Source organism: Rhizobiaceae bacterium (assembly GCA_023953845.1).
Classification (GTDB): domain Bacteria; phylum Pseudomonadota; class Alphaproteobacteria; order Rhizobiales; family Rhizobiaceae; genus Arvimicrobium.
Genome location: JAMLJC010000002.1, coordinates 114,744 through 230,086 on the forward strand (window position 1 = coordinate 114,744; position 115,343 = coordinate 230,086).

The window sequence follows — 115,343 nt, forward strand, 5'->3', positions numbered from 1 at the left end:
TGCAGGTCGGCGATGTGGGCTCCAGTCCTTTCGCGGCCGCCGTAAGCCGGGGGATCGACGTCAAAGGCTTCTTCATTTCCTTCGTTTCCGGTGACGGCGAGGCACTCGTGGTGCGTCCGGGCATCGAGACGCCGGCCGATCTCAAGGGCAAGAAGCTCGCTGCCGCGCCTGTTTCGACCGACCACTATCAGTTGCTCGCGGTGCTCAAGCAGGAAGGAATTTCCGAGCAGGAAGCGCAGGTCATAGCCATCCCACAGCCGGAAATCGTCGCGGCGTGGAAGCGCGGCGACATTGACGGCGCCTTTGTCTGGGACCCGGCGCTCACGGAACTCAAGAAGGACGGCAAGGTCCTGCTGACGTCAGGGCAGGTTGCCAAGCGTGGGGCGCCGACCTTCAGCGCGATCGTCGCAACCGGTCCGTTCCTCAAGGAGCATCCTGATTTCATCACGCAATACACGCATCTGGTGGAGGGTTATTTCCGCTCGTATGCAAGCGATGCGGCCGCTTGGGGCGTCGATTCCGAGAACGTCAAGCTGATCTCGGACCTCCAGGGCGGAACGCCGGCAAACGTCGTCGAACAGTTGAAGGCGACGATCGGAGTGCCCCCACTGGAGGAGCAGACTTCCGACAAGTGGCTCGGCGGCGGTGAAAACAGCGGTGTCGCGAAGATACTGAAAGACACGGCGTACTTCCTCAAGGACCAGAAGAAGATCACGGCCGTCAAGGACAGCTACGCCGAGTTCGCCAATCCGCAATACGCCGAGGCGGCCAAGACCCTGTCGAACTGATCTGCCTCCCAAGGCGTCAATGGGGGCGCGGCCCGACCAGCGGTTGGCCGCGCCCTCCGATGCGGAGAAAACAAATGCTTGAGGTTCGCGAAGCCAGTGTCGTCTTCCTGGCGTCCGACGGCAGCAGTGTGCAGGCGCTGGACCGCGTGTCGCTGGACCTGCCTCCGGATTCCATCGTTGTGGCCGTGGGCGCATCGGGTTGCGGAAAATCCACCCTGCTCAATACGATTGCCGGTTTCCTGCCGCTGACGGAGGGCTCGATCAGGCTGGACGGGGAGCCCATCGAGGGACCGGGCGGGGATCGCGGGGTCGTTTTCCAGAAGGACACGCTTCTGCCCTGGGGGTCTGTCCTCGACAACGTCGCCCTCGGGCTCAGATACAAAGGCGTCCCGAAGCGGGAGCGCCACGAGCGGGCTCGCGAACTGCTGGGTCTCGTCGGGCTGGCGGACTTCGGGAACAGGCCACCCTACGAGCTTTCGGGCGGCATGCGTCAGCGCGTCGGCATCGCGCGGGCGCTCGCCACCGAACCGAAGATCCTGCTCATGGACGAGCCGTTCGGAGCCCTGGACAGCCTGACGCGCGAGACGATGCAGCAGTTGCTTGCCCGCATCTGGGCGCAGACCGGCAAGCAGGTTCTCTTCATCACGCATTCGATCGAGGAGGCGCTGCTTCTCGGCACGACGATCGTGGTCATGTCGCCAAGGCCCGGCCGCATCGTGGCGCGCTTCGACGCCGACTTCGTGCGCGACTTTGCGAGATCCGGCGAGATCGGACCGATCGTCTCGCGGCCGCGTTTCGTGGAACTGCGCGAGGAGATCCGGGCGCTCATCCACAATCCTCCCGTTTCCGGACATGGAGCGCTGCAATGACGATAACGGCAGACCTTCCGCTCGATCTCGCGCCCGCGATCCGCAAGCTTCCGGGTCTTCGACCGGCGAAGCCTTCCCGCGAGAAAGGCACGATCCTGATCGGTCTCGCCACCTTCGCGGCGCTGGTCGGCTTCTGGTTCGCGGCCAGTCACTTTGGATGGGCCTCACCGCTTTTCCTGCCGTCGCCTGCCGAGGTCGCCGCCCAGTTCCGGGTCGTCGCGCAGGACGGCTACGCCGAAGGCACGCTTGCCACGCATCTCGGCTCAAGCCTCTGGCGCATCGGTATGGCTCTGGCCCTGGCGATCTTTGTCGGCGTGCCGCTTGGCCTGACCATGGGCATGAACCGATGGGTGCGCGGCGTCTTCAGCGTTCCGATCGATCTCTATTGGGGCTTGCCGCCGCTGGCCTACCTGCCGCTGCTGATCATCTGGCTCGGGATCGACGAGACGTCGAAGGTCTTGTTGCTCACGCTCGCCACTTTTGCGCCGGTATGCTTTTCGGCCCAGGCCGGCGTGCGCTCCGTACCCGTCGAGCGCATCAACGCGGCTCGCTCTCTTGGCGCCAACCGCCTGCAGATATTCGGCACTATCATCCTGCCGTCGGCTCTGCCGGAAATATTGACCGGCCTCCGGATCGCCATCGGCGCTGGCCTGTCGACGCTGGTGGCGGCCGAGCTGATCGCGGCAAGATCGGGCGTCGGCTACATGATCATGTCAGCCGCGAACTTTCTCGCCACCGACATCGTCTTCGTCGGGCTGATCGTCATCGCCGCCCTCGCTTTCAGCCTGTCCGCCGGCATGCGCTGGCTGGAGCGACGGCTCGTGCCCTGGAAGGGCAAGCTCTGATTTCCCGAATTCCACGTCAAAAAGGAATATCTTATGTCGAAAGCACCGGATCTCTACTGGTACCTCCCGACGCATGGCGACGGCCCCTATCTCGGCACGGACGAGCGCCATCGCCCGGCAACGCTGGGTTATCTCGGCGAAATAGCCAGGGCCGCCGACCGTCTCGGCTTCAAGGGCGTATTGCTGCCGACGGGAACGCGCTGCGAGGATGCGTGGATAGTCGCAGCCGCTCTGATCCCGCAGACCGAAAGGCTGCGGTTCCTCGTGGCGCTCAGGCCGGGCAGCGGAACGCCCGGGCTGTTTGCCCGCCATGCAGCGACCCTGGATCGCATTTCCGGCGGCCGCGTTCTCGTCAATGTGGTCACAGGCGCCGACCCTGCGGATCTCGCGGGCGACGGCAACAAGCTGTCGCATGCCGAGCGCTATGCGCAGACGGACGAGTTCCTCACCATATGGCGACGCATCCTGTCGGGCGAGCCGGCGGATTTCGAAGGCAAGTATCTTTCCGCCCACGGCACGGACATTTCCTTCCCGCCGGTTCAGCAGCCATACCCGCCGCTATGGTTCGGGGGGTCGTCGGATGCGGGCATCGAGGTCGCGGCCAAGCACATCGACGTCTATCTCAGTTGGGGCGAGCCGGTTGAGCAGCTCAGGGAAAAGTTCGATCGCGTACGGGGGCGCGCCGCCGCCCTTGGGCGCAGCGTTCGCTTCGGCCTGCGCATCAACCTGATCGTCCGGGAGACCGAGGAAGAGGCATGGGCCGCTGCCGACCGTCTCATCAGCCGCGTGACGGACGACCTCATCGCCGAGGCACAGCACCAATTCACCAGTGTTTCCGAATCCGTCGGCCAGAAGAGGATCTCGGCGCTTCATCAAGGCCGACGCGACAAGCTGGTGGTGGCGCCAAACCTCTGGGCCGGCCTCGGCCTGGTGCGCGGCGGAGCGGGCACGGCGCTCGTCGGCAGCGCCGAGAACGTCGCGGCCCGCATCCGGGAATATCAGGACATCGGTGTCGAGACGTTCATCACGTCGGCCTATCCGCATCTGGAGGAAATCTTCAACGTTTCCGAACTGCTGTTCCCGGCGCTTGGGCTCGATGGAGAGGCAGCGCCTCCGGAACGGGGATGGGATCTGGAGTTCGGGCGAGGGGGCGCCCCCGGCGTTGTCGCGGCGACAAGACGACAGGCCGCCGGGTGAAGGAGACAGCGATGTCGCATGCGACGGTAGTGGGGTTCTCGGGAAATATCACGCGCCCCTCCAGAACATTCGCCTTCGTCGATCACGTCGTGCGGGACATCGCCAGAGCGACGGGTCTGGCGGGACGGACCTACGATATCGAGGATCTCGGTCCGTCGCTTCTGCAGGCCCGGAGTGCGAGCGACCTCGACGCGCAGGCAAAAGACATAGTCGAGCGGATCATAGGGTCGGATGTTCTCGTCGTCGGGTCGCCGACCTACAAGGGCAGCTACACCGGACTGTTCAAGCACGTCTTCGACCTGATCGAGCCGGCTGCCTTACGGGGCAAGCCTGTCGTGCTGACGGCCACGGGTGGCGGCGACCGGCACGCGCTGATAGCCGAACATTCGCTCCGGCCCCTGTTCGGCTTCTTCGAGGCGCTTGCCCTGCCTACGGCGATATACGCATCAGACCGGGATTTCGTGGACGGCAAAGTCGTTTCCGACGCCACCCTGCACAGAGTTTCACAGGCGGTCGGTCAGGCTGAAACGGCTTTGAGGTCCATCAAGGATTTCGCACTTGCTGCGGAATGACCGGCGTCGAACTCCGAACCTGCTGCTGAACGCCTGGCCCGGCTTATCCAGACTCGGGCGTCTCGTGAGCGCGCTCAATCCGGCGCGAAGACCGATTTCACAGCGGCTGCCGTCTGTCCGGCGATTATGTCGGCTTCCTCCCGGGACAGGCAGAGCGGCGGCGCGAAGCCCAGAATGTCGCCCTGCGGCATGGCCCGGCCGATGACGCCGCGCTCCAGAAGCGCCGCGGCCACCTGCGCGCCGATTTTCCTTGCCGGGTCGAAGAAGGTGCGATCGTCGCGGCCCTCGACGAACTCCACAGCCGCCATCAGGCCGTCCCCGCGCACCTCGCCGACATTCGCATGGCCGCCGACGGCGTCCGCAAGCGCCTTGCGGAAATAGGCCCCGACCTCGCCCGCGTTTTTCACCAGTTCGAGCGAGTCGATCAGCTCCAGATTGGCGATGCCGGCCGCCGCGCAGATCGGGTGCGCCGAATAGGTCCAGCCGTGGCCGATCGGCCCCAATCGATCGGACCCCTGCACCAGCACGTTCCAGACCTTGTCCGACACGATCACGCCCGACAGAGGCGCATAGGCCGAAGTCAGACCCTTGGCGATGGTGATGAGGTCGGGCCTGATGCCGTAGTGGTCCGAACCGAACATCGTGCCCAGACGTCCGAAGCCGGTGACCACCTCATCGGCGACGAGCAGGACGTCGTATTTCATCAGCACGGCCTGTATCTTCGCCCAGTAGCCGGCCGGGGGCGGAACGATGCCGCCCGTCCCGAGAATCGGCTCCCCGATGAAGGCGGCGACGGTGTCCGGCCCCTCGGCGAGGATCAACTCTTCCAGCCTGTCGGCGCAGAATTGCGAGAACTGCTCCTCGCTCATCGAGCGGTCTTCCCGGCGGAAATAACAGGGTGCCTCCGTGTGCAGGATCGGCGCGCGCGGCAGGTCGAAGGCGTTGTGGAAGAGATGCAGGCCGGTCAGCGATCCGGTCATGACGCCGGAGCCGTGATAGCTGCGCCAGCGCGAGATGATCTTTTTCTTCTCGGGCCGGCCGAGCACGTTGTTGTAATACCAGATCAGCTTGATGTTGGTTTCGTTGGCATCCGATCCCGACAGGCCGAAATAGACACGGCTCATTCTCGCCGGCGCGCGGTCAATGATCATCTTGGCCAAGGTGATCGACGCTTCGGTGCCGTGGCCCGCATAGGCGTGATAATAGGCGAGCTCCTTCGCCTGCGCGGCGATGGCCTCGGCGATCTCGGTGCGTCCGTAGCCGACATTGACGCAGTAGAGCCCGGCGAAGGCGTCGAGGCTTGTCTTTCCGTTGGTGTCGGTGACGTAGACGCCTTCGCCGCCGGTGATCACGCGGCTGGCGGATTCGCCTCGGGCATGGGTGCCCATATGGGTCGAGGGATGGAAGAAGTGATCCCGGTCCCAGGCGTTGAGTTCGTTCGATCTGTCAAGCATGGGGCAATTCCTCGTGTTCAGGCCACGTCGATGCAGAGGTATTTGAGGTCGGTGAAGGCTTCCAGGCCGTGGCGAGAGCCTTCGCGGCCAAGGCCTGATTGCTTGACGCCGCCGAACGGCACGGGCGCGCCGGTGATCTTGACGCGGTTGATCGCAACCATGCCATAGTCGAGAGCCCGGCCCATGCGAAGCTGCCGCGCGCCGTTCTCGGTGACGACATAGGCGACGAGACCGTATTCGGTGTCGTTCGCGCGGGCCAAAACCTCGTCTTCCGTATCGAAGGAGGTCACGGCGGCGACCGGTCCGAATGTCTCTTCGCGCATGATGAGTGCGTCGTCCGGCACGTCCGCAAGCAGCGTCGGCCGATAGAAGAGCGGACCCGCCGGATGGCGTTTCCCGCCCGCCAGCAGCCGTGCGCCTTTCGCAAGCGCATCGGCCACGTGTTCCTCCACCTTGGCCATCGCGCGGGCATGCATGAGCGGCCCGACCTCGACGCCGGCTTCGAGGCCTGAGCCGACCTTCAGGGTCTCGATACGGGCGGCGAAGGCTTCGCAGAAGCGCGCATAGAGCGGACGCCGGATATAGATGCGGTTGGCGGCGAGGCAGTCCTGCCCGGACGTGGCGAACTTGGCGTCGAGGGCGATCTTTACCGCCCTGTCGAGATCGGCGTCGTCGAAGACGATCAGCGGGGCATGGCCGCCCAGTTCCATGATGAGGCGCTTCATCGTGGGCGCGCATTTTGTGGTGATCAACCTTCCGATCTCCGTCGAGCCCGTAAAGCTCATGGCGCGGACGCGGGCATCGGCGCACAGGCGTCCGACGATGGTCGCGGCGTCGCCCGTCACCACGTTGAACACGCCGGCCGGCAAGCCGGCCCGTTCCCCGAGTTCTGCCAGGGCAAGGGCGGAAAGGGGCGTCTCGGAGGACGGATGTGCGACGACGGTGCAGCCAGCGGCGAGCGCGGCGGCGGCCTTGCGGGTCAGCATGGCGGAGGGGAAGTTCCACGGGGTTACGATCCCGGCGACGCCGACCGGCTCGCGCCGCACAATCATCTCCGCATCGGGCAGATGGCTGGTGACGCTCTCGGCGTTCATCCGTTTCGCCTCCTCCGCATACCACTCGACAAAGGAGGCGGCGTAGTCGATCTCGCCTCGCGATTCGGCTATCGGCTTGCCCTGCTCGACAGTCATCAGCAGCGCCAGGTCCTCTCTGGCTTCGAGCATCAGCCCGTGCCAGTTCCGCAGGATCGCGGCCCGCTGCTGCGGCAGCAGCGCGCGCCATTCCGGGAAAGCGCGTTGCGCGGCGTCGACGGCCGCATCCGTGTCGGCCGCATCGAGGGCGGCCACCCAGGCAATGGTGGCGCCTGTGGCCGGATCGGTGACCTCGAAACTGCGCGCGCCGCTTCCGGCGGTCCAGCGCCCCTCGACATAACCGAGCTCGCGCAGCAGGCGACGGTCGGTCAGGGCGTCAAGGCCTTCGCCGCGGATCGCGGGTGCAAACATCGCCGGCATGAAAACCTCCCTACTTTCCAGGAGAGTCTAGGCAATCAGCCGTAGAGAATGCGCCCAAATGCGAAGGCGCGGGCGGCAATGCGGACCAAAACGGCCGCCCGAACCAGAGAGATCGTCTATTCCTCCGCGTCCGTCGCTAGCCAGCCAACCGGCATGGCGTCTTCCTTGACGGTGCGCGTAACGATGTAGGTGAAATAGCGGTCGATGCCGATCTCGCGCTCCAGCAGTCCGTCGACCAGCCGCTGGTAGGTATCGATGTCGCGGGTCACGACCTTCAGGATATAGTCCACGCCGCCGCCGACCGCCCAGCAGGCGACGACTTGCGGCAGATCGCGGATCGCGCGCTCGAAGCGGTCGAAATCGGCCTGGCGGTGGCTTCCGAGCGTCACTTCCATCAGCACGCTCGCGATCACACCGATGGCGCGCAACTCGATCCTGGCGTGATAGCCCCTGATGATCCCGGCCTTCTCGAGCTTGCGCAGCCTGAGCCAGCAGGGCGTAGGCGAGAGGCCTACCTTCTCCGCGAGCGCCAGCTTGGTTATGCGGCCGTCCCGCTGGACCGCGTCGAGGATCTTCAGATCGATCGCGTCGAGCCGCGGGCTGGTCATGTCAGCAGCCTGCCGGATGCCGCGCAGAGACTTCGGACACGCGCATCACCCGACCTCCACCGCGACTACGCTTGCGCAATCGCCCGCCTTGACGAGGCCGGGGAAGTGTCGGGCAGTCAGGATGCCCGTCATTTTCGCCCTGATCTCCTGCGGGGCGAGACCCGTGCGCGATACCTGATGGATGCGCGCGACGACCTGACCTTCCGTCACCGTCTCGCCGAGATCGGCCGTGGTCTCGATCAGCCCGTCTTCCTCGGCGAAGCAGAAGCAGTCCCCCGATGGCATGTCGAGCCAGCGGGTCGGCTGCCGGTCGACCTGGCCGGAGAGGATGCCGGCATGCTTCAACACATTGGCGACGCCGCGGCGCGCGATGCGAACAGTGGCCGCAGTCGAGGTGCCGCCGCCGCCGAGCTCTGTCGTGACGAAAACCTTGCCCATCTCTTCGGCGGCTGTGTCGTACATGCCGACGGCGTCGATTTCGAGCATCTTGACGGAGTAGGGCGCGGAGAAGGCCTCCACGGCCGCGAACGCCCGCTTCGACAACGCCTCGTCGGGCAGGATATGCGCCGCGCAGAACGGGATGAAGTCGAGTGTCTTGCCGCCCGAGTGGAAATCGATCACCAGATCGGCGCGCGGCAGGAGTTCGCGCTGGAAATAGTCGGCGATTTTTTCCGTTACAGTGCCGTCCGGCCGGCCGGGGAAGGAACGGTTCATATTGCCCTTGTCAATGGGCGAGGTGCGGGTTGCAGCCCGGAACGCCGGATAATTCATCGCCGGGACAATGATCACAGCGCCACGGATGTCCTCCATCCTCAGGGTCCGCGCCAGTTCGAACAGCGCGAGCGGTCCCTCATATTCGTCGCCGTGGTTGCCGCCGGTCAGCAGCGCGGTCGGCCCCTCGCCGTTGCGCACGACCGCGATCGGGATCATCACCGACCCCCATGCCGAGTCGTCGCGGCTGTGAGGAAGGCGCAGATGGCCGTGCCGGACGCCATCGCCGTCCGGATCGATGGTCGGGGAGATCGGTGACGGACGCCTGGCCTTCTGTGTCATGCTCAGTCTTTCACCACCAGCTTGCGGGGGACGTTTGCCAGGCATTCGACGCCAGTCTCGGTAATCAGGATCGATTCCGTGATCTCGAGCCCCATGTCCTCAAGCCACAGTCCGGTCATGAAATGGAAGGTCATACCGGGCGTGAGTTCGGTGCGGTCGCCGGGGCGCAGGCTCATGGTGCGCTCGCCCCAGTCCGGCGGGTAGCTGAGTCCGATCGAGTAGCCGGTGCGGCTGTCCTTGACGATGCCGTACTTCTTCAGCACCGCGAAGAAGGCGTTGGCGATGTCCTCGCACGCATTGCCGGGCTTCGCGGCCGCAAGGCCCGCCTCCATCCCCTCCAGCGTCGCCTTCTCGGCATCGAGGAAGGCCTGCGTCGGCTTGCCGAGGAACACGGTGCGTGACAGCGGGCAGTGGTAGCGGTTGTAGCAACCCGCGATCTCGAAGAACGTGCCCTCGTTCGCCCTCATGGGCTTGTCGTCCCAGGTGAGATGCGGGGCGGAGGCGTCCTCGCCCGACGGCAGCAGCGGCACAAGCGCCGGATAGTCGCCCCCGATCCTTCCTTCGGCGCTCTCCACGCCGCGGATGCCGGCGTCGTAGATCTCGGCGACGAGGTCGTTCTTGCGCATACCGACCTCGACCTTGTCGACGATACGCTGGTGCATGGCCTCCACGATGCGCGCGGCCCTGCGCATATAGTCGATCTCGGTCGGGCTCTTGATGGCGCGCTGCCAGTTCACCAGTGCGGTCGCATCGAGGATGCGCGCATTCGGCAGATGCTTCTGAAGGGACAGGAAGGCGGCGGCCGAGAACCAGTAATTGTCGAGCTCGACGCCGATCGTCAGCCCGTCCCAGCGCCGCTCGGCGAGTACCTGCGCGAGGTAGTCCATCGGATGCCGCTCGGTCGACTGCACATAATGGTCGGCGTAGGGCACGATGTTTTCCTCGCTCAGCCAGGCCGTGCGGCGCGCGCCGTTGGCATCCTGACCGCGGCCATACCAGACGGGCTCGCCGTCCGGCGGAACGATGACGGCCTGGTGCACGTAGAACGACCAGCCGTCATAGCCCGTCAGCCAATGCATGTTGGAGGGATCGCTGACGATCAGCAGGTCGATGCCTTTCGCCTCCATGGCGCGGCGCGTCTTCGCCAGCCGATCCGCATATTCCTGCAAGCTGAAGCGGAGGTTTGGTTTCATTCTCTGGAGCATTCTGCACCTGCCTTGGCCTGCTCAACTTTCGAAAACGGTGCCGGCATCGGCCGCCCGGGCGCGGTCTCGCGCCAGCGTGGCGATGGCCGTGTCCTGTACGCCCGTCCCGGTCAGGTCGCAGACCGTGATGTCCGAGGCCGAGTGGCGACCCGGCGCGAGGCCGGCGACGATCTGCCCGAGTTCCGGGAAGTTCGTCGCCGCGCCGATCAGTCCGGCCGTGATCGCGTGGTGCAGTTCGCCAAGCCGTCGGGTCTGCTTCAGGCTGTCGGCGACGTAGAGGTCCGCGCGTGCGAGCGCGGCCGGCTCGATCTCGTTCTTGTGCTCGGCGTCCGAGCCCATCGCCGTGACATGCTGACCTGGCGACAGCCAGTCCGCCTTCAGGATCGGCTTTTCGGCCGGCGTGGTGGTGACGACGATGTCCGCGCCGGAAACGGCCTGCTTCGGGTCCGTCCCGGCGCGTACGAGGATGCCCAGTTCCTCGCACAGCCTTGCGGCCAGCGTCTCTGCCTTTGCCGCAGCTCGCGCACAGATACGCGCTTCCACGATGGGCCGCACTAGCGTCAGCGCCTTGAGCTGGAGTCGCGCCTGTACGCCCGCGCCGAAAATCGCGGCTATCGCCGCGTCTGGCCGCGCCAGGTGTTTTGCCGCCACCGCTCCGGCTGCGGCCGTGCGAACATCGGTCAGATAGCCGTTGTCGAGCAGCAGCGCCTCGACCAGCCCGGTCCCCGCGGAAAGCAGCACCATCATCCCGTTGACGCTCGGCAGGCCGAGCTTCGGATTGTCGAAGAAGCCGGGGCTGATCTTGATGGCGAAGCCGTCGACGCCCGGCACATAGGCGGTCTTGACGTCGACTTCGCCGCGATGCTCGGGAATATCCAGCCGCAGGATCGGCGGCATTGCGACGGGCAGCGTCGCCAGCGCCCGGAAGGCGTTCTCCACGCAGTCGACCGCCGCTATGTCGAGCGGCACGATCTTGCGAAGGTCTGCTTCGGTCAGGATGGTCATCCGGCTCATGCGGCAGGTCCTTCCTCGCGCCACGTTCCGCACACGATGCTGCGGTGCAAATCCATGTCGATGTTGCGTCCCGAGACGAGGACGACCGTTTCCCCGTCGGGCCTCACCTTGCCGGCGAGGATGGCGGCGATTCCGACGGCTCCCGCGCCTTCGACGACTTCGCGCTCCTGTCGATAGGCGTGCGTGATCCCGGCCGCGATCTCCGCCTCGGTGACGAGGACGACGCCGTCGAGCAGGCTGCGGCACATGTCGAAGGTGAAGCGGTTGGCGAGGCCGATCCCGCCTCCGAGCGAATCCGCCAGGGTGGGCAGTTCCTCCACCGGAACGGGCCGGCCTGCGTCGAGGCTTGCCTTCATGGCCGCGCCGCGCTCCATCGAGACGCCGATGACGCGCGTCGCAGGCGAGAGGCCCTTGACCGCCGCGGCGACGCCCGCTGCCAGCCCGCCGCCGGAAAGCTGCACCAGCACCGTCCTGACCCCGGGCACGGCCTCCACGATCTCCAGCCCGATTGTGCCTTGTCCCGCAATCACGCCGGCATGGTCGAAGGGAGGCACCATGACGAGGCCTTCTGCCGCCACGAGCCGGTCGACCTCCTCCTGCGCGTCGTCCTGGCTGCTGCCGACGATGCGGATGTCGGCGCCGAGACGGCCTATCGCGGCGAACTTGTTCCCGGGCACCAGCCGCGACATGCAGACAACTGCGCGCACACCTTCCAGCCTGGCCGCATGGGCCAGCGCGCGGCCGTGGTTGCCGGTCGAGGCGGCGATCACGCCGCGCCGCTTTTCCTCGGCGCTCAGTTGCGCGACCGCGTTGGTCGCGCCGCGAAGCTTGAAGCTGCCGGTGGTCTGGCGGTGCTCCAGCTTCAGGTGGACGGGAAAGCTCGTGATTTCCGACAGGGAAGGGGACCTGACGGTCGGTGTCGCCTCGATTCTCCCGGCGATCCGCCGCCGTGCGGCTTCGATGTCGGCGAGGGCGACCGCGCTCATTCCGCCGTCTCCAGGCGATAGGGTGCGGCGGCATCTGCCACCCAATCCGCGAGGCTGCGGGCGAAGCTGCGCGGCACCAGAAGATCGCAGGCGTTCGCAGCCCTGCGCAACAAAAGCACTGGAACGTGATGGAAGCCGGTTTGGACGGCGCGCCCCGGCGCCGAATGAGGCGCATCCCAGTCGACGGCCACGCACGCCCCGAGGACGTCGAAGATATGCGTTCCGCCCAGCCTGAGCCGTACCCGGCTCTCGCCCAGCGATACCGAGCAGCCTAGTTCCGGATCGATCGGCGGCGGCGTTGATGTTCCGTCTCCGACGAGCCAGATCCGGCGCGGTGCGATGCGGATCGCCAGCCATCCGCGCAGAACGGCGGTCTCCCCGCATGCAGCCGGCAGCGCGCCTCCCAGTTGATGCGACAATCCGGTCTCGAAGGCCGCTGACCAGCCGTCGAGTTGAACGATCGCGCAAGGCTCGGTCGACATATGGAAACGGGTCTCAGCCATGGAGCCGTTCCCCCTGCGGATCGAGGAAGACAGGCGAGACGATGCGGGCGCGGACGGTTTCGTTCTTCACGGTATGGACCGCCAGCACCTCCTCCCCCTCTGCTGCGATATCGCCGGCGAGCAGGCCAAGTCCGATATAGGTGCCGAGTGTCGGGCTATAGGTGACGGAGGTGACGCGACCTCGGCCATGACCCTTCACGGCGTCGTCCGGCCTGAACAGCGCCGCCCCGCCGGTCAGGCGCTTCCCCGGCTCCGCGCATTCCAGTCCGACGAGGCGCTGCCGGTCGGCATCGTGGAAGGCCGGTCGGCGGCGCAGCACGTCGCCGACGAAGCCAGCGCGCTTCCCGACGATCCGGCCGAGGCCGAGATCGTCCAGCGTGGTGCGTCCGTCGATCTCCGGGCCGGCGACATGACCCTTCTCGACGCGCAACGCGCCGAGCGCCTCGACGCCATAGGGTTTCAGCCCGAACGGCCCGCCCGCCTCGATCAACCGGCTCCAGACTCTCTCGCCCACGCTTGCTCCGGCATAGACCTCGTAGGCCCGTTCGCCGGAATAGCTCAGCCGGATGATCCGCAGCGCCCGGCCTTCGAACTCGCCTTCGATCACGCCCATATGCGGGAGCGCTGAGTTCGAGACGTCGAGCGCCGGAAAGGCGGCGGCAAGAATCTCACGACTATTCGGCCCCGCCACCGACATCGCAGCCCATTCGTCGGTGACTGATGTGACAGCGACACGCAAATCCGGCCATGCCGTATCGAGCAGGAATTCGAGACGAGACAGCACGTCGGCAGCCCTGGCCGTCGAGGTGGTCATGAAGAAGCGTTGTTCGTCAAGCCGCGTGGTGGTGCCGTCGTCGTAAACGATACCGTCGTCGCGCAGCATGACGCCATAGCGGGCACGGCCTACTGACAGTTTCGCAAACCCGTTGGCGTAGACGCGATCGAGGAAGGTCGCGGCGTCCGGTCCCTGCACGTCGATCTTGCCGAGCGTGGAGATGTCCATAAGGCCGGCAGCCTCGCGCACGAAACGCATCTCGGCGACATAGGCTTCGTTCACGTCGCGACCGGACGCGCGGTAGAAGTATGGCCGCATCCAGAGCCCGACCTCCAGCATCTCGGCCCCATTCGAGGCGTGCCAGTCGTGCATCGGCGTACGGCGGACGGGCCTGAAGTGATGACCGGTCGCACGGCCTGCGAGCGCGCCGATGGCGACGGGCGTGTAGGGCGGACGGAAAGTGGTGGTCCCGATGTGGGGAACAGCGACGCCGCGCAGGGCGGCCATCGCCGAAAGCGCGGCAAAGTTGCTGGTCTTGCCCTGGTCTGTCCCCATGCCGAGCGTCGTATAGCGCTTCAGGTGCTCGACCGATTCATAGCCCTCGCGATGGGCGAGCGCGATGTCGTCGGCGGTCACGTCCATCTGAAAATCGACGAATGCCTTTTTCCCCCGTCCCGCAGCGGGAACGTCGCGGAAGGGAGCGGCAGGCGCTTCCTCGGCCTCGAACCAGAGGGGGGCCTGCGCGGCGGCCGGCCTTCCGTAGAAGGAAGCGGCCTCGACGCCGGCCCGATGCCCGGTCTCGATCGCCTCGGCCGTGGTGAAGCCGCCCGCCATCGCCCCGACGGCGAACAGGCCGGGCTGGAGGCTGCCCGGAACGAAGGCGTCGATGTCTTCGCGATAGACGGGCCGGACGCCCAGATGCGAAGCGAGATGGACGGTCGGCGACCAGCCGCCGGAGACGCAGACGAGGTCGCAGGCGACATCTTCCTCCGCTCCCGGTCCAACAAGCACGGCAGCCCTGACCGCCCGGCGGCCACGAATATCGGCGATACGCGTACCGGCGCGAACCGCAATGCCACGACGGGAGGCTTCCACCTGAAGGGTGGGCGAAAGGTCGGGGCGCGGGTCCGCAATGACGACCTCCGCGCCTGCGGTGGCGAGATCGAACGCGGTGCGCCATGCGCCGTCATTGGTCGCGGCGACGACGGCCTTCCTGCCCGGCAGGACGGCGAAGCGGTTGAGGTAGGTACGCGCCGCCGATGCGAGCATGACGCCCGGCCTGTCGTTGTTGGAAAACACCAGCGGCCGCTCGATGGCGCCCGCTGCGAAGACGATCGCGCCGGCGCGCAGGATCGTCACCGTCTGTCGTGGCTCCCGCACGGGGTGTCCCCGATGTCGTCCGACGAGGCCTAGCACCCTGCCGTCATAGCTGCCGAAGACAGTCGTCCGCCGCATCAGCGTGACGTTGGGAAGGCCAGCCAGTTCGGCTTCCATCGTTTTGAGCCATGCCGCTGCCTCGCTGTTGGCCTGTTCCGACAGGAGCTGTCCGCCGAAAAGAAAATCCTGCTCGATCAGCACAATTTTCGCGCCAGCTTCGGCCGCGGCGCGCGCGGCCGACAGCCCCGCCGGACCGCCTCCCACGACAGCGACATCGGCAAAGGCGTGGCGAACCTCGTAGCGGTCGGGGTCAGGCTCCGTGCCGGCCTTGCCCAGCCCGGCCGCCCTGCGGATGAAATGCTCGTAGAACATCCATGCGCGCCGCATCGGTCCCATGAAGGTCTTGTAGTAGAAGCCAGCAGACAGGAACGGCGCGAACAGCCCGTTGATGCTCTGGACGTCGAAGGCGAGCGAGGGCCAGCGGTTCTGGCTTTCCGCCACGATGCCGTGCGTCAGCTCCAGCGTGGTCGCGGGCAGGTTCGGCTCGCGCCGACCGCCGGCGCCGATGGTGACGAGCGCGTTGGGCTCGGCGGCGTCCGCCGCGAATATGCCGCGCGGCCGATGGTACTTGAAGCTGCGGCCAACGAGGGAAACGCCGTTGGCGAGCAGCGCCGAGGCGAGCGTGTCGCCTTCGAATCCGCCCAGCCTGCGGCCGTCGAAGGAGAATTCAACGGGACGGGTACGGTCGATGAGGCCGCCCTCGGGCAATCGTGTGGCACCGGCGGTCATGCGGGCGACTTTCTGGCGAGGGCAACGGAGGAGATCACGTGGCTGCGCGTGTCGCGCTCGACCACCAGCCATTGGCGGCATCCCATGACATGCTGCCAGTGTTCCCGATGTGGTCCCGGCTGATTGTCGCGGACGAAGACGTAAGCGTACCAGGCCTCGAAATCCGGATCGTCATATGCCGGGCGAGGCACCGACGCATCGCCGCCGTAACGGAATTCGTCGTGGTCGCGCGTGCCGCAGCAGGGACAGTCTATGCGAAGCATGATCCTGACGCTCCTATTGCAGCCAGGCGAAGGGGCCGGCTCCGGCCTCGTCGAGCATGGCGCCCGTGCGGAAGCGGTCGAGCCCGTAAGCGGCTACAAGCGGATGCGCCTTGCCGGTGGCGATGGTGTGGGCAAAACACCATCCGGAGGCGGGTGTCGCCTTGAAGCCGCCGTAGCACCAGCCGCCGTTGAGGTAGAGGCCGTCGACCGGCGTCGGGCAGATGATCGGACTTGCGTCCGGCGTCATGTCCATCACGCCGCCCCAGTGGCGCAACAGCCGCACCCGCGAGATGCACGGCATCAGCGCGATCGCCGCCTCCGCCACCTCGCGCACCACGCCGAGATTGCCGCGCTGGGCGTAGGAGTTGTAGCCGTCGAGGTTGCCGCCGAAGACCAGCCCGCCCTTGTCCGACTGGCTGACGTAGAAATGATCCGCCCCGTAGGCGACGACATGGTCCACCATCGGCTTCAGCGGCTCGGTGACGAAGGCCTGCAGCACGTGGCTTTCGATCGGCAGCTCCAGCCCGGCCTTCCGGCCGAGCACGGAGGTATGGCCGGCGACGGCAAGCCCCACCCTGCGGGCGGCGATCGCGCCTCGCGTCGTCTCGACGCCGACGATGCGCTCGCCCTCGCGCAGGAAGCCGGTCACCTCGCAGTTCTGGATGATGTCGACACCGTGGCCGTCGGCGGCGCGCGCATAGCCCCAGGCGACCGCGTCGTGGCGCGCGGTGCCGGCGCGACCTTGAAGGATTGCGCCGTGGATCGGAAAGCGCGCGGTTTCCGAGAAGTCGAGATAGGGAACGAGACGGCGGACCTCGTCGCGATCGAGGATTTCGGCGTCTATTCCGTTCAACCGCATGATGTTGGCGCGATGGCTGAAGCCGTCGAGCTGATCGGCCGAATGGGCGGTGACGATCTGTCCGCGCTGCGAGAACATGACGTTGAAGTTCAGCGCCCGCGACATGCCTTCCCACAGATTCATCGAGAATTCGTAGAACTGGGTATTGCCGTCGAGCAGGTAATTCGAGCGGACGATGGTCGTGTTGCGGCCGACATTGCCGCCGCCAACATAGCCCTTTTCCAGCACGGCAACGTTGCGGATGCCGTGGTTCTCGGCGAGGTAGAAGGCGGTCGCCAGCCCATGTCCGCCGCCACCGACGATGACGACGTCATAGGCGCGCTTCGGTTCCGGCGCACGCCAGGCGCGCTGCCAGCGCCCATGTCCGGCAAGTCCGTTCAGCAGGAGGGAAAGAGCCGAGTAGCGTGCCACGATGCCTACCTGATGATCGGGCCGCCGGACGTGCGGGTGAGAACTTCCGCGCCGACCTCGGTGAGCAGCACGGTGTTGGAAACGAAATCGTCGCCGCGTCCCGTGCCCATCAGCCAGGAAAGGATGTGGAAGCTCATGCCGGTTTCGATGACGAGATCGGAATCGTGCCGCAGCCCGGTGACCGAATTGCCGCCGGTCCATGACGGCGGCTGGCCGACGCCGACCAGATAGCCGCAGTGATGGCGCCGGTAATGGGAAAGGCCGGCCTCGTCCACGATCGCCTGCCAGGCCGCGTACACGTCGCGGGCCTTCACTCCCGGTTTCAGCGCCTTCACCACGGCGCCGAAGGCACGGGCCGTCACGTCAGCCATCGCCGCGTCCTCGTCCTTGATCGAGCCGACGCGGACGAGCCGCCCGAGCGGGGCGTGATAGCGCGAGATGCAGCCCGACAGTTCGAGAAAGACCGGCTCGCCTGCGCGGTAGACACCGTCGCCCCAGGTCGTGTGCTCCTCGCCGAGCCGCGCCGCCGGGCGAATGAACGGTCCGAACCCCGGTGCATGGCCGCCGGCCCTGATCATCGCAGCCACGCATTCGGCGGCAACTTCCTGCTCGGCGGCGCCGTCGCGGATCGCCGCGATCGCTGCGCCCGCCGCTGCATCGGTGACGGCGGCGGCGCGGCGCATCAATGCCTGCTCCTCCGGGCTTTTCACGCGCCGCATTGCATCGACGAGGTTCGAAATGTCCTCCCAGCGGGCCGGAAACTGCCCTTCGAGCCTGAGCGCCAGACCGTGGCTGAGGCCCGAGGTCCAATATTCGAGGCCAATCCGCTTGCCGGCGAGCCCGAGTTCGACGAGTGCGCGGGCGGCGAGATCTGCCGCCGTCTCGCTGTCGGAGTGGCCGCGGAATTCGGCCGCGCGCACCTGTTTCTCGATGGTCACCCGCTCCATGGCGCGGGTGACCAGCACCGGCCTCCCGTCGAGCGGCACGATCAGCAGGTGCGGCGCGAAGTAGCCCCAATGATCGAGGCCGGTCAGATAGAAGATGTTCTCTGGCGAAGCGAAGACCGCGGCCTCGAGCTCTTGGGCCGCGATCCTTTCGCGCACGCGCGACAGGCGGCCGTCGATCTCGGCATCGGAAAAGGGATTGCGGTCCATCAGGCGGTCTCGTGATATCGGTGGGATTCGGAGTTTTGCATCTCGCGGCCGCCTCGGGTCAGTCGACGACGATCAAATCGCGGGCGACGTCGCAGAGCCGTTCGCCGCCGCGATCCGTCACGACGAAGGATTCGGAGATCGCGATTCCGTAGCTGTCGAACCAGACGCCGGCCATGAAATGAAAGCACATGCCGGGCTGCAACTCGGTCCTGTCGCCGGGTCTGAGGCTTACCGTGCGTTCGCCCCAGTCGGGCGGGTACGCCAGACCGACGGGATAGCCGACGCGGCTTTCCTTCTTGAGGCCATTTCTGCGCAGCACCGCCTGCCATGCCGCTTCGACCTCTTCGGCGGTATGACCGGGCCGGGCCTTTTCGAGGCCGGCATCGACGGCCTCGACAATGGCCCTTGCGGTGTCGCGATAGAGTTGGGGCGGCTCGCCGAAATGCACGGTGCGCGTCAGCGCGGCGTGGTAGCGCCGGCGCACACCGGCGATCTCGATGATGGCGAGCCCATTGTCCGGGAGAGGTGCGTCGGTCCAGGTGAGGTGCGGCGTCGACGTTCCCGCGCCGACCGGCACCAGCGGGCAGATCGCGGCATAGTCGCCACCGGCGCCGGGAATACCCATAATCTGCGCATGATAGATTTCGGCGACGATGTGGTTCTGCGGCACGCCCGGCCGCATCTTGCCGATGGCCCGGTTCATGGCATGGCTGCAGATCGCGCCAGCCTCGCGGATCAGAGCCAGTTCCGCTTCGGACTTCACCAGCCGCGCCCAGTTGACGAGATCATGGTTGCTGGCAAAGCGGGCGTCGGGCAGGCCGGCGATCAGATGGGCATGGCAGCGGGCGGTATAGTAGTGCGCATCCATCTCGACGCCGATGCGGGCATTCTCCCAGCCCCGTGCGCGGACGAACCCGGCGAGCTCGTCGTAGGGATGCTCGACCGGATGCTGCACGAGCCGCTCCGAGAATGGCACGATGCTCGTTTCGGGCAGGCCGGTCGTCATGCGGGCACTGGCGGCGTCCTGCGTCCGACCGAACCAGATCGGGCGATCTTCCTCCAGATGCACGAGCACGCATTGCGGGACGTAGAAAGACCAGCCGTCATAGCCGGTCAGCCAACACATGTTGGCGGGGTCCTGGCAGACGATGAGATCGAAGCCGGCATCGACCATGCGCGCCTTCACGTCGGCGAGCCGTCGCGCATACTCAGCCTCTTCGAACCTGCCGGCGCTCATCGGAATCCACCCTCCTTCCGGTTGGGCGCGAGATCACCGCTGTGGCGAGCTCTTCCCAACATGTGCACAACTAGAGACGTAAATCAAAAAAGCACAACGTAAAACAAGCAATTTTGACAGGTATTACGATATCGCTTGCGATGTGTCTAGGTCAGTTGTATACGTCTTGATATGGGATGTGCCGAAGCGCATCCCTGATCGATGTCGTCATCGAAACGAAAAGGGGAACATATGTTCAGGTCACCAATGTCCCGCCGCACAGTCGCGCGCGCGGCTGCCATGCTGGCGCTCACCGCAACCACAGCATTCATGGCGCTGCCGGCCCAGGCCCAGTCGACGCTCGAGCGCGCCAGGGCCGACGGCTATATCCGCGTCGGTTTCGCCAACGAGGCGCCGTTCGGCTACGCGACGCCCGACGGCAAGCTGACCGGAGAGGCGCCGGAAGTCGCGAAAGCGGTGTTGGCCAAACTCGGGATACCGCAGGTCGACGGTGTGCTGACGGAGTTCGGCTCGCTCATTCCCGGCCTGAAGGCCGGCCGCTTCGACGTCATCGCCGCCGGCATGTTCATCAACCCGAAGCGTTGCGCCGAAATCGCCTTCTCCGAGCCGTCCTACGGCATCGGGCAGGCGATGCTCGTGCCGGCCGGCAATCCGAAGGGCGTTAAGGACTATTCGACCTTCGCGGCGAATTCCGACCTCAAGCTCGCCGTGATGGCCGGAGCGGTCGAGGGCGGCTACGCCAAGGAGGCCGGGGTTTCGGATGGCCAACTCGTGATCCTGCCCGATCAGTCCAGCCTCGTCGCCGCCGTGCAGTCCGGCCGCGCGGATGCGGCTGCGCTGACGGCGCTCTCCATCGCCGACATGGCCAGCAAGGCCGAGGGCGTGGAATCGACGACGCCGTTCGGCGAGGTCGCCGGCAAATCCGTGAAGGGTCATGGCGGCTTCGGCTTCCGCAAGGAAGACACCGATCTGCAGCAGGCGTTCGACGCCGAACTCAAGGCCTTCCTCGGCTCGCCGGAGCACATCGCGCTGGTCGAGCCGTTTGGCTTCGGCAAGGACTACCTGCCCAACAAGACGACTGCGGAACTCTGCGCCGGAGAATAGTCTCCCCGACTATCGGCGGCGCAAAGGCGCCGCCTCCCATTTTCGGAGAGGCAGATGGGAATCGGCACACTGTTTGCAATGCTGGCGGCGTCGCTCGCCGCCATAGGCCTGCTGTCGCTGCAGGCTGACTACGCCGTGTTCATGCCCGGCTTGCTGCAGGGGGCGTGGCTGACGTTCAAGATCGCGATCCTCGGCAGCGTGCTGGCCGTGGTGATGGGCGTGCTTGCCGCGCTCGCGCGTCTCTATGGCGTATTGCCGCTGCGTTGGCTGGCAACGGTTTATGTCGAGATATTCCGCGGCACCTCGGCGCTCGTCCAGCTCTTCTGGCTGTTCTTCGTCCTGCCGCAGTTCGGCATCCTGATCGATGCCTTCATAGTCGCCGTGCTGGCTCTCGGCCTCAATGTCGGAGCCTACGGTTCGGAGGTGGTGCGCGGTGCGATCCTCTCGGTTTCCCGTGGCCAGTGGGAGGCCGCGACGGCGCTCAACATGAGCCGCGGCCAGATGCTGCGGCGGATCATCCTGCCGCAGGCGTTCATCGCCATGATCCCTCCCTGGGGCAATCTGTTCATCGAACTGCTGAAGGCGACGTCGCTCGTGTCGCTGATCACGCTTTCGGATCTCGCCTTCAGGGCGCAGCAGATGAACCAGACCACGCTGAGAACAATTCCGATCTTCACGCTGGTGCTTCTGATCTATCTGGCGATGTCGCTGGTGATCACGATCGGCATGCGCCTGCTCGAACAGCGCGCCGCGGTCGGCCTTGCCAGGGGGAGGGCGGCATGATCTGGGACTGGGCATTCGCCTTCGAAATCCTGCCGCAACTCGCGCGTGCCGCGATCATCACGGTCGAGGCGACGATCCTCGGCTTCATTCTGGCGGCCGTGCTCGGGCTGGTGTTGGCCATCATTCGCATTGCCATGCCGAGGTCCGACATAGTCGTGTCGGTGCTGGTCGAGCTGATCCGGTCCACCCCTCTGCTGATCCAGATCTTCTTTCTCTATTTTGTGCTGCCGAAATTCGGCCTCGTGCTCGAAGCGTTCACGGCGGGCGTGCTGGCAATCGGAATCCACTACGCGGCCTATTGCTCTGAGGTGTACCGCTCCGGCTTCGACAACATCCCGCGCGGGCAGTGGGAGGCTTCCATTGCCCTTAACCTTTCGCAGTGGACGACCTTCAAGGACATCATCATCCCGCAGGTGATCCCGCCGATCGTTCCGGCGCTCGGCAACTACCTGGTGGCGCTATTCAAGGAAACGCCGCTGCTTTCCGCGATTGCCGTGCTGGAATTGATGCAGACGGCCAAGATCATCGGCTCGGAGACGTTTCGCTACACGGAGCCGATCACCCTGGTCGGCGCCTTCTTTCTGTTGATGAGCCTTGTGTCCGCGACGGGAATCCGCGTCCTTGAACGCATGCTCAACCGGAGGACCACGCGATGACCGAACAGCCCATGGTCCGTTTCGACAAGGTCTCGAAGCGCTACGGCAACTTCACGGTGCTCGACGGTCTCGACCTCGACATCGCGCGTGGCGAGAAAGTGTCGATCATCGGCCCTTCCGGTTCGGGAAAGACGACCGTGCTGCGTATGCTGATGACTCTGGAGACCATCAATGACGGCGTCATCTGGATCGAGGGCGAACCGCTGACGCATATGGAGCAAAAGAACCGGCTCGTGCCGGCGAACCATGCCCATATCCGCCGCATCCGCGCCAAGATCGGCATGGTCTTCCAGTCCTTCAACCTGTTCCCGCACATGACCGCGATGGCCAACTGCATCGAAGCGCCGATGACCGTGCTCGGTATGAAGCGGGCGGATGCGGAGGCGCGCGCGGCCGAGCTTCTCGAAATGGTCGGGCTCGCCCAGAAGAAGGGGCACTACCCCGCCCAGCTTTCCGGCGGACAGCAGCAGCGCGTGGCCATCGCCCGCGCGCTTGCCATGCGGCCGAAGATCATGCTCTTCGACGAGGTCACCTCCGCGCTGGACCCGGAACTGGTCGGCGAAGTGCTGCAGGTCATAAGGCAGATCGGGCGCGAGCACGATCTGACGATGCTGATGGTTACCCATCAGATGGGCTTCGCAAAGGAGTTTTCCGATCGCGTCTGCTTCTTCTATGAAGGTAAGATCTGCGAACAGGGGCCTCCGAACGAGCTGTTCGGGGCTCCGAAGAATGAACGGACGCGACAGTTCCTGCGCGCGGTCCTGGAGGCTGGATGACCCTTGAACTGGATTCGGTAGCCGAACAAGCTGCGGCGGAGCCGTCACGTCCCCTTACCGCACGTGAACGGTACGAACGCATCTATCTTGTCTTGCGGGACCGCATCTGCCTGCTCGAATATCCGCCCGGCAGCCGTCTTTCGGAAGAAGAGCTCGCGCAGGAATTCCAGACCAGCCGCACGCCGGTGCGGCGCGTCCTGGCGCGTCTGGAATCCGAGGGTCTCGTCCAGTCCCTCCACGGCGTCGGCACGATCGTCACGGACGTCGACATCGAGGAACTCCAGCAGGTCTACCATCTGCGCCTCGAACTGGCGGAATTGATGGGGAAGCTCTCCCCGATCCCGCGCACGGCGACCGATCTCGAGCGTATCCGGACTTTGATCAGGCGTTGCGACACTGAAATGCGCAATCCCGATCAGCGCGCTTTCCTGCGTCTCAACATGGATTTCTTCCAAGAGCTCAGCGCGATGACCGGAAACCAACCGCTGCGGGACATCAGCGAACGGCTCTATTTCCAGGTGGCGCGCGTTGTCCTCAAAATGATGCCGCAACTCGGGCTGGTCGAGGAGTTCACCGCCTTCCGCCGGGAGATGATGGAGACGCTTGCGGCCGCTGAAATCAACGATTGGGAGTCGATCGGGCATATAAGACGAGCCCATATCTCCATGAGCTTCCGGCGCATGATGCTCCATCGCGGCGAAGAAGTTGCGGATAAGGCGCGCAGGACGTTGTAATTGCGCCCACGCATTCAATAGCCGCGTTCCGGGTCCACCACGTTCAGGAGCGGCTGGCCGTTCCGCCAGCGCGTCAGATTGTCGGCGAACATGCGGACTGCCTTAAGGTCCCAGCCGTCGTAGACGGATGCGCAATGGGGCGTGACGATGACGTTCTCGCAAGCCCACAGGGGATGGTCCGCCGGCAGCGGCTCGGTCGCGAACACGTCAAGCGCCGCGCCCTTGAGCCGTCCGGTATCGAGCGCCGAAAGGAGTGCTGCCTCATCGACCACGCCGCCGCGCGAAATGTCGATCAGGACGGCGGAAAGCTTCATCGCTGCGAACGCTGCGCTCCCGATCAGACCGCGCGTGTTCGGTAGAAGCGGCACGCAGCAGACCACGAAATCCGCGCGTCGCAGCAAGGCAAGGAGGGCGTCGGGGCCGTGGACCTCGTCGAGGTCCGGCATCGGTTGCGGACGGGCACGGATGCCGAGCGTCTTCATGCCCATCGCGTGAGCGCGCCGCGCCACGGCTTCGCCCGTCTTGCCCAGGCCGACGATCAGAACAGTCTTTCCCTCGATCGGTTCGACGCGCCCTGCCGCCCATTGCCGCGCCTGCTGGCGGCGCGTGAAACCACGCAGATCGAGCGAAAAGGACAGCATCGCGCCCAACGCATATTCCGCCAGCATGTCGGCTGCGACTCCCGCCGCGTTCGTGACGGTCAGTCCGGAAGGGTCCCATAGTCCCAGATGATCGGTGCCGGAGCCTCCGACCGACACCCATTTCACGGTCGGGCTCTCGACGAGAGACTGCCGCGGAAAGCGTGGCGTTCCGTCGAAACGGACGGAATAGACGACTTCCGCCGCCATGCGCTCGATCATGCTCGGCAGTTCCGCATATGTCTCGCAAGCGCGCACGGAGAGGTCGGGGTGGGTCTCGCGCAATATCGCGAGACCCGGCTCGGGCCGGTCCGTGTGCAGTATGACGGACGGCGCCTTCGACATGCCGGCCTAGAACCGAATATGGTCGGCCAGGCTGCCCAGCGTCGCGAGCAGAGCTTCGCCGGCAGCTTCGGTTGGGTTCTCATGCGGCGCGCGCAGGTTGAGCCAGCGCTTGTCGCCGGAACGCACCGCCAGCAGGGCCTTCATGGATGAGATGAGGCCGGCGTCCTGGACCGCCTTGCGGAATGCCTTGACCGTAGCGTCGGCCTCGGTGACGTCTCTTCCGGCGATTGCGCCGTCATAGAGCGCACGGATCGCAGCCGCGTTGAGGTTGACCGTCGCGGAGATACAGCCGGCGCCGCCGCTTGCAAGGCCTTTGGTGAGCTGGGCCTCCGAGCTCGGGAAGACGGCGACCTTCGGTGCGGCCGCGATCACGGCGGCCGTGTTGTCCCAGTTGCCGGCGCTGTCCTTGTACGCCACCACCGTCTCCGGAAAGGCTTCGTTGAGCCGAGCGGCAAGGGCGGGACTGACGGGAACACCGGAGTTCTGGGGAATATGATACAGGATCATGCGCATGGCAGGATTGTCCACGCGCTCGATCAACTCGCTGAAGTAGCGGGCCTGACCGTTGTCGCCGACGGCGGTGTAGAAGAAGGACGGCAGCACCATCACCGCCGCGCAGCCGAGCCCGACGGCATGGGCAGTGAGATCGGCGCTTTCGGGCAGGGCGGTCACGCCGGTTCCGGGCATCAGGCGATCGGGCGGGATGCCTGCCTCGACCAGCCATTCAAGCGCCTGCTTGCGTTCGTTGAGCGAGACGGACAGCGCCTCGCCTGTGGTGCCGAACGGCGAAAGATAGTGCGCGCCCTGATCCAGTACCCACCTGGCGTGCGCAATCCAGAGGTCGCGCGCGATGCGACCGTCATTCTCGAACGGCGTCAGGATCGGCGCGATGGTGCCTTGGGGACGGGTCATGCGTTTCCTTCCAACTATAATTGTCCTGTGAGCAATGTTTTGTGACAGCCGCCACGGTGCGAACAAAGAAAGCCGACGCTGTGATATCGAAAAGCACATCGAATGCATCGCCGGAACGGAAAAGCACGGCTTCGACATGGCCGACGCGCGTTTGCGCAATCTCGTCGGAACCGAAATATGCGCGCCTGAGATCAAGTGCGCAGAGCCGCCTCATTCCTTTCTCCAGATCGGGGCCTGACAGGCGCATCCATGCCCAGCCCTCCTCGCGCCAGGACAGGTATCCTTTCGGGCCTGTATCGCGGTGCCACGCCGACTTGAGTGCAGCAAGCGCGTCCGCCGCGCCTTCAGCCAGCAACACGATATCCTCCTTGCCGAGACGCAGCACGCGCGTGTCTCGATATATGCCGATACGGTTGACGGAGGGGAGGGAAACACCTTGAGCGGCTAGCCAGTCGGCGCTGCCGGGGCCTTTCAGGCCGAAGCGGGGGCTCGCGGTCATATCTGCCAATGCGAAGGAGCCAGCCGGCAGCGTAGCGCCATCAGCGGCACCACCGGGCATGAAGGGAAAGATGCGAAGCGGCTCGGCCATCGCCTATATCTCCTGCCGCGTGTTCGACGGATCGAAGAAGGCATGGCCGACGACGGGAGCTTTCACAATCCGCCCGTTGCGGCATTTGACGCTTACAACGCTGCCGGAACTGGCATCGTCGATGTGAACATAGGCGAGGGCGATATAGCGACCGACGGTCGGCGAGAAGCCGATCGAGGTGATCTGCCCGACTGGAGCATCACTGCGCAGCACGAGGCAGCTCTCGCCGGGAATATCGTCGGCGCCTTCCGCAAACTGCAGGCCCACGAGCTTGCGTTTCTGCCCAAGCCGCGCGCGCATTTCGATGGAGCGCTTGCCGACGAAGAACGGCTTCTTCCTGGAAACCGCCCAGCCGAAACCGAGTTCGTCCGGCGTGGTGATCGCGTCGGTATCCTGGCCGATCAGGATATGGCCCTTTTCGAGCCGCAACATGCGTGAGGCTTCCAGCCCGTAGGGCCGCAGACCGTGTAGCTGCCCGGCTGCCATGACCGCATCCCACAGCGCCGAAGCATAGCTGGAAGGACAGTGCAGTTCGTAGCTGAGCTCACCGGTGAAGCCGATACGCATGATCCGTACAGGAACGCCGGCAACGATGCCTTCGCGGCCTGCGAGGTACGGAAATGCCTCGCGGTCGAAATCGATGTCGCTCTCCAGCGCCTGAAGAACCAGCCGGGCCTTCGGACCGGTGAGGTTGATGCCGGAGAACGCGCCCGTCAGGTTGAGCACGTCGATCCTGAGGCGCCATTGCGCGTTCCAGAACAGCATATCCGCATAGACCCGGGCGCCCGCGCCCGTGGTCGCGGTGACGTAGAAACGATCTTCCGCCAGGCGATAGGCGACGCCGTCGTCGACGACCGAGCCCATCTCGTTGAGCATCAGGCAGTAGCGGACGCGACCGACCGGCTGGTTGGCGTGCGCCATCGTATAGAGGCGATCGAGAAATTCTCCGGCATCCGGCCCCCGCACTTCCAGCTTGCCGAGCGTCGAGACGTCGAGCAGGCCGACGCCCTGCCGGACGGCCGTGATCTCATCGCGGACGATCCTGCTCATATCGGCGGGATCGCCATAGAAATAGGGTCGCCACCATGCGCCGATAGGCTTCATCGCGCCATTGAGCGCAAGGTGCCGCGCGTGCAGTGCGGTGCGGCGCTCAAGCTGCTCGTGATGGCCGGCAAGGACGCCAAGCGTCTCGGGTCCGACGGGAGGGCGGGCGGTAGTGATGCCGACGTCGCCGACTGCGCGTCCTGTCGCCTCCGCCACGATCCGCGCGGTCGCGAACGCCGAATGCCGGCCTTGGCTCGGCCCCATGCCGACCGTCGTGAAGCGCTTGACGAGCTCGATCTCGCGATAACCCTCCTTGACGGCGTTCTGAAGGTCCTTGACCTGCAGGTCCTCATCGAAATCGACGAAGTCGCGCCCCCTAGGATGCGCCTCGACTGGCTGAACATAGCGGGGGCGCGGCGCTGCGGGCTCGGGGTCCGGCTCGGATTCGACGGCATGGCCGAGCTGCGCAAGTGCAGCCCTGGCAGCGCGACGACCATCCGCGATGGTAGCGCCGAGTTCGTCATGACCGGCGACACCGCCTGCCAAGCGGACAGATTCATCGGGAATTGCAAGCGTCATTGCGCCGGTGGTGTTGTCGTATCCGACCTTCGCGCCGGCCTGACAGGGAAGCTGCCAAGCAGGCACCTGACCGATCGAGACTGCCAGAAGATCGCAGTCGATCCAACGTCCGCCGATACGAACACCGGAGAGGTGCCTGTTGCCTTTGACCCCTCTGGCCTCTTCGACCGTCGCGCCGCGCTCGACGGCCATCCCTTTCGATCGCAGCTCCGCTTCGAGCGGACTGGCCTCGCCGATGCCCCTCGGGTCGGCGACCAGCGCAATCGCTACGCCCGCGTCGGCCAGATCGAGCGCAACACGGTAGCCGTCGTCATCGGCTGCAAGCACGACGGCCTTGCTGCCTGGCCGCACGCCGTAATGGCGGATCAGGCGCTGCACCGCGCTGCCCAGCATGATGCCCGGCAGGTCATTGTTGCGGAAGACGACCGGCTGTTCGATGGACCCGGTGGCGAGGATCACCTCGCTGGCGCGGGTTCGATAGAGACAATCGCCCCGGATCAGCGGCAGCCAGTTGTCCTCGTACCATCCGTTGCAGATGGCGCCGGTCAATACGCGCAGGTTCGGCAACGAGGCGAGACGAGACGACAGGTCGGAAAGCGTCGCAGGATCATGGCGGCCGTATGTCAGCGAACCGCCGATCTCCGGGTTTTCGTCGCAGAGCACGACATCCGCGCCGGCTTCGGCGGCGGTGATGGCGGCGGCGAGCCCGGCCGGCCCGCCGCCGACGACCAGCACGTCGCAGTGCAGATGCGATCTGTCGAAATGGCGATGCGGGGCTGTCGTATCCACCACGCCGAGCCCGGCCTTGCGGCGGATCATCGGTTCCCAGAATTTGAGCCAGCTATCGCGGCGCGGACCGATGAAGGTGCGGTAGTAGAAGCCGACCGGCAGAAAGCGGCCCAGCCTGTCGATGATTGCGTCGCGATCGCGTTCAAGCGAGCCGTTGACGTTTTGCGCGGTGACCCGCATGCCTTCCCGGATCGGCGTGCGGTCGGCCGCGACATTCGGCTCCGACGGCAACTGGACGAGCGTATTGGCCTCAGCCGCAGCCATGCTGAGAACGCCGCGCGGACGATGGTATTTGAAGGAGCGGGAGAGCAACCATTGCCCTGCTCCGGCAAGCGCGCTGGCGATGCAGTCCCCTTCGTAGCCTTCAAATGGCTTGCCCTCGAAGGTGAAGCGAATGCGGCGCCTGCGATCGATCCGGCTTCCGTATGGCTCTGGCAGTCTATTCATGACCGCCGGCGCGTCCCGATGCCTCGAAGGTACGGATGATTTCGTTGGTCACGAGATCGCGTTCGGCGAGGAAGAAGAAGTTGCTCGGCACATGCCGCCACCACTCGACCACCGTGCCTTTGCGATTCTCGGCTCGGAAGAGATGTCGCGACCACTCGGCGTCGGCGGTATCGTCAGGTTCGGGCGTATCGCGCACTGGACCGAACGACTGGAACTCGTCGATGTTGCGTGGGCCGTTCATGGGGCAGGTGAGCAGCTTCATGATCAGTGGCTTGCGGCGGTCGCGCCCATTTCGTTGAGCAACTGGAAGGTTTCGAACCGTTCGAGCGCGAAGGGCTTGAGGATGTCGGGCACGCGGCCATCGGCAATCGTCTCGGCCATGCGCTTGCCGGCAACGGGCGTGGCCTTGAAACCCCAGGTTCCCCATCCGCAGTCGAGCCACAGATTGGCGAGGGGACTCGCGCCCATGATCGGGCTGTAGTCGGGCGTCATGTCGGTGATGCCGGCCCATTGCCGGAGCAGCTTGACGCCCTGCAGGAACGGGAAGAGGTGCACGGCGCCTTCGGCCAGATGCTCCTTCATGTCGAGGGTCGAGCGCGTGGAGTAGAGCTGGTAGGGGTCCGAGCCGCCACCGATGACGATCTCGCCGCGCGAGGACTGGACAAGGTAGGTGTGGAGGGAGACGGACGAGACCAGCGTGTCAAGCCAGGGCTTGAGAGGCTGCGTCACCATCGCCTGAAGCGGGTAGCAGCGGATCGGAAGCTCGACGCCCGCCATCAGCGCCACGTCGTAGTTCATGCCGCCGGTGGCGATCAGTACCTGACCGGCGGCGATGCGCCCCCTGTTGGTGTTGACCGCCTGAATGCGGTCGCCGGCGACCTCGAAACCTTCGACCTCGGTGCGCTGATGGATCTCGACGCCGCGCCGTGCCGCCTGTGCGGCATAACCCCAGGCGACCGCGTCGTGACGCGCGGTTCCTCCATCGGCATGCCAAAGGCCACCGATGATTTCGAGCTGGCCGCCATAGTCCATGTTGAGAAGCGGAACGATCTTCTCGACACCCTTCTGGTCGACCACTTCGATGCGCGTTCCCAGATGCTTGCCCATCTCGGCGCGTGTGTGAAAACTGCGCAGCGTCGTTTCCGTGTGGGCGAGCGTGAGCTGGCCGCGCTGGGAGAACATGACGTTGAAGTCGAGCTCTTCGGAGAGGCGTTCGAACAGCGCCACGCCTTCCTTGTAGAAAGCGATGCCTTCCGGCGTAATGTAGTTCGACCGGATCGTCGTGGTGTTGCGCGCTGTGTTTCCGCCGGCGAGATAGCCCTTTTCAAGCACCGCCACGTTGCGGATGCCGTGATACCTCGCAAGGTGATACGCGCAGGAGAGCCCATGTCCGCCGCCACCGACGATGACGACGTCGTAGGCGGGGCGCAGGTCGGGCGTCGCCGGGATGTCGCCGCTCACCGGATAGTCCCGGCTGAGGCCGTATTTCAGCAGCTTGAAAGGCATCCGGGACTCTACCGCCGTTCCGGATGCGGCGCGGCGACCGCGAAGAGGGCACGTTTCATGCTGACCCGGCGACCGTTTTTCCTCGTACCGGGGAAGACCAACGCCGGACGGCGCAGTTCAAGATAAGCGAGGCGAATGGCCATGTCCGCACGCACATCAGGCCTTTCATGCCGATGAGGCGATACCGCCACTTGCTTGTCTCCATCTGCTGCCACGACATGATTAATTTGGCCCAATGGCGCATTCACGCAATTAGTTTAGCGGCTTTGGCCAAAAATATCGCTGCCACGAGGGTTGCGGCGATTGAAGGCGGGCAGATCCCTGTTCTACCAATGGCCATCGCAGGAGCAGGAGATGAAACCGCCAGCACCCTTGAACTATGTCAGATCCTTCGAATGCGCCGCCCGCCACCTGAGCTTCACGGCGGCCGCGAAGGAACTGGGCTATACGCAGGCTGCAGTCAGCACGCATGTGCGCGCGCTGGAGCATTATATCGGCCGGCAGCTCTTCATACGGTATCCGCGCAGCCTCAAGCTGACCGAGATGGGCGAGGCGTTCCTGCCGACGCTGCGCCAGGCGCTCGATCTGATCGACCAGGCGACAGAAGCGGTCGTGACCTCGTCGCGCAAGCGCACTGTGGTCGTCTCCTGTCCGATGAGCCTTGCCGAAAACTGGATGGCCGGCTGCATCGCGGCGTTTCGAAAAGACCATCCCGAAATCGAAGTCGTTCTCCACGGCACGATCTGGGAGGATCTCAGCGAGCAGATCGCCGACATCACCATCTCGACGCGGCGCTTCGACGACCGTCCGCCCGACGGAGTCCCGCTCTGGAACGAGGAGCTTGTCCTGCTTTGCGCGCCGGCCTTGCTGGAAGGCAGGAACGCCGTGAAGGAGCCCGGGGACATATTCAAGGTGGACTGGATCTTCGTCCACGGCCGTCAGGAATACTGGCAGTGCGTGACGACCGAACTCGGCCTCGATATGGCCGACTACGACAAGGGCCTGTCGACCAACGCGTCCAATATCGCGCTCGAGCTGGCGGCCATGGGGGCCGGCCTTGTTGCGACCCAGCGCTCGCTCGCACGGATTTTTCTGCAGCGCGGCCTGCTTGTCGAACCGTTTCCGGTTCGCACGGCAAGTCCATGGAATTATTACCTTACGGAAACCCAGCTCTCGAAGGGCAATGTGGTGCGCACGGTGCGGGAGTGGATTCTCTCGCGAGCGGCGATCGACAGTGCCGGGTAGGTCATGGTCGTGAGAGGAACGAGAAGAATCGGGCCGTCAATGCCCCCGTTTTATTTGAGAGATTGCATCGACCACAACTCTTCCGGCGGTTTGGCGTCATCATTAACATGAGGGAAATCGGCTAACTTCGGCAGCAGTGCTGACCACGGACCGCAGACAGTCACCGGCCAAAGGACACTTTCTCGACATGCGCACCCATGCACAAGCCGTGGTCATCGGCGGCGGCCTGATCGGCTGCTCGATCCTCTACCATCTTGCCAAGCTTGGCTGGACGGATGTGGTGCTGCTCGAACGAGACGAACTGACCTCGGGCTCGACATGGCACGCGGCGGCCAACATCCATGGGCTGCACGACAATACCAACATCAGCCGGCTGCAGCACTACACCATGGCGCTGTACAAGGAGCTGCAGACGGAGACCGGCCAGGATTGCGGCATCTTCCAGCCGGGTTCGCTCTATCTCGCCCAGACCGAGGCCCGCGAGCACCAGCTTCGGCTGCAAGAGGCCAAGGCGCGCCGCTACAAGATGAACTTCTACGAGATCGGCCGGCAGGAGGCGGAGAAGCTGCACCCGCTTGTCGATTTCGACGGCATCCGCTGCATCATGTACGAGCCGGAGGGCGGAAATGTCGATCCGTCTGGCGTGACAGCCGCCTACGCTGCGGGAGCGCGCCAGCGCGGCGCCGAAATCCACCGCTTCACGCCGGCGACCGCCACCGAGGCTCAGCCGGACGGAAGCTGGATCGTGCGCACGCCGAAAGGCGACATCCATACACGTTGGGTGGTCAATGCCGGCGGCCTGTGGGGACGCGAGGTCGCCGCAATGGCGGGGCTGGAGCTGCCGCTCATTCCTACCGAGCACCAGTACTTCGTGACCGAGACCATTCCCGAAATCGCGAGCCTCGGGAGACGCCTGCCGTCGGTCGCCGATCGGGACGGAGAGTATTACCTTCGTCAGGAAGGACTCGGCCTGCTGATCGGCGCCTATGAGCGCAACATGAGGTTCTGGGCCGAGGACGGCACGCCGCAGGATTTCGGCCACGAGCTGTTTCCGGACGATCTGGAGCGCATCGAGGAGAACATGCTGCGGGCCATAGCGCGCGTGCCGGCCGTGGGTGCGGCCGGCATCAAGCGGGTCATCAATGGTCCGATGATCTGGTCGCCGGACAGTGCGGTGCTGTTCGGGCCGGCGCCGGAGCTGAGCAACTATTTCTGCTGCAACGGCATCATTCCGGGCTTCTCGCAGTCGGGCGGCATGGGCAAGCTCGCCGCGGAATGGATGATCGAGGGCGAGCCGTCGCTCGACATGTTCGGCTGGGACATGGCGCGCTTCGGCCACTGGACGGGCAAGGCCTTCACCAGGGCGCGCGTGCAGGACCAGTACAGCCACCGCTTCAAGATCCATTTCCCCAACGAGGAGCGCGCGGCCGGCCGGCCGGTGCGCACGCGGCCGGCCTATGAGATGCAGAAGGAGATCGGGGCGGTGTTCGGCCTCAATTTCGGCTGGGAGCATCCGCTCTGGTTCGCCGCCGAGGGTGAGCCACGCGAGGAAACGGTGGGCTTCACCCGCCAGAACTGATGATGTGGACGGCCCTCCGAACCCGTCGCGCGAGATGCTAAGATCATTCTGCGCAACTCAGAGAAGGAACCGTGTCATGACTTTCGAGAAGATCACTGTCGTCGGCCTGGATCTGGCCAAGAACGTGTTTCAAGTTCATGCTATCGATGACGTCGGCAATGTTATTGTCCGGCGGCAGCTTCGCCGAAATCAGCTCCTGCATTTCTTCGAGCAGTTGCCACCCTGCCTCGTCGGCATGGAAGCTTGTTCGACTTCACATTACTGGGCGAGGGAACTCGGTGCCTTGGGCTTCGATGTGAAGCTTATGCCTCCGGTATATGTAAAGCCGTATGTGAAGCGCGGGAAAAACGATGCAGCAGATGCCGAAGCGATTTGCGAGGCAGTCACCCGTCCAACCATGCGCTTCGTACCGGTGAAAAATTGCGAGCGTCAGGCTCTTCTTATGCAGCACAAGACCCGAGATCTTTTTGTGCGGCAGAGAACGGCTCTGATCAACGCACTCCGAGGCCATTTGGCCGAATTCGGTATCATCACGCCTCAAGGAAAGTTCGGGCTGAAAGCTGCTCTCGAAGCCTTACACGTCGCGAAAGACCATCTTCCTGAACCGTCGTGGCAACCCTTCAAGCACATTCAGATGCAGCTAGAAGAGCTGAGCAATAAGATCGCCGAGCTTGATCGCACCATAATGCAGTGGTGCCGGGACCAAGCTGCCGCTCGGAGGCTGATGACCATCCCAGGCGTCGGCTTTCTCACGGCGGCCGCAATCGCGGCTTCGGTTGGGAATGCCGAGGAATTCAAATCAGCGCGACAGTTCGCGGCTTGGCTTGGCTTAACGCCGCGACAAAATAGTAGTGGCGGAAAGGAGAGGCTAGGGCGGATCAGCAAGCAGGGCGATCGGACAATCCGACGATTGCTGGTAGTCGGCGCCACTGCCGTCATACGACGAGCGCGCATTGATGCTCCATCATTCCCGTGGATCGCGAAGCTCTTGCAGCGCAAACCGGCACGCATGGTGTCGGTAGCGATCGCCAACAAGACCGCCCGCGTCGCGTGGGCTCTTCTGAGAAGAGAGGAGACTTACCGGCACGCAGCCGTTTGAAGGAATCCGGCTCGGCAATCGTCGACCGGAGGAATGAAGGACTGAGTAATGATGGCGAACCGGTTGGACCGGGGATGGAGCAAAGCCTAGGTTCCCCCAGAGCCTTGAGCTCGACAAATTGATTGGCTCTCCATCCGCGGACTTCATCAGGGCCAGTGGCTACAATGCCACGATAAAAGGCCGGACACATGACTGAACCTGACCGATCCCATCGATACAGAGTCTTGCATTCCACGGGCCGTCCACACATGGTGGGAACCGGTCGGCCGCGAGGCACGGATGCTGCGCGAGCGTGCCGGCATCATCGACATCTCCAACTATGCGAAATATGAGGTGAAGGGGCCAGGGGCCGAGGCGTGGCTCAACGCCCTGCTCGCCAACAGGATGCCGACGGCGGTCGGACGATCCTGCCTGACGCCGCTGATCGGCAAGCGCGGCGGCATCGCCGGCGATTTCACCGTGACCAGGCTGGCTGACGAGGAATTCATGGTGATCGGCTCCGGCATGGCGGAGCGCTTCCATCAGCGCTTCTTCAAGGCAGTCCCGCTGCCGGCCGGCACAACATTCCGCTCGTTGACCGAGGAACTTTGCGGGTTCAACGTCGCTGGACCGAAGTCGCGCGAACTCTTGCAGCGCCTGACCAATGAGGATCTGTCGACCGAGGCCTTTCCGTTCATGCGCTCGCGCAGGATTACGGTTGCGGGCGTCGAGGCGGTCGCGCTGCGCGTCTCCTTCACCGGCGATCTTGGCTGGGAACTGCATTGCAGGGCTTCGGATCAGGTGGAGCTCTATTCTGCGCTGCTCAAGGCCGGCGAGGAGTTCGGAGCCGGACCGGTAGGCTCGCGTGCGCTGATGTCGCTGCGCGTCGAGAAGGGCTACGGGAGCTGGAGCAGGGAGTATTCACCCGAATACTGGCCGCAGGAGGTGCACCTCGACAGGCTTATCAAGCTCGACAAGGGTGACTTCCTCAACCGCGAGGCCTATCTGGCCGTCGCCGACAAGCCGGCCCGGGACGAGTTCATCATGCTGTCGGTTTCCGCGAAGGATGCGGACGCGACCGGCGGCGAACCGATCTTCCTGCCGGACGGGACGCCGATCGGTCAGGTTTCATCCGGCGCCTATGGCTACTTCGTTGGTCAGTCGCTGGCGCTCGGCTACATCAAGGCCGGTTCGGCAAAACCCGGCGACAAGGTCTCCGTAGCCATACTCGGAAGGCCGCACGAAGCCGTATTGCTGAAGGAGCCGCCCTTCGATCCGGAAGGAAAGCGGCTGCGGGCCTGAACCAAGTCTATCGGCGGCCGGGCAGGACGGCGAGAATGCGCAGCGCGTTCTCCATCACGCTTTCGGGACCGATGGTCGCGCGCAGGTAATCGGCCAGACCGTAGCCCCCGACATTGCGCATGATGATACCTTCCTGTCGCAGGGCCTGCTCTGCGAGGCGAACGGCTTCGGCATCCCCGAAGCGGATCAGCAAGAAGTTCGTGCTGCTTGGCACGACGTGATAGCCGGCCGCTCGCAGGCGATCCGCGAAGCGGTCGCGAATGGCTGCCGTACGGGTGACGGTCAGACGCATGTAGTCCCGGTCTTCGAGCGCCGCCACCGCCATGGCGAGGCTGACGACGGTCACGTTGTTGGAGTTCTGCAGCTTGCGCACCTGGGCCGCCACCGGAGGCGGAAATAAACCCCAGCCGATCCGTGCACCGGCAAGCCCATAGGCCTTCGACAGTGTGCGCAGGACGACCGTGTTGCCCTCACCGACCAGATCGAAGACCGGCCGGGGGTCCTGTTCGTCGAACTCGCCATACGCCTGATCGATGATCAGGAGGATATCCGGCCTCAGAGCGGCGCGCAGGCGCAGAATCTCACTGTTGGCGATGCGGCTTCCTGTCGGATTGCCGGGATTGCACAGGAAAGCGACCCGCGTTGCCGGCGTGACGGCGGCCAGCATATTGTCGATTGAAACGACGAAGTCTGTCTCGGCCGCCTTGACAAAGATCGCGCCGGCCTGTGCCGTTGCGGCGGCCGCGAAATTATAGGCGTAGCTGGTCGCGAGAACCTCGCCGCCCTCATGCGCGAAGGCGCGGATCGTGCAGGCGATCAGATCCATCGAGCCATTGCCGCACAGGATGAGATCGCGATCCACATTGTAGGCGGCAGCCAGCGTATTGCGCAGAACGGTCCAGTCCGGATCGGGATAGAGATGGCTGCCGGCGGCTGCTTCCTTGCCAGCCGCGATCGCATGGGGACTCGGCGGAAATGCGCTCTCGTTCTGGGCAAGCGTCGGCACGTCATGCCCGCCGAGATCCGCAAGGGCAAAGGCGGACATGGCTTCGATACGAGCGGAGGCTCTGATGTTCATAACAGGTCCTGACCCCAAAACGGTTCCGGCTTTTACGGGATCGTCGGAACCGCTCTATCTCTTTGTTTCGGCCGCATTTCCGGACGCAAAACCGCTTCACGCTTTTGCTGGAAATGCTCTAGATCCGTCATTCCCCAAACGGACCCGAGCGAAACGCTTGTGGCAGGCTACGGCCGGTCAGCCGGCCCGCAAGAAAAATCCGATCGCGCAAAGGCATTGCGATTTTAGCCCTCGGTTGAAGAAGCGCGTCTTGGCCGAAGGGTGAACGAAGGCTCAGCCCTCAAAAAATTCGCGACGGCAGCAATGTTTTCATTTGAAATTGCGATATGAAAGGCGATTAAAATCGAAAATCAAGATACTTGGCGATGAATCTCGATGCGATCCGCAGCTTCCTCCACGTTAGCGAGACTGGCAGCTTTAGCGTTGCCGCGCAACGGCTGGGCGTGATGCAATCGACGATCAGCGGCCGTATCCAGGCGCTGGAAGAGGAACTGGGCTGCCTTCTCTTCAGCCGCGGCCGTGGCGGCGCGGAACTGACGCCGGCAGGCTACGATTTTCGTGTGCACGCCGAGCAGATCGTTCAGAGCTGGGATCAATCGCGCCATCAGATCGCGTTGCCGGAAGGCTACAAGGCCACATTCCGCTTCGGGGGGCCGGTCTCGCTTCAGGACGAGCTCAATCTGGCCTGGGTGCTCTGGATGAAGAAGCACGCAGCGCATGTCGCACTGCAGCTCGAGGCCGGCACGTCGGACGCACTGATCGAAAGCCTGTCGGCCCGGCGTCTGGATGCCGCCATCATGTATCTGCCACGCCAGAGGCCGAGCCTGATCGTCGAGGAACTGCTCAAGGAAAAGCTGATTCTGGTCAGGCATCCGGAACTGACCGGTCACTGGCAAGACGCGTTTGTGATGGTGCATTGGGGGCACGAGTTCCGGGTAGAGTTCGCCCGGGCCTTCCCCAAGGTGCCCACACCGACCGTTTCCGTCGGCCTTGGCGCCCTCGGGCTGCAATATGTGCTGGCGCTGAAGGGGGCCGCCTATCTGCCGCTGTCACTGGCCGGACCGCTGCTCGCCGATCATCGCCTCGAACAGGTCGATGACGCTCCCGTTTTCCAACGACCGGTCTATCTCGTCTATCCGACGCAGAAACGGGACGCGGAACTGCTCGACCTCGCCCTTTCCGGCCTGCGAAAGGTGGCGATTTAACAGACCAGGCCGAAACGCAGTCAATAGGGCAGGGCATATGCGCCACGATCTGATCATCTACGGCGGCACGGTTGTCGACGGCAGCGGCTCCGCGCGGTTTGCGGCCGATGTCGGCATCGCCGGCGGTTTGATCACGGCAATCGGCGATCTGGCCGGAGACAATGCGGACACGCGCATCGATGCCACGGGCAAGATTGTCGCGCCGGGCTTCATCGACGTCCATACCCATGACGATGGCGCCCTGCTGGCGGTGAACGGCATGGACCCGAAGATCAGCCAGGGTGTGACCACCGTCGTGGCCGGAAACTGCGGCATCAGCCTCGCGCCGTTGCTGCTCGACCGGACGCCTCCGCCGCCTCTCACGCTGGTCGGCGGGCGGGAGAATTTCCGCTTCGATCGTTTCGCAGACTATGTCGCCGAGCTTGAAAGGCTTGGCACGGCGACGAACGCAGCGCTTCTGGTGGGGCACACGACGCTGCGCCAGCGTGCGATGCCGACGCTCGACCGGGCCGCGAACGGCGAGGAGATCGCGCTTATGGAAAAGGAGGTGCGGGCGGCGATGGCCGATGGGGCTTTCGGCCTCAGCACCGGCCTTGACTACGCGCCCGCGGTTGCTTCCTCGACGGAAGAGGTCAAGGTTCTCGCTCGTGCCGCCGCCGATCTCGGCGGTATCTATGTGACGCATACGCGCAACTATTTCGACAAGCTCGAAGACGCGCTGGAAGAGGCGTTCGACATCGCTGCCGAGGCGGATACGAAGCTTGTGATCTCGCACCATCAGGCGACGGGCCGCGAGAATTTCGGCAAGAGCAGGCCGACATTGGCGAGGATCGAACAGATGCGCGAGACGCTCGACGTCGCGCTGGACTGCTATCCTTACGCGGCCTCGTCGACCGTGCTGAAGCTGGAGCGCTGCGACATCGGCCTGCGCGTGCTGATCACATGGTCCGACCCGCATCCGGAAATGGCGAACCGCGAGATCAGCGATATCGCCAGTGAATGGAATTGCAGCGAGCGGGAGGCGGCACGACGCCTGCTGCCGGCAGGAGCCGTCTATTTCCAGCTCGACGAGAGCGATGTACAGCAGATTCTTGCCTATCCGCAGACCATGATCGGCTCGGATGGCCTGCCGCACGACAAGCATCCGCATCCGAGGCTCTGGGGCACGTTCCCGCGCGTGCTGGGGCACTACAGCCGCGATCTCGGACTGTTCCCGCTCGAAGAGGCTGTCTTCAAGATGAGCGGCCTGCCCGCCCGCGAGTTCGGACTGTCCGGGCGCGGCACGCTTGCCGCTGGCAACTTCGCCGACATCGCCATCTTCGATCCAAACGAGGTGCTGGACCGCGCGACCTACGAGGAACCGATCCGGGCATCTGCGGGCATCGAGCATGTCCTTGTCAACGGACAGACTGTGTGGAGCGAGGGCAGGTCGACAGGCCTGCGCCCCGGCAAAGTCCTGCGGCGCGCCACCACAAGCAGAAGCAGGCCGTTGCGGCTTTCCTGCGGCTGCTGCTGAGAGGTCGGCTTCAGAGACTGTCGTAGAGCCGGTCGATGGTCGCGAGCGTATAGGGAAGGCCGATCGGCCGCGCGCACTTCCAGCTCTTGAACGTCTCGCCCGCGAGAGCCTTGCAGGCCTCGGAGGCGTCGAGCACGCCGCCGCCATAGAGCCGGTTGGCCATGTCGAGCATCCCGACGCGGTGCATCGTGTCGGTGGCGCTGCCGCAGGCATCTTTCACCAGCCAGACGTGGTAGCCGGCATAGACCGCATCGAACACGCTCGCGCGCACACAACTGTCGGTCCAGATGCCGGTGACGAGCATGTGGCGCGCGCCGAGCCGCTCCAGCATTCCGGCGAGTTCCGTGCCCTGAAACGCGCTCGGCCAGCGCTTGCGGATCACCGTCTCGCCGGGCTCGGGCGCGACCTCGTGGCAGATATCCGCCCCCTCGCTACCCGCTGCCGCATAGCGCAGATCTTCCGTCAGCGTCTCGTTCAGGAGCGCGTAGTTGCCGCGTTCATGCGCTTCGATCCAGGCCTGGACATGAATGACGGGCACCTTGGCGCGCCGCGCGGCATTTATGACGAGCGCTGCGTTACCCAGGATGCGCTCGTAATTCTCCACGGGATAAGTCTCGCCGGCGCGGGACTCGTTCTGGAAATCGATGGCCAGGACAGCCGTTTCGCCAATTTTCATGTCGATCCTTCTCGATCTGATGGGTCGGTATCGAAATTCGTCACGAATTCGAGGAGCAGGCGCACCGCCACGTCCAGATCGGCAAGATCAAGGCTCTCGTGAGGATTGTGGCTGCCGTTCTCGTTGCGGACGAACAGCATCGCGCTCGCGATGCCGGCTTCGGCGAAGGCGGCCGCATCATGGCCCGCACCGCTCGAAAGGCGGGGGAGGTCGAGCCCGAGCCCTTGTGCCGAATGCTCGAACCTCGTGACGAGGTCGCCATCCATGGTGGCCGGCGCCCATGTGAAGGGAGCGTCGAATTCGAACCGGACGCCGCGCGTTGCCTCAATCTCGTTGCAGAGCGTTGCGAGCGAAGCGGCAATCTTGTCCAGTATTGCCCGAGAGGGGCTGCGGACGTCGAGCGTGAAGCCGATTTCGCCGAGCACGCGGCTCCCGCCATGCTGTGTCGGATCGGATTCGACACCTCCGAATGTGATCGTGACATCCTCGTTTGCCGCTTCCAGCCCATCCCAAAGCAGCTCCAGCCCTTGCACGAGATCGGCGAAGCCGAGCACCGCGTCCCGCCGCGAAAAGCGCGGTTCGGCGCCGGAATGCGCATAAGCACCGAAACAGCGGGCATTGACGTGGCGAAAGCCGCCATTGATCGCGGTGACGACCGCAACGGGCCTGCCGCGCTTAACCAGCCGCGGCCCCTGCTCGATATGGACCTCGATGAAGGCGCGGATGCGCGCCGCCTCGATCTCAGGCCTGCCCTTGCGGACGGCATCGGGATCGAAGCCGGCCTCTTTCATGTGGTCGGACAATGTGCGGCCGGTGTCGGATCGGCGTGCGTCAAGCGCCTCGGCCGGCAGCAAGCCGAGCGCGGCCATGCTGCCCGGATAGGAGAGCGGGAACCACGCCGCTTCCTCGGCACGGGTGACCATCACCGTCAGATCGCGGCGCAGCGATGTTTTGCGCGCGACGATCTCAGCCATGACGGCGAGACCGGCCACGACGCCGGCCGCGCCATCGAAATTGCCGCCATGCGGCACGCTGTCGAGATGCGATCCGATATAGAGCGCGGGCAATCGCGGTTCGGCGCCATGGAGCGTCAGGTAGAGATTGCCGGCGGCGTCAGTGGCTGCGACGGCACCAAGTGCCTCGGCCTCGGCCCGCGCCAGATCGTGCGCGAACTGTTCTCCCGGCCCGTAGGCCGCCCGTGTCACGCCCGGCGGATCAGAGCTTTCCTCGGCGAGGCGCTGGAGCATGCGGCGGGCGAGGACCGCGCCTTCAGACAGGGCTTTCATGGGTGCTCAAAGGACGGGTCCGGCCTGCTCCGCGATCAGCCGATACTGATCGGGTCGCCGGTAAAGCGCGAAATCGAAATTCACCTTTCTGCAAGCATCGATCAGGCCGAGGTCGGCGCGGTGGACGATGACTTCGTCGTCGATCGACATGGCTTGCGCGGCTATCTCCCCGGTCGGGGCGATGATGCACGAGCCGCCGATAAGCGCCTGACCGTCCTCGACCCCTGCCTTGGCCGCTGCCGCGACCCAGATCGTGTTCTGATACGCGCCAGCCTGCATGGGCAAATGGTTGTGGAACATGCGCAAGTGCCCGAACTGCGGCGCTTCGGCCAGAATAGCCGGCGTGTTGTAGCCGATGAGGGCCACCTGCGCGCCATTGAGGCAAAGCATGCGGTATGTCTCCGGCCAACGGCGATCGTTGCAGAGCGCCAGTCCGACGCGGGTTCCATGAAAGTCGAAGACGGGAAAGCCGAGATTGCCGGGCTCGAAGTAGAGGCGTTCGAGATGGACCGTCGTGCCGTCCTGAGGCTCGGCCGAGCCGGGCAGGTGAACCTTGCGATAGCGCCCGATGAAACTGCCGTCCTTGCCGACCAGATCCATCGTGTTGAAGCGGCGGGTCGTGCCGTCCTTGCGCTCCAGTTCGGAATAGCCGAGGGCAAAGCCGATACCGAGCTTTGCGGCGGCCTCGTAGAGGCGCTTCGTCTCGGGACCGGGCATCGCTTCCTCGAAGAAGGAGTCGATTTCCCCGGCGTCGTGGAGACGCCAGCGCGGAAAAAAAGTAGTCAGCGCCATCTCGGGGAAGACTGCAAGATCCGCCCCGGCCGCCGCTGCCATCTCCAGCATATGGACGAGTCGGCCGACGGCTTCCGCGCGGCTCGCGCTGCGCTGGATCGGCCCGGTCTGGCAGGCGGCCAAAGTCAGGAATCGCGCCATGGAGTGGTTTCCTCGATAGGCTTCTTGAATTGCTGTGTGTCGACTGTCTTGCGCGCGACCAGGCGCCCGAAACCCGGGCGGGCGCGCAAGGAAAGTTCCTGTATGACAGGCACGCCGCGCACGAGCACGATGACGGGCTTGCCGGTCACGTTCATTCCTTCAAACGGCGTGAAGTCGACGCGCGAATGAAGCGCCGGTTGCGTGATGCGCCATTCAAGGCGCGGGTCCCAGACGGCAAGGTCGGCATCAAGTCCAGGCTCGATGCGCCCCTTGACGTGAGCGAGGCCATAGATTTCCGCAGCCTTGCGCGCGGTGAGATCAAGATAGCGGTCGAGCGAAATCCGGCCGGCGAGCAATCCTTCCGAGAACAGGAGCGGCAGCCGCGTCTCGATGCCGGGCACTCCGGCAACGGTCTTGTGGAACACGTGCGGGGCCACCCCGACCTTCTCGGCGAGGTAGTAGGGTGAGTGGTCGGAGGACCAGAGGTCGATCTCGCCGTCAGTCAGGGCCTGCCAGAGATACGCCTGATCCGCGCGGGAACGTGGCGGAGGCGAGAACATGTATTGCGCTGCTTCGAGCGGTGGCCGGTCGAGATCCGATGCGGAGAGGAAGAGATATTGCGGGCAGGTCTCGGCGAGAACGTCCGCGCCGCGCAAACGACCGCGCACGATTTCCTCCGCCGATTGTGCGCCTGAAACGTGGACGATGGTGATGCGCGCGCCGGTGAGTTCGGCGAAGGCGACGGCGCGATGCGTTGCCTCCCGTTCCAGCACCGCGTTGTGCGCCACCGTGTGGTAGCGCATGTCGGTCAGGCCACGGGCGACCAGAAGGTCTCGGGTGCGGCGAATACCGGCATCGTTCTCGGCATGGATCATGACAAGCATGCCATGACGCCTGGCGGTATCCATGACAGCGAGCAGAAGATCGTCGCTGACGGCGAAGCCGGCATAGGTCATGAAGACCTTGACGGAACTTATGCCTGCCTCGGCCAGCCGCGCAAATTGCCTGTCAAGATCGGCGCCGGTTTCCATGGTGACGACGCCATGCAGCCCATAGTCGATGATCGAACGTCCGGCAGCACAGCCCAGTGCGCGTTCGAGCGCTTGCAGCGATGTCATACCAGGGCCGGGCATGGCGAAGGGCACGATGCAGGTTGTGCCGCCGAAGGCGGCAGAGATGGAGCCAGACTCGAAATCATCTGCGGTTGTCGCACCGCCCCAGGATGGCTGGTCCAGATGGCAATGCGTGTCGATGCCACCCGGAAGCACCCAGCGGCCGCGTGCGTCGATCGTCTCCCGACCATCGAGATCATTGCCGAAAGCCGCGATTTTTCCGTCGTCGATGCCGACATCGCATTCGCGCCAGCCGTCGTCCAACGCAACGCGTCCGCCCCTGATGACCAGATCGTGCGTCATGCGGGGGGCTCGTGGACGGGAGTCGCGGGAATGTCGATGACGGGCGGCATTGCCAGCAGCCGTTCGCGTGGCAGATGGCAGGCGATTGTGTGCGTCTCGGAGAAGGCCTGCACCGGCGGCCGGATGTTGGCGCAGGTGTCGCCGAGCGAATAGAGGCAGCGCGTCGAGAAGGGGCAGCCGACCGGCGGCGAGGACGGCGAGGGTATCTCGCCCGACAGCACGATCTTGCGCTTGCGCACGCGGGAGTCGGCGATGGGAACTGCCGACAGCAGCGCTTCGGTATAGGGATGATAGGGCGCCGCGAAAACCTCGTCGGCGCGGCCCTGTTCCATGACGCGGCCGAGATACATGACGACCACCCGGTCGGCCAGATAGCGCACCACCGACAGATCATGGCTGATGAAAAGCAGCGTGGTCTTTTCCGTGCGCTGGATGTCCATCAGCAGTTCGGTCACAGCAGCCTGGACGGAGACATCGAGCGCGGAAACCGGCTCGTCGGCAACCACGACGGCGGGGTTGCCGGCAAAGGCGCGGGCGATGCCGACGCGCTGCTTCTGGCCGCCGGAAAGCTGGCGAGGGCGGCGTCGCGCGAAATCGTGCGGGAGCTTGACGAGATCGAGCAGTTCCAGAACGCGTTTCCGGATCGCCTCTTCCCCGCTGGCCGTGCCGAATTTGCGAATGACGCGGGCGATCTGCGCTCCGACGGAATGGCTGGGATTCAGCGTGTCGAACGGGTTCTGGAAGATCATCTGCAGGTTGCGGATCGTCTTTCTGTTCCGCTTTCCGACCGGCAACTGCGCCAGTTCCAGATCGGCGAGCCTGATCGAACCTTCGCTGGCGGTCTCCAGCCCCATCAGGATTTTCGCGATCGTCGACTTGCCGCAGCCGGATTCGCCGACGATGGCGACGGTTTCCGCGACTCTGGCGTCGAAGGTCACGTCGTCGTTGGCGCGCACCTTGCCGAAGGACTTTCCAAGGTTGCGGACGTCGATCGCGGTTTCGCCAAGGGCGAGGGGCTCATGCTCCATCACCTTGGAGTGTTCGCCGTTCCAATCGATCTCGCCGACCCGCAGACAGCGCGACAGGCGCGCTGAAGGCAGCGCGGGATCGACCATGGGCACCGGCCCCTGGTCGCAGCGTCCCGCCACGAAGAACTCGCAGCGCGGCCCGAAGAAACAGCCTCGCGGCCGGTCGTTGGGGGCGGGAATCTGGCCGGGAATGGCAACCAGCGGCCGGCTGTTCTTGTCCGCTCCCGGCAAGGGGATGGAAGCGAACAGGCCGCGCGTATAGGGGTGCCGCACGGCCGCGAAAACCTCGGGCACGGGGCCGTTCTCCACGGCCTCTCCGGAATACATCACAGTGATGGTGTCGCATGTCTCCCGGATCAGGCCGAGATTGTGCGAGACGTAGAGCATCGCGGTGCCGTACTGGCGCGAGATGTCGGCGATCAGGTCAACGATGCCGGATTCGATGGTGACGTCGAGCGCGGTGGTCGGCTCGTCGAGCAGAAGCACCTTCGGATTCGAAAGCAGCGCCATCGCGATGACGACTCGCTGCTGCTGGCCGCCCGAGATCTGGTGGGGGTAGGAGCGCATGATGCGGTCGACATCGGCCAGGCGAACCCGTTCCAGCATGGCGCGCGCCTGCGCCAGTGCCTCCCGACGGTCGGCGCCGCTGTGGAAGATCGGAACCTCGGCAAGCTGGTCGCCGATCGGCATGGCCGGGTTCAGCGAGGCCATCGGCTCCTGATAGACCATGGCGATCTCGGCGCCGCGAATGCGCCGCAGCTCCTCGCCGCTCATGCCTAGAATGTCCCGGCCCTCGAAGAGGATTTGCCCCTTCACGATACGGCCGTTCTTGCCGAGATAGCGCATGACGGCGAGGGCGATCGTGGACTTGCCGCAGCCGGACTCGCCGACCAGCCCGTGCGCCTCGCCGGGCATCAGCTTCAGGTTGAAGTCGACCACCGCCGGCACCTCGCCGGCGCGGGTGAAATAGGAAATCGAAACGTCACGACATTCCAGTATGGGTGTGCGCTGATCGACGGTATGGGAGGCGGGCGCTTCCATCGATCAGTCCCTCAGGCTCATTTCCCGCAGGCCGTCGGCCATGAGGTTGAAGCCCAGGATGAGGCTGGAAACGGCGATCGCCGGCACGATGATCATGTAGGCGAATTTCCAGACAAGGGCCGCCGTCGCGGCTTCCTTGATCATCAATCCCCAGTCGGGGTCCGGCGGTTGCAGGCCGAGGCCGAGAAAAGTCAGCGTCGTGATGGCGACTGTCGTGTAGCCGAGCCTGAGGCATGCATCGACGATGATGGGTCCACGTACATTTGGGAGAATCTCGATGAGCATGATGCGGATCGGGTGTTCGCCCCGGGTCTGCGCGGCGAAGATGTAGTCGCGCGTTCGGGTATCGAGCGTCAGGCCGCGCACGATGCGCATGATGCCCGGCGCGGACGACGCCGTCACCGCGACGACGATGTTGAAACCGCTCTGTCCGAGATAGTTGAGAATCAGGATGAGCAGCACCATCACCGGGAAGGCAAGCAGGATGTTGCTGATGAAGGAGATGATCTCGTCCCACCAGCCGCCGAGATAGCCTGCCATCAGCCCGAACGCGGCGCCGATGATATAGGCGATGGCTGTCGCGGTGATGCCCCAGACCAGCACGCGCTGGCAGCCCCAGATGGTGCGGGCCAGCACGTCGCGGCCACGCATGTCCGCCCCGAGCAGGAACGTCACGCCATTCTTGACTGTGCCCGGCGCGGCATAGGGCGCGATCGGCTTGTTGGGGTCGAGGATCGGGAGATACGGCGCGGTGACGGCCATAAGCAGCCAGAAGAAGACCAGCGTCGCGCCTATGACGGCAATGCGAGACTCGCGCCAGGACCTGAGCGCCATGACGTAGAGCAGGATCACCGCGGGAGTCGCGGGGACAAGCACATAGGATTGCGCGGCGCCGAGCGAGCGGCCGAACATCACATAAGCCAGCAGCGGCAGGTAGATGAGCGCGATCAGCACCGCGATGCCGCGCGGCGTGGAAAGCCGCTGCAAAATCGAGGACCGATCGCCGGCTGTTCCGAAGTCGGTCGCGGCGGTCATGCGAAACGCACCCGCGGATTGAGGAACATGTAGCCCAGGTCCGACAGCAGCTGCGACATTACGGCGACGGCGACGGCAACCATCGTGGCAGCCTGCACCACCGCGATATCGCCGAACACGGCGGCATCGTAGAGCATGCTGCCGAAACCGGCGTACTGGAAGAAGACTTCGACGACGACCACCTGCGAGAGCAGCCAGTTGAGCTGCAGGAAGATCAGCGTGAACGGCACGATGAGCGCGTTGCGGAGCGCGTGCTTCAGGATCACACGCCCGCGAGGCAGGCCCTTCAGGACCGCGGTGCGGATGTAGTGGGAGGTCATCACCTCGGCCATCGAGGCACGCGTCATGCGCACCACGTAGCCGATGTCGTAGACGAGCAGGGTGAGCACCGGCAGCACCATTTCCTTCCAGGTGAAGCCGCCGATCATAGCCGATTTGGTCGGCACCCAGCCCAACCCGAGCGCAAGCACGACCGTCAGAAGGACCGCCGTGGCGATCTGCGGGATCGACGTGGTGAGGACCGCGCCGAAAGAGATGACGCGGTCGAGCAGCGAGCCTTCGTCCATGCCTGCCAGCACGCCCAGCGTCAGCGAGATTGGGATCATGAAGAGGAAGACGGCGAAGGCGAGGACGGCGGTGTTCTGCAGCCGCTCGGAAAGCAAAATGCCCACCGGGGTGCTCTTCTCCATCGATTGGCCGAGTTCGCCCTGGGCGACATTGCCGATCCACTCGACGTAGCGTTTGAGGAAGGGTTCATTGAGCCCTTTCTTGTCCAGCCACGCCTGATAGTCCTGTTCCGACAAGGTGGCGACGCCGAAACCTCCCAGTTCCGACACGGCAATGCGCCGCCGGAACTGGTCGCTGTCGAACACGGCGAACAGGATCAGCGAGACGGTCGCCATGATCAGAAGCATCTGGGCGACGCGACGAAAAACAAGTTTAAGCATTCAACCCGCTACCCGCCCGTCGGCGCCGGGCGGCGAAACCGAATCCCATGGCTGCGGACGGCAGGCCAATTATAAGGCCTGCCGCCCAGGCTCTGTGGTTCAAGTTTCCATCCACGCCTTGGTGAGCTGCATCTGCCTTGCCGGATGCGGCTCGTAGCCATGTACCCTGGCGGTTGCGAGATTGTAGACGGGCCGCCAGAGCGGCTGCACCATGACAGCAGCGTCCTGCAGGATTTTCTCGACCTTCTCCATCTTCGCCTTGCGTTCGTTTGCGTCGAGCGTCGCCTCGGCTTCGGCGAGCGCCTTGTCGAACTCCGGGTCGGAGAAGTGGGTTTCGTTCCACGGAACGCCGGTGCGATAGGCCTGCGCCAGCGTCATGGTGCCGAGCGGGCGATGCGCCCAGGAGGTCGCGCCAAACGGCGTCTTGTCCCAGATCTCCCAGAATTTCGTCGTCGGCATGACATTGACGGCGAGATTGATGCCGACCTGCTGAAGCTGATCGCGCAACGCCTCGCACACGGCCTGGTGCCACGGTCCGTCGGTATTGCCGACGTCGATCGTCAGGTCGAGGCCATCGGCATAGCCGGCCTCGGCGAGAAGCGCCTTGGCTCCTTCGATGTCCTGAGCGAGTTCCGGCAGCGGAAAATGCTCGGGCTGCACGGGGCTGACATGATAGTTGTAGGCAACTCCCCCGCCTTCCGGGAACACGAGGTTCTTGATCGCGGCATTGTCGACGGCCTTCACGATCGCTTGGCGCACGCGGATATCGTCGAACGGCTTCTGATCAACCTGCATGCGGCAGCAGAGCGTCTGCGCGGTCTCCACGGACTTGATCTGCGCGCCTTCGATCGTGCGTGCCAGTTCCAGCTGATCCACGGTCAGTTCGTAGATCATGTCGACGCTGCCGGAGGCGACCGCCGCAGGCTGGTTGTCCTGATCGTAATTATAGAACTGGATCTCATCGAGATAGACGTCGCCGCCCCAATATTTCAGGTCCTTGCCGTCGGTGGTCTTGGTTATGCGCTTCAGTATGCAGCGCTCGCCGACCTTCAGTTCCGCCAGCGTATAGGGGCCGGTTCCGATCGGGTTGTCCGGGAAAGGCGCCTTGAAGGAGGGATGCGCGATGAGGGTCGGATACTCGGCGCAGTCTTCCGCGACCGAAAGCACCGGCGTTGCCAGGTTGAGCTTCAGGGTATGAGCATCGACGATCTCGACGGCATTCGGAGTCGGCTTGCGGATCGGCTTGCCCTTGTCGTTCTTTTCGCCGGTCGGCGTGGAGAGCGCCGAGAAAGTGGAAAGCCCGAGCGCAGATGAGCCCGTCGCCGAGTCCGTCCAGCGCAGGATGTTCCAGGCGATATGCTCGGCCGTGAGTTCTTCGCCGTTGTGCCACATGACGCCCTTGCGCACGTTGAGCGTCCACGTCTTCAGGTCGTCCGACGGCGTCCAGGATTCGATCAGCATCGGCCTGACGACATTGTCCGGGCCGACCATGGTCATGTATTCGAGCACCGGGCGCGTCTGGTTGGACATCTCGTTCCAGCTATAGGTCGCAGGATCGTCCATCTTGGCGACGCGCTGGCCGACCCGCAGAATTCCGCCCGGCCTGGCGTTCGGGTCTGGCGCGGGGAAAGGCATATTGTCGGCAGCCATGGCAGGCGAGGGCAGTCCGGCGGTGGCGTAGGCTACCCCCGCGGACACGCCGAGAAGCGTGGCGAAGCGGATGAATTCGCGGCGGTCCATCGCACCGCCACGAAGCTGGTCCTTGAGCTTCGGAATCAGGATATGTTCGGATTTGGCCATTTTGTTCCCCTTTTCTTGGTTCGTCGAAGTCGGGTCTTGAAATCTGATGTCCGTCCCGCGGCCGTACGGGCGATTGTCTCCCGTTGAATGGTCAGGTCGCGGCTGTCACCATGATCTCGACGCGGTAACCGTCGCCGGCGAGCCGAGCCTCCACCGTGGCGCGGACAGGCATGGCGCTGCCATCGATCCATCCGTCCCAGGCCTTGTTCATCAATTCGAAGTCGGCGATGTCGCGCAGCCAGATCACGGCGCTGAGCAGCTTCGTCTTGTCCGATCCGGCAGCCGCCAGATAATGGTCGATCTTGGCGAGCACCTGCTCGGTCTGGTTGGTGGTGTCGCCGGTCAGGTCGTCGGCCGTCATGCCGGCGAGATAGACGGTGCCGTTGTGCCGCAGCACCCGGCAGAAGCGCTGTCCGTTTTCGATCCGCTCAATCGTCATGCAATCATCTCCGTCATGGCGGGAAGCTCTACCGTCTCCCTCGATCTGCGCAGCCGGCCGGGCGCCAGATCGGCTGCGTCGATGCCGAGCCGTGCGAGATCGTCCGGCAGGCGTCCGTCGCGGATCAGCCCGGCGGCAGCGCGCGAAAGGGCGGACGAGGTCTTGATGCCATAGCCGCCTTGACCGGCGAGCCAGAAGAAACCTTTCCCCTGATCGTCCGGGCCGACGACCGGCGAGCCGTCGGCGGCGAAGGTCCTGAGGCCCGCCCAGCTGTGCGAGACGCTTCGGACCGAGATGATGGTCGCCTTCTCGAGCCGGTCCACGCCGATGGCGATGTCGATCTCCTCGGCAAAGGCGTCCATCGGCTCGCAGGGTGTCGCGTCCGCCGGCGAGACGAAGAGCTTGCCGGCATCCGGCTTGAAATAGAACTCTTCGCCGACATCGTTGACGAGCGGCCAGCCCGCGATCGAGATGCCGTCGGGTACCGGGATGTTGAAGGCAGTGCGGCGCTTCGGCGTCAGTCCAACCGGGGTGATACCGGTCATGACCGCCAGTTCGTCTGCCCATGCGCCGGCCGCGTTGACGAGCGTCTCCGCGAGGAAGCTTCCCTGCCGTGTCTCGACCAGCCAGCGGTCGCCGGACCTCTCGACCGCTTCGACGCCGGCATCGATGTGGAGCCGCGCACCGCGCGCTCTGGCGCCCTTCAGAAAACCCTGATGCAGCGCATGCACGTCGATCTCGCGCGAGTCTGGTTCCAGTATGGCGCCGGCCACGTAATCCGGGCGCAGGACCGGCACCCGCGCGATCGCCTCGGCCGGCTCCATTGCCCGCATCGAAGGCACGAGCGCGCGGGCGCGTTCAAGCTCTTTGTCCAGCAGGTCGAGCTGATCCTCGCGCGCGACGGTGATCATCCCCCGATCCGCCATAAGGGGATGGTCAGCGAATCCGGTCGGCGGGTCCTCGAGGAAAGGACGGCTGGCTATCGCCAGGCGGCGGATAAGGGCGTTGCCGTAATTCTCGGTGAAACTCGCGGCCGAGCGCCCGGTGGAATGGTAGCCGAACTGGCTCTCGCGCTCCAGCAGGATCACCGATGCAAACTGAGAGAGTTCGAACGCGGCGCTTGCGCCGGCTATCCCGCCGCCGACAATGACGATGTCGGCCTCTGCCGGAGCGGACGCTTGCGAGACGCTCGCCATCAGGAAGGCACCGCCTGACATCGGGAGCGTAAAGCGCGCTGCATCGTCGGTTTCACGAACGTCACGGCCCTTCCGGTGCTGCGTGTCAGGACATGTTCATGGAAACCATACGGTTGGGACTATGATTTACAAATCAAATTTTTTAGGGGGTTTGTATCGGGATTTTCGATAGCAACCCGTTTTTTGTGGACGCGCCTGCGTGTCCGGGCCCGACGGCGCTATCAACATGCGAGGCGGCGTCGGCGGCCAATGGCCGCCGACGTGCTGGCTCAGCGCGACAGGCCCGATACGGCTCGCGGTGCGTAGCCGCGTTCGAGGTCGGCAACCTCCTGATCCGTCAACCCCACGGACAGAGCCGCTACCGCGTCGGTGATGTGGTGCGGCTTGGTCGCGCCGATGATGGGGGCGGTGATTCCCGGCCGGCTCGACGTCCAGGCCAGCGCGACCTGCGCCATGGGAATGCCGCGCGCCTTCGCGATGCGGGCCACGGTCTCGATGATCTTCTCGTCCTCGGCCAGATAGAGGCTCTGCGCAAAGGGGTCGAGCCTGCTGCGGTCGCTGTCGGAAGCGACCTTCGTCAGGCGCCCGCGCGCCAGCGGACTCCAGGGAATGACGCCGACGCCCTGATCCTGGCACAGCGGAATGATCTCGCGCTCCTCCTCACGGTAAAGGAGATTGTAGTGCGGCTGCATGGACACGAAGCGCGCCCAGCCGTTGATCGTGGAAGTGTAGAGAGCCTTCGAAAACTGCCATGCATACATGGACGAAGCGCCGATATAGCGCACCTTTCCCGCCCTGATGAGATCGTCCAGCGTTTGCAGCGTTTCCTCGACCGGAGTCTGCGGGTCCCAGCGGTGAATCTGGTAGAGGTCGATGAAATCGGTGCCCAGCCGCTTCAGGCTGGCGTCGCACGCCGCCATCAGCGCCTTGCGCGAAAGGCCCTGCCTGTTCGGCCCGCCCTTGCCGACCGGAAAATGCACCTTGGTGGCGATGACGATATCCTCGCGACGGGCATGCTCCTTCAGCAGCTTTCCGACGACTTCTTCGCTGGCGCCTGCCGAATAGGCGTCGGCGGTGTCAAAGAAATTTATGCCGGCCTCGATCGCTTGACGGATGAACGGACGGGCTTCCGCCTCGCCCAGCGCCCAGTCGTGGGTGCCGGCCTTCGGATCGCCGTAGGTCATGCAGCCAAGGGCGAGGCGCGAGACCTTCAGGCCCGACTTGCCGAGATTTACATAAGTCATTGTCATATCAGAACCGCTCTTTTCTGGAGGTAAGTTGGATCAGATTGGCAAGCACAGCCGCGCGGCGTCATAGATGGCGGCGTGGATGTTGCGGCCTGCCACGGCGTCCCCGATGCGGAAGAGCCTGAAGCTGCCGCCGGGATTGCGGATGATGTCCTGCGGACGGATGCCGACGAAGGCTTCCTGATCGAGTTCGCCCCGGTTCACGGAGTGGGGGACGAGATCGAAATAGAGCTCGTCATTGGGTAAGGTTCCCTGCTCGACGACCACATGGTCGACGATGCGGGTCCGGGTCATGCTCGAATATTCATGGACAAGATGCGCACAGAGGCGACCCTCCGCGCGTGTCACGCGACCCAGCCGCCAACCCAGCGTGGTTGTCACGTCGCGCTCCGCAAACATGCGCAGATAGCCGGGCGATGTAAGAGGCCCGACCTCGGGCGCGACGGTGCGTGCCGGCGTCACATATTCGACCGACGCCGCGGACGCCGCGACCGTTTCCGTCGCGTCGAGTCCGGCGTGGCCGCCCATCGCGTCGAAAACGAGGACGTCTCCCGATAGCGCGGCGCCCGTCATCACTTCCCAGCTGTCAGTGACGAGTTCCTCGCCCTCCGTCAAAAAGCTCCGGTCCGGCAATCCGCCCGTCGCCACGATCACGATGTCGGGGGTCTCCGCAAGCACGTCGTCGACGCCCGCATAGACGCCGCAACGGATATCGATGCCGAGGATCTCGGCCTCCGCAAGCCGCCAGTCAACGATGCCGATCAAGTCGCGCCGGCGCTGGGACCGCGCGGCGATGAGAATCTGCCCGCCGGGCGCCTTGTTCGCCTCGAAAACGGTGACCGTGTGCCCCCGCTCGGCCAGCACGCGGGCGGCCTCCAGCCCCGCAGGCCCGGCACCGATCACCACGGCCCGGCGGCCGGGCGTCCGGCTTTTCGGAATGACATGCGGAATGGTGCCTTCGCGACCGGTCGACGGATTGTGGATGCATTTGCTGTCGCCGGTCCGGTGAAGAGCGTCCAGGCAATAGGTGGCGCCGACGCACGGCCGGATGCGGTCGCCCAGGCCCGTGGCCGCCTTGTTGACGAGATGCGGATCGGCCATCATCGCGCGGGTCATGCCTACCAGGTCAAGGAGGCCTTCGCGGATCGCGTAGCGTGCGGTGGCAACGTCGTTTATCCGGGCGGCATGCATGACCGGCAGGTCGAGCGCGCGCTTTACCTGACCCGCGAAGTCCAGGAACGGGGCAGAGGGTGTGCCCATTGGCGGGATCACCCGCGCGAGCCCCTCGTCATTGCCGATCGTGCCTTTGATCACCGAGAGAAAGTCGATGCCGTCGCCGGCGAGAACGCGGACGGCGTTCAACCCTTCCTCGAGCGAGATGCCGTCGGGATCGTCCTCGTCCACCGCGGCGCGCAGGCCGACGATGAAGTCCGGCCCCACCGCCTTGCGGATCGCCTGCACGATGGCGCGGGGAAAGGCCAGCCGCTTCCCGGGTGTGCCGCCCCAGGCATCCGTGCGCTTGTTGGTGAGCGGTGACAGAAACCCGTCGAAGAGATGTCCGTAGCATTCGATCTCGATACCATCGAGACCTGCCTCGCGACAGCGGAGGGCGGCGGCGGCGTAACTCGCGATGATCCGCTCGAGGTCCCAGTCTTCCGCGATCTTCGGCGTGGCGCGATGGAACGGTTCCGGAATGGCGGAAGCCGACAGGGCGGGCAGCCAGTCTCCCGCATAGTGGCTGGTACGGCGGCCGAGATGGGTGACCTGCAGCATCACCGCCGCGCCCTCCGCATGGACATCGTCAGCCAGTTTGCGCAACCACGTCTCGATCTCGGGGCGGTGCAGCACTAGGTTGCTGCCGAAGGAGGAGGGACTGTCACGCGCCACCATCGAGGTGCCGATCATGGTGAGCGAAACCCCGCCTCGCGCTTTTTCGAGATGATACAGCCGGTAGCGATCCTTCGGCATTCCCTGCTCGCCATAGGCGGGTTCATGGGAGGTGCTGACGATCCGGTTGCGGAGCGTGAGATGTTTCAGCCGGAATGGCTGGAAAAGCGGGTCCTGCGACATGATAAGATCCCGGGTGGCTAGTGGCGTAGTACGGCTGGCAGCCAGGTGGTGAGGGGCGGGAACAGGATGACGGCAAGCACGACCAGCAGCATTCCGGCGAAGAACGGCAGGAAAGCGCGGGTGAACTCGCCAAGACGGCAGCCGGTGATGGCGCAGACTGTGAAGGTGATCGTGCCGACCGGCGGCGTGATGCCGCCCAGTGTGAAGATCAGAACCAGCAGCAGGCCGAGCTGTTCGGGCGGAATGCCGAGGCCCGCGCCCATCGGGGCAAGCACGGGTATCAGGATGATCATAAGCGACAGCGATTCCAGCACGGTTCCGGCGATCAGCAGCGCAATCGAGAGGATGACCATGAACATCGTCGGGGAAATCGAGGCCGCGTCCAGCAATGCCTTCAACTGGCGCGGGATCTGCTCATAGGAAACGACAAGGCCGAAAGCGCCGGCCGCGGCGATGATGAGCATGATCATGGCCGTGGTGAGCGCCGCCTCGCGGAAGATCAGCGGCAGATCGCGCCAGCGGATTTCGCGATAGACGAACATCGCGACGACGAGCGAATAGACCACCGCCACGGCGGCCAGTTCGGTGGGCGTGAAGACGCCGGCGCGCAGGCCGACGAGCAGCAGGACCGGCATCAGGAGAGCGAAGATCGAAGCCCGAAAGGCTACCCAGACTTCCCCGAGCGTGGCGCGGCCGCGCGACGGAGCATAGCCGTTGCGGATCGACAGGATATGCACGGTGAGCATCATCACGACCAGCATGACGGCCGACACACCGATGCCTGCCATGAAGAGATCGCCGATCGAGACGTCCGCCATCACGCCGTAGATCACCAGGCTGATGGAAGGAGGCAGGAGCGGCGAGAACACGGACGAGGTCGCGGTCAACGCGCTTGCGAACCCGTTCGAATACCCCTTGCGCCGCATGATCGGCACCAGAACCTTGCTGTCGATGGCCGCGTCGGCGCTGGCGGACCCCGACATGCCGCCGATCAGGACGCTGTTCATCACGTTGACCTGCGCGAGCCCGCCGCGCAGATGCCCGACCAGCACGTCGGCGAACCCGATGAGCCGCTCGGCGATGCCGCCGCGAACCATGATTGTGCCCGCGAGCACAAAGAATGGCACCGCCAGAAGCGGGAAGGAAGCGAGCGACGTCACCATGCGCTGCACCACGATGATGTCGAGGCTCGGTGTCACGGTGAAATAGACGATGGACGTTATCAGCAGCGAGAAGGCGATCGGCAGGCCGATGGCGATCAGCGCAATCATCAGCAAAAGCAGGAGGATGATCGTCATAATGCCGAGCCCTTCCCCTGTTCGATGTCGTCCAGTTCCCCCAGGCTCTCCGGCTCGGCGTCGTAGCCTTCCGAGAACGCCCCGCGCAAAGCCGCGACCAGATGCAGCAGCACATGCGCCAGCATCCCCGCCATTCCCACCAGCACGGCGATGGCCAGCACCTGGCGGGACAGGCCCGTCGCCGGCAGCGGAGAGAAGTTGGTGCGGCTGACGAATGTCCACGCACGCAGAACCAGCAGGATCAACGTGCCCGCCATGATCGCGTTCGTAAGCGAGTCGAGCAGCGCCCGGCCGCGCGGTTGCAGGCGCAGACGAAGCGCGTCGACGCTGATATGGCGTCGGCGGCGCATGACGCCGATGGCTGCCAGATAGACAAGCCACACGAAGCATAGTTCGGCGATCTCGGTTGCTCCGAGGATCGAATGCGAAAGCAGGTATCTGGCGAAGACTTCGGCGCTGAGGACCGCGACCATGACAGCCAGCAGGATAGCCGGCAGGTCGTCTTCCACGAAAAGGACTATCCGTTTCATCGAATCTGTCCGGTAGGTTGGCGGCTGCCCGGCACTAGCCGGACAGCCGCGTCCCGTTTATTGGGCGAGAGCGCGGATCTGATCCACGAGATCGGCGGACCAGTCCTTCGAATTGGCATAGAAGTCCTTCGTCGCGGCGCGATAGGCCGCTATGTCGGCCTCGTGCACCTCGACTCCGGCTGCCTTCATCTGCTCGATATGGCCGTTGGTGCGCTCCGTGTGCGTCTTGGCCGCTGTCTCGCCAGACGCCGTGAATTCCTCCACGAGAATCGCCCGTTGTTCCTCGCTGAGGCCCTTGAACGTGTCTTCGCCCATCGCATATCCCAGCCACGGGCGGATATGGCCGGTGCGGGTGAGGTGCTTGCTGACCTCATGCCACTTCGCCGCGAAGATGGCGTTGGGAGAGGATTCCGTGGCGTTGACCACGCCCTGTTCCAGAGCGCCATAGGTCTCGCCATAGGTAAGGCTTGTCGGAATGGCGCCGAGCGGCTCGAAGGTGGCGAGCCACGCGGCGAGAGGGGGCAGCCTAACTTTCATTCCCTTCAGGGCGGCGGGGTCCGCGAAAGACCGGTCGCCGATGATGTCGCGGGGCTCGTCGAACCAGTTCAGCGCGAGGATGCGAAGATTGCCTTTCGCGGCCAGTTCCTCGGTCCAGCTCTTGAACATGTCCGACTTGGCGAATTTCTGCGCCTGCTCCCCGCTGTCGAAGAGGAAGGGGCCAGACAGGATGCCGAGGGTCGGAAAGCCTTTTTCGGCCGCGCCGGAAGCATCGACAAAGACGATGACGTTGCCGCCCGAGACCGCCTGCTCGACCATGTCGGCGTTTGTACCGAGCTCATTCGCCGGAAAAATCTGGATGTCCAGCGCGCCGCTGGTGCGTTCGCGGATGCGATCGGCCGTCGCCGTCAGGACTTCCTGCTCGACGGAGGTCGTCGTGTAGCCATGCGCCAGGCGCAGCAGCACCTTGTCTTGCGCAAAGCTTGCGCCGTTTGCGAGAAGCGACAGCGTGCTCCCTGCGACGAAGGTCATCGCGAGGCGTCGTGTGATATTCAGAACTCCCATTTTCCTTACCTTTCCCATTAGGTACCACATTGTTTTCGTTATGCTTCAGGCTTGCAGCGTCCTCAGCAAGAGGTGCGCCTGCAGCCTGTTTTCCTGCGAGCGGCTTTGGACGACCGCCTTCTCGACAGCGGCGATGCCGCGGTCGCGCAAATGGTCCAGTATCTCGATGGTGAGCTGCGCATCGCCGGCCCCGACGGCGCGCATCAGCCTTTCGTGCTCCTCGAACACCTGTTTGCGGTGATCGGCTTCCGAGGCGAAGACAAGGCGGTAGTAGATCGTCCGCCAGCTGTCGGTCGAATCCCATAAATTGCGCAATATGCGCAGCAGCACCGGCTCCCGGCATGCTTCGAACAAGGTGAAATGAAAGCTGCGCGTACACCGGGCGACGTCGGTCGAGCTTTCCGGAGACATCGCCTTCAGGCCAACATGGACCTTTCGCATCTCCGCCGCGAGATCAAGTCCCAGTTCGCCGGCCATCGAGGTCTGGCGCACTGATTCCGCTTCAAGCAGCTGGCGCAGCCGCTGGATGCTGTGGAGCTGCGTGACGTCGACGCGGGCGACGGTATAGCCGCTGTTGCGTTCATAGGTAACGAGCCCGTCCGCTTCGAGCAGGCGCAGCGCTTCGCGCACCGGAATGCGCGACAGCCCATAGGATTCGGCGATTTGTTCCTGGATCAGCCTCGCGCCCGGCAGGACTTCGCCCGTGAGAATAGAGGCGCGGAGCTGTTCAACTGCAATCTGGGTTGCAGATGCCTTTGCCAAAACCATCCTCCTGTCGCATCCCATGATTGGATACAATAATTACATACAATCGAAGTAGGCAACCGGATTCTTTGCGAGGGTTTGAAATTCCGGCTCAAAAGGCTGTCAGGGACGCAGCCGGTGAAAGTTCATCCGAGCGTGAGGTCGACCGGGCGTCTATGTCGAACTACGGGCGGTATCGGTTGATCGTCCATCTTGCGCAAAACTCATATGCGTCCCGCAATTGTCGGGAGGGCGATCGCCTGCTATCGGCGATGATGGCCTGTGGTGATCGGCCGACAGGTGAGGGCGCCTCGCCAAAGGTCCTTGGCATCAAGCGGCGACCGTTCGCACCGTTCGGTTTTGACGCGGATCAAGGATTGGTCGGTGGGCCGGGGAACAAGTAGGGGTCGACGCCGCGGTCGGCCTGCGGTTCAATCCGGTTCGGCGCGTCATATTGGCATTTGGTCGGGGAGGCGAAGGGAAGCGGATGATCTTGCAAATCATACGGCGGCCGTGGGCAGGGAGATGCTGCATCTGTTTCCCGACAGGCTCGATCGAGACTGCAATTGAGCGCGCGTGACTGCACTCCTGCGACGCGGCGCGCGCCATGAGCGCGCTCGGCTGGTGCCTGCTCGGCCTTGTCACGCTGGTCGTCGGCGCGGAACTGCTGGTCCGGGGCGGGACGCGGCTCGCCGCGCTTGTCGGCGTTCCGCCTATTCTGATCGGCCTCACCATCGTCGCGGTCGGCACCAGCATGCCGGAGATGGCGGTTGGTATAGAGGCGGCGTTGCAAGGCAGCGGCTCGCTGGCCATCGGCAACATCGCCGGCACCAACACGTTCAACATCCTGTTCATCCTCGGTCTAAGCGCATTGCTGATGCCTCTGGCGCTGGAGATGCGAACGCTGCGCTTCGACCTGCCGATGATGACGCTGGCCGCGCTCGCCCTCGTCGTGATGGCATGGGACGGCGTCCTGACGCGGACGGAGGGGGCGATTCTCGTCACGACCGGTCTTGTCTATACCGCCGGCATCATCCTCGCGGCACGGCGGGAGGGGAGAGCGGTCAAGGCCGAGTTCGCCAAGGAGTACGGTGTTGTTCCGGAGCGTCATCCCGGACGCGACATCGTGGCGAGCTCTGCCGCCCTCGTAGCGGGCATTGCGGTGATCGTGGTGGGGGCCGACTGGCTCGTCGACGGCGCTGTCGATCTCGCCCGGATGCTGGGCGTATCGGATGCGTTCATCGGCCTCACCATCGTAGCCATAGGCACCTCCGCGCCGGAACTGGTCACCACGGTGGTTTCGACGCTGCGTCAGGAACGCGACATCGCGGTCGGGAACCTGCTCGGCAGCAGCGTCTATAACATCCTCATCATCCTGGGCGTGACGGCGCTGGTGCCGTCGTCGGGCATTGGCGTGGAGCTGGAACTGATCCGCATCGACATTCCCGTCATGGGCATGGCGGCTCTGGTCTGCGTGCCCATCTTCCTCAGCGGTCGTCGCGTCAGTCGGATGGAAGGCGCGGCATTCGTCGCCGCCTATATGATCTATATGACCTATCTCCTGGTCGCGCGCGGATGAATGCTAGGCGTGGCAGTCCCGGCACCATCGCGGAGGCCGTGAAACTTGATTAGAGACGATTCTCGAACCTTCTCTCCGGAGCCGCACCGCGACACCGCCGACCGCGTGATCGCCGCGCTCGGATCGAATGCGACGACCGGCCTGTCGCAAGCCGAGGCGGCGGCACGGCTCGAGAAATATGGACATAACCGGCTGGACGAGAAGCCGCAGCGGCCGGCCTGGCTGAAGTTCCTCGGACAGTTTACCGACACGCTCGTGCTGCTGCTGATCGCCGCTGCAGTGATCTCCGCCGGGTTGTGGCTGCACGAACGCGACTCCGAACTGCCCTACGAGGCGATCGCGATCCTCTGCATCGTGTTCCTCAACGCGATCATGGGCCATGTTCAGCAGTCGCGCGCGGAAGCTGCGGCCGAGGCCCTGCGCAGCATGGCGGCGCCGAAAGCGACGGTCGTGCGCGACGGCGAAAGGCGCAAGATCCTGTCGGAACTCCTCGTACCGGGCGACGTCATCGTGGTGGAGGAGGGCGATACGGTTCCCGCCGACGCCCGCGTGATCGAGACCTCCGCGCTGCAGGCCGCCGAAGCTCCGCTGACAGGCGAGAGCATTCCCGTATCGAAGGACGCTGGTCCGGTGGACGCGGGAGCGGGAGTCGGCGACCGCACCAACATGCTGTTCAGCGGCACCGCGATTGCACGCGGTCGCGGTGCCGCCGTGGTGACCGCGACCGGCATGGGCACCGAGATGGGCCGCATAGCCGGGATGCTTGCGCAGACGCCCGACGACAGCACGCCGCTCCAGCAGGAGCTCGACCGGGTCGGACGCCTGCTCGGCGGGATCGTCATCGCCATAGCGGTGGCGATGATCGGTGTGATCTTCCTTGTCACGGACATTACCGGCCTTGCCGGGGCGTTCGACGTGCTGATCCTCGGCGTGGCTCTGGCGGTCGCGGCGGTGCCCGAGGGCTTGCCGGCCGTCGTGACGGCGGTGCTCTCCATCGGTGTCCAGCGCATGGCGGCGCGGCACGCGATCGTCCGCCGCCTCGCGGCCGTCGAGACGCTTGGGTCGGCGACCGTCGTCGCCTCCGACAAGACCGGTACGCTCACCAGGAACGAGATGACGGTGCGCCGGATGGTGACGGCCAGCGGTTCGGCGCGTTTCGAGGGCGCGGGATACTCTCCGGAAGGCGGCGTCGAGCCGGATCTGAACGATGCTGCCCATGCCGCGCTGAGAGCGGAGATCGTGCGTGCGCTCGCGGCGGCGGACCGCGCCAACAACGCCGTTCTCCAGAATCGCGAGGGCCGCTGGTCGGTCCATGGCGATCCGACCGAAGGCGCGCTGATCGTGGCGGCTCGCAGGGCCGGTCTGGAGGCGGCGGCCCTCGACGCCAGATTCGCGCGCGTGGCGGAGATCCCGTTCTCGTCGGAACGGAAGCTGATGAGCACGGTGCATACCGACGCCGACCGGGACGAAGGGCTGCGCGCTTTCACGAAAGGAGCGCCGGACGTCCTGCTCGGGCATTGCTCGCACGAACTCGTCGGCGAGGAAACGAGGCCTCTGACAGCGGAACGGCGCAGCGAGATACTGTGGACGAACGACGCTCTCGCCGGACAGGCGATGCGTACGCTGGCCGTCGCCTTCCGCTCGCTGCCGGAAGATGCGGCGGACCACGGCGCCTTCGGCGAGGAGATCGAACATGGCCTCGTCTTCCTCGGCTTGATCGGCATGATCGATCCGCCGCGCGAGGAAGCTCTTCAGGCGGTCGCCAGGGCAAGGCAGGCGGGCATCCGCGCCATCATGATCACCGGCGACCATCCGCGGACGGCCGCCGTGATCGCCGGAGAGCTCGGCATCAGCGAAGACGGCCGCGTGCTCACCGGCGCCGAGCTGGCAGCGATGCCGCAGGACGATCTCGACCGCATGGCCCGGGAGGTGTCGGTCTATGCGCGCGTCGATCCCGCCCACAAGCTCAGGATCGTGGAGGCGCTGCGCCATCAGGGCGAGACCGTCGCCATGACCGGCGACGGGGTCAACGACGCGCCGGCGCTGAAGGCCGCCGACATCGGCATCGCGATGGGCATCACGGGAACCGACGTCTCCAAGGAGGCGGCGGACATCGTGCTGGCGGACGACAATTTCGCCACCATCGTCGCGGCGGTGGAGGAAGGCCGCGCGATCTTCTCCAACATCCGCAAGTTCCTGCGCTACCTGCTGTCGTCGAACATCGGCGAGGTCATGACCATGTTCTTCGGCGTGCTGCTGGCCGACCTGATAGGCCTCGTGGCCGGGGAGGGGGAGAGCCTCGTCCTGCCGCTGCTCGCGACCCAGATCCTCTGGATAAACCTCGTCACCGACGGAGCGCCCGCGCTGGCGCTGGGCGTCGACCCGGCTGACAGCCGCACCATGGAAAAGCCTCCCCGTCCGCGTGGCGAGGGCGTGATCACGCGTCGCATGTGGGCGGGCATCGTCTTCGTCGGCGTGGTGATGGCCGCCGGAACGCTCGCCGTCATCGACGCCTCCCTGCCGGGCGGCCTGATCGAGGGGTCCGGGACGATAGAATATGCCCGGACGATGGGGTTCACGACGTTGACGCTGTTCCAGCTCTACAACGTCTTCAACGCCCGGTCCGACGAACGGAGCGCCTTTTCGGGACTGTTCGCCAATCCGTGGCTTTGGGGAGCGGTCGGCCTGTCGCTCGCCCTGCACGTGGCGGTGGTCCACCTGCCTTTCCTGCAGCAGGCATTCGGCACCGTCAGCCTGAGCGTCATGGACTGGCTGGTCTGCGCGGCGACGGCGAGTTCGGTGCTGTGGCTGCGGGAACTGACCAAGCTTGTCGCGCGCCGACGCTGAGCCTGCGGCGTGCGTTTGCCGCCGTTTCGGCGGCTATGGCTTTTCGACGCGGGCCACCTGATAGGTGTGCTCGGTCCCGCCGGACCTTACCGACACGTATTCGCCGACCACGAAGCGTTCCTCGCCGAACCGGAAGCCCACCTCGTCGTCGCGCTCGCCCTCGGCATAGTCGAAATACCACTGGCCACCGGGCTTGCGCCTGAGACGACCGATGCGATCGGTGCCTCCTGCGCCGAACTGGCGGACGCGGCATGCCGTCTGATGCGATTTCCATTCAGTCGCCAGGAGCCGCCCATCCGGGTCGAGCGGGGCCAGTATGTCATAGCCCATGTCGCGTTCGCCGGCCGGATGGCCCCTTCCGCGAGCCAGAAGCAGCCGGATGCTGCGGAAGCTGGGAGTGAGGTCATTCAGCGTGGTCATTGGACATCCTTTCTGTGCCATCCATCGACCAGCATCGCGGCAGCGGCTTTGACCGGGGTCAAACCGTTTGGCGATTTTGCCGGGTCATGACGCCGGCAACAGGAAAAATGCCCCGCAACCCACGGCGACGGCTACAACATTCGCTGCGGCCAGCGGCGCCCAGAAGCGGACCGGGCCTGCCAGGACGGCTATCGATAGCCGTCCCACGGTGTTGGCGGCGAGGGCGGCGAGCACCGCCTTTCCGGCCATGTCCGACGTGATCACCGGCCCGATCAGACGAAGCGCGCTCAATGTCGCGACATCCACGTCAAACGCGCCCGAAAGCGCCGATGTCGCCAGCAATCCGTCGCTGCCCACGGTCCCGGCCAGTGCCGCGCTTACGGTCGAAACGGCGCCGAAGAGAAAGGCGAAAAGGAGCAGCGGCACCAGTTCGAAGGGATTGCGCGCCGGCGCGTCGGTCGCAGCCTGTGGGTCGGCGCGCAACAGAAACAGTACGCCGAAGGCCGCGAAGCAGGCGGCCGCAGCCAGCGCCACCGGGGCCACCGCAGCAAAGGCTGCCGGGCCGATGAGCAGCACGATGATGCAGGTGCGCAGGATCGAGACCATCGCCGCCAATGCGGCCGCGCCGGCGAGCGGCAAAGGGCTGCCGCCGCCCCTGGCAGTTCTGGCGAGCGCGACCGTCACGGCAGTGGAGGAGACCGCGGCGCCCGCCAGCGCGCTGAGGAGCAGGCCGCGCGTCTGGCCCAGAATGCGGGTGGCGGCATAGCCGAGAAACGAAAGGGCGGCGGTGAGAACGGTGAAAAACCAGATTTCGCGCGGGTTGAGCCCGCCCCAAGGATCGACCGTCCGGTCCGGCAGCACGGGCAGGATCACAGCCGTCATGACGGCCAGCGTCAACGCCGAGCGCAGTTCGATCCAGGTCAGTCGCCGCAGCAGCCCGTGCAGGATTTCCCGGCTCGCCAGAACCGCGGCCAGCAACGCGCCGCCAGCAGCCGCCGCGCGGGTGTCGCCTGCCACCGCGAGCGCGCCCAACGCGAACACGCCGAGACCGGCGATGACGCCCGTGACGCTGAAATCCTCATCGTGGCTCGCCTCGCGCGCCTTGTACCACGCGAACACCACCGCAAATCCAAGGAAGCCTGCGGCGAGCAGAAGCGTCGCACCGGTGGCTTCGGCAAGCGCCGTGATGACGCCGCCCAAAAGGCCGGAGATTCCGTAGGTGCGGATTCCAGCGGTGCGGCTTTTGTCCGGCGCGTCGCGCTCGCGCCAGCCGCGTTCAAGCCCGACCAGCAGGCCGATGGCGAGGGCCAGACCGAAACGCGCGACAAGGGAATCCATAGCGACGACCCAGTTGAGACAGCAAGCGGAGGCAGCCGGTCGCGTCCCGACGCACGATCTGCCCGACGGAGACCGCCCTGAAATGCGCGATCTTCGTGCCGTCGTGAAACAGGACCACGAGCCGCCGTCCGGATCAAGCCAGGTCCCGGCGCCGCGGTTGGTCGCGCGCGGATCGCGTCAGGCGGCGGGCAAGCGAAGTATGTCGGCGACGATCTCCGCCGGGTGACGCGCGGCGTCCACGCGGCGCCAGGCGATCCCGTCCGCCTGCCTCTGGAGCTGCCGGGAGAGGATGTCGACCGTCGCGTCCGACGGTCCGCCCTTGCGTTGGCTGACCCGCTGCCAGAGCACGTCCGGATCGGCCTCCAGCCAGATGCCAAGGAAGGGCAGACCGCGGTCGCCGGCCTCCCTGCCGATCCGCTCGCGGTCCGCAGGCCGGTCGAAGACCGCATCCGCGACGACCGATCCGCCTTCCGACAGGATCAGCCCGGCGCGCCAGGCCATCTCGCGGTAGACCATCGCGGAGACCTCAGGCCGGTATGCCTTGTCCGGCAGGCGGGTTTCCGGCGGCACGCCATGCAGTGCCTTGCGAATGCGGTCGCTCTCCACGATGCGGGCGCCGGGCGGGGCGCCGACATGTGCGGCCAGCGCCTCCGCGACGGTGGTCTTGCCGGAACCGCTCAGGCCGCCGATGGCAATGAGCCGGGCAGGGTGGTCGCGCAGCAGATCCGTCGCCAGCTCGAAATAGGATCGGGCCTCTGCGGCGAGGCTGTCGGTTCCGCTGGCCGCCTCCTCGACTTGGGTGGCGGTGACATGCGCGCGCACGGCCGCGCGGACGGCCATGAAGAAGGGCAGCAGCGCGAACCCGTCCTCATCGTCCGCTTCATCAAGGTAGCGGTTCATGACCAGATTGGCGAATCCCGGGAAGCCGCGATGCCACAGGTCCATGAGCAGGAAGGCGAGGTCATAGAGCACGTCGACCGTCGCGATCCGGTCGTTGAACTCGATGCAATCGAACAGGCACGGCTCGCCGTCCAGCATGCAGATATTGCGCAGATGCAGGTCGCCATGGCAGCGCCGGACTTTTCCTGCCGCCTCGCGGCGATCGAGCAGCGCCGCGTGGCGGGCGAGAGTCGCGCGGAACGAGACGTCGAAGGCTGCAACCTCGTCCTGATCGAAGACGTGGCTGGTGGCGAAACCCGCCCTGTTGATGTCGAGCACGCCCGCCAGATTCGCCCTGCCGCCCCCTGTATGGACCACCGGGGCAAAGCGATGGAAGCGTATGATCATGCGCGCGGTATCGGTCATGAGTTCAGGTGTCAGCGCTCCCGCCAGCGCCATCCGGTCAAGCAGGGCGGACTGGTCGAAACGCTGCATTTCGACCACCGCATCAATCAATTCGCCGTCACCGTCGAGAACCGTGCTCCCGTCCCGTTCCCGCGTGACGCGTCTGACGCCGAGATAGAGGCCCGGCGCGGTGCCGGAATTCAGGTCGACCTCCTTGCGGCAGGTGGCGAGCCGAAGTTCCGGCGTCGAGAAATCGGCATAGGGTAGCTTCACGGCGCGCTTCATCTTGTAAGCTCGGTCGCCCGCCAGAAAAATCCGCGAGATATGTGTCTCGATCGTTTCCACCGGCCCGGCGATATGATGGGTGGCAGGGTCCGCGAGCAGGGTGGTTGCGGCGTGTTGGTCGTCGGCGATCATTCTCAGCACCTGTCGTCCCGTTAGGAGAACCAACGACCGGCATGGCCGCAGGTTGCCGGGTTGCAGTTGCGGGTCAGGTGTCCACAACTGTCGATACTCCGCCGTTCCCCTTATAGGGCGGGGACGTGCGCCAGCCTTGATGAGGATCAAGAGTGTTTCAGCACGCAGCGCGGATGACGTAAGGGGAATTGACGCAGCGCAAGGATCGGCCCTGTGTCGCGGCCTAGCTTGCGGCGCTCAATCAAATTGTTCGCAAATGGAAAGGAGCGGCTTTCATGGCCTTCAAAACGATACTGACGGTCGTCGGGACAGAGGCGAACGACCGCGACATCAAACTCGCGGCGGGGTTGTGCGAGGAAGCCGATGCGCATCTTTCGGTGCTCGTCACGGAACTCGCGGCGGCGCCGCCGATAGGCGGATATGTTGCGGTCATCTCCGACGCGTGGCTGGAGGAGCGGGAGGCCGACGAGAAGCGGCTGAAGGCACGCGCCGGCGCGATCACGGCGCTGCTTGCCGCCGAGGCGATCTCGGCCGACGTCTCCAGCGAATATACCGAAATCACCTGGGCCGACGAAACCGTCGGCCGCCGTGCGCAATATGCGGATCTCACATTCGTCGGACCCGAATTGCTGTCGTCGGAACTGCTGAAGGAAAAGGTGATCGAGGGAGCGCTGTTTTCGTCCGGCAAGCCCCTGCTGATCGTTCCCGGCGGTTTCAAACCCACATTGAAGCCGAAGCGGGTCGTGGTCGCATGGGATTCCCGAATCGAAGCCTCCCGCGCGGTTCGGGAGGCGCTGGATCTGCTGGTGGCGGCGGAGGACGTGCGCCTCGCGCTCGTCGATCCCATTGCCGGGGATCAGGGCGAGGAGCCGGGCGCTGACGCCGCCGCGTATCTGGCCCGGCACGGAGTCAAGGTGACGGTCGACAGATTATCCAGCGAAGGCCGCTCGGTGGCGGATACACTTCGCCGCCACGCCGTGGACTGCTCGGCCGAACTGCTCGTCATGGGCGGGTACGGCCATTCAAGGTTGCGCGAACGCATCTTCGGCGGCGTGACGAAAGCGATGCTGGACGAGCCGCCGCTGCCGATCCTGATGGCGCGCTAGGTCTCGCTGAAGTCATGCAGGAGCCCGGTGTGAGGCTCCTGCCGGCGTCAGGCGTCGCAGCAGGCAGGGACAAGGGACCGGGCTGGCATGCAGTACCGGCGAAGCCGGAGAAAGCGGGTTCGTTTCAAGCAGCCAGATCGTGAAGCGTCTGCCACTTCGCGATCTCGACGCTGCGCAGGCTAGGCAGCCTGATCACGCCCTGCTGCTTGAGCTTCGTGAAGCCGCGAGAGACGGTCTCGATCGTCAGGCCCAGATAATCGCCGATGTCGGCGCGCGACATCGGGAGCTCGATCTGTCTCAATCCGCCCTGACGCTCGGCCATATCCGCCAGAAAAGCGGCGATCCGCTCGATCGCGTTCTGCCGTCCGAGGACCAGAAGATGCTCCTGCGCGCGGACAAGTCCCTTCAACGCCACGGGCAGCAGCGCGCCGGCCATGTCATGGCCGGGAGAGACGCGCAGCGCCTGAAGCCCGGTGGCGCAGATGGCCTCCGCGAAGAAGTGGTGGATGTTGTCCGCTTCGAAGCCGAAGACCTCGCCGGCCAGATGAAAGGCAGAGATCTGGCGACGGCCGTCGGCAAGCAGGCGATAGACCCGGACCGCGCCGAACTCGACCTTGTAGAGGGCACGGCATTTCTCGCCCTGTGCGTAGATTTCCGCTCCGGCCGGGAAGAAGATCGGCGGCTGCGCGTTCGGGACGGCGCGCGCAGGTTGGTCCGAAACCCATGCGCTTTGGGGCGGAAGAGAAATCTCCGAAGTTTCCAGGAAGGCCATGACCGTCTCCGATTCATCTTGACGAGACAGCAATCGCTGAATTCGGGACGATCCGAAATTCGGTCATATCCCTACGGGACAATACGTAGGCGGCGTCATACGCCGCTCGCGACGACCTCGCGAACGGCTTCGATGAGCGGATTTCCGAGGAAGGGTTTTATCAGCACGGTCGTGAACGGCAGGCTCGGCATCGTCCCGATCCTGTCCGACAGGAGGACCACCGGTCTTCCGAAATGGCGGAATTCTTCCTCCACCTCGGGCCATTTCCCGATCGCCGTATCATCCACGACCGCACAGCCCGCTTCCTCCGCCCGCGAGGAGGCGAAGGCTCCCGCCATGCTGCCGTAGGAATCGACGGCGAACCCTTCGGCCTCGAGCGCGAACTCGAGCGAACGCCGGAAGTCCTTGTCGGGTGCAACGACGAGAACAAGTGGGGCTGCGGTCAACGAGGTGTCTCCAGGGCTCTTCCGAATCCGGAGCGAGCAGCCGGTATCGCTACCAGTCCTGGAAAGCGCCGCATTGCGCCAGATCAACCGCGCCCGTTCAGGCGTGTCCGGCGCCCACCGAAAGCGTCATCCGCACGAGTTCAGGCAGGCTCCTGGCCTGCATCTTCGCCATCACGTTCGCGCGGTGGACCTCGACGGTGCGCGGACTGATATTGAGATCGTAGGCGATGGTCTTGTTCGGCAGGCCGGCGACGACCGCGGAAAGCACCTGCCGTTCGCGCTCCGTCAACTGCTCCAGTCGCGTCTGAACGTCGGCCGCATCCTCCGACGCCGCCTGCTTCTCGCCGATCCGTTCCGCGGCGCGCTTGATCGCGTCGATGAGGACTTCGTCCTCGAACGGCTTCTCGATGAAGTCGAGCGCGCCGGCCTTCATCGCCGCGACCGCCATCGGCACGTCGCCGTGGCCGGTGATGACGATCGCAGGCATCATCGCATTGGCGGCGCCGAGTTTCGTCAGCAGTTCGACCCCGCTCATGTCCGGCATCCTGAGATCCGTCACAAGGCAGCCCTTGCTCATGGCGGGCGCGGCGGCAAGGAAGCTCGTGGCCGATTCATGCACGCGCACCGCAAAGCCCGCCATGGTCAGAAGGAACGCCAGCGACTTGCGGACGGGCTCCTCGTCATCGACGATGTGCACGACATAGTCACCGATCTGCATTTATTCTCTTTCCGTCTGATGTTGCTGCGCGGCGTCGATCGCCGGCAGCGAGAACCGGAATGTCGCACCGCCTTCGGCGTTGCGGCTAGCCGACAATTCGCCGCCATGCGCTTCCACGATGCGCCGCGATATGGACAGCCCGATCCCCATGCCGCCGGGCTTGCTGGTCACGAAAGGCTGGAACAGCCGCGCCGCGATCTCGTCGGAGATGCCGGGACCGGTGTCCGACACTTCGATGACTACCGATCCTTCGTCGCCGGACGAGGTGCGTATGACCAGTTCGCGCCGCTCGCTGTCGCGCATGGCTTCCATGGCGTTGCGCATGAGATTGATCAGGACCTGCTGGATCTGCACCCGGTCGACCATGACGGTGGCGACGCCGGGCGAGAAGTCGAAGACCGAGCGCACGCCGCGTTCCCGCGACCCGACAAGCGCCAGCGCGCCGGCCTCCTCGATCAGCTTGCGGATGTCTTCCGGGGCTTTCTCGGTCTCGCCCCGCATGACGAACTCGCGCAGGTGACGGATGATGCCGCCGGCCCGCAGGGACTGTCTGGCGGTTTCTTCGAGCGCTTCCTTCATGCGGACCGCCACCGCGTCATCCATGTTGCGAAGCAGCCGGACGCAGCCCTGGGTATAGTTGGCGATTGCGGCGAGAGGCTGGTTGAGTTCGTGGGCAAGAGTGGACGCCATCTCGCCCAGTTCGTTGAGGCGGGCGAGCCGCGCCAGTTCGCCTTGGATCTCCTGCAAACGGGCAGCGGATTCCTCCCGCTCCGTGAGATCCCGGATGAAACCGGTGAAGAAGGTCTTGCCCGCGGACTTCATCTCGCCCACGGCGAGTTTCATGGGAAAAGTGGAGCCGTCCTTGCGCCGCCCGACCACCACGCGGTCGACGCCGATGATCCGCTTCTCGCCTGTCGCGAGATATCGATGAATGTAGCCGTCATGCTCGTGGTGATACGGTTCGGGCATGAGAATGTTGACGTTCCTGCCGATGACTTCGGCCTCGGCATAGCCGAACTGGCGTATTGCGGCGGCATTGAAGGAGACGATCGCGCCATTGGGCTCGATCACCACCGTGGCGTCGAGAACGGTATCCAGTATGGAGCGCAGATGAGCCTCGCGAGCGTCAAGCGCCTGCTCGGTCTTGTCGCTCGCGCGGCGCGCAAAATGCAGCATCTCGCCCATCCATGCGATGGCCAGTCCGACGACGGCGAAGATCGCAATCTGCATCCAGGCGCCTTCGCCGAACCAGCCGATGTAGAGAGCGCACAGAACGGACAGCGCCACCGCCGCCAGTCCCGGGCCGAACCCGCCGGCGATCGACGCGACGAGGATGGCCGGGACGAACAGGATGAAAACCGCGCCATTTTCGAGAATGTCGTGCAGCGCCAGGCGAACGGCAAAAGCCAGCGCAACCGCCGCGAACGCTATGAGATAGCCGGCATATCCCTCGAAACGGCGGGAAAACGCCATCTGAAGGAAACGGCCCCGCACTCCCACCATATCTCTTGCAGGCATGAGATTCACCAGGCTGAAAAATACATCAGCGAATCAGGCTGACCAAACCCCGGACCCGCCTGAGTCCGCGCAACCTGATCGAAAAAGGTCGAGCGGCGATTTGCAAGAACCACGAAAATATTCTTGATCCGGGTCAAGGCTACAACCGCTGGCCGATGAAAGATAGATTCGAGTTTTCCGGAATCGGCATCCGGCCGGAACATGAGCAGGAAGCGGACAAAGGTCGTGTGATCAATGCCCCGACCATAGCCGGTCACGTCGACGGAGGCGACGATACGAGGCACGTTCGGGAAACAGGGCCTGTAGCGAAGAATAACGGGCGACTGCAATGAAAGCGATGGTGCTGCAGGAGATCGGGAAGCCGTTGGTTCTCGTCGAGCGGGCCGATCCTGTGCCCGGCGCCGGCCAGATACGCCTCAGGATCGAGGCCTGCGCGGTCTGCCGAACGGATCTGCATGTCGTCGACGGCGACTTGCCCGAGCCGAAGCTGCCGCTCGTTCCCGGACATGAGATCGTCGGCGTCATCGATGCGGTCGGTACGGGAATCGATACGGCGAGGATCGGCCGCCGCGTCGGCGTGCCGTGGCTGGGCCACACATGCGGGACATGCCCCTATTGCCGCGCCGACGCCGAGAACCTGTGCGATCGGCCGCAATTCACCGGATACACCCGCGATGGCGGGTTCGCCACGCACGCGATTGCCGATGCTGGCTTTGCCTTCGACCTCGATCCCGATGCCGACCCGGTCGCGCTGGCCCCGCTGCTATGCGCGGGTCTGATAGGGTGGCGGTCGCTGAAGAAGGCAGGCGACGGGACCCGGATCGGCCTCTACGGATTTGGTGCGGCGGCGCATATAATCGCGCAGATCTGCATCTGGCAGGAGCGCGATATCTATGCCTTCACGCGGCCCGGCGATTTCGACGCCCAACGCTTCGCAAGCAGCCTCGGGTCTGTATGGACGGGCGGCTCCGACGAGAGCCCGCCGATGCCTCTGGACGCCGCCATCATCTTCGCGTCCGTCGGCGAACTCGTGCCGGCGGCGCTGCGCGCGGTGCGCAAGGGCGGACGAGTCGTCTGCGGCGGAATCCACATGAGCGACATCCCGTCCATGCCCTATTCGATCCTGTGGGAGGAGCGCGAACTCGTTTCGGTGGCAAACCTCACGCGTCGGGACGCCGAGGAATTTTTCCCGATCGCGACGGCCGCTGGCGTGAGGACGCAAACCAGCAGATATCCGCTCGACAAGGCCAACGAGGCGCTCGAGGATCTTCGCTCCGGCAAACTGAGCGGTGCTGCGGTGCTCGTTCCCTGAGGACCCTGCGACGGCGTTCAGCGGGCGACGGCCCCGAGCGTGTGCATCGCCTCGATCCATTTGCGGCGTTTGGCGTCGCCCGCACCTTCCACCATGCCGAACAGCGTTTCGCGCACGGGGCTTATGCCGACGAAATTCAGGATGTTGCGGCGCATGCCGGCGATGCCGTGGCCGAAATACCAGAGACGATAGAGGAAGGCCGGCATGCCCATCGTCACCACCACGCGTGCCGATCGGCCTTTCAACAGCGTTTTGGTGAAACCGCTCTTGCCGGCTTCCGGATAGGCGAACGCGATCCCCGGCCGCATGACCTGCTCCAGAAAGGCCTTGAGCAGCGCCGGCATGGTGCCGAGCCAAAGCGGAAAGAAGAATGCGATGTGTTCTGCCTCGACGATCCATTCAGCGGCGTCTTTCAGGGCTGCTGGAACTGGGCCGTCCCGGAATTGCTCCGTGGTTCGGAGCAGAGGGAAGTCCAGCGTGGCAAGGTCTATCCGGCGGACATGATGGCCGGCCGCCCGCGCGCCTTCCGCATAGCTGTCGGCGAGCGCGCGGCAGAGACGCTGCGGGCTGCTGTCGGGATGGCCGATGATGACGAGAATGCGGCGCGGCATGGGGATCTCCAACGGTTTCAAATTGTGCATGAGCATGGCCGGCGCATCGCCCGGCCTCAGATCTTCCGGCGACGTTTTGCGTGCCGGCCTTCGCGCGAATAGAACCAGCGCTTCGTCGCTTCGGACGCGGCGAGATAGGCGAGGGTTATCGCCGTGAGCCCGGCCATGACCCACCAGGGCAGGGGGACAAAGCCGAACCAGCCGGCGCCGGGAAGGTACGGGATGGCGACGGCGAACAATGCGACGGCGAGCGTCAGCCAGGACAGCAGCGCGCCGGGGCGGCTTCGCCAGAATGCCTTGCGGGTGCGCACGACGAGCACGATGGCGAGTTCGGTGATCAGCGATTCCACGAACCAGCCCGTCTGGAAGATCTGCGCGGTCGCGCCGGCGACGAGAAGCAGGAAAGCGAAGGTCACGGCGTCGAACAGCGAACTCACTAGTCCGAACACGACCATGAAGCGCCGGACATAACCGATGTCCCAATGTCGCGGATTCCTTGTCTGGTCGGCATCGACCCGATCCGTGGCGATCGCCAGTGACGGGATGTCGGAGAGGAAATTGTTCAGCAGGATCTGCGGCGCGAGCAGCGGCAGGAAGGGCAGGGCGAGCGAGGCGGCAGCCATCGAGACCATGTTGCCGAAATTGGCGCTGGTCGTGATGGAGATGTATTTCATCGTGTTGGCGAAGGTCCTGCGGCCGTCGTCCACACCGCGCAGCAGGACATTGAGGTCGCGCTTCAGGAGGATCATGTCGGCTGCCTCGCGCGCAACGTCCACGGCGCCGTCGACGGAAATGCCGATATCGGCCTCGTGCAGGGCAGGGGCGTCATTGATGCCGTCGCCGAGATAGCCGACGACGTGGCCGCGCTTGCGCAGCGCGGCGATGATGCGTTCCTTCTGGTTTGGATCGATCTCGACAAACAAGTCGGTTTTGGGAGCGCGGGCGAACAGCGCCGCGCTGGTCAGCTTGTCGATCTCCTCGCCGGTCAGGATGCTGCGATGGCGCAGGCCGATGGCTTCCGCCAGATGCGCGGCGACATAGCGGTTGTCGCCGCTGATGACCTTGATGCCGATGCCGCGCTGTCCGAGCGCTTTCAGCGTCTCCGCCATGCCGGGTTTCGGCGGGTCGAGAAAGAGCAGGAAGCCGGCGAAGGCAAGATCCGCCTCGTCGTCTCGGCCATATGAATCCCGGCGCGGGAGACGGCGCACGGCGAGGCCGAGGACGCGATAGCCCTCCAGGCTCCAGGCGCGGACCTTTTCCTCGATAGCCCTGGCCCACGTCGCGTCGAGCGGCTCGCTCGCGGCTCCGCGCTGGACTGTCGAGCATGCCTCTACGACATTGCGGACAGCGCCCTTGCATATCATCAGGTCGTCGGCTGCGCCTTCCTCGCGCACGACCACCGAAAGCCGCTTGCGCACGAAGTCGTAGGGAACCTCGTCGATCTTGGCGTAGCGCGAAAGCGGATCGTCCTCGGTCCCGCACGCGGCGATCGCTTCGTCCAGCGGGTTTGCCATGCCTGCTTGCAGCGTGGCGTTGAGCAGCGCCCAGAGACGCACCTGAGACGCCGGTGTTCCATCCGGCGCCGTACACGCGTCGAGTCGGACAACGCCCTCCGTCAGCGTTCCCGTTTTGTCGGTGCAGAGCAGATCCATGCTGCCCAGATTCTCGATGGCGTCGAGGCGGCGCACGATGACGCCGTTTCCCGCCATCGTGCGGGCGCCCCGCGCCAGCGTGATGCTGATGATGGCTGGCAGCAGTTCCGGGGTCAGTCCGACCGCGAGCGCCAGCGAGAACAGCAGCGAATCCACCGGCGGGCGTTCAAGCAGGAGATTGGCGAAGAACACGAGGATGACGATGACCAGCATGATCTCGGTCATCAGATAGCCGAAACGGCGGATGCCCCTTGCGAATTCGGTCTCAGGCGCGCGGCGCGCCAGCGCGGCGGCGATCGAAGCGAACTCCGTCCGGTCGGCGGTTCGCGCGACCAGCATGCTCGCCGTGCCGCTGCGTACTGATGTGCCGGTGAATACCGCGTTGCCGCGCTGGCCGATCTGGGCATCCGGGGCGGAAACACCCGGCGCCTTCACGACCGGAAAGGTTTCCCCCGTCAGCGCCGACTCGCTGACGTTGAAGTCGCAGGATTCCAGCAGCACGCCGTCTGCCGGAACGAGATTGCCGGCTGAGAGCCTGACCACGTCTCCCGTCACGATCTCCTCGACCGGGATTGAAGCCTCGGCTCCATCGCGCAATACCGCCGCCTTGCGCGAGATGCGCGCCGTCAGCGCCTCCATGGCTCTGGAGGCGCCGTATTCCTGCGTGAAACTGAGCAGGCAACTCGCCAGGACGATCGCGCCGATGATGACGGCCTCGCTGCCCTCGCCGACGAAGGCGGAGACGATTGCGGCGAAGATGAGGATCAGAACCAGCGGGCTTCGGAACTGCCGGGCAAAGGCCGCGACGGCAGAGGCGCCGCCCTTCTGGCCGACCGCGTTCGGTCCGGCGTCTTTCAGCCGGGTTGCCGCCTCGGCGGAGGACAAGCCCGCCGGTTGCGAGCGCAGGCTTGCCAGAAGCTCGTCGGCGGGCTTCGACCAGTAGGCGGCGTCGGCCATCGAAGACGATCCGGGTGGCGGCATTGTCATGTCCCTAGAGTCGCGACGATCCCGCGCGGCCCGCCTCGATCCATGTACCGCGTCTGCCATCGACGATGGCCGCGGCGTCCTCCATCCGGCCGATCGCGGCACGTCCGCCGGTCGCCTCGGCAAACTCTATTGCGGCCATCACTTTCGGCGCCATGGAGCCCGCCGCAAAATCCGCCGGGGAAAGGTCCGAGGCAGATACATGGTCCAGTGGACGCATATCGGGCGTGCCCCAGCCGAGGTAAACAGCGTCGACATCAGTCAGCATGAGCAGCATGTCGGCTTCGAGGTTTCTCGCCAGCAGCGAACTCGCGATATCCTTGTCGATGACGGCCTCGACGCCCGCGATGGCGCCGTTCTCAAGTTCGACCACGGGTATGCCGCCGCCGCCCGCGCAGATGACGATAACGCCTTGTTCGACCAGGAAACGGAGAACCGGAGCCTCCAGGATCGCCAGCGGCTTTGGGGACGGCACGACGCGGCGCCATCTGTCGTTGTCCCGCGCGATCCGCCAGCCGCGTTCGGCGGCGAGCCTTCGCGCCGTGGCCTCGTCATAGGCGGGGCCGATGGGCTTGGTCGGACTGGCGAAGGCAGGATCGCGCGGATCGACCCTGATCTGCGTCAGCAGCGTGGCGAAGAGCTGTTCCCTCATCACATTGCCGAGTTCCTGCTGGAGGACGTAGCCGATCATGCCGGCGCTTTCCGCATCGAGGACGTCGAGCGGGAAGGGAGATTCCGGGGAGGCCGCGGCCTGCAAGGCAAGAAGCCCGACCTGCGGTCCGTTGCCGTGGGTGATCACCAGCGAATGTCCGGCCTCGACCAGTTCCGCCAGCGCGGCGGCGGCGCGCCTTATGTTGGCGCGCTGGTTCTCGGCCGTCATCGGCTCGCCGCGACGCAGCAGCGCGTTGCCACCCAGCGCGACGACGATACGCATGTCAGTTGCCGATCGTGGCGACGAGCATCGCCTTGATCGTGTGCAGGCGGTTCTCCGCCTGATCGAAGACGATGGAAGCTTCCGATTCGAACACCTCGTCCGTCACCTCCATGCAGTCGATGCCGTAGTCCCGTGCGACGCGTGCGCCCACCTCGGTGCTGGCGTCGTGGAAGGCCGGCAGGCAGTGCATGAACTTCGCGAAGGGATTGCCGGTCGCGGCCATCAGGTCGTGGGTCACGCGATAGGGCGTGAGCAGTTCGATACGCTCGGCCCAGCCGCTCTCGTCCTCGCCCATGGAAAGCCAGACATCGGTGTAGACGAAGTCGGCGCCCTCGACGCAGGCGACAGCATCCTCGTCGAGCCGGAAGCGACCGCCGTTCTGTCCGGCAAGTTCGCGGACATGGACGGCGAATTCCTCGTCCGGCCACAAGGACTTCGGCGAGGCGATACGCATGTCGATGCCGACCTTGGCGGCGCCGATCGCCAGCGACTGCGCGACATTGTCCCGGCCTTCGCCGACAAAGGCCACCGTCATGTCCGACAGGTGCTTGTGCGTGAACTCGTGCATGGTCATGAGGTCGGCGAGGATCTGGGTCGGATGCGCTTCGTCGGTCAGCCCGTTGTAGACCGGCACGCCGGCATGGGCGGCAAGCGCTTCGACCTGACGCTGGCCGAAGCCGCGATACTCGATGGCGTCGTACATGCGGCCAAGCACCCGCGCGGTGTCCTTCATCGACTCCTTGTGCCCGATATGGCTGCCGGACGGGCCGATATAGGTGACGTGCGCGCCCTGATCGTAGGCTGCGACCTCGAAGCCCGAACGGGTGCGGGTGGAATCCTTCTCGAAGATCAGCGCGATGTTCTTGCGCATGAGGCGAGGCACTTCGTTGCCGGCCTGCTTGGCCGCCTTGAGGTCGGCGGCAAGCCTGAGCAGATAGCGGATCTCGGCGGGCGACAGATCGTCCAGCGTGAGCAGGCTGCGGCCGTGCAGGTTGACGGGCATGGTCCGGTCCCCTTCCTTCAGAGCGGATCGCGGGCGATCGGGCAGGTCATGCAATGGCCGCCGCCACGCCCGCGGCTGAGCTCGGCGCCTTCGACGGTGATCACCTCGACCCCCGAACGGCGGAGCACGGTGTTGGTGTAGACATTGCGGTCGTAGCCGATGACGACGCCCGGCTCGACGGCGATGACGTTGTTGCCGTCGTCCCATTGCTCGCGCTCCGCCTGATAGGCGTCGCCGCCAGTTCCGACGATGCGCAGCGCCTTCAGGCCGAGCGCCTCCCTCACGACTTCGGTGAAGGGTTTTTCCTCCTCGGTCACGTCGACGGCAGCCTCGCCTTCGCCGGGCCGCAGCGAAAAGGTTCGCAGCCGCTCGACGACCGGCGGATACATGGTGACGAGATCGCGGTCGCAGAAGGTGAAAACCGTGTCGAGATGCATGAAGGAGCGGTCGCGCGGCATCAGCGCGGCGATGACGCGCGTCGCCTCGCCGACCGCGAACAGGCTGCGTGCGAGGCCGCCGACCGCCTGCGGCGTGGTGCGCTCGCCCATGCCGACCAGCACGACGCCGCCGCCGATGGGCATGACGTCACCGCCTTCGAGGCTTATGCCGGGACCGGGATTGTCCGGCGAGACGAAGGAGAGGCTGTCCTCGCCAAAGCTCGGGTGGAACCGATAGACGGCCTCGACATTGGCGGCTTCCGGCTTGCGCGCCGGCCAGTACATCGCGTTGACGGAGACCGCGCGGTATATCCAGCTTGAGGAGTCGCGGGTGAAGAGCTGGTTGGGCAGCGGCGGCAGGACGAAATCCTGCGGCAGCATCGCCTTGCCCGTCAGCCCGGCTGGCTCGAAGGGCAGTTCGGCCCGCGCAATGCCGCCGACCAGAAGTGCTGCAAGCTCCTCGGCGGGCATTTCGTCCAGCCAGCCGCGCAGTTCGGCCACCATGTCGTAGCCGACGACCGAGGCGTCCACCCGGCGGTCGAGCAGCCAGTCGCGAGCCTCCGGCAGAGCCATGGTCTCTGCCAGCAGTTCTCCGAACAGATGCACAACAACGCCGCGCTCGCGCAACGCGTCGACAAAGACGTCGTGCTCCTGCCGGGCGCGCTTGACCCACAGGACATCGTCGAACAGCAGCGCCTTGCAGTTATCCGGTGTCAGGCGGCGCAGGCTGAGATCCGGCCGGTGCACGATGACTTGGCGCAGCCGGCCGACTTCGGAATGGACGCCGAGAGCGGTCATGACAGGATTCCTTTCGTGACGGCTGTCGGTTTCAGAGCGCGCTCACCGCGCCGGTCCACATCTGGTAAGCGGCGTAAAGCCCGACCGCGACGAGCGCTGCCGCGAGCCCTGCCTCGACCGGATGGAAGATGCGCTCCCGGTTCTCGCGGCGCGCCCAGACATAGAACGCGACGCCGGGCGCATAGAGGATGGCGCACATGAACAGGTACGAAAGCCCCGCCGCGTAGACGAGCCACAGTCCGTAGACCGTCGCGACCAGCCCGATGACCAGCGCGCCGTTGCGGCTCTCTGCCGCGCCATAGCCTTCGCCGGTGATCGCGAGCTTCGCCGCATAGGCGCCGGAGAAGATGTAGGGCACCAGTATGGCTGCCGAGGCGATGTAGAAAAGCGCCTGGTACGTGCTCTGCGCAAACAGCGTGATGATGAGAAATGCCTGCACCAGAAGATTGGTGATGACGAGCGAGGTGGACGGCACGCCGCGTGCGTTCTCATGGCCGAAGAATTTCGGCATGGTGCCGTCCTTGCCGGCGACATGCGGGATCTCCGCGGCCAGCAGCGTCCACGCCAGGAAAGCGCCGACCACCGAGACGACGAGCGCCAGATTGATGAGGATCGCGCCCCAGGGACCGACCACGGCTTCCAGAACGCCCGCCATGGACGGGTTCTTCAGCGCGGCCAGTTCCGGCTGGCTCAGAATGCCCAGCGACAGCAGCGACACCAGCGCGTAGAGCGCGAGGCAGGTGAGGAAGCCGAGCACAGTGGCGGTGGCGATGTCCTTGCGCCGCTCCGCACGGGCCGAAAAAACGCTTGCGCCTTCGATGCCGATGAAAACCCACAGCGTCACGAGCATCGTGCTCTTCACCTGATCCATGATCGAACCGAGGCTGGCGTTGCCGAGCCCGGTGAAGTCGAGCGACCAGACATCGACCTTGAAGGCGACGGCGACGATGCCGACGAACAGCACGATCGGCGCGATCTTGGCGACGGTGACGATCAGGTTGACGATCGCCGCCTGCCGTACGCCGGCCATGATGAGGAGATGGATGGCCCACAGCAGCACCGAGGCGCCGAGAACCGCCTGCCATGTGTTGCCGTCGCCGAAGGACGGGAAGAAGTAGGACAGCGCGCTGAAGACGATGACCGCATAGGAGACGTTGCCGACCCAGGCGCTGATCCAGTAGCCCCAGGCGGAATTGAAGCCGACGAACGGCCCGAATCCGGCCTTGGCGTAGGCATAGGGACCTGCGTCGAGATCGGGCTTGCGCGTCGCCAGCGACTGGTAGACGAAGACAAGCGCCAGCATGCCGACGGCCGTGATGCCCCAGCCGATGATGATGGCGAGGGGGCCGGCGCCCGCCGCCATGTTCTGCGGCAGGCTGAACACGCCCGAGCCGACCATCGAGCCGATGACGAGCGCAGTGAGCGCGCCGAGGCGGAGCTTGTTGCCCGACGCGACCGGAATTGGTGTAGCGGATGTTGAGATGTCGGTGGCTGCCATGGTGCATATCCCCAAGGTTAAGGCCATTTTCTCAAACCATCCTAGACCGTATCCGCTTCCTCTGCTTTGACGCGCGTCAAACAGTTGCGGCTCTGGCTGAAGATCGGCGCTACGGCATCGGGGATTCGAGATGGATGATCTCGCCGTCCACGGCGAACTCTCCATATCCGCGATGATGAATCGTCTGCGGGTGCGACTGGTGCGGGTCGACCCAGGCCTTCAGGACCTGCAGGACGAAAAGGTTGTACCTGTTCACCAGCCGTGTATCGACGACCCGGCACTCGAGATTGGCGAAGCACTCCGCGACGAGCGGCGCCTTCACGCATTCGGCGGGAAGCGGTGTCAGATCGCATGTCTCGAATTTGTCGGTGTCCCGGCCAGAGCAGTTGCCGACCTGAACCACCTTTTCGGCCAGCTCCGCGCCGGGGACCGCGATCACGCATTCCTTCGTGGCCTTCAGTCCCGTGAAACTGAAATCGCCGGTCGATACGATGCACGCGATCATCGGCGGCGTGAACTCGACCATCATATGCCAGGACATGGTCATGACGTTTCGCCGGCCCTTGTGGCTGGTCGTGAGCAGAACGACCGGACCGGGTTCAATGAGTTGGTAGACCCTGGCGAGCGGCAGTTCCTTCATTGTCGCATCTCCCGTTTCCGGTGCAGGCATAGGCACGGCGGCATATTCCTAAGAAGAATGATGCTCGCAGCAGGGCCGGGCCGCTTTGACAGGCATCAAGACGGCGACCGGGATTTCGAGTAATCCGGTGACGGGTCGGCATCGAATTCCTCCGAGGGAATAAAATCCGAAGCCGCCCGTTCGTCCGCCTGAAGTCGGCGGAGCTGTTGAACCAGCGAATGAACCGTCCGCTTCGCTCAACGAACTGATCAAAGGAGAAAACCGATGACCAAAACCGTCAAAGAGCCGAATGCGAATGAGACGCAGGCCGGTATCAGCCGGCGCGGCGCGTTGATGCGTCTTGGCCTGGCTGCGGGCGCGCTTTACGTCGCGCCGGCGATGCTGGACCTCAACAAGGCGCACGCCTCCTCGGGCTCCGGAGGTTCGGGCGGCAGCGGCGGTGGTGGCGGCGGTCGCGGGTCGGGCGGCAGCCGAGGTTCGCGCGGAAGCGGCGCCGGCGGCCGTGGCGGCCGCGGCGGCGCGCGTGGCAGCGGCGGCTCCGGACGTCGTGGTCGCAGGAGCGGTCGCGAACCGGCCTTCCTCCGTCCGATCCGTCGCGCCTTCGGAAGCTGACAGGGAGTTGCCGCTCTTCCCGCGATGCAAGGCCGTCGCGGGAAGGGCCTTCGCCCGGAATTGTCGCGACCGCTGAAGGACGATCGTCATGGACCTGATGTTCGCCGGTGTGCCGCAGCCTGTTCGGCTCGTCGGCTGCGAAAATCTCGTTCCGCTCATGCGGACCATCATCGCGAGCTGGCCGTTCGCCGTCGCCGAGATCAACCCCGACACGCCGCCGCTCATCGAAATCCGGCATGCGGGTGATGGTCACTATCGAATCGGTGCGTCCTGGCTGGAACAGCCGATGATCGAATATGACGACGTCTGCGCCGTATGCAGCTTCATCATCGATCTCGTCCGGGGCTGGATCGATTCCAATCCCGATTTCCTCTGCATGCATTGCGGCGCAGCGGAGTTCGGTGGAAGCCTCGTCGTATTTCCCAGCGTGAGCCGCGCCGGAAAGAGCACGCTCATCGCAAGACTTGCTGCCGGAGGTATCCGCGCCTATGCCGACGACCTGCTGCCCTTGACGGCGCAGGGCGAAGGCATGTCGCTCGGCATCCTGCCGCGATTGCGGCTGCCTTTGCCCGTCGAGGCGGGTACGCGGCTGTCTTCCTTCGTCGGGCACAACGAAGGACCATCGAACGACAGATACCGGTATGTCCGGATGCCGCCGCAGATGCTTGCGCCATTCGGTTCGCTGTGCCCGATCGGCGCTTTCGTCCTGCTTGAGCGCAAGATCGAGGGCGGCGCCAGACTGGAACGCGCGACGCGCGCCGAGGCCATGCAGCACCTCGTACGTCAGAACTTCATGCGCGATGGCGCGGCCGCCTCGACATTTTCCACGTTGAGAACCCTGATCGACAGCAAGCCTTGCCTGCGCCTGAGCTTTTCCGACCTCGACGAAGCGGTCGAAATATTGAGTCGCGCACTCGGCGGGGACGCTTTCGATCCTATACCCGGCCCGCGAGTTGACAGCGCCGGGCATCGCGAAGAACCCTATCAGACGTGGATACAGGAAAGTTCCCGGCGGCGCATGCGCGAGCGGCTTTATAGACAAGTCCCCGATATTGCGATGGAATCGCTGGACGGCGAATCCTTCCTGATCGCGCCGGATGGAAATACCGTGTTGCATCTGAACGCCATCGGAGCGGCGATCTGGAACCTTCTCGCGCGGCCCTTCGGGCAATTCGAGGCCGCGAGGCTGATCCGCGAGGCGTTTCCAGATCTCGACGGCCGGCGCGCGCGGCGCGATGTCCGCAGACTTTTCGAGGCGATGCTGGCCCGTGGACTGATCAGGCGCGAAACGGAGCCGCGACCGTCGATCCCCTCAGCGTAATTTCCGGAGAGCCTGTGCCTCCTCCTCGGCAGTCAGCGGTTCCGCAGCCTGGACTGCCGAGAGGTAGGCCTCCAGCGCTTCGGAGGATGAGGCAGGCGAATACCCTTCTCCGGCATCCGCGTTGACAGCGAACCGCACCCGCCACTCACCCTCCTCATTGCAGGTCACAGAGGTGACCCTCTGGCCTGCGCTTAGGTCGAGTTCGAACTCGCGGCAGAGCAGGTTCTGGTTGTCATAGTAGCTCGCAATGGCCCTGAACCGGGCGTCGCCGCCGGGAAGGTCCTCTTCCTGGCCCATCGGAATCGTTCGCAGTGCCTGCGTCAGCGCACTGCGGTCGACATGTGCGATCTCAAGCCCGCCGCTTTCGTTGCGGCCGGACGCCATGAACCCAACGACGACGCCGAGCAGGCCCGCGACGCAGGCCGCAGCCGCGGGCCGCCACCAATCGTTGGCGGGCGAAAGCAGGCGCGGCCTCTCAACGGCGTCGGCGCGGGCAGGCGCGGAATCGGCGGGTTTGTCGCGTGCGGCAGCGACCATCGCCTCCACGTTCGCCTTCAGCGTGGCAGGTACAGGCTCGGCAAGCAGTGGCGCGAGCGCTTCCTTCGCTGACAGGCGCGTTCCGGCAAAAAGCTCGACCCGAGCCGCCAGCTCACGGTCGGTTTCGAGCGCGGATTCGATCTCCGCGCTCTCGGCATCGCCGAGTTCGCCATCCACATAGCGCATGACTGTCTCGTCGGAAAATCGCGTCATGGGTCTACCTTGCCTCACGTTGAGCCAGAACGATCGGAGTCCGAACTTATTCCGGTCGCCGCCGCGAGATTTTTGCGGGCGCGGGCGAGCCGGCTCATGACCGTGCCGATCGGCACGCCGAGCACGTCCGCGGCCTCCCGATAGGAAAGGTCCTCCACGCAGACCAGAAGCAGCACCTCGCGCTGCTCGTCCGGCAGGCCGTCAATTGCCTCGGATACCGATCTGAGCGTCAGGCGTGCCTCGGTCTCGCGCTCGCCAGATGTTCCGACAAGATCGGTCCTGTCGCTTATGTCGTCCTGCGGACCTGCGGTCCTTTGCCGCCGGACGTGATCGATCCAGTTGTTCCGGAGGATACGGAAGATCCATGCGTCGAATCGCGTGCCGGGCTCGAAGGCTTCGGCATGGGCGATCGCCTTTTCGCAGGCCGCCTGAACCAGATCATCGGCCAGGTCCCGAGAGCGGCACAGCGAAATCGCGAACCGGCGCAGGTTCGGCAGGAATGCGACGAGCTGGTCTGCGACGACTGTCTTCCGATCAATCATAAGTGTTTGCCGCCGAGGTTGTCTGTCCGGTTCGCAGTGGAATAAGCCACCTCCATGCACGTTTTCGTTGCGCCGGACCGGAATGTCCAGTGGACGCCGCTTCGACGGAATAGCAACGGAACAAGAGGTCAGCGCATGGCGACGGTACTTTCACGGATCTGCGGCCTGCGGCGGCGTGGTTTGCTCTCCCTGTGCGTCGCTTTCGCCTTTGTGGTCGCGGATGTGGGTATGCGGGAGTCGCCATTTCCAGGCGGCAGCATCGCCTATGCGGATGATGACGACGACGGGGATGACGATGACGACGATGGAGCCAGCGGCTTTTCCAGGGAAGGCGACCGTCGCCGCGGCGCTTCTTCAGGCAGCAGGATCACGGTTCCGAAGTTCCTTCAGTTTCTCAAGCGCCCATCGAGGAATTCGGGCAAATCGCGTCGCGCCTCGCGCCAGCGGCCCGCTGCCCCGGCGCCGTATCCGGCCGACGAGATCGTTGCCATAGGCCTGGATGATTCCCAGATTACAGCTCTGATCGACCGCGGATTCCAGATCCGGTCGCGACATACGGTCGGTGCGGTCGGTGGCGACGTCGTCAAGCTTGATCCGCCTGCGGGCCAGAGCCTGCAAGCTGTGCGCGACAGCGTGAGAGAGCTCGCGCCGAACGCTTCCGTCGACTTCAACCATTTCTACAGCCCGAGCCAGGAGTTCGGCTGCGGCGGCCAACCCTGTGTCGCGCCCAGCCTCGTCGGGTGGCCGTCGACAACGGTCGGACAGAGCTGCCTCGCCGGGAACGTCACGATCGGTCTCATCGATACAGCGATCAACGAAAAGCACGAGACCTTCCGGTCGAGCGACATCGAAGTGCTGCGTCTCGATCCGGCTGCCAGGAGCCAATCCACGCGGCAGCACGGAACGGCAGTCGCGTCGCTGCTCGTGGGCACGGGACCGAGCGGCACTCCCGGCCTGCTGCCGCATGCGAAGTTGATCGCAGTGGATGCGTTCAAGGCGAACGACCGCGCCGAAGCCTACGATCTGGTCCGCGCCATCGACCTGCTGGCGGGCCGCTCCGTCAACGTGATCAACATGAGCCTGTCCGGACCTGACAATGCGTTGCTTGCCAGGCTCGTTTCCACGCTCGGCGAGAAGCATGTCGAGATCGTCGCGGCCGCCGGCAATGACGGGCCTTCGGCAAAGGCCGCCTATCCTGCCGCCTACGAGAATGTGATCGCGGTCACCGCCGTCGATCGGCGCAAGAGAGCCTATCGCCGGGCAAATCAGGGCGACTATGTCGACATAGCCGCGCCGGGCGTGGGAGTCTGGGCTGCCGCGTCCATCAAGGGGACGCGTCCCAAAACGGGCACGTCCTTCGCGGCTCCGTTCGTCGCTGCCGCAACGGCCCTCGTGAAGTCACGCGCGCCGGGGCAGGTTCCGGCGATAGAAATTCTGCGCAAGGACGCCGAGGATCTCGGCCAGCCGGGCAAGGACCCCGTCTTCGGCTGGGGTCTCCTGAACGCCGAAAATCTTTGCGAGACCGAATGAACGGCAGGCGACGCCTGACTTCAACCGAAGGGCCCTAGGATCTGCTTGCGAACGCGCTTTGCTGCGCGGCATCCAGCCGGCTGTAGATGCCGCCGCGCACCACGAGATCGGCATGGGACCCGGTCTCGACGATGCCGTTGTCGGCGACCACGACGATGCGGTCCGCATGGCGTATCGTCGCCAGCCGGTGCGCGATGACGAGCGTGGTCCGCCCGATCGCAAGCTCGGCCAGCGACTGCTGGATCTCGCGCTCCGTCTCGATGTCGAGCGCCGAGGTCGCCTCGTCGAGGATCAGGATGGGCGGATTCTTGAGGAACATGCGGGCGATCGCCAGCCGCTGCTTCTGGCCTCCCGACAATTTGACGCCGCGCTCGCCGATGATCGTGTCGAGACCGGCGGGAAGGCTTGCGATCAGCCTGTCCAGGCGGGCGCGCCGCGCCGCCTCCACGATGTCCGCCTCGCCCGCATCAAGGCGACCATAGGCGATGTTCTCGCGGATGCTGCCGCCGAACAGGAACACGTCCTGCTGGACGATGCCGATATTGTTGCGCAGCGAGGCCAGCGTCATGTCGCGTATGTCGACGCCGTCGATGAGGATCGCGCCCGACTGCACCTCGTAAAAGCGCGGCAGCAGAGAGCAGAGCGTCGTCTTGCCGGCGCCGGACGGCCCGACGAATGCGACTGTCTGTCCCGCGGCGATGTCGAGATCGACGTTACACAGCACCTTCCGGCCGTTCTCGTAGCCGAACGACACGTCGCGATAGGCGATATTGCCGGCGAGCTTGGACATCGTTGTGGCGCCCGGCCTGTCGGCGATGTCGGGTTCCGTATCGAGAAGATCGAGATAGCGCTGAAACCCGGCAATGCCCTTGGGATAGGTTTCGATGACGGAGTTGATCTTGTCGATCGGGCGGAAAAAGACGTTGACCAGCAAGAGGAAGCTGACGAAGCCGCCTGCCGACAGCGAGCCGATGATGACGAAGTAGCTGCCGGCGATCATGACGATCAGCTGGATCAACCGCATGCTCATGTAGCTCAGCGAGGTGCTGGCGGCCATGATGCGGTAGGCGTCCAGCTTGGTCCGCCGGTAGTTTGCGTTGTCCCTCGCAAAAAGGCTGCGCTCGTGGTCCTCGTTGCCGAAGGCCTGAACGACGCGCATGCCGCCGATATTCTCCTCCAGCCGGACGTTGAAGTCCCCGATGCGGCGGTAGATAGCCTGCCAGTTCCGCGTCATGCGCGCGCCGTAGCGGCTCGTCATCCAGGCGACGAGCGGGATGACGGCCGCGGTGATCAGCGCCAGTTCGGCATTGATCCAGAACATCAGCACCAACGCGCCGAGGAAGGTCATGACGGCGATGAAAAGATCTTCCGGCCCGTGATGGGCGATCTCGCCGATCTCCTCCAGATCCTTGGTCACGCGCGCGAGCAGATGTCCGGTCTTGTTGTCGTCGTAGAAGCGGAACGACAGCTTCTGGAGATGGTCGAAGCTGCGGCGGCGCATCTCGGTCTCGATGTTGATGCCGAGCATGTGGCCCCAATAGACGACCACGGCCATGAGCCCGGTATTCACCGCATAGATGAAGAGCAGGCCCACCGCCGCGATGACGATCGTCGTCCATTGCTGCGTCGGCAGCAGTTCGTCGACGAACAGCTTGACGGCGATCGGAAAGCCGAGCTCGAGCAGCCCGGACAGGACCGCGCAGCAGAAATCCAGAAGGAACAGGCCCTTCCAGGGGCGATAATATTCGAAGAAGCGACGGATCATGACGGCGGCTTTCGTCGGATATGAGGGCCGGGCCGTCAATCCTCTTTTCGCGCCTCGTCGCCGCTGGCGCCCCGCCGCCAATAGGCGACGGCAAGGTGCTCGTCGCGCTTGAGCCGGCGCTCCTGCCTCAGATACGTGCGGATCGCGCGAAAGCTCCTGTGCTCGCAGCCTGCCCATGCAAACACCCGTGTACCGGCAAGCGGCCATTCCACGGCGCGGACCGCATCCTCCAGCAGGGTCGTCGCGCCCGGCTCGGCCGCGCCGCGATGCAGCCATTTCAGGTCGACCTTCGCGGCGGAGGGCAATGGCTGTTCGTCGAGGCTTCCACCGACTTCGATACGGACAATCGCATGCCTGTCTGCCGGCATCTCGGCCAGTATGCGGGCGATTGCCGGAAGCGCGGTCTCGTCGCCCGCCAGCAGATACCAGTCGGCCTCGCCGGCCGAGCCGCCTCCGGGACCCGTCATGCCGACGAGATCGCCGGGCTGCGCGTTCCGGGCAAAGCGTGCGCCGGGCATGTGCGCGCCTTCATGCATGACGAAGTCGATATCGACCTCGTCGGCCTTGATGTCGATGTGCCGGATCGTGTAGATGCGCACGTCCGGCCGGGCGTCTCCCTCCGGCCAGAGCGGTCGGCCGTCCTCGCCGGTTACCGGCCATGCCGGCCTGACATCACGGGACTTTGGAATGAGCAGGCGCACATGCAGGCCGCCGCTCGCGAAGCGGCCGAGGTCGTCGCCGGCAAGCGTCAGGCGGCGCATATGCGGGGTGACATCGACCGCGCGCACGACCTGCATTTCACGGAAGTAGGGAAGGGGATTGCCGGCGGCGCCGTCGCCTTGCCAGGCGATGCGCGGCTTTTCCACCGCCGCGAAATGGAGCAGGTTTTCGGCAATCGCGAGCTTGACATAGGCGAGCGACGTATCGTCCTTGCCGGCCGCCAGGATCTTAAGGCAACGTTCGCAGGCCTCGATCGCCGCTGTGCCGAAGCCGGTGTCGATGCGCGCACATCTGCCATCGACGGTCGCGTCTCCAAACTCCGCGAAATGCGCACACAGCCGCTTCATCACGTCTTGCGGCGAAGCAACGGCGATCTCCGCCGACGCGGTCAGGAAACGGGGCATCTCAGCCATGACGCTGCACTCCTTTGCCGAGCAGATAGACCAGATAGGGACCGCTGATCAGCGACGCGAACAGGCCGACCGGCAACTGATAGGGGAAGGCGGCCATGCGCGCCAGCCAGTCCGAGAGAATCATCAGCACCGCGCCGATCAGGACCGAGCCGATGAAATGCTCGCGCGCCCTCGCGAGGCCGGACAGCCGGGCCAGATGCGGCGCGATGAGGCCGACGAAGCTCAGGGGGCCGACAAAGATGGCGGCGAAGGCGGTGACGAGCGCGGTCAGACCGATCAGGACGAAGCGCGCCGGCTTCAGCGGCAGGCCGAGGCTCCGCGCAGCGGTCGACCCGAGCGGGAGGATATCCAGCCATCGAAAGGCCAGCAGCGGAGGAATGCAGGTCAACGCCAGCAGGGCCAGCGCCAGCCATGCCTGCGACATTGTAGCGTCGCTGGTCGAGCCGCTCAGCCAGCGCAGCAGAACATAGGATTGGGCGTTTCCGAGCGCGATGATGGCCGTGAGAAGGGCACTGCAGACAGCGCTCATGGCGACACCCGCCAGCAGCAGCCGCTCCGGCCCGAAATTGCTGCGCGCCGCGACGGCGAGCATGGCAACCAGCACGATGAAGGCGCCGGCTGCTGATCCGGCGAGCTGCCAGCTCAGTCCTGCGGTGATGTCCAGGAGCACGACGACGGCGAGCCCTGCTCCGGCGCCCGCGCCGACGCCCAGCACCTCAGGGCTTGCAAGCGGGTTGCCGGTGAGCCGCTGGACGATGATGCCCGCCGCACCCAGCATGGCGCCGGCTGCCGCGGCGACGCCGACGCGGGGTGCGCGCCACTCCGTGAGTTCGGCAAACATGCCCCCCGTCGCGATGAACCAGCCTTCCGGGCCTTGCCCGACCATCAAGGCGACAGCGACGGCCGCGATCGTGCCCGCAAGGATCAGCATCAGGGTGCGCCACGGCAGGAGGCTGCGTCGCGCGGTCCAGCCCGGCCGGTTGAGAGACGGCCATTCGAACATCCGCAGGCGGGGCAGCAGCCACAGCAGCAGCGGCCCGCCGAGCAGCGCCGTGGCCGCGCCGGTCGGTATGCGCTCGCCGCCCTGACCGGCGGCGAGCTGGACGAGGCCGTCCGTGAGCCACAGCAGGATGGCGCCGATCAGCGGCGCCGCGACCAGTCGCTGGCCGAGGCTGCGCGCGCCGGACAGCGTCGCCAATGCCGGCGCGGCGAGACCGACGAACCCGATGACGCCCACTTCGGCGGCGACCGTCGTGGCGATCCATACCGCCAGCGCGATGACCAGCAGGCGGCTGGCATTGAGCGCGATGCCGAGACTTCTGGCCGACGCATCGTCCAGACCGAGGATCGCCAGCGGCCGCAGCATCAGTCCCGCAACGACGAGCCCGGCGACAAGCGGCAACGCGACCGCCCGGGCCGGCTCCCAGCTCTGCTGCACCAGCGAGCCGCCGCCCCAGATGAAGAGCGAGAACAGATATTCGCCATTGGCGAGGATCAGCGCGGCGCTGGCGGAATTGCAGGTGAGCGCGACCATCATGCCGGCGAGCACCACGGATACGGGCTCCAGACCGCGCCGCCATGTCAGCGAGAGCACGGCCGCGACCGCCAGCAAACCGCCGGCAAAGGCGACGGCGATCGGCGACCACGCCATCCAGGCCGGGACGAGAATGGTCGACGCGGCCATTGCGAGCTGCGCGCCGGCAGAGATGCCGAGCGTCGAAGGCTCCGCCAGCGGATTGCGCAGGACGCGCTGCAACAGCAATCCCGCCAGCCCGAGGGCCGCACCGGCAAGGATCGCCACTGCCGCGCGCGGCATCACCGTGTAGCGAAGGATGACCGACTGGAGGTCGATGCCGGCTGGCGAGGACGCGTCTGGCCATGCCGCGACGAGTCGATGCGCGAACAGCGCCACGGCAAGCGCGGCGAGCAACCCCCAGAGATAGACCGGCAGCGGGCGACGCTCAGCCATGGCGTCCCCACTCGGTGGCTGCTTCGCTCAGCAGCCGTGCAAAGCGCCGCGCGGAAGGGAGCCCGCCGAAATGGTTGATCGGATCGAGAATCGCCACGCGTCCCCGCGCCACCGCGTTCCACAAGGCGTTTTCCGCCAGCGTGCGCGAGACCTCGGGCGGGATCGGCGAGACGATGACGATCGCGGCGTCCGGCTGCCGGGCCAGAGCTTCCAGACCCACCGGCGCCGCCGCGCTGTAGCTGGTGGCGTCCGTCCACGCATTGGTGAGGCCGAGACGCGCAAGCACGTCTCCGACCATTGAGTCCGCGCCGAATGCCCTGAAATGCCGCGAATCGCCGAGGCTGATGACGAAGACAGGCCGCCCGGCGAGCGGTTTCAGCTGTTCGCGCGCCGCGGCGATCTGTGCGGCGGTATCCTCGATATAGGCTGCCGCGCTTTTCGCCCGGTCCAGACGGCGTCCCAGTTCACGCGCGGCGCGCTCGGCCAGCGGAAAAGGCGGCTTGCCGGCCTCGTAGACCGGCAGAGAGAGTATCGGAGCGATGCGTTCGAGCGCAGGGCGCTGGTACTCATAAAAGTTGGAGATAACGACGAGATCGGGCGCCACGAGGCGCAGCAGTTCGTAGTTCGGCGAGCCGCGCAGGCCGAGGTCCACCGTCGCTTCTGAAAAGTCCGGTTCGATGACGAGCTTGCGGAATTGCACGAGTTCGGTCGCGGCTGCCGGCGCTGCGCCGATGGCGAGCGAGGTTTCCAGCATGCCCCAGTCGATGACGGCAAAGCGTGGGCTTGCGGCCCGCGATCGGCCGGGGGCAAGGCTGCAAAGAAAGGCGGAAGCGAGCAGGCCGCGTCTGGTGATGCCGGAAACCATAGCGCCTCAAACCAGATAGGTGAGCGGCTCGCCGGTCCGCGGATGCGGCATCGTGCCCATGGCGATGCCGTAGATATCGGCCAGCAGATCGGGCCGAACGATCTCCGAGGGCGCGCCTTGCGCCGATATCCGCCCGTCGGAGAGCGCGATGATCTCGTCGCAGTAGCGGGCGGCCATGTTGATGTCGTGCAGGACGACGACCACCATGACCCCGCGTTCGCCGGCGAGACGCCGCACCAGCGCCAGCATCTCGGCCTGATGGGCGATGTCGAGCGCCGATGTCGGCTCGTCCAGCAGCAGGCAGCGCGTATCCTGCGCGAGCATCATCGCCAGCCACGCGCGCTGCCGTTCTCCCCCCGACAGGCTGTCCACGAGCCGATCCGCGAACGGGATCAGGTCGGTCTGCCTCAGCGCCTCTTCCACCGTCCCGCTGTCCGATGCGCCGAAACGCCCGAGCGTGCCATGCCAGGGGAAGCGGCCGAGGCAGGCCAGCTCCCGCACGGTCATCGCTTCGGCCGGCGGGGTGAATTGCGGCATGTAAGCGACAGTCCGCGCGAATTCCCGGTCGCCATACGAGCCGAGATCCTTGCCCAGAAGCGTGATGCGCCCGCCCGAATGCGCCTGCTGCCGGGCGAGAAGCCTGACCAGCGAACTCTTGCCGGAACCGTTGGGACCGACGAGGCCGTAGACGAGCGACGGGCGCAGGCCGAGCGTCGTCGGCTTGACGATGGTTCGCCCGTCGACGGCGAAGGAAACGGCGTTGAGATCGAAGAAGGTCCGCGCGTCCGACATCATGCTAATCCCGGTTGCCGTGGACCGGATGTGTGGACGCGCAGAACGTTTCGAACAAGGGACCGGTGCGAAAACCGGGCCCGAAGCCGGCTACCACTTGGCGTGCGCCCTCAGTTTGAACGAGCGGCCTTCGCCGTAGCTGCAGGTCAGGGCCGTCTGGCAGCTCGCTACATAGGCCTTGTCGAACAGGTTTGTGACGTTGAGATCGACACCCCAGTTCTCCCGCTCGTAGCCGAGCTTGAGGTCGACCAGAGTGGCGCTCGGAACCTTCAGCGTGTTCTGGTTGTCGGCCCATGACGATCCGACATAGCGGACGCCGCCGCCAACCGAAATGCCGTCGTACCAGGCATCGGAATTGCGGAACGTGTAGTCGGCGGAAGCCGACGCCATCACTTCCGGCACGATGAACGGCGTCTTGCCGATCACCGTCGGATCGGTGTCCTCGGTGATCTCGAGGTCGTAGGCGGTGAAGGCGCCGGTCACCTTGAAGTTCTCGGTGACGTTCACCTTCGCTTCCAGCTCGATCCCGCGCGAGCGCATCTCGCCGGTCTGCACCTGCGCGAAGATGTTGGCGGGGTCCGCCACCGGCACGTTCTCGCGTGTCAGGTCGAACAGCGAGACGGTGAAGATGCCGTCGACGAAGGTCGGCACGTATTTGACGCCGACCTCGTATTGCACGCCCGTCTCCGGTACGAAGAGATCGCCGGCGCTGTTGGTGCCGATCACCGGATTGAAGAAGGTCGACACGCTGGCGTAGGGCGTCACGCCATTGGCGAACTCGTAGGCGATGCCGGCGCGGCCGGAGAACTCGCCATTATCGCTCTCGTTCCTGCTGTCCTGCGTCGGCGAGTAGAAGGTCGCGCGGTCGTGGGACTCGGTCCAGACATGATCGTAGCGGCCGTTGAGCGTCACCAGCCAGCCCTCGTTGAAGCGCAACTGATCCTGCACGTAGGCGCCGATCTGCTTCTGCGTGAGATCCTGATTGAGATAGCTGACGCGCGGTGTGAGCGCGGCGCCGTAGACCGGATCGAAGGCGTCGATCGGCGGCGTGGTGCCGAACAGGGCGGAACCCTGCACCTGATCGATGTTGTAGTATTTCGATTCGATGCCGGCGAGCAGGGTGTGTTCGACCGCACCCGTCTCGAACTTGCCTTCGATCTGGCTGTCCGACAGGAAGGTCATGACCTGCGAGTCATGGCCGAAATTGATGCGATCGAGCTCGGTCGCGCTTGCCCAGCCGTTCGGATAGACGCTGACCTCGCTGATGTCGGCCGCGCCGAAACGCGCATGCGAGCGCACCGTCCAGTCATTGTCGAACGTGTGCTCGAACTCATAGCCGAGCGACCCCTGATGACGGTCGTAGAGATCGACATCCGGCTCGGTGAAATTCGCGGACCGGCTGATCTTGCCGTAGTTGACGCCGCCGAAGACACGATCGACCACGGTGCCTTCATAGGGCAGGAAACTGCCGCCATTGTGGTTCTCGTCGATGCGGGTGTAGTTGGCGAGGATCGTCAGCCTGGTCTGCGCGTCCGGCTGCCAGGTCACGCTCGGCGAGATGAAGCCGCGGAAACCGTCCTGGTTGTCGCTGTAGGTGTCGCCGCCGGCGATGCGCCCGTTGACGCGGTAGCTGACGGTCTCGTTAGCGACATCGCCGACGTCGAAGCCCAGATAGACGTTGCCGGCGTCGTTGACGCCTGTCTCGACGTAGCGCAGGCGCTCGCCGGTCGGCCGCTTGCTGACATAGTTGATCATGCCGCCCGGATTGCTCCCGCCATAGAGGACGGAGGCCGGGCCCTTGAGCACCTCGATCCGTTCGAGTCCGAACGTGTCCACATAGAAGCCGCCGAAAGCGTAGCTGAAGAGCTGGAGCCCATCCATGTAGGTCCCGGTGGCGGTAGCCTGGAAGCCGCGGATGAAGACCCAGTTGGTGTCGCTGTCGGGGCCGAAGGGCTGGGCGAAGACGCCTGCCGTATAACGCAGCGCTTCATCAGCCTTCTGGGCGCCCTGGTCGTCGATCTCCTCGCGACCGATCACCGACACCGACTGCGGGATCTCCTTGAGCTCGGTCGCCACCTTCGAGCCGGTCTGTGTCGTCTTGGCGACAACGCCCTGAACCTTGTCGACGCCGGTGGTGTCAGCGCCGCCCGACGCCTGACCGGAAACCTGTCCCGGTCCTTCGCCCTCGACGACGACCTCCTGCAACTCGGTCGTGCCGTTGTTCTGCGCCATAGCCGGCGACAGGCATGAAATGGCGGCAACGCCGCAGGCCAGAAAAGCATGAAATCTGCGCATCGATTGTCCCCTGCACGCAAAAGCCCAAACCGCACAGGATGCGACCGGCGGCATAAGTTGACCGCTTATATCCACTTCACGATCGCGCCTTGTATGTTTTTGTGGGACTTGTGCGTTCTTGGGCGCTTTGGCGCCTTCTGCGCAAAGCGATGCAGAAATGTCACTGCGCTTGCGCCGAAGTCGCCTGAATCCAGGCGGAGGGCGTCACGCCGACGATCATCTTGAAAACGCGGCTGAGATGCGCCTGATCGGAAAACCCGGCCATGGTGGCAATATCGGTCAGCGAGGAATTGCCGGGAGACGACAGCATCTCCTGCACCTTCCTGATCCGGGCCTGCATGTGCCAGCGATGGGGGGGCACGCCGGTCGAGGCCTTGAAGGCGTGGCTGAAATAGCTCTCGGAAAGACCTGCAATGCCTGCGAGATCCGCGAGCCGGAACGGTTCAAGACACCGGGCGTCTATGAAGTCCGTGACCAGGCGCAGCTGATGACGCGAAAGGGCAGGGCGCCGCCGTCCTTCCTCCCGCCTGACATCGAACAACAGCGCAAGCAGCGCGTTCACCAGACCTTCGCCATAGAGATGAAGCGCATCATGATTGGCGCATTCCTCGGCGATGGCGACGGCAAGCTTCGCGATGCGCGGATCGAGGAAGCCGAGGCGCGGCTGGGTGAGGCGGCTGCGGTCGAGACTGCGTCCGAAACGCTTCAACAGGCTCGCCTCGGTGAAATGGAGATCGAGATGCTTCATGCGCTGCAGGCCTTCCGCCTTGCCGCGGATGAATATTCCGGCCGGCACGAAGCTCATGGACAACGGCGTATCATGTCGCTCCGCCGCCCGCGTATCGTGCTGGTCGAGGATGAAGGAGCCCGTACTGTCGAGTTCGAGCGCGACGAACAAGCGGGGATCGGGCGATACATAGTCGCCTCCTGCGTCCAGCGCGCAGGCGACTTCCCAGACGTCCGCCACGATGCCTTCCCAGACGCGCGACTTCAGTCCGCCGACGACGGTGAAGCCGTGCGTCACGCTGTGCATTCTCGGGCTGAAGTTCATTCCCATGCCGGACGTGTCCGTCTCGCCGTTGCGCTTGAGGGGAGGATCAAAAAGATGATTATACCACTCAAGTTATTTGCGGCAAGGTGTCGGCCCAAGGAGCACTTTCGCGCATCCGGACAAATGCTCGCACGAAGAGGCTTGGTGTCACGGCGGTGCGTCCGGCGTCGATTGGACGACGCCGATCGGAGTCAGGGCGCTGCCCGCGAATGTATCGCTGTCAGAAGGCCGATGACGGTTCGAACGAACCGAAATGCCGGCGCCAGCGTTCGGCGATCTCGCCGACCGTGGCGTAGGCGCGCACGGCCTCCATGACCGGCGGCACCATGTTCTCGCCGGACTGGCAGGCACGATCGATCGCCTCCAAGGCGCGCGCAACGCGCGCATTGTCCCGCTCGCGACGAATCCTGGCCGTCCTCTCATGCTGACGCGCCGTCGTCGACGGATCGAGCCGGAAGGCGGTGTTGGGCACGTTCGGCTGCTGCGGCCAGGTGTTGACCGTGACCCATGGACGCTCGCCGCGATCCAGCCGCTGCTGGCGCCGCTGGGCGCCGCGGTTCATCACCTCGCGGCCGAAACCGCTGTCGATCACGCGGAGCGCGCCGCCCAGTTCATCGATGCGCTTCAGATGGTCTAGCATGTCGTTGGCGGTCTTCCTGGTCAGCGTCTCGACAAAATAGGAACCTCCGAGGGGGTCGATCGTGTCGGTGAAGCCGTGCTCGTGGGCTATGATCTGCTGGGTGCGGATCGCGACCTTGACGGTCTCCTCGGTCGGCGTGCCGACCGCTTCGTCATAGGAGGCGATATAGACATAGCTGGCGCCGCCGAGCACGTAGGCCAGCGTGCCGAAGCCGATGCGGACGATATTGTTCAGGGGCTCCTGCAGCGTTTCCTGGCCATGGCCGTAGACGGTGGTCTTCAAGGCAAGCGAACGTGGGTCGCTCGCGCTATATCGCTCGCTCAGCAGCCTGGCCCATACCTTGCGGAGCGCGCGCAGGTTCGCCACCGACACGAAGAAGTCGTGGCGTTCGTCCGGGAACATGTGGAAGAGCGACGCTACGCTGTCGATCGGCAATCCCCGCGCGACGAGCAGGTCGAGATAATGGACGGCATTGCCGAGGGCGAGCGCGGCACCCCATGTCGAGCCCGCGCCGCCGGCATTCAGATGGTTGTAGCAAACGGTGATCGGCGACCAGTTCGGCGCATGCGTGACGCACCATTCCACCGGATCGACCGCGAGCTTCGCGGCCGGCGCTGCGGGAATGATCTGCGTCCCGCGAGCCAGATATTCCTTCAGCGGGTCATTCTGTAGATTGACCGTGTAGTCTTCGGGTTTCAGACCCTGTTTCTCGCCGACGAGGGCATACATGGCGAGAACGATCGGACCGATCGAATTGCCCAGGGTCCCGACGCGTTTCACCGAATTGAGGGGAATGCCGTCGAAAAGCAGCTCCATATCGGCAAGCGTGTCGATCGACACGCCGACCTTGCCGACCTCGCCCGTCGACATCAGATCGTCGGAATCATAACCGCATTGGGTCGGGAGATCGAATGCGACCAGAATCTGTTCCACGCCGAGCTCGATCAGCTTCCTGAAGCGCTTGTTGCAATCGGTGGCTTCGCCATATCCCGAATAGGCGGAGACGACGAACGGCTCCGTCCGGTACATCGTCGCGGAATCGCCGCGCGTGAAAGGATATTCCCCCGGGAATCCGACATCGGCGGCGAAGTCGAAACCGATCTTTTCCAGCGACGCCGGCGAATACAGGGGTTCGATCCGCTCACCTGTATCGACCTCGAAGGCGCGGCGTTCGGGCATTTGCCTGATGGCGGGCGCGTAGAGCTCATCCAGCCAGCGCGCATGCGCGGTTGCAGCCGTCGTTTCCGGGTCTGAAGGCGCTTTATCGGCTGCGACCGGATTCTCTCGTCTCACGGCGTCTCTCCCTGAACCAGTATGGCGTCCACGGCGCTATGGGGATCGAGAGCGCCGTTCATGACACGGAATATCCAATCCGAAAGGCCGTGCTCCGAGAGCATGGGGTCGCTCCGCATCAGCCGGTCAAGAAGGCGGCGTGTCAGCAGGCCCTGCAAATGCCTGTCAATCCGGGCGTGCCTGCGCCGGGCCAGATGCCCGCTTTTGCGAAGCCAGCCGTCGAAGGCGTCCACCTCAAGCGCGAGATCGTTCACGGCGGTGCTTTCGGCAGCGGAAACGACCACGACCGGCGGATGCCAGACTCCTTCGTTTTCCCCGGCCGCCCCGAACCGGGCCGCCAGTATGGAGCGCACCGCGCCGGGGACGCCGGCGATCATGGACGCGTCGGCTGCCCCGGTATTTTCGCCGGGGCGTCCCGGAAACACGAGGGCGAGCATGGTCCTGAGATCACGCGCGACCGAATCCGCGCCGGGCAGGTCGCCTTTGTTCACGACATAGATGTCGCCGACCTCCAGCAAGCCGGCTTTGGCCGCCTGCACCGAGTCTCCCAGACCGGGAACCGACACCACCAGCGTGCAGTCCGCGACGAAGGCGACCTCCACCTCGTTCTGGCCGACGCCCACGGTTTCGAGCAGGATACGCGTGATCCCGTGGCTCGCCAGCACGGCGCACAGATCGACGGCGGCCTCGTTCAGCCCGCCGCCATGTCCACGCGCCGACATGGAACGGATGAAGATGCGCTCGTCATCCTCGGCGCGGCGCATCCGCACACGATCGCCGAGCACCGCGCCGCCGGAGAACGGACTGGCCGGATCGATCGCGATGATGCCGACGCGATGTCCCTGGGCGGCCCAGATCGAAGCGAGAATATCGATCAGGCTAGACTTGCCCGCGCCGGGCGGGCCGGTGATGCCAATGACCAGCGCGTCGCCGGGCGAAGCGTAGCTCCGGCGAACGACGTCGCGCCAGCCCTCGGCGCGATTTTCAACCGCGCTCAGCGCTCGGGCGAGGGGACGGCGCCACGACGCGTCCATGGCGCCTCACGCCACCTCGAGAAGCACGGCGTCGCCCTGCCCGAAACCGCCGCAAATGGCCGCCGCGCCGATGCCGCCACCGTGACGGCCGAGGCCGTTGGCCAGCGTCATCACAAGGCGGGCGCCGCTGGCTCCGAGCGGATGGCCGATGGCTACCGCTCCGCCGGCCTGATTGGTCTTTTCACGCAGCGCCCGCGCCGTCTCTATATCCTGGTCGGCGAGCAGAAGCGTGCTGACCAGAGGGGTCGCGGCAAAGGCCTCGTTGATCTCTATGCGTGCGAGATCGCGCAGCGGCGTCGCGGTCTTCGCCAGCACCTTCTGGATAGCGACGGCGGGGGTAGACGAACCGGTCGTCGGGCCACCGGCAACCTGAACATAGCCGCGGATGGTCGCGAGTGGCGCGAGCCCACGGCTCTCCGCAAAGCGCCGGGTCGCCAGAACGATGAAGGCGGCCCCGTCATTGAGTCCCGGAGCGTTGCCGGCGGTGACGGTGGGGCTGGAATACACCGTGGGCAATAGGGCGAGTTTCTCCGGCCGGATCTCGGCGCGCGGCGACTCGTCCGCGGAGACGAAGCCGGAAGCCGTTTCGACCGGAAAGCGCTCCTTCTCGAAATAGCCGTCGCGATCAGCGGCGAAATAGCGGGCGTGACTCTGAAGCGCCCAGTCGTCCTGCTGCCTGCGGTCGACGCCGAAGCGGACCGCTTCCTCGCCGGTGTAGCGGGCAATCGCCTTGTCGAGGAAATCGGCCCGCAACAGCAATGGATCGGCGACCTCGACGGCGCCGGGACGGATACCGCGCTGGCGCGGCCAGAGGAACGGCGTATTGCTCAGGCTCTCGAAACCGCCGCAGAGCGCGACCTCGATGTCGCCTTCGCGAATTTCGCGGTATCCCATGCCGATGGCTGTCATGCCCGAGCAGCAGGCCCGATCGATGCCCATCGACGGAACCGTTTCCGGCAGGCCGGAGCCGAGCAGCAGCGCCTGGCGCGTGGCGGTGAGGACATTTGCTCCGATCATGCCGATCCCAGCATAGACGGATTGCACATCCGCCGGATCGACCCCGCTCCGGCGAACGGCTTCCGCCATTGCAAGCGCACCGAGCCGGATGGCGCTATGCTCCTTGAGCGCTCCTCCGAACCGACCGAACGGCGTTCTTGCCATTGAAAGGATGACGACGTCCCGGTCCGTACTCATGCGACCACATCCGTTGCCAGACTTGCGCGCAGCGCGCCCTTGTCGACCTTGGCGTTTCCGGTCCGGGGCAGGTGTTCGACGAAATGCCATCGCCTAGGTGTGCGGATGCCGATCCGCGGCTTGCAATAACTTTCGCAGGTTTCGCGCGTAAGCGTGATGCCGGGTTCGGCCGAGATGAAGGCGACCGCGATCTCGCCGAGATTTTCGTCCGGCATGCCGATAACCGCTGCTTCCTGCACGCCAGGGCAGCTTGACAGGCATGCCTCGACCTCGGCGGGGTAGATGTTGAATCCGCCGGAGATAAGCATCTCCTTGGAGCGGCCGACGATGTAGATGAAGCCGTCCGCATCCCGGCGGGCGAGGTCGCCCGACCAGAGCCAGCCGTCGCGCAGAACCTTTTCGGTCTCTTCCAGTCGGTTCCAGTAGCCCTGCATGACATGCTCGGCCTGAATGGTGATCTCGCCGACCTCGTCGGTCGCAACGGGGCGGCCGTCCTTGTCGCGCAGCACGATGTCGACAAAGCTGTAGGGCCTGCCGATGCAGCCGAACCGCACTGCCCCGGCATCGGCCCCGGTGCGCACCTTGTGGTCTTCCGCGCGCAGGTAGCTGCACGTCATCATCGCTTCGGTGAGCCCGTAATTATGCGTTAGCACCGCGCCCCAGCGCTGCAGCGCCTTGTCGAGGGTGTTCCGCTGGATCGCTTCCGCGCCATATCCGATCCAGCGGATCGACGAGAGATCGTAGCTGTCGATGTCGGGTGCATTGAGCAGGCGGGTAAGCACAGTGGGAACGCAGCTGAAGGCCGTGACGCGATGCTGCTGGATCGTCGGCATCAACTGGTCGAGCGCGCCGCCCGGAACGATGATGTTCGCGGCTCCGCGGAGCAGGAACGGCGCGAAGTAGGAGCCGCTTGCATGGGTGAGGGGGCCGACATGCGCCAGCCGGTCGGTCGATCGGATGTCGCGGTCGATGAGCATGTTCTTCGTCACGCCCCGCCAGTTTCGGTGGCTGAGCATGACGCCTTTGGGCACCCCGGAGGAACCGGACGTATAGTTGATCGAGCAAAGCGCATCGAGATCCGTGAGGTCGCCGGCCGTCTTTCCGTCGAAGGCGAGCAGCCGGTCGAAGTCGAGGCCGCCTTCCGCCTGATGCCCGTCCACCCGGCAAAGCCAGACTCCCTGGCTGCGCAGCGCGTCGATCCGCCCTGCCGTGGCGCCGTCGTAAAAGACCGCGCTGGCGCCGCAGTCCTCGACGACGCGTTCGACCTCGTGGGCGGTATAGCGCACGTTCAGGGGTACTCGCACCAGACCGGCGCGCTCGATGGCGAGCTGCAGGATCAGATATTCGGCGCGGTTCTGCATGTAGAGGCCGACGCGCGAGCCGCGAGGCAGCGCGGCAGCCAGACCGGCGGCAATTTTCTCGACGCTCTCTTCCAGATCGCGGAAGGTCCAGCGCCTTGTGCCGTCGATGAGGGCCTCGCGATCCCGGAAGGTGGAAAACGCGTTGCGGAAATGAGCGAATACAGTCACGCGCTGGCACCCGATCCGGCTTTGTCGAACGTCACGGCCGACTGGATGAAGGCGGCGATCTCCGCCACGCTGGTTCCGGAGAGGAACACTTTCGAGACGCCGATGGCTTCCAGGTCGGGAATGTCCTCCTGAGGGATCACTCCGCCGACTACCATGAGGATGTCGGAGGCTCCGGCCTCGTCCAGAAGCTGCCGGACACGCGGAACGAGCGCCGTGTGCGCTCCCGAAAGTATGCTGATCCCGACGACGTCGACATCTTCATCGATTGCGACACGCACGATCTGCTCGGGCGTCCTTCGGATGCCCGTGTAGATCACCTCCATGCCGGCTTCGAGCAGGCCGCGCGCCACCACCCGTGCTCCCACGTCATGGCCGTCGAGGCCAACCTTCGCCATCAGAAATCGGATCTTGCGCGACATGCCCACGAATTCGTGCATCGACTGCCGCAAGATTGTTTTGTGCCTTGGTGGAAGGCCAATAAAGTCTTTTTATGCCGCGTATCACGCATGGTTTTGTGCGGGAAATCGCGCGTCGCGCGGCGGAGGCGCGTCGACGCGTCAGCTTGTGGGAGATGGCACCGGGCGTTATAGCAACCCGCAAAAAAAAAGGGCGGGACCCCGTGGACTTACGGCAGATACACTATTTCGTCGCTCTCTATGAGGAGAAGAGCATCACCAAGGCCGCACGGCGCCTGCATGTCGTGCAGCCCGCGGTTTCGATGCAGATCCGCCGGATCGAGGTTGAATACGGCGTCCAGCTTTTCGAGCGTACGACGTCCGGCGTCCATCCGAACGAAGCCGCCGCCGCGATCTACCCGATGTGTCTCGAAGTGCTCAGTCGGGTTGAGGACGTGCGGAGGACGCTTCGCAACGGTTCGGGAAAGATCACGGGATCGCTGGCGATCGGCGTGCCGCCGTCGATTGCCCATGGCATCCTGGCCGAGGTTCTGGCCGGTTTTTCCGCCAAATATCCCGATGTGCATATCACCGTTTCGGAAGGCTACAGCGCCCATCTGGTCGACTGGCTGCTTCAGGGAGACCTCAACTTCGCGATCCTCGGAGAATTCGAGGACGATCGCCGGCTCTACTCGCAGGCTCTCGCGACGGAGGAACTCGTCGTTCTTACGGGTGCGGCGACGGTTCACGAAGGCAGCACGATCACCGGGCGGGAACTGTCGTCCATGAAGCTTATCCTGCCTACGGGGAAGAATCTGATCCGGATCCTGATCGACACCGAGTTTGAGAAGGAAGGCATCAAGCTGGCGCCGACGATGGAGATCGATTCGCTGGCGACGGTTCTGGCGGCCATTCGCCAGCCGGGCTGGGCATCGATACTGCCGGTCTCGGGCATCAACGACAATGATCTGGCTTCGGGTCTTCGTATCCTGCGCCTTGTCGATCCGATCATAGACCGCACGCTGGTTGCAACCTTCCCGACCTTGAAGCCGTCCTCGGCAGCGGCCCAGCAATTCATTCGCGAAGTGCGCGACGTGATTCGCCGCAAGGCGGATGCCTGAATCAGCATAAGGACGTCTGATACTGGGCATCAAAACAACTTACTCGACCTGCGCCGAAGGCTTCGCGCAGATTGCCTGCCATCCGGCCGGCGCTTGGCCGATCCATCATCTGGTTAGGACAGCAGTCATTGTTGCAGGAGCTTTCACCACCTGAGCCGGGCATCGACATCTTCACGATGGTGGTGCTGCGCCGCCGGTTCGAGGCGATCATCGGCGAAATGATCAACGCCCTGTTCAAATCCGGCCGATCCGGCGTGCTGAACACCGCGATGGACTTTTCCTGCAGCCTGACCGATTCCAGTTTCCAGTCCATCAGCCTGGCCCAAGGCCTTCCCGTCCACGTCGGCGCGATCGATCTCATTCCGCGCGCGGTCGCCGCCAAGTTCGGCGACGACATTCATCCGGGCGACTGCTTCGTCAACAACAGCGGGTATATGGGGAACACCCATTGCGCGGATTTCACGGTCTGCGCGCCGGTCTTCGTCGACGACGCGATCGCATTCTATGTCATCGCCCGCGCGCATCTCGGCGACATGGGTTTCCCGACTCCGACCACCTATGGGCCGCGATCGCGCGACGTCTACGAAGAAGGGCTGATGCTGCCCTGCGTGCGTATACAGAAGGGCTACAAGGACGTTCCCGAAGTCATCGATATCTGCCGCGCGAACATCCGCGTGCCGGACCAGTTCTATGGCGACTATCTCGCCGTTCTGGCGGCGGTGCGCACCGGAGAGAGCCGGCTGAAGAGTCTGTGCGCCAAGTATGGGCTGGAGACGGTCCGCACCTTCGTCGACGAGTTCCAGAACTATGCCGAGCGCATGGCCCGCACGGCGATCGCGAAGCTGCCGAAGGGGCGCGTTTCAAAGGAGATGCTCTACGATTCGGAGACCGATCTCTATCCCGGCGGCATTCCTATCCGGGCGACGATCGAGATCGATCCGGATGAGGAGCTTGTCACCGTCGACCTCACCGAGAACGTCGACAATCTGCCGCTCGGCATCAACATGACCGAGAGCACCACCATCGCCGCTTGCATGACGGCGGTCCTGAACGTGCTCGGCGCCGACGTGCCGCGCTGCACCGGCTCCTTCAGGCGGGTGAAGCTGCTGATGCGCGAAGGCGCGGCCATCGGCAAGCCGCGCTTTCCCGCCGCGACCTCCGCCGCGACCACCAACCTCTGCCACGCGCTCATCCCTCATATACAGTCCATGTTCGCGGACCTGCGCGGCGACCTCGGCACCGCATACGGCACTATCGGCATGCCGGGATCGTGCGCCGTTGTCAGCGGTCAGGACCATCGCGGCAACCGGCCCTTCGTGAACCAGCTCATCATGGGTTACTGGGGCGGCCCGGCAATGCACGGGCATGACGGCTGGCTAACCTACGGCAGCGGCGCGAGCCAGGGCATCCTGTGGCAGTCCAGCGTCGAGGTGGTGGAGCAGCAGCAGCCCATCATCATCGAGAAGCTTGAGGTGAGACCAGACTCGGCCGGCGCGGGCCAGTGGGAGGGCGCGCCAGGCGCCGATTGCGTCATTCGTCCGCGCACGGGCGCCGTGCGCTTCATGGTGAACTCGGCCTCCCGGGCGAATCCGCCGCAAGGGGTCGCCGGTGGCACGGCTGCTGCCTCGATGCGGATCGCGCGGCTCGACCGGGAAGGCCATCGCCACGAACTGCCGATTTCCGTGGATACCGTGATCGAGCCCGGCGAGAAGCTCGTCTCGGAAGGCTGCGGCGGCGGTGGTTTCGGCAACCCTCTCGACCGCGACCCCGCGCGTGTCGTCGCGTCCTTGCGCGCAGGCAGGATAACGGCGGAGCGGGCGGCCTCGGTCTACGGCGTCGTCCTTGTCGAGCAGGCCGGTTCTATTGAAGTCGACCTCGTCGCGACCGCAGAGCTTCGCAATTGCATGCGCCAGGGAGCTTCCGCATGAGCGTGCAGATCGCCGTCGATGTCGGCGGCACTTTCACCGATCTTGTGCTCAAGGAAGCAAATGGCCGCGTCCGCAACTACAAGGCTCCGACCACGCCCGGCCGGATCGTCGACGGCATTCTCGACGGCGTCGGACTGATCGCCGGCGATTTTGGCGTCAGCAGCCGGGAGCTGATGGCGGGGTGTACGCGCTTTGCCTGCGGCACCACCGCCGCAACCAACGCCATTCTCGAACATACCTATGCCAGGACGGGGCTGATCTGCACCGAAGGCTTCCGCGATACGCTGACGATCCGCGAGGGCGGCAAGGCCGACACCTATTCCATCGCCATCGATTATCCGGAACCCTACATCGCGCGAGAACTCACGCACGGCGTGCGCGAACGCATGAACAGCGAAGGCGGCGTGGAGCTTCCGCTTGACGAGGACAACGTCGTCGCGGTGATCGGGGCGCTGAAGGCACAGGGCGTCGAGTCGATCGCCGTGGCGCTGCTCTGGTCGATCGCCAATCCGGCGCATGAGAACCGTATCGGCGAACTCATCGAGGCCCATTGGCCGGGTGTCCCTTACAGCCTGAGCCATCGCACGAGCCCGGCGTTGCGGGAGTACCGGCGTACTTCGGCGACGGCGATCGATGCCTCCCTCAAGCCTCTCGTCAGCCGTACCGTGAACGAACTCGAACTTCGGCTTCGGGATGCGGGACTGAAAGGCGTGCTCACGCTGATGACGTCTTCGGGCGGCCAGACGGCCGTGGACGAAGTGATCGCCCGTCCGATCAATCTCTGCCTGTCGGGTCCGTCGGCTGCGCCGGAATCGGCCCGCACGACCATCAGGGCGGAAGAGCAGGAGACCTGCAACGCCATCGTGGTCGACATGGGCGGGACCAGCTTCGACATCAGCATCATCGACGACTGGCAGATCCCCATGCATCGGGAGGGCGTCATAGACGGCCATGTGTTCGGCGTCGCTTCGGTGGAAGTGAAGACCATCGGCGCGGGGGGAGGCTCGATCGCGCGCGTCGATGCTGGCGGCTTCATCCATGTCGGACCGGAAAGCGCCAAGTCGGTACCCGGTCCGGCATGCTACAGCCGCGGCGGCACACGGCCTACCGTGACCGATGCAAACCTGGTGCGCGGCTTTCTCGATGCCGGCAATTTCGCCGGCGGGACGATGACCCTCGCGATTGACAACGCGCTCAAAGCGATCGACCAGCACGTAGCCGATCCGCTCGACCTCACCGTCGAAGAAGCGGCGAGCCTGATCGGCCTCACGGTCGAGCAGAACATGGTCGCCGCGATCGAGGAGATCACCATCCGGCGCGGTGTCGATCCGCGCGAATATGTCATGGTCGCGGGTGGAGCGGCCGCCGGCCTGCATGCGGTTCCGATCGCGCGCGAACTCGGCATCAAGCGCGTGTTCGTGCCGCCGGTGGCGGGCGTGCTCAGCGCTTTCGGCATCCTCGTCAGCGATATGAAGACCACATTCTCGCGCAGCGTGCCACTGTCGACGGATACGTTCGACTTCGAAAGGGCGAATGAAGCGCTGGCAGGCCTTGCGAGCGAGTCGGAGGCATATCTCGACCGCATGAAGGTGCCGGCCGAGGCGCGGGAGATCCGGTTCTCGACCGAAGCCCGCTATCGCGGACAGGTATGGCAGATCTCGCTGCCGTTCGACATGCGCCGGATCGAGGGGCAGCGTGACCTCGACCGGCTCGTCGAGGCATTCCATCAATTGCACGAGAAGCTCTATTTCGTGCGCTCCTCCGATCCGGTGGAATTCACTGAATGGACCGCTTTGGCGATCGGCAAGCTGCCTGCCGCCGAACTCAGGCATACAGTGCATGGCGGGTCGGCCGACACGGCCGAAAAGGGTCGGCGCGCGGTCTATATGCGCGAGCTTGGTGGCAAGGCCGACATACGCGTGGTCGACGGGGCTCGTCTTGCGCCCGGCTCGGTGATCCAAGGGCCGGCCATGATCGACCAGCCGCTGACGACCATCGTTCTCTACCCATCCACGACGGCGACCTATTCCGCCAATGGCGGCGTGTGGATCGATCTTCACTGACAGGAACAAGGCCCAATGTCCGCGAGGCAGACCCGCATCTTTCTCAATGGCGCGTTCGTACCGGAAGCCGACGCCAGGGTTTCGGTGTTCGATCGCTGCTTTCTTTACGGCGACGGCATCTTCGAGGGTGTCGCCGTATGGGAGGGAGCGCCGTTCAGACTGCAGCCCCATCTCGACCGGATGCGGGACGGTCTAGACTATCTTCGCATTCCAAATCCGTATGACGATGCGGGCTGGACCGACCTCATCGCGCGCGCGATCGAGGAAAATGCGATGGATGACGGCTACCTCCGTATCCAGATCAGCCGCGGCGAGGGCATCTCGTCAATCAAATGGGAGCCGCGCCTGCTGCGCAAGCCCGAGCCGAACGTGACGATCATCCCGATTGTCGGCTTCAAGGACTATTACAAGGGCCTGCTGGCCGAGAAGATGGAGGCCGGGCTCAAGGCCAAGATCCTGTCCCGTCCCCGCGTACCGACTGCGGCTTTGCCGTCCGGCACGAAGCATTGCAACTATCTGAACAGCGTCCTCGGCGCGATCGAGGTGACTTCCGCGCAGACCGACATAGGCATCGCCGTCGACCGCGAGGGCTTCGTCACGGAAGGCATTGCGTATAACGTCTTCGCCGTAAAGAACGGCAGGATCATCACGCCGCCGCTGAACCGCGACATCTTGCCGGGCATTACGCGTTCCGTCGTGCTGGAAATCGCGGCGCGCGAGGGCATCGAGGCGGAGGAAACGCTTTTCGACGCCTTCACGCTGGCATCCGCCGACGAGGTCTTCATCTGCTCGACGCTGGAGCTCGCGGTGCCTGTCGTAGAGGTCGCGGGCCGCAGGATCGGCACCGGCAAACCCGGTCCGATGTCCCGGAAGTTCGGCAAGCTGCTCACCGAGACCATGGCCCGCGAGGCGCAGGAGTGGCATGCCGCGCGTGCCGGAAAAAGGGACGTCGCATGACCGCCTTCGTCGACCTCACCGGCAAGACCGTTCTCGTCACCGGCGGCTCGCGCGGCATCGGCGAGGGCATCGTCCGTGGCTTGCTCGAACAGGGCGCGTCCGTGGTGCTTAACTACACGACCAGCAAGGAGCGGGCTGAAACAATCGCCGACGAGTACGGCCGCGAGCGCTGCCTGCCGGTTCAGGCGCATATGGACCGCGTCGAGGATCTGGAGCGGCTCTGGAAAGAGGCTGTCGCCTGGAAGGGGCGCGTCGACGTGCTGGTCAACAACGCCGCTGTGCGCCAGCCGATCGCCATGACCGCGCCGGCAAAGGAGTGGGACGCGCACTGGCTTTATACCCTGAAGGTCAATCTCGTCGCGACCGCGCAGCTCTCGCGCATGGCGGTTCTGCATTTCCAGGAAAAGGGCGGCGGCTCGATCATCGGCATTTCTGCCCGTATCGCCGTGCGCGGCGACCGGCCTGACTTTTTCCATGACGGCGCCTCGAAGGGCGGCATGAACTCGCTGCTGCGTGGCATCGCGCGGTTCTACGCCAAGGACAACATCCAGACCTATATTCTGTGCGTCGGCGTGATCAACACGCGGCAGGGCGACGACATGCTGGCCATCTACGGCGCCGACGAGATGCTTGCGGAGATCCCGGCAGGTCATTTCGGCGAACCGTCCGATGTGGCGAACGTCGTCGTCTTCTGCGCCAGCGGGCGGGCCAAATACTCCAGCGGAGCGACGATCGACGTCACCGGCGCGTCGTTCATCCATTGAGCCGGGGAGCCGCCATGAAAGCGGCGCAGGCCGGGACCGAAAGCCTCGTCGGATGTTCGCCGCCGAGGCTCGAGGACGACAGGCTCATCACGGGACAGGGGCGCTACCTGGCCGATCTCGATTTTCCCGGACTCGCGCACGCCGTTTTCATGCGCTCGCCGGTCGCGCATGGGCGCATCGTTTCGCTGAGCCTCGACGCCGTGCGCGAAGCGCCGGGAGTTGTCGCGGCGTTTTCCGGACGCGACCTCGAGGAGGGCGGCGTGCAGCCGCTGCCATGCCTGCGCGCCACCGACAGCGCGGACGGCACGCCCTTCTTTTCCCCTGCGCGCTATCCGATCGCTGTGGACACCGTCCGCCATGCCGGCGAAGCGGTGGCGATGATCGTGGCCGAGACGGAAGCGCAGGCCATGGATGCGCTGGATCTCATCGAGGTGGAATTCGACACGCTTCCGGTGGTGGTCGACGCGACGCTGAGCGAGGAGCGGGCTTTCGACTGGGAGAAGGGCGACCGCGCGGCCGTCGAAAAAGCTTTCGCGTTGGCGGCCCGGGTGGTCGAGATGCAGGTGGTCAACAACCGTATCCTCATCAGTCCCATCGAGCCGCGCGGCGCTGTCGCGACCTACGAATCGGGTCGCGGCTATACGCTCTACGCGCCGACGCAGGGCGTGCATCTGATACGCCGTATGGTCGCTCCGACGCTTGGACTGGAGCCGTCGCAACTGCGCGTGGTGACGAACGACGTCGGCGGCAGTTTCGGCGCCAAGCTCGTCAGCATGCCGGAACAGACGGCGCTGCTTTTCGCTGCAAAAGCCTGCGGCCGGCCAGTGCGGTGGGTGGCGACCCGTTCCGAGAACCAGCTCACCGATATCGCCGGACGGGACCACGTCAGCCGCGCCGCCCTCGCGCTGGATGCGGAGCACAAGATCATCGGGCTCCGGGTCGAGAGTTTCGCCAATCTGGGGGCCTATGCTTCCGCGCTTGGACCTTCGCCGCCGACCGGAGGTTTCGCCGCGACGCTGTGCGGGCCATATGACTTCCAGGCGATGCATCTCACGGTGCGTGGCCGTTACACGAACACGGCGCCGACCGACGCCTATCGTGGCTCCGGCAAGCCGGAATCGATCCATCTGCTGGAACGGCTCGTGACGCGCGCCGGGACGGAAACCGGACTGGGTCCGGTCGAGTTCCGCCGCCGCAATCTGATACCGCCGGACAAGATGCCCTACATGGCGGCCAACGGCTATGTCTATGACAGCGCGGACTTCATCGCCGTCTTGCAGAAGGCGGTCGAACTCGCGGACTGGAGCGGCTTCTTCCGACGTCGAGTGGAGAGCGAGCGGTTCGGGCTGCGGCGCGGCATCGGGCTTGGGCTCTATCTGCACACAAGCGGCGTCACCTCGCAGGAAATCTCCCGTATCCGCGTGGATTCCGCGGGGTTCGTCGTGGTTGAAACCGGATTGCAATCGTCCGGGCAGGGCCATGAGACAAGCTTCGCGCAGCTTATCGCCGACAGGCTCGGCCTGCGCTTCGACCTGATAAGAATTGTTCAGGGCGATACGGTCTGGGCAGAAACCGGCGGGCCGACAGCCGGCTCCTCCAGCATCCAGGTTGGCGGCATCACCATGCTGCGTGCAACCGATGCCATGCTGGAGACGGCCAAACAGCATGCAGCCGACCATCTGGAAGCCGACGCCGTCGACATCGTTTACGACGGTGGGCGCTTCCGGGTCAGCGGCACCGATCATTCCGTGGGCCTGTTCGAACTGTCGGCGCAACTGGAGGCGCACGGCGAAGCCGGTTGCGCCGGCGAAGCAGCGCTTGACGGAAACATTCTCACAATTCCGAACGGAGCGTATGTCTGCGAGGTGGAGGTCGATCCGGACACGGGTTCGATACGCATAGATCGATTCACCGCAGTGGACGATGTCGGTCGCCGCCTCAATCCGCAACTCGTCGAAGGGCAGATCCACGGCGCGATCGCCCAGGGCATCGGTCAGGCGCTGCATGAGCGCGTGGTCTATGACGGCGACAGCGGCCAACTGCTCACCGGAAGCCTCATGGACTACGGTCTCCCGCGCGCCGACGATCTGCCGATGTTCGATCTGCATGCTGCCGATCTGCCGACCGGAAACAACATGCTGGGCATGAAAGGCGCGGGCGAAATCGGCTGCATCGGCGCGCCGGCAGCCGTCATGAATGCCGTCGCCGACGCCATCGGCCACGACAATATCGACATGCCGCTGACGCCCGAGGGCGTATGGCGCGCCATCAACTCACCGGAGCCAAAATGAGCCTGCCAGCGCACGCGAACGTCGTCATCATAGGTGGAGGCATCATCGGCTGCTCCATTGCCTATCACCTGACCAAGGTGGTTATCGGCGACGTGCTGCTGCTCGAGCGGCGCCAGCTTTGCTGCGGCACGACATGGCATTCGGTGGGCAGCGTCGCCGAGCTTCGCGGCAACCGGCGCATGACCGAACTTGCCCGGTACACCGCGCAGCTATACCGCAGCCTGGAAGCCGAGACCGGGCAGGCGACCGGCTACAAGAAGACGGGTTCCATCATGCTCGCGCTCAACAAGGAGCGGCTGATGGAAATGGAGCGGGCGGCGGCGCTGGCGCGGGCCTTCGGCCAGGAAGCCGAGATGATCTCGATTGCCGACGTGAAGGAGCGTTGCCCGCAGGTCGTCACCGACGATGCACTGGCCGGCTTCTATCTTCCGACGGACGGGCGCACCAATCCGGTCGATACCACGCATGCGCTCGCCAAGGGCGCGCGCATGGGCGGTGCGACGATCCGCGAAAATGTCGAAGTGACCGGGCTGGACATCGTCAACGGCGAGGTCCGCGGTGTCCTGACGGAGCAGGGCCCGGTGAAAGCCGATGTGGTCGTTCTGGCGACCGGCATGTGGGCGCGCGAGTTCGCCGCGCAATACGGCGTCAGCCTGCCGCTTCAGGCCGCGGAGCATTTTTATGCGGTCACGGAGAACATCGAGGGACTGCAGCGGTCCATGCCGTTCATCCGCGTGCCGGATGAGAGTACCTACTACAAGGAAGACGCTGGCAAGCTGTTGTTCGGCTGTCTCGAAAAGCGCGCGAAGCCCTGGGCGCTCGACGGTATTCCGAAAGATTTCTGCTTCGACGCACTACCGGAAGACCTCGACCATTTCGAGCCGATCCTGAACGCGGCGGTGAAGCGCTTCCCGCTTCTGGAAAATGCCGGCATCCAGCTTTTCTTCAACGGTCCCGAAAGCTTTACGCCGGACGGCAATGCGCTGATGGGCGAGACGCCGGAATTGAGGAACCTGTTCGTGGCCTGCGGCCTCAACACCGTCGGCGTGATGTCGGGCGGCGCGATGGGCAGGATGATGGCGGAATGGATTCACGACCGCCGCCGCCCCGAAGGGTTCGCCGAGTTCGACGTGGCGCGCATTTCCGGCTTCCAGTCCGGCCGCAGCTATCTGCGCGACCGTACGATCGAGGCGCTGGGCGTGCTTTACGATGTGGGCTGGCCGAACCGCGAATACACATCCGGCCGTGGCGGCAGGCGGATGCCTCTGCACCAGAGCCATGTCGAGGCCAACGCCATCATGGGCAACCGGGCCGGCTGGGAGATCCCGCTGGTCTATGCTCCCTCTGCTGAGGAGGCGGTGCTGAAACCGAGCTACGGCCGCCAGAACTGGACACATTGGGCGGCGGAGGAAGCGAAAGCGGCGGAGGAAACTGTCGCCCTGTTCGATCTGTCGGCCGGCGCCAAGCTCCGTATAGCCGGGCGCGATGTGGTCGAGGCGCTGAACGGTCTATCGACAACGGCCGATTCTACCGGTCTGCGCTCCGCCCTATGGGTGAACGAAGCCGGTAAGATCCGGTCTTCCGTTTCGGTTCTGGCCGTTTCCGAGGAAGAGGCGTTTGTCCTCTCCTCGCCGGGAAGCGAGCGCCTGCATACGCAATGGCTCGAGCGCAAAGGCTTGCCGAACTCGGCTATCCAGGCCGCAAGCGCGGCCTATGCGCAGTTCCTTCTTCTGGGGCCAGAATCGGACGCCCGTCTGGCTGCGGCTGGCGCCCGGCTTTCCGGTGAGGTCTGGCAACGGGCCGAACTCGGCTATGCCCCGGCCGTATTGGCGCGCGCATCCGTGGGACGCGCGAAAGGCTGGCTGATCCTCGTATCCGTCGAGTTCGCCGCACATGCCTACGAGTCGCTGCTGGTTGCCGGCCCCATCCAACCCGGAGGCCTCTATGCTCTGGAAATGCTGCGCGTATCGGCTGCCGAACCGGCCTGGCCGAGCGAACTCGGCGATACGGTAACCGCCGCCGAGGCCGGTCTCGTGCGGACAGGTGGCGACGCGAAGCGCGACACGGCGCTCGTGCGGATCGTCCTCAAGGAGGATCGTGGCGCGCTCTATGGTCAGGAGGGCATCCTGCGCAACGGTTTGTCGGTGGGCCTGACCACCTCCGGCGCCTGGTGCCGGCATGCGGGTGTTCCTGTCGCGTTAGGCTATGTGTCAGATCCGAACGGAATCGATAGGGCCTGGATGGATGCATCGAGCTTCGCGATCGACATGCCCGGCGGGCCGGCCGAGGCGAGCGTGAAACTCGTCGAGGCAGGGGCATGACCGCGGGCCGCGCCGCGATCGGTATGGGCAAGCTCGACTGGGAAGATCCCTTCCTGCTGCACCGCCAGCTCACCGATGACGAGCGCATGATACGGGACACGGCGAGCGCCTATGCGCAGGAAAGGCTGATGCCCCGGATCATCGACGCCTATTCGAGAGAAAAGACGGATCTCCAGATCTTTCGGGAGATGGGAGAACTCGGCCTGCTCGGCATTACGTTGCCGGAAGACTACAATTGCGCCGGCGCGTCCTATGTCGCCTACGGCCTCGTCGCGCGCGAGATCGAACGGGTGGATTCCGGCTATCGCTCGATGATGAGCGTCCAGTCGTCGCTGGTCATGTATCCGATCTACGCCTATGGCGATGAAACGCAGCGCCGCCGCTATCTGCCGAAACTGGCGGCCGGCGAATGGGTCGGCTGCTTCGGTCTGACCGAACCGGGCGCCGGCTCCGACCCCGGCTCGATGGTGACGCGGGCAGAACCGATCGCGGGCGGATATCGTCTCAAGGGCGCGAAGACCTGGATTTCGAATGCGCCGGTTGCCGACGTCTTCGTCATCTGGGCGAAGTCCGCGGCTCACGACAATCAGATACGCGGCTTCGTGCTCGAAAAGAGCATGAGCGGGCTCAGCGCGTCGAAGATCAGCGGCAAGCTTTCGCTACGCGCCTCGATCACGGGCGAGATCGTGCTCGATGACGTCGAGGTGCCGGAGGGCGCGCTGCTGCCCCACACGTCCGGGCTCAAAGGGCCGTTCGGCTGCCTGAACCGGGCGCGTTACGGCATCTCCTGGGGAGCCATGGGGGCGGCCGAGGATTGCTGGCATCGCGCCCGCGGCTATGTGCTCGACCGGACGCAGTTCGGCAGGCCGCTGGCAGCAACCCAACTGGTGCAGAAGAAGCTTGCCGACATGCAGACGGAAATCGCGCTTGGCCTGCAAGCCAGCCTGCGCGTCGGCCGGCTGCTGGACGAGGGTCAATGCTCGCCGGAGGCAATCTCGCTGGTCAAGCGGAACAATTGCGGCAAGGCGCTGGAAATCGCACGGCTGGCCCGGGACATGCATGGCGGCAACGGTATTCAGGAGGAATATCACGTGATGCGCCACGCCCAGAACCTCGAAACGGTGAACACCTATGAAGGCACGCACGATGTGCATGCGCTGATCCTCGGCCGCGCGCAGACCGGCATGCAGGCGTTCTTTTAGCTGCGAGTGAGATGCGGCTGGTGCGCATTCGGTATCCAGCGAACATTCTCACAACAGGTTCATATGCATGCCGCCATCGATATCGAAATGGCCGCCCGTCGAGAAGCCGAATGCGCCCGTCGCCAGAACCGCGACCGCCCTGCCGACATCGTCCGGCTGGCCCCAGCGATTGATCGGCGTGAAGCCCTTGGCCATCATCTCGTCATAGCGGGCCACAACTGCGGGCGCAGAGGTCATGCCGGTGCGTATCAGCCCCGGCCGGACCTCATGCACGGCGATGTTCTCCGATGCCAGACGCGCCGCGAAGAGTTGCGAGAGCATGGTCATGCCGGCTTTTGAAATGCAGTATTCGCCACGCAGAATGCTCGCGATCTTCGCTCCGCTCGACGAGATGCAGATAACGCTCCGATAATGTTCGGATGAGGGGTTTGCGATCATTTTCCTGGCGATTGCCTGCGTCATGAAGAAATGCGACCGCAGATTTACGTTCAGGCAGCGATCGTAGCTCTCCACGGATACGTCGAGCAGGTCGCCCCGGACCATGGCGCCCACGCCGGCATTGTTGACCAGCGTATCGATACGGCCGAAGGCGTTCCAGGCGCGGTCGGCTATCGATCCGATTGCATCGAGATCCGAGACATCGCCGTGGATGAAGACCGCGTTCCGGCCGCGTTCCTCAATTCCGGCGATCGCCTCGCGGGTTTCGGCGTCGTCCAGCACGTCGTTGACAACGACATCGAAGCCGGCGTCGGCGAACGCCCACGCGATGCCGCGACCAATGCCGCTTCTGCCGCCGGTCACGAATGCGATTGGAGAGGATACTTTCATGTCGTGGTGTCCCATCGTTATATTATTCAGAATATAGCGGTGGGCCGGAGTGGCAAATGACATGAATTTATGTGAGTCATCACCGACCGTTATGCGATCGGCGGACACAAAGAACGCCAGCGGTCGGCAATTCCAGATGGCGACGCCGGAACTGCGGGGCTCTACGACCTTCTGCTTCCGGAAACGGTGTTTGTACCGCGCGTCAGCCATGCCGCCAGAGCGACGGCGACGATGCTGAACCCGATGAGCAGCGTCGCTATGGCGGTGATCGTCGGATTTATCTGGAGCACAAGCTGGTTGAACATCCGCTTCGGGATGGTCAGGTGCGTCCCGGACACGAAAAGCGTCACGACCACCTCGTCGAAGCTGATGACGAAAGCGAACAGCCAGGCGGCCGCAGCACTCGGCACGATGTTCGGGAGAAGCACGCGCGTCAGCATCTGAATGCGCGTCGCGCCGAGCGTCAGCGCGACCTGCTCGATGCGAATGTCGAAGGCGCGAATGGCGAGCGACATCAGCAGAACCACATAGGGCGTCGCCAGAACCGCGTGGGCCGCGATCAGCGCGAGATAATTGCCAAGAATGCCGAGCTTGGCGAAGAAGATGTAGAAAGCGACCGCCACGATGACGGGCGGAAGCACCATCGGCGCGATGAAGTTCGATTCCAGCAGCGTCCTGCCGCGGAAATCGCCACGGACGAGACCGTAGGCGGCGATCGTCCC

General features: G+C 64.8%; 98 protein-coding genes (2 of these 98 cut by a window edge). 31 read left to right on the forward strand and 67 right to left on the reverse strand.

Features of this window, described 5'->3' with window-relative positions; translation table 11 throughout:
- The 5 genes from tauA to msuE all read left to right on the forward strand — a co-directional run.
- On the forward strand, positions 1 to 788 hold the 3' portion of the coding sequence (gene tauA / locus M9955_22735) for a taurine ABC transporter substrate-binding protein (GenBank protein ID MCO5084458.1). The gene continues 229 nt to the left of window position 1, outside the view; the window shows 788 of its 1,017 coding nt (coding positions 230-1,017); its start codon lies beyond the left edge, outside the window; the stop codon is at positions 786 to 788.
- A 74-nt stretch (positions 789 to 862) separates the two neighbouring features.
- The gene (locus M9955_22740; protein ID MCO5084459.1) at positions 863 to 1,657 is read left to right on the forward strand and encodes an ABC transporter ATP-binding protein; all 795 of its coding nucleotides are present in this window, start codon (positions 863 to 865) and stop codon (positions 1,655 to 1,657) included.
- Positions 1,654 to 2,502, forward strand: coding sequence for an ABC transporter permease subunit (locus M9955_22745; GenBank protein ID MCO5084460.1), 849 nt, complete (start codon positions 1,654 to 1,656; stop codon positions 2,500 to 2,502). The genes M9955_22740 and M9955_22745 overlap by 4 nt, the downstream gene beginning before the upstream one ends.
- A 33-nt stretch (positions 2,503 to 2,535) precedes the next feature.
- Positions 2,536 to 3,699, forward strand: coding sequence for an FMNH2-dependent alkanesulfonate monooxygenase (gene ssuD, locus M9955_22750; protein MCO5084461.1), 1,164 nt, complete (start codon positions 2,536 to 2,538; stop codon positions 3,697 to 3,699).
- Positions 3,700 to 3,710: 11 nt separating this feature from the next.
- Positions 3,711 to 4,271 carry an FMN reductase gene (gene msuE, locus M9955_22755; GenBank protein MCO5084462.1) on the forward strand — a complete coding sequence of 187 codons (561 nt, stop codon included), beginning with the start codon at positions 3,711 to 3,713 and terminating at the stop codon, positions 4,269 to 4,271.
- A 74-nt stretch (positions 4,272 to 4,345) separates the two neighbouring features.
- Here msuE and M9955_22760 read toward each other — a convergent pair whose 3' ends face one another.
- From M9955_22760 to M9955_22820, 13 genes are all read right to left on the reverse strand, one after another.
- Positions 4,346 to 5,725, reverse strand: a complete 1,380-nt coding sequence (locus M9955_22760) for an aspartate aminotransferase family protein (GenBank protein MCO5084463.1) — start codon at positions 5,723 to 5,725, stop codon at positions 4,346 to 4,348.
- A gap of 17 nt (positions 5,726 to 5,742) precedes the next feature.
- Positions 5,743 to 7,236, reverse strand: a complete 1,494-nt coding sequence (locus tag M9955_22765) for an NAD-dependent succinate-semialdehyde dehydrogenase (GenBank protein MCO5084464.1) — start codon at positions 7,234 to 7,236, stop codon at positions 5,743 to 5,745.
- A 116-nt stretch (positions 7,237 to 7,352) separates the two neighbouring features.
- Entirely contained in the window at positions 7,353 to 7,844 is a 492-nt protein-coding gene (locus M9955_22770; protein MCO5084465.1) for an Lrp/AsnC family transcriptional regulator, read from the reverse strand.
- A gap of 45 nt (positions 7,845 to 7,889) precedes the next feature.
- On the reverse strand, positions 7,890 to 8,897 hold the full coding sequence (gene doeB, locus M9955_22775) for a N(2)-acetyl-L-2,4-diaminobutanoate deacetylase DoeB (protein ID MCO5084466.1): 1,008 nt from the start codon (positions 8,895 to 8,897) through the stop codon (positions 7,890 to 7,892).
- 2 nt (positions 8,898 to 8,899) lie between these two features.
- Positions 8,900 to 10,090 (reverse strand): ectoine hydrolase DoeA, encoded by a 1,191-nt coding sequence (doeA, locus tag M9955_22780; protein ID MCO5084467.1) that lies wholly within the window; start codon positions 10,088 to 10,090, stop codon positions 8,900 to 8,902.
- A 33-nt stretch (positions 10,091 to 10,123) separates the two neighbouring features.
- Positions 10,124 to 11,116, reverse strand: a complete 993-nt coding sequence (gene eutC / locus M9955_22785; protein MCO5084468.1) for an ectoine utilization protein EutC — start codon at positions 11,114 to 11,116, stop codon at positions 10,124 to 10,126.
- The gene (eutB, locus tag M9955_22790) at positions 11,113 to 12,102 is read right to left on the reverse strand and encodes a hydroxyectoine utilization dehydratase EutB (GenBank protein ID MCO5084469.1); all 990 of its coding nucleotides are present in this window, start codon (positions 12,100 to 12,102) and stop codon (positions 11,113 to 11,115) included. The genes eutC and eutB overlap by 4 nt, the downstream gene beginning before the upstream one ends.
- Positions 12,099 to 12,605 (reverse strand): sarcosine oxidase subunit gamma, encoded by a 507-nt coding sequence (locus tag M9955_22795; protein MCO5084470.1) that lies wholly within the window; start codon positions 12,603 to 12,605, stop codon positions 12,099 to 12,101. The genes eutB and M9955_22795 overlap by 4 nt, the downstream gene beginning before the upstream one ends.
- Positions 12,598 to 15,546 carry a sarcosine oxidase subunit alpha family protein gene (locus M9955_22800; GenBank protein MCO5084471.1) on the reverse strand — a complete coding sequence of 983 codons (2,949 nt, stop codon included), beginning with the start codon at positions 15,544 to 15,546 and terminating at the stop codon, positions 12,598 to 12,600. Before M9955_22800 ends, M9955_22795 begins: the two co-directional genes overlap by 8 nt.
- Entirely contained in the window at positions 15,543 to 15,809 is a 267-nt protein-coding gene (locus M9955_22805) for a sarcosine oxidase subunit delta (protein ID MCO5084472.1), read from the reverse strand. Before M9955_22805 ends, M9955_22800 begins: the two co-directional genes overlap by 4 nt.
- Positions 15,810 to 15,822: 13 nt before the next feature.
- Positions 15,823 to 17,079: a sarcosine oxidase subunit beta family protein gene (locus M9955_22810; protein ID MCO5084473.1), complete on the reverse strand. Its 1,257-nt coding sequence runs from the start codon at positions 17,077 to 17,079 to the stop codon at positions 15,823 to 15,825.
- Between the two features lie 5 nt (positions 17,080 to 17,084).
- Complete coding sequence (locus tag M9955_22815) at positions 17,085 to 18,233, reverse strand: Xaa-Pro peptidase family protein (GenBank protein MCO5084474.1); 1,149 nt, start codon at positions 18,231 to 18,233, stop codon at positions 17,085 to 17,087.
- 58 nt (positions 18,234 to 18,291) lie between these two features.
- Positions 18,292 to 19,470: a M24 family metallopeptidase gene (locus M9955_22820; GenBank protein ID MCO5084475.1), complete on the reverse strand. Its 1,179-nt coding sequence runs from the start codon at positions 19,468 to 19,470 to the stop codon at positions 18,292 to 18,294.
- Positions 19,471 to 19,716: 246 nt separating this feature from the next.
- Between M9955_22820 and ehuB the strand changes: the two genes are divergently transcribed.
- Genes ehuB through M9955_22845 form a run of 5 tightly spaced genes read left to right on the forward strand, consistent with a single transcriptional unit; the run spans position 19,717 to position 23,523 of the window.
- A complete protein-coding gene (gene ehuB, locus M9955_22825; GenBank protein MCO5084476.1) occupies positions 19,717 to 20,574 on the forward strand; it encodes an ectoine/hydroxyectoine ABC transporter substrate-binding protein EhuB in 858 nt (285 codons plus the stop codon).
- A 54-nt stretch (positions 20,575 to 20,628) separates the two neighbouring features.
- Positions 20,629 to 21,357: an ectoine/hydroxyectoine ABC transporter permease subunit EhuC gene (ehuC, locus tag M9955_22830; GenBank protein ID MCO5084477.1), complete on the forward strand. Its 729-nt coding sequence runs from the start codon at positions 20,629 to 20,631 to the stop codon at positions 21,355 to 21,357.
- On the forward strand, positions 21,354 to 22,013 hold the full coding sequence (ehuD, locus tag M9955_22835; protein MCO5084478.1) for an ectoine/hydroxyectoine ABC transporter permease subunit EhuD: 660 nt from the start codon (positions 21,354 to 21,356) through the stop codon (positions 22,011 to 22,013). The genes ehuC and ehuD overlap by 4 nt, the downstream gene beginning before the upstream one ends.
- 11 nt (positions 22,014 to 22,024) lie before the next feature.
- Positions 22,025 to 22,789: an ectoine/hydroxyectoine ABC transporter ATP-binding protein EhuA gene (gene ehuA, locus M9955_22840; GenBank protein MCO5084479.1), complete on the forward strand. Its 765-nt coding sequence runs from the start codon at positions 22,025 to 22,027 to the stop codon at positions 22,787 to 22,789.
- Positions 22,786 to 23,523, forward strand: a complete 738-nt coding sequence (locus M9955_22845; protein MCO5084480.1) for a GntR family transcriptional regulator — start codon at positions 22,786 to 22,788, stop codon at positions 23,521 to 23,523. Before ehuA ends, M9955_22845 begins: the two co-directional genes overlap by 4 nt.
- Before the next feature lie 14 nt (positions 23,524 to 23,537).
- Here the strand turns inward: M9955_22845 and M9955_22850 are convergent, their stop codons facing one another.
- The 6 genes from M9955_22850 to M9955_22875 are packed head-to-tail and all read right to left on the reverse strand — an operon-like array spanning position 23,538 to position 30,372.
- The gene (locus tag M9955_22850; GenBank protein ID MCO5084481.1) at positions 23,538 to 24,506 is read right to left on the reverse strand and encodes a D-2-hydroxyacid dehydrogenase; all 969 of its coding nucleotides are present in this window, start codon (positions 24,504 to 24,506) and stop codon (positions 23,538 to 23,540) included.
- Between the two features lie 6 nt (positions 24,507 to 24,512).
- Entirely contained in the window at positions 24,513 to 25,418 is a 906-nt protein-coding gene (locus tag M9955_22855) for a dihydrodipicolinate synthase family protein (GenBank protein MCO5084482.1), read from the reverse strand.
- Positions 25,366 to 26,007: a hypothetical protein gene (locus M9955_22860; GenBank protein MCO5084483.1), complete on the reverse strand. Its 642-nt coding sequence runs from the start codon at positions 26,005 to 26,007 to the stop codon at positions 25,366 to 25,368. The genes M9955_22855 and M9955_22860 overlap by 53 nt, the downstream gene beginning before the upstream one ends.
- A 3-nt stretch (positions 26,008 to 26,010) precedes the next feature.
- Positions 26,011 to 28,866, reverse strand: a complete 2,856-nt coding sequence (locus tag M9955_22865; protein ID MCO5084484.1) for a 2Fe-2S iron-sulfur cluster-binding protein — start codon at positions 28,864 to 28,866, stop codon at positions 26,011 to 26,013.
- Complete coding sequence (locus tag M9955_22870; protein ID MCO5084485.1) at positions 28,859 to 29,128, reverse strand: sarcosine oxidase subunit delta; 270 nt, start codon at positions 29,126 to 29,128, stop codon at positions 28,859 to 28,861. The genes M9955_22865 and M9955_22870 overlap by 8 nt, the downstream gene beginning before the upstream one ends.
- Before the next feature lie 2 nt (positions 29,129 to 29,130).
- Positions 29,131 to 30,372, reverse strand: a complete 1,242-nt coding sequence (locus M9955_22875; protein ID MCO5084486.1) for an FAD-dependent oxidoreductase — start codon at positions 30,370 to 30,372, stop codon at positions 29,131 to 29,133.
- Positions 30,373 to 30,726: 354 nt separating this feature from the next.
- On the opposite strand from M9955_22875, the gene M9955_22880 reads away from it, so the two are divergent.
- The 4 genes from M9955_22880 (at position 30,727) to M9955_22895 (ending at position 35,576) form a co-directional block, all read left to right on the forward strand.
- Positions 30,727 to 31,617 (forward strand): LysR substrate-binding domain-containing protein, encoded by an 891-nt coding sequence (locus M9955_22880; GenBank protein ID MCO5084487.1) that lies wholly within the window; start codon positions 30,727 to 30,729, stop codon positions 31,615 to 31,617.
- Positions 31,618 to 31,804: 187 nt separating this feature from the next.
- Positions 31,805 to 33,196 carry an FAD-dependent oxidoreductase gene (locus M9955_22885; protein ID MCO5084488.1) on the forward strand — a complete coding sequence of 464 codons (1,392 nt, stop codon included), beginning with the start codon at positions 31,805 to 31,807 and terminating at the stop codon, positions 33,194 to 33,196.
- A 76-nt stretch (positions 33,197 to 33,272) separates the two neighbouring features.
- Entirely contained in the window at positions 33,273 to 34,295 is a 1,023-nt protein-coding gene (locus M9955_22890; protein MCO5084489.1) for an IS110 family transposase, read from the forward strand.
- A gap of 279 nt (positions 34,296 to 34,574) precedes the next feature.
- The gene (locus tag M9955_22895; GenBank protein ID MCO5084490.1) at positions 34,575 to 35,576 is read left to right on the forward strand and encodes an aminomethyltransferase family protein; all 1,002 of its coding nucleotides are present in this window, start codon (positions 34,575 to 34,577) and stop codon (positions 35,574 to 35,576) included.
- A gap of 7 nt (positions 35,577 to 35,583) precedes the next feature.
- Here M9955_22895 and M9955_22900 read toward each other — a convergent pair whose 3' ends face one another.
- Positions 35,584 to 36,654: an aminotransferase class I/II-fold pyridoxal phosphate-dependent enzyme gene (locus M9955_22900; protein ID MCO5084491.1), complete on the reverse strand. Its 1,071-nt coding sequence runs from the start codon at positions 36,652 to 36,654 to the stop codon at positions 35,584 to 35,586.
- 365 nt (positions 36,655 to 37,019) lie between these two features.
- Between M9955_22900 and M9955_22905 the strand changes: the two genes are divergently transcribed.
- The gene (locus M9955_22905) at positions 37,020 to 37,859 is read left to right on the forward strand and encodes a LysR family transcriptional regulator (GenBank protein ID MCO5084492.1); all 840 of its coding nucleotides are present in this window, start codon (positions 37,020 to 37,022) and stop codon (positions 37,857 to 37,859) included.
- A gap of 37 nt (positions 37,860 to 37,896) precedes the next feature.
- Positions 37,897 to 39,375 (forward strand): D-aminoacylase, encoded by a 1,479-nt coding sequence (locus M9955_22910; GenBank protein MCO5084493.1) that lies wholly within the window; start codon positions 37,897 to 37,899, stop codon positions 39,373 to 39,375.
- A gap of 10 nt (positions 39,376 to 39,385) precedes the next feature.
- Here M9955_22910 and M9955_22915 read toward each other — a convergent pair whose 3' ends face one another.
- The 16 genes from M9955_22915 to M9955_22990 form a co-directional block, all read right to left on the reverse strand.
- Positions 39,386 to 40,051, reverse strand: a complete 666-nt coding sequence (locus M9955_22915; protein ID MCO5084494.1) for a cysteine hydrolase — start codon at positions 40,049 to 40,051, stop codon at positions 39,386 to 39,388.
- A complete protein-coding gene (locus M9955_22920) occupies positions 40,048 to 41,337 on the reverse strand; it encodes a hydantoinase/carbamoylase family amidase (GenBank protein MCO5084495.1) in 1,290 nt (429 codons plus the stop codon). Before M9955_22920 ends, M9955_22915 begins: the two co-directional genes overlap by 4 nt.
- 6 nt (positions 41,338 to 41,343) lie before the next feature.
- Positions 41,344 to 42,270 (reverse strand): N-carbamoyl-D-amino-acid hydrolase, encoded by a 927-nt coding sequence (locus tag M9955_22925; protein ID MCO5084496.1) that lies wholly within the window; start codon positions 42,268 to 42,270, stop codon positions 41,344 to 41,346.
- Positions 42,255 to 43,685, reverse strand: coding sequence for a dihydropyrimidinase (hydA, locus tag M9955_22930; GenBank protein MCO5084497.1), 1,431 nt, complete (start codon positions 43,683 to 43,685; stop codon positions 42,255 to 42,257). The genes M9955_22925 and hydA overlap by 16 nt, the downstream gene beginning before the upstream one ends.
- Positions 43,682 to 45,754 (reverse strand): ABC transporter ATP-binding protein, encoded by a 2,073-nt coding sequence (locus M9955_22935; GenBank protein ID MCO5084498.1) that lies wholly within the window; start codon positions 45,752 to 45,754, stop codon positions 43,682 to 43,684. The genes hydA and M9955_22935 overlap by 4 nt, the downstream gene beginning before the upstream one ends.
- A 3-nt stretch (positions 45,755 to 45,757) precedes the next feature.
- Positions 45,758 to 46,789 (reverse strand): ABC transporter permease, encoded by a 1,032-nt coding sequence (locus M9955_22940; protein ID MCO5084499.1) that lies wholly within the window; start codon positions 46,787 to 46,789, stop codon positions 45,758 to 45,760.
- On the reverse strand, positions 46,786 to 47,736 hold the full coding sequence (locus tag M9955_22945; GenBank protein MCO5084500.1) for an ABC transporter permease: 951 nt from the start codon (positions 47,734 to 47,736) through the stop codon (positions 46,786 to 46,788). Before M9955_22945 ends, M9955_22940 begins: the two co-directional genes overlap by 4 nt.
- Before the next feature lie 99 nt (positions 47,737 to 47,835).
- Complete coding sequence (locus tag M9955_22950) at positions 47,836 to 49,536, reverse strand: ABC transporter substrate-binding protein (GenBank protein MCO5084501.1); 1,701 nt, start codon at positions 49,534 to 49,536, stop codon at positions 47,836 to 47,838.
- Positions 49,537 to 49,627: 91 nt separating this feature from the next.
- Positions 49,628 to 49,975 (reverse strand): RidA family protein, encoded by a 348-nt coding sequence (locus M9955_22955; protein MCO5084502.1) that lies wholly within the window; start codon positions 49,973 to 49,975, stop codon positions 49,628 to 49,630.
- Positions 49,972 to 51,171 (reverse strand): FAD-binding oxidoreductase, encoded by a 1,200-nt coding sequence (locus M9955_22960; GenBank protein MCO5084503.1) that lies wholly within the window; start codon positions 51,169 to 51,171, stop codon positions 49,972 to 49,974. The genes M9955_22955 and M9955_22960 overlap by 4 nt, the downstream gene beginning before the upstream one ends.
- Positions 51,172 to 51,440: 269 nt before the next feature.
- The gene (locus M9955_22965) at positions 51,441 to 52,415 is read right to left on the reverse strand and encodes an aldo/keto reductase (protein ID MCO5084504.1); all 975 of its coding nucleotides are present in this window, start codon (positions 52,413 to 52,415) and stop codon (positions 51,441 to 51,443) included.
- Between the two features lie 39 nt (positions 52,416 to 52,454).
- Positions 52,455 to 54,488, reverse strand: coding sequence for an FAD-dependent oxidoreductase (locus M9955_22970; GenBank protein MCO5084505.1), 2,034 nt, complete (start codon positions 54,486 to 54,488; stop codon positions 52,455 to 52,457).
- 17 nt (positions 54,489 to 54,505) lie between these two features.
- Complete coding sequence (locus M9955_22975) at positions 54,506 to 55,786, reverse strand: TRAP transporter large permease (protein MCO5084506.1); 1,281 nt, start codon at positions 55,784 to 55,786, stop codon at positions 54,506 to 54,508.
- The gene (locus M9955_22980; protein ID MCO5084507.1) at positions 55,783 to 56,295 is read right to left on the reverse strand and encodes a TRAP transporter small permease; all 513 of its coding nucleotides are present in this window, start codon (positions 56,293 to 56,295) and stop codon (positions 55,783 to 55,785) included. Before M9955_22980 ends, M9955_22975 begins: the two co-directional genes overlap by 4 nt.
- Before the next feature lie 78 nt (positions 56,296 to 56,373).
- The gene (gene dctP, locus M9955_22985) at positions 56,374 to 57,378 is read right to left on the reverse strand and encodes a TRAP transporter substrate-binding protein DctP (protein MCO5084508.1); all 1,005 of its coding nucleotides are present in this window, start codon (positions 57,376 to 57,378) and stop codon (positions 56,374 to 56,376) included.
- Positions 57,379 to 57,423: 45 nt separating this feature from the next.
- Positions 57,424 to 58,140: a GntR family transcriptional regulator gene (locus M9955_22990; GenBank protein ID MCO5084509.1), complete on the reverse strand. Its 717-nt coding sequence runs from the start codon at positions 58,138 to 58,140 to the stop codon at positions 57,424 to 57,426.
- Between the two features lie 589 nt (positions 58,141 to 58,729).
- Between M9955_22990 and M9955_22995 the strand changes: the two genes are divergently transcribed.
- Positions 58,730 to 59,701, forward strand: a complete 972-nt coding sequence (locus M9955_22995) for a calcium/sodium antiporter (protein MCO5084510.1) — start codon at positions 58,730 to 58,732, stop codon at positions 59,699 to 59,701.
- Between the two features lie 45 nt (positions 59,702 to 59,746).
- Positions 59,747 to 62,548, forward strand: a complete 2,802-nt coding sequence (locus M9955_23000) for a cation-translocating P-type ATPase (GenBank protein MCO5084511.1) — start codon at positions 59,747 to 59,749, stop codon at positions 62,546 to 62,548.
- Between the two features lie 33 nt (positions 62,549 to 62,581).
- On the opposite strand, the gene M9955_23005 is transcribed toward M9955_23000, so the two are convergent.
- From M9955_23005 to M9955_23015, 3 genes are all read right to left on the reverse strand, one after another.
- On the reverse strand, positions 62,582 to 62,968 hold the full coding sequence (locus M9955_23005; protein ID MCO5084512.1) for a hypothetical protein: 387 nt from the start codon (positions 62,966 to 62,968) through the stop codon (positions 62,582 to 62,584).
- A gap of 84 nt (positions 62,969 to 63,052) precedes the next feature.
- Positions 63,053 to 64,306, reverse strand: coding sequence for an MgtC/SapB family protein (locus M9955_23010; protein ID MCO5084513.1), 1,254 nt, complete (start codon positions 64,304 to 64,306; stop codon positions 63,053 to 63,055).
- 177 nt (positions 64,307 to 64,483) lie between these two features.
- Entirely contained in the window at positions 64,484 to 66,007 is a 1,524-nt protein-coding gene (locus tag M9955_23015) for an AAA family ATPase (GenBank protein MCO5084514.1), read from the reverse strand.
- Positions 66,008 to 66,282: 275 nt separating this feature from the next.
- Between M9955_23015 and M9955_23020 the strand changes: the two genes are divergently transcribed.
- Entirely contained in the window at positions 66,283 to 67,113 is an 831-nt protein-coding gene (locus M9955_23020) for a universal stress protein (GenBank protein MCO5084515.1), read from the forward strand.
- 124 nt (positions 67,114 to 67,237) lie between these two features.
- On the opposite strand, the gene M9955_23025 is transcribed toward M9955_23020, so the two are convergent.
- The 5 genes from M9955_23025 to M9955_23045 all read right to left on the reverse strand — a co-directional run bounded on the left by M9955_23025 (position 67,238) and on the right by M9955_23045 (position 70,851).
- Positions 67,238 to 67,885 (reverse strand): helix-turn-helix domain-containing protein, encoded by a 648-nt coding sequence (locus tag M9955_23025; GenBank protein ID MCO5084516.1) that lies wholly within the window; start codon positions 67,883 to 67,885, stop codon positions 67,238 to 67,240.
- A gap of 95 nt (positions 67,886 to 67,980) precedes the next feature.
- Positions 67,981 to 68,331, reverse strand: a complete 351-nt coding sequence (locus M9955_23030; GenBank protein ID MCO5084517.1) for a hypothetical protein — start codon at positions 68,329 to 68,331, stop codon at positions 67,981 to 67,983.
- A 97-nt stretch (positions 68,332 to 68,428) separates the two neighbouring features.
- Entirely contained in the window at positions 68,429 to 69,049 is a 621-nt protein-coding gene (fixJ, locus tag M9955_23035; protein ID MCO5084518.1) for a response regulator FixJ, read from the reverse strand.
- Positions 69,050 to 70,567, reverse strand: coding sequence for a PAS domain S-box protein (locus tag M9955_23040; GenBank protein ID MCO5084519.1), 1,518 nt, complete (start codon positions 70,565 to 70,567; stop codon positions 69,050 to 69,052).
- 5 nt (positions 70,568 to 70,572) lie between these two features.
- Positions 70,573 to 70,851 (reverse strand): hypothetical protein, encoded by a 279-nt coding sequence (locus tag M9955_23045; GenBank protein ID MCO5084520.1) that lies wholly within the window; start codon positions 70,849 to 70,851, stop codon positions 70,573 to 70,575.
- Positions 70,852 to 70,895: 44 nt separating this feature from the next.
- On the opposite strand from M9955_23045, the gene M9955_23050 reads away from it, so the two are divergent.
- Entirely contained in the window at positions 70,896 to 71,879 is a 984-nt protein-coding gene (locus M9955_23050; GenBank protein ID MCO5084521.1) for a zinc-dependent alcohol dehydrogenase family protein, read from the forward strand.
- 17 nt (positions 71,880 to 71,896) lie between these two features.
- On the opposite strand, the gene M9955_23055 is transcribed toward M9955_23050, so the two are convergent.
- From M9955_23055 to M9955_23085, 7 genes are all read right to left on the reverse strand, one after another.
- Entirely contained in the window at positions 71,897 to 72,490 is a 594-nt protein-coding gene (locus tag M9955_23055) for an NAD(P)H-dependent oxidoreductase (GenBank protein ID MCO5084522.1), read from the reverse strand.
- Between the two features lie 56 nt (positions 72,491 to 72,546).
- Entirely contained in the window at positions 72,547 to 75,099 is a 2,553-nt protein-coding gene (mgtA, locus tag M9955_23060; GenBank protein ID MCO5084523.1) for a magnesium-translocating P-type ATPase, read from the reverse strand.
- 34 nt (positions 75,100 to 75,133) lie between these two features.
- Positions 75,134 to 76,060 (reverse strand): carbamate kinase, encoded by a 927-nt coding sequence (gene arcC, locus M9955_23065; protein MCO5084524.1) that lies wholly within the window; start codon positions 76,058 to 76,060, stop codon positions 75,134 to 75,136.
- A gap of 1 nt (position 76,061) precedes the next feature.
- Positions 76,062 to 77,063: an ornithine carbamoyltransferase gene (argF, locus tag M9955_23070; GenBank protein MCO5084525.1), complete on the reverse strand. Its 1,002-nt coding sequence runs from the start codon at positions 77,061 to 77,063 to the stop codon at positions 76,062 to 76,064.
- 17 nt (positions 77,064 to 77,080) lie between these two features.
- The gene (locus M9955_23075) at positions 77,081 to 78,298 is read right to left on the reverse strand and encodes an arginine deiminase (protein ID MCO5084526.1); all 1,218 of its coding nucleotides are present in this window, start codon (positions 78,296 to 78,298) and stop codon (positions 77,081 to 77,083) included.
- A 31-nt stretch (positions 78,299 to 78,329) separates the two neighbouring features.
- Positions 78,330 to 79,796: an arginine-ornithine antiporter gene (gene arcD / locus M9955_23080; protein ID MCO5084527.1), complete on the reverse strand. Its 1,467-nt coding sequence runs from the start codon at positions 79,794 to 79,796 to the stop codon at positions 78,330 to 78,332.
- 109 nt (positions 79,797 to 79,905) lie between these two features.
- The gene (locus M9955_23085) at positions 79,906 to 80,436 is read right to left on the reverse strand and encodes a flavin reductase family protein (GenBank protein ID MCO5084528.1); all 531 of its coding nucleotides are present in this window, start codon (positions 80,434 to 80,436) and stop codon (positions 79,906 to 79,908) included.
- Between the two features lie 264 nt (positions 80,437 to 80,700).
- On the opposite strand from M9955_23085, the gene M9955_23090 reads away from it, so the two are divergent.
- Together M9955_23090 and M9955_23095 are read left to right on the forward strand one after the other, a co-directional pair.
- The gene (locus M9955_23090) at positions 80,701 to 81,048 is read left to right on the forward strand and encodes a hypothetical protein (protein MCO5084529.1); all 348 of its coding nucleotides are present in this window, start codon (positions 80,701 to 80,703) and stop codon (positions 81,046 to 81,048) included.
- Positions 81,049 to 81,136: 88 nt separating this feature from the next.
- Positions 81,137 to 82,369 (forward strand): PqqD family protein, encoded by a 1,233-nt coding sequence (locus M9955_23095; GenBank protein ID MCO5084530.1) that lies wholly within the window; start codon positions 81,137 to 81,139, stop codon positions 82,367 to 82,369.
- Here the strand turns inward: M9955_23095 and M9955_23100 are convergent.
- On the reverse strand, positions 82,361 to 83,119 hold the full coding sequence (locus M9955_23100) for an anti-sigma factor (protein MCO5084531.1): 759 nt from the start codon (positions 83,117 to 83,119) through the stop codon (positions 82,361 to 82,363). The two genes, M9955_23095 and M9955_23100, sit on opposite strands and share 9 nt — an antisense overlap.
- A gap of 14 nt (positions 83,120 to 83,133) precedes the next feature.
- The gene (locus tag M9955_23105) at positions 83,134 to 83,661 is read right to left on the reverse strand and encodes an RNA polymerase sigma factor (protein ID MCO5084532.1); all 528 of its coding nucleotides are present in this window, start codon (positions 83,659 to 83,661) and stop codon (positions 83,134 to 83,136) included.
- A 135-nt stretch (positions 83,662 to 83,796) separates the two neighbouring features.
- On the opposite strand from M9955_23105, the gene M9955_23110 reads away from it, so the two are divergent.
- Positions 83,797 to 85,191 carry a S8 family serine peptidase gene (locus M9955_23110; GenBank protein ID MCO5084533.1) on the forward strand — a complete coding sequence of 465 codons (1,395 nt, stop codon included), beginning with the start codon at positions 83,797 to 83,799 and terminating at the stop codon, positions 85,189 to 85,191.
- Between the two features lie 34 nt (positions 85,192 to 85,225).
- Here the strand turns inward: M9955_23110 and M9955_23115 are convergent, their stop codons facing one another.
- From M9955_23115 to M9955_23170, 12 genes are all read right to left on the reverse strand, one after another.
- Positions 85,226 to 86,956, reverse strand: a complete 1,731-nt coding sequence (locus M9955_23115) for an ABC transporter ATP-binding protein/permease (GenBank protein ID MCO5084534.1) — start codon at positions 86,954 to 86,956, stop codon at positions 85,226 to 85,228.
- Between the two features lie 35 nt (positions 86,957 to 86,991).
- The gene (locus M9955_23120; GenBank protein MCO5084535.1) at positions 86,992 to 88,089 is read right to left on the reverse strand and encodes a siderophore-interacting protein; all 1,098 of its coding nucleotides are present in this window, start codon (positions 88,087 to 88,089) and stop codon (positions 86,992 to 86,994) included.
- The gene (gene fhuB / locus M9955_23125; protein ID MCO5084536.1) at positions 88,082 to 90,058 is read right to left on the reverse strand and encodes a Fe(3+)-hydroxamate ABC transporter permease FhuB; all 1,977 of its coding nucleotides are present in this window, start codon (positions 90,056 to 90,058) and stop codon (positions 88,082 to 88,084) included. The genes M9955_23120 and fhuB overlap by 8 nt, the downstream gene beginning before the upstream one ends.
- The gene (locus M9955_23130) at positions 90,051 to 90,923 is read right to left on the reverse strand and encodes an ABC transporter substrate-binding protein (GenBank protein MCO5084537.1); all 873 of its coding nucleotides are present in this window, start codon (positions 90,921 to 90,923) and stop codon (positions 90,051 to 90,053) included. Before M9955_23130 ends, fhuB begins: the two co-directional genes overlap by 8 nt.
- Positions 90,924 to 90,929: 6 nt before the next feature.
- Entirely contained in the window at positions 90,930 to 91,715 is a 786-nt protein-coding gene (locus tag M9955_23135; GenBank protein ID MCO5084538.1) for an ATP-binding cassette domain-containing protein, read from the reverse strand.
- Positions 91,716 to 91,805: 90 nt separating this feature from the next.
- Positions 91,806 to 94,010 carry a TonB-dependent siderophore receptor gene (locus M9955_23140; protein ID MCO5084539.1) on the reverse strand — a complete coding sequence of 735 codons (2,205 nt, stop codon included), beginning with the start codon at positions 94,008 to 94,010 and terminating at the stop codon, positions 91,806 to 91,808.
- A 160-nt stretch (positions 94,011 to 94,170) separates the two neighbouring features.
- The gene (locus M9955_23145; GenBank protein MCO5084540.1) at positions 94,171 to 95,061 is read right to left on the reverse strand and encodes an AraC family transcriptional regulator; all 891 of its coding nucleotides are present in this window, start codon (positions 95,059 to 95,061) and stop codon (positions 94,171 to 94,173) included.
- 220 nt (positions 95,062 to 95,281) lie between these two features.
- Positions 95,282 to 96,994, reverse strand: coding sequence for a methylmalonyl-CoA mutase family protein (locus tag M9955_23150; GenBank protein ID MCO5084541.1), 1,713 nt, complete (start codon positions 96,992 to 96,994; stop codon positions 95,282 to 95,284).
- Positions 96,991 to 98,028 carry a methylmalonyl Co-A mutase-associated GTPase MeaB gene (gene meaB, locus M9955_23155; protein MCO5084542.1) on the reverse strand — a complete coding sequence of 346 codons (1,038 nt, stop codon included), beginning with the start codon at positions 98,026 to 98,028 and terminating at the stop codon, positions 96,991 to 96,993. The genes M9955_23150 and meaB overlap by 4 nt, the downstream gene beginning before the upstream one ends.
- A gap of 6 nt (positions 98,029 to 98,034) precedes the next feature.
- Positions 98,035 to 99,222: a thiolase family protein gene (locus M9955_23160; protein ID MCO5084543.1), complete on the reverse strand. Its 1,188-nt coding sequence runs from the start codon at positions 99,220 to 99,222 to the stop codon at positions 98,035 to 98,037.
- Complete coding sequence (locus tag M9955_23165) at positions 99,219 to 100,751, reverse strand: AMP-binding protein (protein ID MCO5084544.1); 1,533 nt, start codon at positions 100,749 to 100,751, stop codon at positions 99,219 to 99,221. Before M9955_23165 ends, M9955_23160 begins: the two co-directional genes overlap by 4 nt.
- On the reverse strand, positions 100,748 to 101,170 hold the full coding sequence (locus M9955_23170; protein MCO5084545.1) for a cobalamin B12-binding domain-containing protein: 423 nt from the start codon (positions 101,168 to 101,170) through the stop codon (positions 100,748 to 100,750). The genes M9955_23165 and M9955_23170 overlap by 4 nt, the downstream gene beginning before the upstream one ends.
- Positions 101,171 to 101,370: 200 nt before the next feature.
- Here M9955_23170 and M9955_23175 point away from each other — a divergent pair, with 200 nt between their 5' ends.
- The 8 genes from M9955_23175 (at position 101,371) to M9955_23210 (ending at position 113,793) form a co-directional block, all read left to right on the forward strand.
- Positions 101,371 to 102,267, forward strand: a complete 897-nt coding sequence (locus M9955_23175) for a LysR family transcriptional regulator (protein MCO5084546.1) — start codon at positions 101,371 to 101,373, stop codon at positions 102,265 to 102,267.
- A 131-nt stretch (positions 102,268 to 102,398) separates the two neighbouring features.
- Entirely contained in the window at positions 102,399 to 104,195 is a 1,797-nt protein-coding gene (locus M9955_23180) for a hydantoinase B/oxoprolinase family protein (protein ID MCO5084547.1), read from the forward strand.
- Positions 104,192 to 106,258, forward strand: a complete 2,067-nt coding sequence (locus M9955_23185; protein ID MCO5084548.1) for a hydantoinase/oxoprolinase family protein — start codon at positions 104,192 to 104,194, stop codon at positions 106,256 to 106,258. Before M9955_23180 ends, M9955_23185 begins: the two co-directional genes overlap by 4 nt.
- 15 nt (positions 106,259 to 106,273) lie before the next feature.
- On the forward strand, positions 106,274 to 107,215 hold the full coding sequence (locus M9955_23190) for an aminotransferase class IV (protein ID MCO5084549.1): 942 nt from the start codon (positions 106,274 to 106,276) through the stop codon (positions 107,213 to 107,215).
- Positions 107,212 to 107,979 (forward strand): SDR family oxidoreductase, encoded by a 768-nt coding sequence (locus M9955_23195; GenBank protein MCO5084550.1) that lies wholly within the window; start codon positions 107,212 to 107,214, stop codon positions 107,977 to 107,979. Before M9955_23190 ends, M9955_23195 begins: the two co-directional genes overlap by 4 nt.
- Before the next feature lie 14 nt (positions 107,980 to 107,993).
- Entirely contained in the window at positions 107,994 to 110,270 is a 2,277-nt protein-coding gene (locus M9955_23200) for a xanthine dehydrogenase family protein molybdopterin-binding subunit (GenBank protein ID MCO5084551.1), read from the forward strand.
- Positions 110,267 to 112,591: an FAD-dependent oxidoreductase gene (locus M9955_23205; protein ID MCO5084552.1), complete on the forward strand. Its 2,325-nt coding sequence runs from the start codon at positions 110,267 to 110,269 to the stop codon at positions 112,589 to 112,591. The genes M9955_23200 and M9955_23205 overlap by 4 nt, the downstream gene beginning before the upstream one ends.
- On the forward strand, positions 112,588 to 113,793 hold the full coding sequence (locus tag M9955_23210) for an acyl-CoA dehydrogenase (protein MCO5084553.1): 1,206 nt from the start codon (positions 112,588 to 112,590) through the stop codon (positions 113,791 to 113,793). Before M9955_23205 ends, M9955_23210 begins: the two co-directional genes overlap by 4 nt.
- Before the next feature lie 48 nt (positions 113,794 to 113,841).
- Here M9955_23210 and M9955_23215 read toward each other — a convergent pair whose 3' ends face one another.
- Both M9955_23215 and M9955_23220 read right to left on the reverse strand, forming a co-directional pair.
- Complete coding sequence (locus M9955_23215) at positions 113,842 to 114,621, reverse strand: 3-ketoacyl-ACP reductase (protein MCO5084554.1); 780 nt, start codon at positions 114,619 to 114,621, stop codon at positions 113,842 to 113,844.
- A 161-nt stretch (positions 114,622 to 114,782) separates the two neighbouring features.
- Positions 114,783 to 115,343: the 3' portion of an ABC transporter permease gene (locus M9955_23220; protein ID MCO5084555.1), read on the reverse strand. Its footprint extends 267 nt past the window's final position; only the last 561 of its 828 coding nucleotides appear in the window; its start codon lies off the right edge, out of view — the gene reads right to left on this strand; its stop codon occupies positions 114,783 to 114,785.

Bases quoted from the DNA above. Each gene is read 5' to 3' on its own strand.
- M9955_22740 (MCO5084459.1), top strand. From the start codon at position 863: ATGCTTGAGGTTCGCGAAGCCAGTGTCGTCTTCCTGGCGTCCGACGGC.
- M9955_22745 (MCO5084460.1), top strand. From the start codon at position 1,654: ATGACGATAACGGCAGACCTTCCGCTCGATCTCGCGCCCGCGATCCGC.
- ssuD (MCO5084461.1), top strand. From the start codon at position 2,536: ATGTCGAAAGCACCGGATCTCTACTGGTACCTCCCGACGCATGGCGAC.
- msuE (MCO5084462.1), top strand. From the start codon at position 3,711: ATGTCGCATGCGACGGTAGTGGGGTTCTCGGGAAATATCACGCGCCCC.
- M9955_22760 (MCO5084463.1), bottom strand. From the start codon at position 5,725: ATGCTTGACAGATCGAACGAACTCAACGCCTGGGACCGGGATCACTTC.
- M9955_22765 (MCO5084464.1), bottom strand. From the start codon at position 7,236: ATGCCGGCGATGTTTGCACCCGCGATCCGCGGCGAAGGCCTTGACGCC.
- M9955_22770 (MCO5084465.1), bottom strand. From the start codon at position 7,844: ATGACCAGCCCGCGGCTCGACGCGATCGATCTGAAGATCCTCGACGCG.
- doeB (MCO5084466.1), bottom strand. From the start codon at position 8,897: ATGACACAGAAGGCCAGGCGTCCGTCACCGATCTCCCCGACCATCGAT.
- doeA (MCO5084467.1), bottom strand. From the start codon at position 10,090: ATGAAACCAAACCTCCGCTTCAGCTTGCAGGAATATGCGGATCGGCTG.
- eutC (MCO5084468.1), bottom strand. From the start codon at position 11,116: ATGAGCCGGATGACCATCCTGACCGAAGCAGACCTTCGCAAGATCGTG.
- eutB (MCO5084469.1), bottom strand. From the start codon at position 12,102: ATGAGCGCGGTCGCCCTCGCCGACATCGAAGCCGCACGGCGGCGGATC.
- M9955_22795 (MCO5084470.1), bottom strand. From the start codon at position 12,605: ATGGCTGAGACCCGTTTCCATATGTCGACCGAGCCTTGCGCGATCGTT.
- M9955_22800 (MCO5084471.1), bottom strand. From the start codon at position 15,546: ATGACCGCCGGTGCCACACGATTGCCCGAGGGCGGCCTCATCGACCGT.
- M9955_22805 (MCO5084472.1), bottom strand. From the start codon at position 15,809: ATGCTTCGCATAGACTGTCCCTGCTGCGGCACGCGCGACCACGACGAA.
- M9955_22815 (MCO5084474.1), bottom strand. From the start codon at position 18,233: ATGGACCGCAATCCCTTTTCCGATGCCGAGATCGACGGCCGCCTGTCG.
- M9955_22820 (MCO5084475.1), bottom strand. From the start codon at position 19,470: ATGAGCGCCGGCAGGTTCGAAGAGGCTGAGTATGCGCGACGGCTCGCC.
- ehuB (MCO5084476.1), top strand. From the start codon at position 19,717: ATGTCCCGCCGCACAGTCGCGCGCGCGGCTGCCATGCTGGCGCTCACC.
- ehuC (MCO5084477.1), top strand. From the start codon at position 20,629: ATGGGAATCGGCACACTGTTTGCAATGCTGGCGGCGTCGCTCGCCGCC.
- ehuD (MCO5084478.1), top strand. From the start codon at position 21,354: ATGATCTGGGACTGGGCATTCGCCTTCGAAATCCTGCCGCAACTCGCG.
- ehuA (MCO5084479.1), top strand. From the start codon at position 22,025: ATGGTCCGTTTCGACAAGGTCTCGAAGCGCTACGGCAACTTCACGGTG.
- M9955_22845 (MCO5084480.1), top strand. From the start codon at position 22,786: ATGACCCTTGAACTGGATTCGGTAGCCGAACAAGCTGCGGCGGAGCCG.
- M9955_22850 (MCO5084481.1), bottom strand. From the start codon at position 24,506: ATGTCGAAGGCGCCGTCCGTCATACTGCACACGGACCGGCCCGAGCCG.
- M9955_22855 (MCO5084482.1), bottom strand. From the start codon at position 25,418: ATGACCCGTCCCCAAGGCACCATCGCGCCGATCCTGACGCCGTTCGAG.
- M9955_22860 (MCO5084483.1), bottom strand. From the start codon at position 26,007: ATGGCCGAGCCGCTTCGCATCTTTCCCTTCATGCCCGGTGGTGCCGCT.
- M9955_22865 (MCO5084484.1), bottom strand. From the start codon at position 28,866: ATGAATAGACTGCCAGAGCCATACGGAAGCCGGATCGATCGCAGGCGC.
- M9955_22870 (MCO5084485.1), bottom strand. From the start codon at position 29,128: ATGAAGCTGCTCACCTGCCCCATGAACGGCCCACGCAACATCGACGAG.
- M9955_22875 (MCO5084486.1), bottom strand. From the start codon at position 30,372: ATGCCTTTCAAGCTGCTGAAATACGGCCTCAGCCGGGACTATCCGGTG.
- M9955_22880 (MCO5084487.1), top strand. From the start codon at position 30,727: ATGAAACCGCCAGCACCCTTGAACTATGTCAGATCCTTCGAATGCGCC.
- M9955_22885 (MCO5084488.1), top strand. From the start codon at position 31,805: ATGCGCACCCATGCACAAGCCGTGGTCATCGGCGGCGGCCTGATCGGC.
- M9955_22890 (MCO5084489.1), top strand. From the start codon at position 33,273: ATGACTTTCGAGAAGATCACTGTCGTCGGCCTGGATCTGGCCAAGAAC.
- M9955_22895 (MCO5084490.1), top strand. From the start codon at position 34,575: ATGCTGCGCGAGCGTGCCGGCATCATCGACATCTCCAACTATGCGAAA.
- M9955_22900 (MCO5084491.1), bottom strand. From the start codon at position 36,654: ATGAACATCAGAGCCTCCGCTCGTATCGAAGCCATGTCCGCCTTTGCC.
- M9955_22905 (MCO5084492.1), top strand. From the start codon at position 37,020: ATGAATCTCGATGCGATCCGCAGCTTCCTCCACGTTAGCGAGACTGGC.
- M9955_22910 (MCO5084493.1), top strand. From the start codon at position 37,897: ATGCGCCACGATCTGATCATCTACGGCGGCACGGTTGTCGACGGCAGC.
- M9955_22915 (MCO5084494.1), bottom strand. From the start codon at position 40,051: ATGAAAATTGGCGAAACGGCTGTCCTGGCCATCGATTTCCAGAACGAG.
- M9955_22920 (MCO5084495.1), bottom strand. From the start codon at position 41,337: ATGAAAGCCCTGTCTGAAGGCGCGGTCCTCGCCCGCCGCATGCTCCAG.
- M9955_22925 (MCO5084496.1), bottom strand. From the start codon at position 42,270: ATGGCGCGATTCCTGACTTTGGCCGCCTGCCAGACCGGGCCGATCCAG.
- hydA (MCO5084497.1), bottom strand. From the start codon at position 43,685: ATGACGCACGATCTGGTCATCAGGGGCGGACGCGTTGCGTTGGACGAC.
- M9955_22935 (MCO5084498.1), bottom strand. From the start codon at position 45,754: ATGGAAGCGCCCGCCTCCCATACCGTCGATCAGCGCACACCCATACTG.
- M9955_22940 (MCO5084499.1), bottom strand. From the start codon at position 46,789: ATGACCGCCGCGACCGACTTCGGAACAGCCGGCGATCGGTCCTCGATT.
- M9955_22945 (MCO5084500.1), bottom strand. From the start codon at position 47,736: ATGCTTAAACTTGTTTTTCGTCGCGTCGCCCAGATGCTTCTGATCATG.
- M9955_22950 (MCO5084501.1), bottom strand. From the start codon at position 49,536: ATGGCCAAATCCGAACATATCCTGATTCCGAAGCTCAAGGACCAGCTT.
- M9955_22955 (MCO5084502.1), bottom strand. From the start codon at position 49,975: ATGACGATTGAGCGGATCGAAAACGGACAGCGCTTCTGCCGGGTGCTG.
- M9955_22960 (MCO5084503.1), bottom strand. From the start codon at position 51,171: ATGGCGAGCGTCTCGCAAGCGTCCGCTCCGGCAGAGGCCGACATCGTC.
- M9955_22965 (MCO5084504.1), bottom strand. From the start codon at position 52,415: ATGACTTATGTAAATCTCGGCAAGTCGGGCCTGAAGGTCTCGCGCCTC.
- M9955_22970 (MCO5084505.1), bottom strand. From the start codon at position 54,488: ATGTCGCAGGACCCGCTTTTCCAGCCATTCCGGCTGAAACATCTCACG.
- M9955_22975 (MCO5084506.1), bottom strand. From the start codon at position 55,786: ATGACGATCATCCTCCTGCTTTTGCTGATGATTGCGCTGATCGCCATC.
- dctP (MCO5084508.1), bottom strand. From the start codon at position 57,378: ATGGGAGTTCTGAATATCACACGACGCCTCGCGATGACCTTCGTCGCA.
- M9955_22995 (MCO5084510.1), top strand. From the start codon at position 58,730: ATGAGCGCGCTCGGCTGGTGCCTGCTCGGCCTTGTCACGCTGGTCGTC.
- M9955_23005 (MCO5084512.1), bottom strand. From the start codon at position 62,968: ATGACCACGCTGAATGACCTCACTCCCAGCTTCCGCAGCATCCGGCTG.
- M9955_23010 (MCO5084513.1), bottom strand. From the start codon at position 64,306: ATGGATTCCCTTGTCGCGCGTTTCGGTCTGGCCCTCGCCATCGGCCTG.
- M9955_23015 (MCO5084514.1), bottom strand. From the start codon at position 66,007: ATGATCGCCGACGACCAACACGCCGCAACCACCCTGCTCGCGGACCCT.
- M9955_23020 (MCO5084515.1), top strand. From the start codon at position 66,283: ATGGCCTTCAAAACGATACTGACGGTCGTCGGGACAGAGGCGAACGAC.
- M9955_23025 (MCO5084516.1), bottom strand. From the start codon at position 67,885: ATGGCCTTCCTGGAAACTTCGGAGATTTCTCTTCCGCCCCAAAGCGCA.
- fixJ (MCO5084518.1), bottom strand. From the start codon at position 69,049: ATGCAGATCGGTGACTATGTCGTGCACATCGTCGATGACGAGGAGCCC.
- M9955_23040 (MCO5084519.1), bottom strand. From the start codon at position 70,567: ATGCCTGCAAGAGATATGGTGGGAGTGCGGGGCCGTTTCCTTCAGATG.
- M9955_23050 (MCO5084521.1), top strand. From the start codon at position 70,896: ATGAAAGCGATGGTGCTGCAGGAGATCGGGAAGCCGTTGGTTCTCGTC.
- M9955_23055 (MCO5084522.1), bottom strand. From the start codon at position 72,490: ATGCCGCGCCGCATTCTCGTCATCATCGGCCATCCCGACAGCAGCCCG.
- mgtA (MCO5084523.1), bottom strand. From the start codon at position 75,099: ATGGCCGACGCCGCCTACTGGTCGAAGCCCGCCGACGAGCTTCTGGCA.
- arcC (MCO5084524.1), bottom strand. From the start codon at position 76,060: ATGCGTATCGTCGTCGCGCTGGGTGGCAACGCGCTGCTGCGTCGCGGC.
- argF (MCO5084525.1), bottom strand. From the start codon at position 77,063: ATGCCCGTCAACCTGCACGGCCGCAGCCTGCTCACGCTGGACGATCTG.
- M9955_23075 (MCO5084526.1), bottom strand. From the start codon at position 78,298: ATGACCGCTCTCGGCGTCCATTCCGAAGTCGGCCGGCTGCGCCAAGTC.
- arcD (MCO5084527.1), bottom strand. From the start codon at position 79,796: ATGGCAGCCACCGACATCTCAACATCCGCTACACCAATTCCGGTCGCG.
- M9955_23085 (MCO5084528.1), bottom strand. From the start codon at position 80,436: ATGAAGGAACTGCCGCTCGCCAGGGTCTACCAACTCATTGAACCCGGT.
- M9955_23090 (MCO5084529.1), top strand. From the start codon at position 80,701: ATGACCAAAACCGTCAAAGAGCCGAATGCGAATGAGACGCAGGCCGGT.
- M9955_23095 (MCO5084530.1), top strand. From the start codon at position 81,137: ATGGACCTGATGTTCGCCGGTGTGCCGCAGCCTGTTCGGCTCGTCGGC.
- M9955_23100 (MCO5084531.1), bottom strand. From the start codon at position 83,119: ATGACGCGATTTTCCGACGAGACAGTCATGCGCTATGTGGATGGCGAA.
- M9955_23105 (MCO5084532.1), bottom strand. From the start codon at position 83,661: ATGATTGATCGGAAGACAGTCGTCGCAGACCAGCTCGTCGCATTCCTG.
- M9955_23110 (MCO5084533.1), top strand. From the start codon at position 83,797: ATGGCGACGGTACTTTCACGGATCTGCGGCCTGCGGCGGCGTGGTTTG.
- M9955_23115 (MCO5084534.1), bottom strand. From the start codon at position 86,956: ATGATCCGTCGCTTCTTCGAATATTATCGCCCCTGGAAGGGCCTGTTC.
- M9955_23120 (MCO5084535.1), bottom strand. From the start codon at position 88,089: ATGGCTGAGATGCCCCGTTTCCTGACCGCGTCGGCGGAGATCGCCGTT.
- fhuB (MCO5084536.1), bottom strand. From the start codon at position 90,058: ATGGCTGAGCGTCGCCCGCTGCCGGTCTATCTCTGGGGGTTGCTCGCC.
- M9955_23130 (MCO5084537.1), bottom strand. From the start codon at position 90,923: ATGGTTTCCGGCATCACCAGACGCGGCCTGCTCGCTTCCGCCTTTCTT.
- M9955_23135 (MCO5084538.1), bottom strand. From the start codon at position 91,715: ATGTCGGACGCGCGGACCTTCTTCGATCTCAACGCCGTTTCCTTCGCC.
- M9955_23140 (MCO5084539.1), bottom strand. From the start codon at position 94,010: ATGCGCAGATTTCATGCTTTTCTGGCCTGCGGCGTTGCCGCCATTTCA.
- M9955_23145 (MCO5084540.1), bottom strand. From the start codon at position 95,061: ATGAACTTCAGCCCGAGAATGCACAGCGTGACGCACGGCTTCACCGTC.
- meaB (MCO5084542.1), bottom strand. From the start codon at position 98,028: ATGGACGCGTCGTGGCGCCGTCCCCTCGCCCGAGCGCTGAGCGCGGTT.
- M9955_23160 (MCO5084543.1), bottom strand. From the start codon at position 99,222: ATGAGTACGGACCGGGACGTCGTCATCCTTTCAATGGCAAGAACGCCG.
- M9955_23170 (MCO5084545.1), bottom strand. From the start codon at position 101,170: ATGTCGCGCAAGATCCGATTTCTGATGGCGAAGGTTGGCCTCGACGGC.
- M9955_23185 (MCO5084548.1), top strand. From the start codon at position 104,192: ATGAGCGTGCAGATCGCCGTCGATGTCGGCGGCACTTTCACCGATCTT.
- M9955_23190 (MCO5084549.1), top strand. From the start codon at position 106,274: ATGTCCGCGAGGCAGACCCGCATCTTTCTCAATGGCGCGTTCGTACCG.
- M9955_23195 (MCO5084550.1), top strand. From the start codon at position 107,212: ATGACCGCCTTCGTCGACCTCACCGGCAAGACCGTTCTCGTCACCGGC.
- M9955_23200 (MCO5084551.1), top strand. From the start codon at position 107,994: ATGAAAGCGGCGCAGGCCGGGACCGAAAGCCTCGTCGGATGTTCGCCG.
- M9955_23205 (MCO5084552.1), top strand. From the start codon at position 110,267: ATGAGCCTGCCAGCGCACGCGAACGTCGTCATCATAGGTGGAGGCATC.
- M9955_23210 (MCO5084553.1), top strand. From the start codon at position 112,588: ATGACCGCGGGCCGCGCCGCGATCGGTATGGGCAAGCTCGACTGGGAA.
- M9955_23215 (MCO5084554.1), bottom strand. From the start codon at position 114,621: ATGAAAGTATCCTCTCCAATCGCATTCGTGACCGGCGGCAGAAGCGGC.